Source organism: Promicromonospora sp. NPDC110617 (genome assembly GCF_055598465.1).
Map to the genome: position 1 here is coordinate 397,664 of NZ_JBVKBM010000002.1, position 115,343 is coordinate 513,006.

Consider the following 115,343-nt stretch of genomic DNA (forward strand, 5'->3'; position numbering starts at 1 on the left):
TTCACGGTCAGCTCCCCGACCTGCGGGTGGTCGATCCGCAGCGGCGTGCCGCGCTGCCCCCGCACCTCGTGCCGCGCCCAGAGCTCGCGGAACCGCGCGCTGGCGGAGAGCTGCCCGACGAGCTCGACGAACCGCGGGTCGTCCACGTCGGTGCCCGCGGACTGCCGCAGGCTGGCCACGAAGCACTCCGTGACGTTCGCCCACTCCGGGTACAGCGCCTGGACGGACGGGTCGAGGAACAGGTCGCGGAGCTGGTTGCCGCCGACGTCCAGGCGCGGGTCGACCGCGCGGGCCAGGGCGTTCGACGCCACGACGTCGAAGTACCGCCCCTCGATGAACGCGGGCTGCACCAGCGAGTCCAGGAGCTTGCGCGCGCCGTCCGGCACGGGCTCCTCGCCCGGGTGGTGCCCCCGCTGCCGGACGCGCTGCCCGGGGGCGTCGGCGACGAGCGTGCGCAGGTGGGCGACGTGATCGGCGTCGAGGTGGAGCACCCGCGCCAGGGACTCCAGCACCTGCCCGGACGGGTTGCGGTCGCGCCCGCGCTCCAGCCGCAGGTAGTAGTCGGCGCTGATGCCCGCCAGCAGCGCGACCTCCTCGCGGCGCAGCCCGGGCACGCGCCGGGTGCCCGTCTCCGGGAGGCCCGCCTGCCGGGGCGTGACCAGCTCGCGCCGCGCCCGCAGGTACGCGCCCAGCGGGTTCGCCGACTCGCGGAGAGGGGGTCCTGCCACACCCTGGTCTCCGGAGGGTCCTGGCTGCTCGCTGTCGCCGCTCATAGCGTTCCCAACGGCCCGACCGGGCCGCATATTTCGGGAGGAACGCATGACCGTCACGCTGATCACCGGGGCCAACAAGGGCATCGGCTACGAGACCGCCCGGCAGCTGCTGGAGAAGGGCCACGACGTCTGGGTCGGCGCCCGCGACGCCGAGCGCGGCGCCAAGGCCGCCGCGACGCTCGGCGCCCGGTTCGTCCAGCTCGACGTGACCGACGACGCGTCGGTCGCCGCCGCGCTGGCGACGATCGACGCTGCCGAGGGCCGGCTCGACGTCCTGGTGCACAACGCGGGCGTCCTGGACACCACCCTGGACGGCCCCACCGCGCTGCGGTCGTTCGACACCAACGCGGTCGGGATCGTGCGCGTCACCGAGGCGGCGCTCCCCCTGCTCCGCCGGTCCGCGAGCCCGAACGTCGTGACCGTCTCCAGCAGCGCCGGCTCGTTCTGGGCCGTGACCACCCCCGAGCGGCCGGAGTACTCCCTGCCGATCGCCGTGTACGCGGCGTCCAAGGCGGCGGCCACGATGCTGACCGTGCAGTACGCCAAGGCGCACCCCGGCATCCGGTTCAACGCCCTGGAGCCCGGCACCGCCGCGACCGACATGACCGCGTCGTTCGGCATCGGCCGGACGCCCGCGGAGTCGGCCGCCGTGGTCGTGGCGCTGGCGACCCTCGGGCCGGAGGGGCCGACCGGGACCCTCCGCGACGAGCACGGGCCGCTGCCGTTCTGACCCGGGTTCCGGCCGGCCGGCCCGGTCCGAGCGGCGCGCTCAGGCCAGGTCCGCGAGCTCCTTCTCGAACCGGGTGCGCAGCGCCGCCTTCTCGGCGGGCGGCAGCCACGCGGCCTCGACGCCGGCCAGCGCCATGGCGCGCAGCCGGTCGTCGGGCACCGCGAGGTCGTCGGCCAGGATGCGGTACTCGCCCGCGAGCGTGGTGGGGAACATCCCCGGGTCGTCGGACGCCGGGATCACGTTGAGCCCCGCGTCCAGCATCGCGGCGATGGAGGCCCGCCGCCACGGTCGCCACGAGCGGCGCGACGTCGTGGAGATGACCGTGAACGGCACCTGCTCGTCGCGCACGCGCGCCACGACGTCGTCGTCCTGCAGGACGAAGTAGCCGTGGTCGATGCGGTCGCAGCCGAGGACGTCCAGGCAGGTGATCGTGTTGACCGCGACCGGGGCGTGCTCGGACGAGTGCGCCGTGCGGCCCAGGCCCGCCTCGCCGGCGAGCCGGTAGGCCGCCGCGAAGCGCTCGGGCGGGCCCGCCGTCTCCAGGTTGTCCAGGCCGATGCCCGCCACGTACTCGTGCGGGTGGTCGACGACGGTGCGGACGCGCTCCAGCGCGTCCTCGCCCGAGCCGGACCGGTCGATCGCGGCGATGAGCCGGCCCGACATGCCGAAGTCGCGCTCTGCCATCCGGATGCCCTCGGCGTACGCCTCGACGGAGCCGAGGTACCCCAGGGCGGCCAGGTGCTCGGGCACGGCGTCGAAGGACACCTCGAGGTGGCGCGTCGCGCTCGTGCGGTGCGCCGCCTCGAAGGCCTCGTACGTGATGCGGGTCAGGTCGTCGGCGTCGCGCAGCACCTGCGTGACCCAGCGGGAGGCCTGGAACAGCGAGTACGAGACCTCGGGCTCGTCCGCGCCGCGGCCCTGCGGCACCGGGACGCGGGTGTCGCGGTACAGGTCGGGGTCCGGCGGCAGGGAGTTGATGTCCGCGAAGATCCGCTCGGGCTCGGCCGGCAGGTCGAGGCCCTCGCGGCGGACCAGCTCCGCGAACGTGCCGGCCCGGACGGTGCCGATGAGGTGACAGTGCAGGTCGACCTTGGGCATGCGGTCCAGCGCGGTGCCGGTCGTCCCGGTGCTTGTCGTGCCAGAGTTCGCGTCAGTGCTCGTCATGTCGGTGCTCGTCATGGTGTCGGGCCCGGTCAGCCGGCCGTCACCTCACGGGCGAACCGGTCCACCCACTCGCCGCGCGTGGGCACCAGCTCCGCCGGGTCGAGGGTCGAGTAGCCGGCCGCGACCGGGTCGGCCGCGATGTCGCCCACGACCGCCGCGATGGAGTCGGGAACCGTCGCCTCGGGGTTCACGGGCAGGTCGCCCACGAGCTCGGCGGACTTCGTCTGCGCCTCGGCGGAGAGCAGGTAGTCGATGAACTGGTGCGCGCCGTCCACGTTCGGGGCGCCGGCCGGGATCATCGCGCGGTTGGTCGCCATATACCGGCCCGTGGCGGGCGGCGTCCACGCGTAGGGCTCGCCCGAGGCGACCAGGTCGGTCGCGAAGCCGCTCAGGGAGTCGGCGGCGACGATCTCGCCCTGCGTCAGCAGGTTCGTCACCTCGGTGGACGACGAGTAGAACTGCAGGATCCCCGGGGCCCAGCCGCCGAGGGTGTCCAGCGCGGTGTCGATGTCGTACGGCCCGTCGCCGTAGGTCTCACCGACGCCCGAGACCATGAGCTGCCCGGCCGTCACCGAGATGTCGGGCAGCGCGAGGCTCCCGGCGTGCGCGGCGTCGCCGTACAGGTCCCAGTCGGCGGCCTCGTCGGCCGTCAGGGCCTCGGTCGAGTAGATCGTCCCGTTGAGCTGGTAGCTGTAGGCGGGGCCGGCGTACCCGTCCTCGAGCGCGAAGTCGGCCACCTCGTCCAGGGACGGCACCTTCGCGGCGTCGACCTCCTGGAACAGGTCGCTCTCCTGGCCCAGCGCGGCGTAGTAGTCGGAGATCAGCATGACGTCGATGCCGGAGTCGTCGCCCGCCACCTGGAGCTGCGAGAGCCGGTCGGCGTTCGAGCCGGTCTCCACCTCGACCTTGATCCCGGTCTTCGCGGTGAACGGGTCGATCACCGCCTCCTGGAACTCCTCCACGCCGAACGGGAACGTGGAGACGACGATCGTGTCCTCGGCCGCGGCGTCGTCCCCGGCGGAGCAGCCGGAGACCAGCAGGGCGGCGGCCGCGAGGCCGGAGGCGAGCGCCGTGGCGCGGCGGGCGGCAGCGGCCCGGCGGACGGGCAGGTGGTGCGTCATGAGATTCCTTCGGTTGCGGGTTCGGCAGTCAGCAGGGCCAGGCGCGCGCGGGGCGCGAGCAGGCGGACGCGGTCGCCGGCCGACGGCGCCGGCCCGGTCGCGGCATCGGCCCGGTGGTCGGCCAGCAGGCGCACGGGCGCGCCCGCCGGGTCGGTGGCGTCGAGGGTCACGAGCAGGTCGACGCCGCGGTAGGCGACGTCGACCACGACGGCGTCGAGCGCGACGGCGTCGTCGGCGGGCGTGCTCTCGGGCACGATCCGCAGGTGCTCGGGGCGGACGGCGGCCTCGCGGCCGTCGGCCAGGGTCAGGAAGTTCTCGTAGCCGAGGAACTCGGCGACGAACCGGTCGGCCGGCGCAGGGAACACGTCGCGCGGCGCGCCGGTCTGCACGACCTTGCCGGCGCGCATGAGCACCATCTCGTCGGACATCTCCAGGGCCTCGTCCTGGTCGTGCGTCACGAGCACGACCGTCAGCCCGGTCTCTGACTGGATGCGGCGGATCTCGGCGCGCATCTGCACGCGCAGCCGCGCGTCCAGGTTGGACAGCGGCTCGTCGAGCAGCAGCAGCCGGGGCCGGATCGCGATGGCGCGGGCCAGCGCGACCCGCTGCTGCTGGCCGCCCGAGAGCTGCTTGGGCTTGCGGTCGCCCAGGTGGCCCAGGCCCACGAGCTCCAGGGCGTCGGCGGCCCGGCGCCGCCGCTCGGGCGCGGGCACCTTGCGCATCGTCAGGCCGTAGGCCACGTTGTCGGCGACCGTCAGGTGCGGGAACAGCGCGTAGGACTGGAAGACCATGCCCAGGTCGCGCTTCTCCGGCGGGGTGCGGGTCGCGTCCTGGCCGTCGATCAGGATGCGGCCCGACGTCGGCGAGGCGTACCCGGCGAGCATCCGCAGCGTCGTCGTCTTGCCGCAACCGCTGGGGCCCAGCAGCGTGGTCAGGCGGCCGCGCGGGATGCGCAGGTCGATCGAGTCGACGGCGGTGAAGCTGCCGAACCGCTGGGAGACGCCGACGAGCTCGGCGGCGGGGGTGGTCATCGGTTGATTCCTCCGAAGATCTTGGCGAAGCCGACCGTGCGCTCGGCGACGACGGCGACCACGACGGTCGCGGCCAGCACGAGCGTGGACGCGGCGGCGACCATCGGGTCGTAGCTCTGCTGGACGTAGTCGAGCATCGTGACGGGCAGCGTCCGGAAGTCGCGGGTCTGCAGCAGCAGCGACAGCGGCACGTTGTTGAACGAGGTGACGAAGCCCAGCAGGCCCGCCGAGATGAGGCCCGGACGGAGCATCGGCAGCGTCACGGTGACGAACGCCCGCAGCGGCGAGGCGCCGAGGCCGCGCGCCGCCTCCTCCAGCGCCGGGTCGGCCAGCGCGAGCGACGCCCCGGTGACGCGGACGGCGTACGGGAGCAGCAGGGCGGTGTGGCCGAGCAGCAGGGTGGTGAAGTTGTCCAGGTGCAGGCCGATCATGAGCTGCTGGTACAGCGCGAGGCCCACCACCAGCTCCGGCACCACGAGCGGCGAGAGGAACAGGCCCTCCAGCAGCCCCTTGCCCGGGATGCGGCCGCGGTGGATCGCGAGCGTGACCGGCACGCCCAGCACGAGGGCCAGCGCGGTGGCCAGCACCGCGAGCTCCAGGCTGGAGACCACGGCCTCCGTGAACGGCGTGTACGCCACCGCCTCGCCGAACCACTTCAGCGACAGCCCCTCGGGCGGGAAGCGCAGCGTGCTGCCGGCGGTGAACGCCGTCGCCACGACGAACAGGATGGGCACGATCATGATCACGTAGCCCGCCACGGCGAGCGTGCCGGCCACGGGGTGGCGCAGGCCGCGCGTCGCCTGACCGGTCCGGCCGCTCATGAGGTGGCTCCCTTCCGGCCCACCAGCGCCGAGATCCCGGAGACAAGGAAGACCAGCACCGTCATCACGACCGCCGTGGCCGACGCCGCCGCCCAGTCGACCGTGACGCTCGCGTAGGAGAAGAGCTGGGTCGAGAGCATGCGCTGGCTCGAACCGCCGAGCAGGTACGGGGTGGTGTACGCGGTGACGGAGCCGGCGAAGACGAGCGTGGCCGCGACCACGATGCCGGGCAGCGAGAGCGGCACCAGGATCGTCCAGAAGGAACGGGTGCGGCTGGCGCCCAGCCCGCGTGCCGCCTCGTCGAGCCCGGGATCGACCTGCGCGACGGCGGAGTAGCAGGTGATGACCGCGAGCGGCAGGAAGAGCTGGACCAGGCCCAGCACGATCGCCAGCTCCGTGTACAGGAGCTGGGGCGCCTTCTCGACGATGCCCAGGCCGGTCAGGAGCTGCCCGATGACGCCGTTGGAGCCGAGCACGACCAGCCAGCCGAAGGTGCGCACCACGTTGCTCAGGAGCAGCGGGAAGATCGCCAGCGCGAGCAGCACGCCCGCCCACCGGGACTGCGACCGGGCCAGCAGCGAGGCGATCGGGAACCCGAGCACGACGCACAGGGCGGTGACGATCAGGCCGATGCGCACGGTGCGCCAGATGATCCCGAGGTCGTAGGGGTCGGTGAGCATCGCGCCCATGCGCTCGATCACCTGGGCGAACGTCACGCCGGGCGGGGCGAACAGCATCGCGACCGCCGGCAGCAGGAAGCCGACGAGCAGGAACGCCAGCCCCGGCAGGAGCAGCAGAAGTGTGGAACGTGCTCGCACGAGCCGTCTTTCGTTGATGGAACCGGTTCCATCGGACCCTAAGGCATGTGCGGCCGTGCTCCTGCAATCCCGCGTTAACTTCCTGTTACACGCACGGGCTGAGCGGGCGGAAACGGTTGCATCGGCCGTCTAGAGTGTGCGCAACGACCAAGGAGGTACGGTGCCTGATCTGTCCGACGTCGCCGCGGTGGCCGGCGTCTCCAAGGCGACCGCGTCGCGCGCGCTGAACGGGAGCGGCCTGGTGGCCCCCGAGACCGCGGTGCGCGTGGTGGCCGCGGCCGCCCGGCTCGGCTACGTGCCCAACCGCGCGGCGCGCGAGCTCGCGCGCGGGCGTACCGGCATCATCGCCATCGTCGTCCCCACCCTGGACAACACGTTCTTCACTCCGATCATCGCGGGCGCCCAGGCACGCGCCGAGGAAGCGGGCCTCCAGCTCACCGTGGCCGTGCACGCCCTGGACTCCGCGGACGCCGTCGAGCGGCTGTCCCGGCAGGTCGACGGGTTCCTCGTCGTCGCGCCGCGCGGCACCGACACGCTCGTGGCCGGGATCGGCGCGGCCAAGCCCGCCGTCCTCGTGGACCGCGAGATCGACGGGATGACGTCGGTCGTGGCCGACACCGCCACGGCGTTCGGCGCCCTGACCACCCGGCTCGCCGCCGAGGGACACCGGCGCATCGTCTACGTGGGCGGCCCCGAGGGGTCCTGGCAGGACCGGCAGCGCACCGCCGCCGTGCGCGACGCCGCCCGGCGGGCCGGCGCCGAGCTCACCGTGCTCGGCCCACGCCCGGCGACGTTCGTCGCGGGGGTCGAGGTGACGCCGGCCGTGGTCGGGACGGGAGCGACCGCCGTCGTGCCGTACGCGACGTCCATCGGGCTGGGCCTGCTGCTGGCGCTGGGCACGCGGGGTGTGGAGGTGCCGCGCGACCTGGTGGTGAGCACGGAGCCCACGGTCATCGAGGCGCTCGGTCTGGAGCACACGCCGGCCATCGACGTGGACGGCGAGGAGCTGGGCCGCACCGCGATGGACCTGCTGGCGCGGCAGCTCGACGGGCAGGACGAGACGGGCCGTCAGGTGCGGCTGCCGGTGCCCGTGCGGGGCTGACGCCGGCCGCCCGGTGCTCGGGCCCGGGCGCGCGCTCAGCGCAGCACGATCACGAGCTGCGTGAGCAGGGGCGCCACGACGAGGGCGGGCAGCAGGTCGCCGACCGGGATCTGCTTGAGGTGCAGCAGCCGCAGGCCGATGCCCACCAGCATGAGGCCGCCCGTGGCCGTGAGCGCGGCGATGTGCGCGTCCGGCAGCACGGACCCGAGCAGCACCCCGGCCAGCGTGACCAGACCCTGGACCACGCCCACCGACACCGCGGAGAGCAGCACCCCGACGCCGAACGACGACGCGAACGCCAGCGCCGCGAAGCCGTCGAGCACGGACTTGAGCAGGAGCTGGTCGATGCCGCGGCCGAGCCCGTCGGACAGCGACCCCAGGATCGCGAGCGGACCGACGCAGAACAGCAGCGACGCGGTGAGCCAGCCCTCGATGAAGCGCTCGCGCGCGGCGGGGTCCTGACCGGTCTCGGTCGCGTCGATCAGCACCGGGCGGTGCGGGGTGCGTCGGCCGCCCGAGCGGCGAGCGTCGGAGCGCCGGGCCAGCCAGCCCTGGATCCTGCCGGCCAGTCCTTCGAGGCGGTCCTCGATCCGCAGCAGCGAGCCCGCGATCCCGCCGATCAGCAGCGAGCCGAGCACGATCAGCACGGGCGCGCCCGAGCCCGTGGCGGAGACGAACGCCGCGTCGGTGACCGCGACGGCCGACAGCGCGGCGACCAGCAGGGTCACGAGGCCGAGGATGTCGGTCACGACCGCGTGGGTGCGCTGGGGCAGCCGGTGCCCCACCGCCATGCCGAGCAGCGACCCGACGACGATCGTCCCGACGTTGACCAGAGTGCCCAGGCCCGGGAAGTCGACGTTCACCGAGCGAGCCTACTGCGGCGCCGGCGGCCTGCCGCTCGGTCGCCCAGCCGCTGAGGCGTTCGAAGAGCCCGGAGGTGAGGTCGGTGCCACCGGGTGCACCGAGGTAGACCGACCGCCGGGGAGTGCTTACGCAGCGGGGACGGTAACGAGGGCGTAGCGGTGCTACCTCTCCGTTACCTCTCCGGCTGCGTAAGCCTTACCCCGGACCGGCGACGCCGTCGGACATCGTGCGCACGGGAGGCCCGTTGCCCTGCTGCGGCCCGGGCTCAGTGGACCGAGAAGCCGCCGTCCACGAACAGCGAGTGGCCCGTGACGTAGCCCGAGGCGGAGCTGGCGAGGAAGACGGCGGCGCCCGCGAAGTCCTCGGGCACGCCGTTGCGGCCCACGGTGGTGCGGGCGGCGAGCGCCGTGACCTTCTCGGCGTCGTCCTGCAGGTGCTGGTTCAGGGGCGTGAGGACGAACCCGGGCACGAGGGTGTTGGCGGTGACGCCGCGCACGGACCAGGCCTCGGACTGGGAGCGGGCGAGCGACTCGAGGGCGCCCTTGGAGACGCCGTAGACGCCGCTGTCGACGAACGACCGGTGGGCCTGCTGCGAGGAGATGTGGATGAGCCGGCCGAAGCCGCGGGCCGCCATGCCGGGTGCGAACCGCTGCCCGAGCATGAACGGCGCCTCCAGGTTGACGGTCATGGTGACCTCCCAGGTCTCCTGGTCGACCTGGCCGAGGTGGGGGCGCAGGTTGATGCCCGCGCTGTTGACGAGGATGTCGGGCTCGCCGGCGGCCGCGACGATCCCGTCGGCGGCGGCGCGGATGCCGTCGCGGCTGGAGAGGTCGGCGACGACGGTCTCCACGGCGCAGCCCTGTTCGCGCAGGCCGGCAGCGACCTCGTCGAGCCGGTCGGCGCCGCGTGCCAGGAGAACTGTGCGTGCCCCGGCCTGCGCGAGCGCCTCGGCGATGGCCCGGCCGATGCCGGAGCTGCCGCCGGTCACCACGGCGGTGCGACCCTCCAGGGAGAACAGGGCGGCCAGGTAGTCGTGCGTCGTCATGTCGCGGACGATACCCGCGGGAGACCGCCTGCCGGGCACGCACGGCGTCGTCGTCCGGCCAAGGCTTACGCTGCCCGGGTGACCGCACTGCCCGCTGCCCTGCCCGCGCTCGCCGAGCGTTCCGCCGCACTGCTGGAGGCGATGCGCACGCGCGTGGTCGTGGCCGACGGCGCGATGGGCACGATGATCCAGGAGGCGAACCCGACCCTGGACGACTACCAGGGCCTGGAGGGCTGCAACGAGATCCTGACGGTCTCGCGGCCCGACCTCATCGCCGGGGTGCACGACGCGTTCCTCGCGGTGGGCGTGGACGCGATCGAGTCGAACACGTTCGGGGCCAACTGGTCGAACCTGTCGGACTACGGCATCGACGACCGCATCCGCGAGCTGGCCCGCGCGGGCGCCCGGATCGCGCGCGAGCGGGCCGACGCCCACGCGACGCCGGACAAGCCCCGCTGGGTGCTGGGCTCGATGGGCCCGGGCACCAAGCTGCCGTCGCTGGGGCACACCACCTACGAGCACCTGCGCGACACGTTCGCGGAGCAGGCGGCGGGTCTGGTCGAGGGCGGCGCGGACGCGCTGCTGATCGAGACCAGCCAGGACCTGCTGCAGGCCAAGGCCGCGGTGACGGGCTGCCGGCAGGCGATGGCGGAGACCGGGCAGCGGGTCGCGATCATCGTGTCGGTGACGGTGGAGACCACCGGGACCATGCTGATGGGCTCGGAGATCGGCGCGGCGCTGGTGGCGCTGCAGGCGCTGGACATCGACGCGATCGGCATGAACTGTGCCACGGGTCCGGAGCAGATGAGCGAGCACCTGCGGCACCTGTCGCAGCACGCGCAGATGCCGGTGGCGTGCATGCCGAACGCGGGCCTGCCGGTGCTGGGGCCGCACGGTGCCTCCTACCCGCTGACGCCGCAGGAGCTCGCGGCGGCGCACACGCAGTTCGCGCGCGAGTTCGGCCTGGGCCTGGTGGGCGGCTGCTGCGGCACCACGCCGGAGCACATGCGCCTGGTGGTCGAGGCCGTCGGCGGGCAGCCCGTGGCGCCGCGTCAGCCGGTGCGCGAGAACGCCGTCGCCTCCCTGTACTCCGCGACGGACCTGCGGCAGGAGACGAGCTTCCTGGCGATCGGCGAGCGCACCAACGCCAACGGGTCCAAGGCGTTCCGGGAGGCGATGCTGGAGGCCCGCTGGGACGACGTCGTGGACATCGCCCGCGCCCAGACGCGCGACGGCGCGCACCTGCTGGACGTGTGCGTGGACTACGTGGGGCGGGACGGCGTCGCGGACGTGCGGGACGTCGTCTCCCGCCTGGCCTCCGCGTCGACGCTGCCGCTGGTGATCGACTCCACGGAGCCCGCCGTGATCCGCGCGGGCCTGGAGCTGCTGGGCGGCCGCGGCGTGGTCAACTCGGTCAACTTCGAGGACGGCGACGGGCCGACGTCGCGGTTCGGGCGGATCATGCCGGCGGTGGTCGAGCACGGCGCCGCCGTCGTCGCCCTGACGATCGACGAGGAGGGGCAGGCCCGGACCGCCGACGGCAAGGTGGCCATCGCGTCGCGGCTGATCGACACGCTGGTGGGCGACTGGGGCATGCGGGTGGACGACATCATCGTCGACGCCCTGACGTTCCCGATCGCGACGGGCCAGGAGGAGACGCGGCGCGACGCGATCGAGACCATCGAGGCGATCCGGCGCATCACGCGCAAGTACCCCGGGGTGCACACCACGCTCGGCGTCTCGAACGTGTCGTTCGGCTTGAACCCGGCGGCGCGTGCGGTGCTGAACTCGGTGTTCCTGCACGAGGCGACCGAGGCGGGGCTCGACTCGGCGATCGTGCACGCGGCGAAGATCCTGCCGCTGTCCTCCATCCCGGACGAGCAGCGGCAGACGGCGCTCGACCTCGTGTGGGACAAGCGCGAGTGGGACGCCGACGGGAACCTGACGTACGACCCGCTGTCCAGGCTGCTGGACCTCTTCGAGGGCGTGGACGCCGGCGCGATCCGGGACCAGCGCGCGGCGGAGCTCCTGGCCCTGCCCGTGGGCGAGCGGCTGGCGCGGCGCATCATCGACGGCGCCCGCAAGGGCCTGGAGCCGGACGTCGAGGAGGCGCTCGGCGCCGGGATGAAGGCGCTGGACATCGTCAACGACCACCTGCTGGAGGGCATGAAGGTGGTGGGCGAGCTGTTCGGCAAGGGCGAGATGCAGCTCCCGTTCGTGCTGCAGTCGGCGGAGGTGATGAAGGCCGCCGTCGCGCTGCTGGAGCCGCACATGGAACGGGTCGAGGGCGACAACGGGTCCAAGGGCACGATCGTGCTGGCGACCGTGCGCGGCGACGTGCACGACATCGGCAAGAACCTCGTGGACATCATCCTGACGAACAACGGCTACACGGTGGTCAACATCGGCATCAAGCAGCCGGTGAGCGCCATGATCGACGCCGCGATCGAGCACGACGCCGACGTGATCGGCATGTCGGGGCTGCTCGTGAAGTCGACGGTGGTGATGAAGGAGAACCTGGAGGAGCTGGCCTCGCGGGGGTTCGAGAAGCGCTGGCCGGTTCTGCTCGGCGGCGCCGCGCTGACGCGCACGTACGTCGAGGACGACCTCGCCGGCGCCTTCCCCGGCACCGTCCGGTACGCGAAGGACGCCTTCGAGGGGCTGCGGCTCATGGAGCCCCTGGTGCGGGTCGCGCGCGGCGCCTCGCCGGACGACGTCGGCCTGCCCGCCCTGCGCAAGCGCCGGCACAACGTGGTGACGGTGACGCAGACGGCGCCCGAGGACCTGCCCGCCCGCTCCGACGTGGCCGCCGACAACCCCGTGCCGGAGCCGCCGTTCTGGGGCACGCGGATCGTCAAGGGCGTACAGCTGACGGAGTACGCGGCGTTCCTGGACGAGCGGGCGACGTTCATGGGCCAGTGGGGCCTCAAGCCCGGCCGCGCCTCGGGGTCCGGGCCGGCCGGCGCGTCCTATGAGGAGCTCGTCGAGACCGAGGGCCGCCCGCGGCTCGCGGAGTGGCTGGACCGCATCCGCACCGACCAGATCATGGACCCGACCGTGGTGTACGGGTACTTCCCGGTGTGGTCCGAGGGGGACGACGTCGTCGTCGCGCACCACGGGGACCTCGACGGGACCAGGGCGCCCGACGGCGGCTCCGGGGGCGAGCTCGGCACCGAGCGGCTGCGGTTCCACTTCCCGCGGCAGCGGCGCGACCGGCACCTGTGTCTCGCCGACTTCGTTCGCCCACGCGCGTGGGTCGAGGAGACCGGGCGGTTCGACGTGCTGCCGGTGCAGCTCGTGACCGTGGGCGACACGGTCTCGGCGCACACCGCGAAGCTGTTCGAGGCGAACAAGTACCGCGAGTACATGGAGCTGCACGGGCTGTCGGTGCAGCTCACGGAGGCGCTGGCGGAGTTCTGGCACGCGCGGGTGCGGGCCGAGCTCGGGTTCGCGTCCGAGGAACCGAGCACGGTCGAGGGCATGTTCAAGCTGGAGTACCGCGGCGCGCGGATGTCGCTCGGGTACCCGGCGTGCCCGGACATGGAGGACCGGCACAAGGTCGTGGAGCTGCTTCGGCCGGAGCGGGTGGGCGTCACGCTGTCGGACGAGCTGCAGCTGCACCCGGAGCAGTCCACCGATGCCTTCGTGTTCCACCACCCGGAGGCGAAGTACTTCTCTGTGTGACGTCCGGGATGACCGCCGAGCCGCACCCTCCGACGTGCGGCACCGGTCGCCGCTCACCCCTTGACCGGCGCGGTGAACGTCCGGCGGTAGGAACCGGGCGCTACGCCGATGGTGGCGTGGAAGTGCTTGCGGAGCAGTGTTCCGCTGCCGAACCCGGCGGCGGTCGCGACGTGGTCGACGGTCAGGTCCGAGGTCTCGAGGAGGCGTCGTGCCCTGTCCACCCGACGCTGGATCAGCCACTGCGCCGGGCTCTCGCCGACCTCGGCGCGGAAGCGGCGGGAGAAGGTTCGCACACTCATGTTCGCGTGCCGGGCCAGATCGAGCAGGCCGATCGGCTCGTCGAGGTGGGCCAGTGCCCAGGCACGGGCCCCCGCGGTCGACGAGTCCGGGTCGACCGGCAGCGGGTGCTCGATGAACTGGGCCTGGCCGCCGTCCCGCCAGGGGGCGACGACGCACCGCCGTGCCGCGCCGTTGGCGACCTCGGCGCCATGGTCGCGCCGGACCAGGTGCAGGCAGAGGTCGATCCCGGCGGCGCCGCCGGCCGAGGTCAGCACCCGGCCGTTGTCCACGAACAGCACGTCGGGGTCGACCGACACCTGCGGGAAGAGGTCGGTCAGCGCCTGGCACAGCGTCCAGTGGGTCGTCGCCGTGCGGCCGTCGAGCAGACCGGCCGCCGCGAGCACGAACGCCGAGGTGCAGAGGCTCACGATGCGGCTGGTGGGCGGGACGAGCCGGAGCGCGGCCAGGATCTCGTCGGGCAGGGTGCCGGTGGCCAGCAGCTCGGGCGTCGGCTCCTGCGTGGCGATCACCACCGTGTCCGCCCGGGCGAGCAGCCGCTCGTCGTGCTCCACGGCGATGACGAAGTCCTGGCTGGTGCGCACCGGTCGCCCGCCGAGCGAGCACGTGGACACGCTGTAGAGATTCGTGCCGTCGGCGTCGCGAGCCTCCCGGAACACCCGGGCCGGGATCCCCAGGTCGAACGGGATCACGCCGTCGAGAGCGAGAACGGCCACCTGATGAGTCATGGCCGGAATGTTACGCATGATGACCTTCTGGCTACTACCTCGCGCTCCTGAGCCAGACGATGCTGAACCCATGTCCACACAGATCAGCACCATGCGCGCAGTCGTCCAGCATCGTCTCGGTGGCAGCGAGGTCCTCGCGGTCGAGTCGGTCCCGCGGCCCGTGCCGCTGCCCACCGAAGTTCTCGTCCGCGTCCACGCGGCAGGGGTGAACCCCGTCGACTGGAAGACCCGGGAGGGCCACGGGATGGCCCACGTGCTCGGCGACCCGCCCTTCGTCGTCGGCTGGGACGTGGCCGGGGTCGTCGAGGAGGTCGGGTTCGGGGTCACCACCCTGGCCGTCGGGGACCGGGTCTACGGCATGCCGTGGTTCCCGCGCGCGGCGGGCGCGTACGCCGAGTACGTCGCCGCCCCGGCGCGACAGTTCACCCGCGCACCGGCCTCGGTGAGCGACGCGCAGGCCGCGGCCGTGCCGCTGGCGGCCCTCACGGCGTGGCAGGTGCTGGTCGACACCCTGCACGTGCAGCCGGGACAGCGGGTCCTGGTCACGGCCGGCGCCGGCGGGGTCGGGCACTTCGCGGTCCAGTTCGCCCGCCACCTCGGCGCGCACGTGGTGACGACCGCGAGCGCGGCGAACCACGACTGGCTGCGTGAGCTCGGCGCCGACGAGGTCGTGGACTACCACGACGCCGGGTACGAGACCCGGATCAAGGACATCGACGCGATCGTCGAGCTGGTGGGCGGCGGCGACGCCCCTCGGCTGGTCGGCAGCCTCCGCCCGGGCGGCATCATCGTCGCCGTGCCGGGCGGGGTCTCCGAGGAGCTCGCCGCCGCGGCCGCGGACGCCGGCGCTCGCACGTCTGCGTTCCTCGTCGAGCCGGACGCCGCGGCGCTCGCCCGCGTCGCCGAGCTGATCGACGCCGGTGAGGTGCACGTCGAGGTGGCCCGCACCTTCCCCCTCGAGGAGGCCGGCCGCGCGCACGAGCTCGGCGAGACGAACCGCACCCGCGGGAAGATCGTCCTGACCGTCGACGCCTGAGGGGGCCGCCGGCCCGTCCTCAGGTCCCCAGGTAGCGCAGCACGGCGAGCACCCGGCGGTTGTCCGCAGCGTCGTACGGCAGGTCGAGCTTCTGGAAGATCGCCGCGACGTTCTTCTCCACAGCGCCCTGGGAGAGGAACAGCTGCTCCGCGATGCCGCCGTTCGACCGGCCCTGCGCGATGAGGTCGAGCACCTCGCGCTCCCTGCCGGACAGTCGCGCCCGGCCGACGTCCCGGTCGGAGGCTCCCATGAGCTGGGAGACCACCTCCGGGTCGAGCACCGTCTCGCCCCGGGCGACGCGCGCCAGCGCCTGGGTGAACTCCCCCACGTCGACCACCCGGTCCTTCAGGAGGTACCCCACGGCGCGCGCGTCGCCCTGGAGCAGGGTGCCGGCGTACTGCGTCTCCACGTACTGCGAGAAGAGCAGCACGGGCAGCCCGGGAAACCGCTCCCGCAACGCGACCACGGTGCGCAGGCCCTCGTCGGTGAACGTGGGTGGCATACGGATGTCCGCGACCACGACATCAGGGAGCGTCGACTCGTGCGCGAGGTGCCGGACCTCGCGCTCCAGGCTCGCGCCGTCCGGCACGGCCGTCACCTCGTGCCCCCGCCGCGTCAGCAGGGCGACGAGCCCGTCGCGCAGGATCCCGGAGTCCTCGGCGAGCACCACCCGCAGGCCTTCCGACGGCGTGGCGTCCGGCCCGGTCATGCGCGGCTCCCGGTGCCCGTGCGGTGTGCACCCGCCGTGCCGGCGCGCACCGCGGGGAGCGTCATGGTCACGACGGTCGGCCCGCCGACGGGGCTGGACAGGTCGAACGTGCCGTCGACCGAGCCGACGCGCTCGGCGAGCCCCGCGAGGCCCGACCGCAGCCCGGACCCGTCGGGGGCGACGACGGTCGCGCCCCCGCCGCCGTCGTCGCGCACCTGGATGTGCAGGACGCCGCTCCCGCCGTCGGCGGCGACCTCGACCCGCACGTGGACCCGCGAGGCTCGCGCATGCTTGGCCGCGTTGGTGACCAGCTCGGCGATCGAGAAGTAGACGATCGACTCGATCGCCGGTGCCAGGCGGCCACCCGCCTCGACCGCCGGGTCGATGTCCGCCGTGACCGGCAGCGGCGCGCGTGCGGCGAGCGTCTCGAGGGCGACCGCGAGGCCGCTGTCCAGGGCCGGCGGGTGAATGCCCCGGGCCAGCTCCCGGAGCTCGGCCAGGGCGTCCTTCGTCGACGCGTGCGCAACTTCGAGCAGCTCGCCCAGGGTGTCTGTGTCTCCGGCGACCAGCTGCTCGCGGGCCTCTCCGAGCTGCATGCCGACGGCGACCAGGCGCGCCTGGGTACCGTCGTGCAGATCTCGCTCGATGCGGCGCAGGCGGGCGTCGGCGTCCTGCACCGTGCCCGCGCGGGAGCGCTCCAGCTCGGCGACCCGCAGGCTGGCGGCTGTGGGGCCGAGCAGCACCCTGGTCAGCAGCTTCAGCAGGGCGACGAAACCCGACTGGGCCAGCGGCCACAGGACCAGCATCACCAGACCGCCCAGAGCGACGAGGGCGAGGCCGCCCGGAGTGTGCCACGAGCTGTCCATGGCGAGCTCAGGGGGTAGCGACCAGAACCAGGACCAGTAGGTGACGCTGCCGAGCCCGAGCGCAAGGCACGCGGTGCTCACGATGACACCGGCGAGCGTCACCGGCAGGGCCGCGAGCATGAACAGCAGTGCTCGCCAGCCCACCGGGTCGCCGAGCGCCCCGCCGAGCCGCGGCCGGAAGCCCTGGCGCGGCCGGCGGGGTGCGGGCGCGGCGACGTGCGTGTCCAGCAGGTGGCCCGCCAGGCGGCGGTAGGTGGCGCCCCACCATCGCGCGCCCACCACGAGCCCACCGGCGACGAACAGCCCGACGACGGTCACGGCGGCCCCGGCCGTGACCGCCACGGTGACCAGCAGGTAGGCGAGGGCGAACGGTCCCAGGAGCAGCATGGACCACAGGTAGCCGTACGAACGCCAGGTGACGGAGGACGACGGCGCGCCGAGCAGGTGCGTCCAGCCGGGTCTCCGCCCGGACCGCCGCTCTCGCGGGTCGAGGGTCAAGGTCTTCATGGTGCCAGCCTGCCGTGGGGCCGCCCTGCCGGGACAGGGTGGGTTCCCCCGAGGGTGGTAGGGATTTCCTCCGTGTCGGAGCCCGGACCGGGCTCACGCCGTCGGCGCAGGCTCCGGGAGCACGAGGGCCGAGTGGGCGGGCTGCGGCGTCGTGGCCGGCATGGCGACCAGGTCACGGAGCATGGCGTTGCGTCGGTCCAGCGCGTCGGCGGTGGTGGGGAACAGCCTGGCGCCGCCCTTGTCGACCAGTGCCTGGTTCATCGTGACGAACTCGCGGGTGTCACGCTCGTAGGCGGCGAAGGCGGCGACGTGGTCCTCGTGCGTGGCCAAGGACCGGGCGAGCATGTAGGCACCGACCAGCGCGAGGCTGGAGCCCTGCCCGGTCAGGAACGACGGCGCAGAGGCGGCGTCGCCGACGACCGCCACGCGGCCGCTCGACCAGCGGGGCATGCGGATCTGGCCCGCCGTGTCGAAGAACAGGTCGTCCGCCTGATGCATGGCGTCGACGATGCTCGGTATCTCCCAGCCCGCACCGGCGTAGGTGCTGGCGACCAGCTCCCGCTGGGCGTCCGGGTCCCGCAGGACGTGGAGGGGCCGTTGCGGCTGGTGGAAGTTCAGGAAGGCGTGCAGGTCGTCGTCGGTGTCCCCGGTGGCGTAGAGCGCGGCGGCCCGGCCCGGGGTGTTCCACATGAGCAGCTCGCGCGACAGCCCGAGGGTGTTGGGCATGGTGAACACGGCGAAGCCGTAGCCGAGGTACCGGTGGAACTGTTCTTCCGGCCCGAACAGGACCTTCCGGGTGCCCGAGTGCATGCCGTCGGCACCGACCACCACGTCGAACGTGCGTTGTCTGCCGCTGCGGAAGGTGACGTCGACCCCGTGCCTCTGCTGGTCGAGGCGGTCGACGGAGTCGTCGAACACGAACTCCACGTCGTCACGGACCGTCTCGTACAGCGCGGTGGTCAGGTCCCCGCGCCCCACCTCGAGGTCCTGCCCCGCGACGCTCCCGGCGACCGCGTAGGGATGGAGGACAGCCACCTCGCCGCCGTCGGCGTCGAGGAAGGTGAACCGTCCGGTGTCGATGTGCGCGACCCGCAGCCGCGGCAGGATCCCCATCCGCCGGACCACCTCGATCGCGGTGCCGCGGACGTCGATCGGGTAGCCGCCCCCACGAGGTGCGTGCGCCTTCTCGACGACCGTGACGGCGAACCCGTATCGGTGCAGCCAGTACGCGAGGGTGGGGCCGGCCAGGCTTGCTCCGGCGATCAGGACCGTGCGCCGGGCGGTGCAGGGCTGAGATGTCATGACCGGGCTTCCTTCTTCAGGTGACGAACGACGAGCAGGGACAGTGCGGCCACGAGGGCGGCCACGAGAAAGCCGGTGACGAAGGCCGACTCGGCGGGCGCCCCGGTCACCGGATCGTTCCCGGCGTCGAGGATCGATCCGGCGGCCTGGCCGCCCGCGACCGCGCCGATCAGGCGGATCACGACGAGGAGGCTCGTGGCGATCCCCGTGTCCTTCGCGGCGACGGAGGTCGCGGTGCTGGCGAGCAGTGCCGTGGTGATCAGGCCACCGACGAAGGCGGCGAGCGCCCGCGCCACGACGAGCTGCCACACCGTGTCGTGCAGCGCGGCGACGGCCACGAGGACGCCGGCGGTGGCGACCGCGCCCGTGGTCGCCACGGCACGCGCGCCGTAGCGCTGCACGGCGAACCCGCCCACGGAGCCCGCCAGCACGCCGGCGATCGAGGCGGGCATCATGAACAGGCCGATGTCGGTGGTGTCGAGCCCCAGGCCGTAGCCCTCCCCCGACACCTGGAACAGCTTGGGGACGAAGGTCTGCAGCATCGCGGAGATCGCCGCGATGGCGACGGTGAGCACGGCCGCGCTCCACATGGCGGGCGCTGCCAGCATGCGCAGCTCGACCATCGGGGAGATCGCCCGGCGCTCGACGGCCACCCAGGCCGCGGCGAGCAGGGCGACGACCAGCACGATGCCACCGACGGCCAGCGGCGGCACGCCGCCACCGGCCACCAACAGCAGACCCAGCATGAGCGCGACCAGCGTGGCGCTCAGCAGGGCCACGCCGGGCCAGTCGATCCTGGTGCCCCCTTCGCTCGGTGGGTCGTCCGGCATCAGCCGGAGCACGACCAGCGTCGCCGCGACGATCACGATCGTCGGCGCCGCGAAGATCCAGTGCCAGGACAGACCCTCCGCGAGCGGCCCTGCGACCAGCGTGCCCACGATGCCACCGGCGGTGAACAGGGCGCTCACCACGCCGATGGCCACCTGCGTCCGGCCGGTGGGGAAGTTCTTGCGGACCAGGATGAACGACAGGGGCAGCGCGCCCACCATGGCGCCCTGCAGCGTCTGACCGATCAGCAGCACCGGCAGGTTCGGCGCAAGGCTCGACAGCATGCCGCCCGCCGAGACCAGCGCCATCAGCACGAGCAGCACCCGCTTTCCGCCGTAGCGGTCGCCGAGCTTGCCCGCGATGGGCGCGACGATCGCGCCGGTGATCAGCAGGGTGCTGGCGATCAGGGCCGCCGCGGCCGAGTCGACGCCCAGCTCGCGCTCGAGCAGGGGACGGGCCGGGTCCACCACGGTCTGCAGGGTGCCGAGTGCGAGGGCGAGGGTGCCCAGGGCGCCGATCGCCGGCCGGCCGATACGGGCCGGGGCCGGGTGTCCGGACGGGGCTGGTGGCTCGAGGACGATGGTCATCTCAGTCCCTTCCTGGGGCGGTCAGCTGCGCGAGCACGGATGTGATCGGTCTGTTCTCCATGCCTCGAACGTAGGTTTCGAGGCATGCGCCCTGGAATGGTGGGATCCGCCGTGGGTACGGAGGATTTCCTCCGAGCCCGCGGCGGGCAGTACGGCCCCGGACCACGTCGGCCCAGCCCGAACTCATCGGGCTGGTCGGAGGATGAAACCCGGAAGGTCTTCCCTGTTCGGAAAGTACGATACGGGCGTAGCTCACGGTGGTGGTCTGCAGCAGGACCAGACGACTCCTAGCGGGAGGAGGCCGTTGACGTGGACGCCCTTCATCGCGACCGGGTGTGGGACCCCCGGGGTGACGTCCGTGCACTGCCGGTCGACGTCGAGCGCCGGGGAGCCCTTGTCGTGCTGCGCGCAGCCATGCGCGACCTGACAGACGCAGACCGCACGATCCTGGTCGGCCGTCACGTGCACGGCGCGACCATGACGAGCATCGGCGAGCTGCTCGGCCTCCACCCGCACGCCGTGCCCGGCCGGCTCCGCCGTGCCGAGGAGAACCTCGCCGCCGCCCTGGCCGCCGCGCACGCCCGGCACGTGGCCGAACCCGAGTGCCGCGCCGGCCGCGCGGTCATGCACGACTACCTCGCCGGACGCCTCCTGCCCCACCGCCAGCGGCGGCTGGAGGTCCACATGAACGACTGCGCCCGGTGCACCCGCGCGTTCGTCGACGTGTGCGACGTCTCCTGGGCGCTCCGCGAAGCCGGGAACGACGCCGTGGTCGAGAGTGCGCCGGCCGACGTCACCGCCCGTCCCGCGCCCCTCGCCGCCCGGGCGAACCGGAGGGAGACCGCCGTGGCCGCTGCCGCGCTCGTCGCGGTCACGGTCGTCGGGGCGGCGACGTACGTCGCCGATCAGACCGGTGAGACCGCGGGCCGGGTGCTGGAGGCCGCCGGTGTCGACGAGGGCGGCCCGGAGACCGGCGCCCCGGGGAACCGGGAAGCGCCGCCGCCGCCGTCGATCCGTCCCACGGACCGACAGCCCCGCCCGTCGACCACGCCGAAGGACGACGCCGCCGCAGCCGTGCAGACCGTCGCGGAGGCCGCCCGGACGACCCCGGCGGCAGCAACGGGAGCCGACACGGGGCTCACCGCCGACGTCCAGGAGACCACCGCATCCTCCGGCTCGGAGTCCGCTGTCGGGTCCGCTGCCGGCGCAGGTTCGAACGCATCGGCGTCGGCGTTGGCCCGGGGTGTCGAGCACGCCAACGCGGCTGCGGCGGACGGGCTGGCCGTCGCGGTCGCGGCCGCCCGGCGAGCCACCGCGGCCGCCGGCCCGCCGGCCTCCGCCGCCACGCCGGCCTCCGCCGGCACGCCAGCCTCCGCCGACCGCTGACGCACGCCGATCGTCCCCTCAGCTCTTCGGCAGGGCGTCAGCTCTTCGGCAGGGCGCCGTACACCTCGTCGGTGACCGGTTCGAGCCACTCGTTGCGGAGGTCGTCGGCCGGGGTGATGAAGGCGACGTGGGAGAACCACGAGCCGGACTTCGCGCCGTGCCAGTGCTTGGTGCCGGCCGGCACACGGACCACGGATCCCGGCTCCAGGCTGACCGGGTTCTCCCCCTCGGCCTGGTACCAGCCGCTGCCGGCCGTGCACAGCAGGATCTGGTCGCCGCCGCCGGTGCCGTGATGGATGTGCCAGTTGTTGCGGCAGCCCGGCTCGAAGGTGACGTTGCTGACCGGAACGCTCCCCGACGCGAGGGGCGCGAGGTAGCTCTGGCCGGTGAAGTACTGCGCGTAGGCGTCGTTCTTCTCCCCCAGGGGGAAGATCTGGTCGAGCTCGGCGTGGTTCATGTCGTCCTCTGGTGTCTCGGTGCGTACGACATCGAGTCAAGGCGCTTCCGGGGCTTCTTGCCAGTCCCTGCTGGTACACCCCACACCCGGGCCGCCCACACCGGGGAGATCATCACCGACGAGGAGCGGCAGGAGGCCCTCCTACACCTGGCGTTCCACACCGGCCGGCCCCACGGCATGGGCGCGACGACCGTGCTCAGGAACGCCGTCTGGGGTTGGGACCGAACGCGGCGGACGCGGCCGCGCCGAGGACGGCGGATCGGCGCGCTCGTCCTCGAGGCGGGCCGCGACGGTGCGCACGAACAGGAAGAGCCAGGTCAGGAGCAGAGCGAACCCGAGGAACTCGACGGCGGTGAGGTTGAAGTAGCCCACCGGCCACATCAGGAGGACCACGAGCGCGAAGGCGCTGACGAAGAGGGACGACGTGACGAGAAAGGTGCGCGGCAGCCGCGGGACGAGGTGCGGGGTCGCGACGACGAGGCCCGCGAACAGCACCGTCATGGCCGACGCGATCGCCGTGTGCAGCACCTTCGCGACCTCGACGGTCACCCAGCCCAGCGCGACGAGCAGGACGGCCACCCCGATCAGCCAGGTCCGGAGCACCGCGAGGCGCCGCAGCTCCCGCTCCGACGCCCCGCTGCGCAGGTCGCCGATCACGTGGTGGGTCAGTGTCGTCATCGCGAGACCCGCGAAGACCAGCGTGATGTTGAACGCGTACGCGGAGAAACCGCCGCCGACGCCGAGCGCACTGAAGTTGAGCTGCCACCAGTGCGGGTCGTTGGCCGAGAGCATGCTGGCCAGCGCACCGCTGACGAGGAACAGCGCGAGCAGGTTCGCGATCGCGACCGACGTCACCGCCACGGAGACGAGGGTGAGCGCGTAGGCGGCGACGGCGGCCGACAGCCCGACGAGGACCGCCGCCATCAGCGCGTCCAGGCGCAGCTCACGGAAGGCGAGGTCGAACACCGCGAAGACCGATCCCGTCAGCAGCACGACGATGCCGGCCGCCGTGACGGTGAGGACGACGGCGTCGAAGGAGCGCCGCCACCCGCCGTCGGGCCACCTGCCGGCGGGCCGCCCGCCGTGCGGCGCGCGGGACGACCGCAGGTATCCGGTGCAGAACGCCGCCGCCCCGGACACCCCGGAGGCGACGGCCGCCACCACACCCGCCGACGCCGCGCCGAAGAGCGGGACCCGCTCTCCCCCGAACGCCACGATGCCCGCCACCAGGCTCCCCGCCAGCGCGACGAGCCCGGAGAGCAGAGCACGGTTCTCCGTCGCGACCGACCCGGGCGTGGCACGCAGCAGCCCCTCACGTAACGACATGTGCCTTCCTCCCACGAACCGGACCGTACGCAGGATCAACTGGGCTGGGGCCGGAAAGTTCCCGAGGGCTCCCCGGCCCCCTGCCCGTCAGCCCTGCGGCGCGTCCCCGAAGTCGCGGATGTCCAGGCGGACGCCGCCCTTGAGCGCCGACTCGTGCGCGACGATGCCGGGCATCGTGTACCGCGCGGCGACCCAGGCGTTGACCGGCGGGAGGGCGCCGGTGTTGACGGCGGTGACGAAGTCGTCGGCCAGGAAGTGGTGGCTGCCCTCGTGCCCGTTGGACACGTTCGCGAACTCCTTCGGCAGCCGCGAGCGGTCGTGCACGGGCGCGGAGCCCGACGTGAAGGCATCCCGCAGGGCGGGCGAGACGTGCTCCAGCGACGGGTCGTCGGGCGACAGCGTGGGCTTGGGCGCCAGGTGCTCCGTGAGGTCGACGACCTCCTGCTTGTCCTGCCAGAGGCTGACGTTGACGAGCTGCTCCATGCTGGCCTCGGTGCCGAAGAACCGGAACCGCGACTCACGGACGTGCGAGGGGAACCCGACCCGGCGGAACTCGTTGATGCGGAACGCGCCCCCGCCCGCGGCCTCGAACAGCGCGGTGGCGTTGGAGAAGTCGTTGGCGAACTGGCTCACCTCCCTGTCGAACACCCCGTCGCCGCGGTCGTCGAGCACGCCGATCGCCGAGACGCTGGTCGCGTGCGTCTGCCAGGCACCGAGGATCCCGCCCAGGGAGTGCGTCGGGTACATCAGGGGCGGGTAGCTCGCCGTGGACTTCCAGTTCTCCCCGCCGCTGTACTTGTACGCGTCGTAGAAGCCCAGGTCCATGTCGTGCAGGTAGTCGCCCTCGGCGTAGAAGAGCCGGCCGAACGCGCCCTTCGCGGCCTGGTCGCGGGCATGGACCGTCGCCGGGTTGTAGTAGCTCGTCTCGCCCATCATGTAGGTCAGCCCGGTCTCGCGGACCGCCTCGACGATCGCCTCGATCTCCTCCTCGGAGATCGCCATCGGCACCGAGGAGTAGACGTGCTTGCCGGCGCGCAGCGCCTGGACCACCAGCGGCCCGTGCGTCCAGCGCTGCGTGAAGATCGCGACGGCGTCGACGTCGGAGGCGAGCAGGTCCTCGAAGGACGGGACGGCTCCGGCGAGGTCGTACTCGCCGACCAGCTTCTCGGCGCGCTCGGGCAGCAGGTCGGTGACGTAGATGTCCCCGACGCCGGGGTGCAGGTTCCAGAGCTTGACGAACTGCCCGGCGAACTGCCCGGCTCCGACGATGCCAAGTGTGAACACAGCTGCTCCTTGTCTCGGGCCGCGGCGATGCGGCCGGGGGGGTGACGACGGCCGGCGGCCGCGTTGACGGCCTCGACCCTACGTACCTACGATCAGCGAACTCTTCACGGATCCAAGCCGGTTCTTCCTGGATCATCAGATGCCCGGGGGGGCCAGATGACGTCGCAGATCGAGATCGAGCCGCCCGCTCTCGTGAGCTGGTCCGGCCGCCCCACCCTGATGGGCACCGCCCACCAGCACGACGACCTGGAGATCAACCTGGTCACCGAGGGCGGCACGATGCTGTACCTGTTCGGTGGCGCGCCGGTCGAGATCGGCCCCGGGTCGGTGGCCGCGTTCTGGGCTGCGGTGCCCCACCAGCTCATCGCCAGCACGGCGACCCGGGCACACTGGGTGCACGTGCCGTTCTCGACCTTCCTCGGCTGGGGGTTGCCCACCGCGCTGGTCGGCCGCCTGCTCTCCGGCATGCCGCTGATCTCACCGCCGGAGGCGGCGCGGACGACCGACGACGCGAACTTCACGCAGTGGGCCGCCGACCTGTCGGGCGACCAGCCCGAGCTGCGCCGCATCGCGATGCTGGAGATCGAGGCCCGGGTGCGCCGGCTCGGACTGGCCACACCGGGGCAGCCGGTGCGGCAGTTCGCAGCCGGCGACCCGGCGCTGCGGCAGGTGCTGGCGATGGTGCGGCACATCGCCGAGCACTTCCGCGAACCGCTCACCGTGGCGGACGTCGCACGGACCGTGCGGCTGCACCCCAACTACGCCATGGCCCAGTTCCGCAAGGTCGTGCACACCACGATGGTCGACTACCTGACCCGGTGCCGGCTGGCCGAGGCGCGGCGGCTGCTGGTGACCACCGGACTGCCGGTCGCCGACGTCGCGGCCGAGTCCGGCTTCAGCTCCGTGAGCCGGTTCTACACCGCGTTCGGCGACGTGTGCGGCATGCCGCCGGCGGCGTACCGGCGCGAGAACCAGCACGACCAGCCGCGCCTCCCGGTCAGTCGAACAGGGCGTTGACCTGCTCGTTGGCCTCGGTCAACGAGCTGACGTCGGCCTTGCCGCCCAGCACCTCGTCCATCGCGGGGGTCATGATCGCGTGCACGTCCGAGGCGTGGTCGGTCACCGGGAACAGGAACGTGGTGCCGTCCTCGACGTGGGTGGTGAACGGCGAGACGTCGATCCCCTTCTCGGCGAACGCCTCGGTGGCGATCTCGGCAGAGCTCGTGATGGCCGGGAAGACGACGCCGGCCGCGCCCACGAGGTCCTGGCAGTCGGTCGAGCCCAGGAAGGCGACCCACTTCGCCGCGCCCTCGGGGTTGTCCGTGCCCGCCCACACGGAGTCCGCCAGGCCGTTGAACATGCTCGCGCGCTGCCCGTTCGGGCCGGTGGGCGTGGGCGCCAGACCGACGTCGACGCCGTCGTACCCGAAGTAGGTCGAGAGCATCCAGTCGCCGCTGATGTTGATGGCGGACTTGCCCGCGCCGAAGTTGTCGTTCACCGACGCGCCGATCGTGGTCTCCAGCGGCGGCGCGTAGCCCTTCTCGATCAGGGAGTACCACCAGGCGATGGTGTCCTGGAAGCGCGGGTCGTCGTAGTTGTAGTGCGTGCCCCACGGGTTCTCGTCGGTGTGCGTCCAGCCCGTGGTGGCGGTGTACATGCTCCACTCGGTCTGCCCGTTCTCGTACCCGGCGCCGGGGATGCCCAGGCCGTAGACCGCGACGTTCTCCTTGTCGAAGCCCGGCTCGTCGCCGCGCACGCCGTTCGCGTCGACGGTCAGGCGCGCGATGGCCTCCTCGTAGCTGCCGCCGTCGTCCGGGTTCCAGTCGAGGTCCTGCATGTCCTTCTCGGTGAGCCCGGCGTCCTCGACCATCTTCTGGTTGTAGAAGATCGCGACGGTGTCCCAGTCCTTCGGCAGGCCGTACCGCTTGCCGTCCTGGGCGACCCACAGGTCCGCGAGCCCGGCCGAGTACTGGTCGAGGTCGACGTCGGCGATGTGGTCGTCCAGCGCCAGGAGCTGGCCGTTGGCCACGAACTCGGGGTACTTGGACACGTGGTCGGTGAACACGTCCGGGCCGGTGCCCGACGAGAACGCGGTGGTCAGCGCGGACCAGTAGTCGTCCCAGCCGCGCTGCGTGATCTTGACCGTCAGGTCGGGGTTGGCCTCGTGGAAGGCGTCGGCGCACTGCTGGTAGACGGGCTGCTGGTTCGAGTCCCACAGCCAGTAGTCGATCTGGCCCTCCGCCTCGGCGCCGGACGAGCCGCCCGCGCAGGCGGTCAGGGACAGGGACGCGAGGGCGACGGCGCCCGCGAGCATCTTTCGCTTCATGGTGTTCCTTTCTGGCCCGGCTACTTGATGCCGGAGAAACCGATGGAGTTGATGACCCGGCGCCCGAAGACGGCGTAGAGGATCACGATGGGCAGGGCCGCGACGAGGGACGCGGCCATGAGCCCGGCCCAGTCCGGCGCGCCCTGCGGCGTCTGCGAGCGGAAGACGCCCAGGGCCACGGTGAGCACCTTGGACTCCTCCGTCTGGCCCACCAGGAGCGGCCAGAAGTAGTCGTTCCAGGTGTTGATGAACGTGAGGATGCCGAGCGTGGTGACCGGCGCCGCCGAGATCGGCAGGATGATCCGGAAGAAGATGCGCCAGGGCTTGGCGCCGTCGATCATCGCCGCCTCGTCGATCTCCTTCGGGATGCCGAGGAAGAACTGCCGCATGAAGAAGATCGCGAACGGCGTCATGAACAGGCTCGGCAGCATGATCCCGGGCAGCGTGTTCAGCAGGCCCAGCGACTTGATCGTCAGGAAGTTCGGCAGCGAGGTGAAGATCGGCGGCACCAGGAGCGCCCCGAGGAAGACGGCGAACCAGGCGTCCCTCCCGGGCCAGCTCAGCCGGGCGAAGGCGTAGGCCGCCATCGAGGAGAACAGCACCTGGCCCACCGTCACGGCCGTGGCGACCACGAGCGAGTTGCGCAGGTAGAGCCAGAAGCTCAGGGACGCGCCCGAACCGCCCTCCGCCATGGCCTCCTCCGGGGTGGCCAGGCCGAACACCCGCTCGAACGGGCCGAGCGTGAAGTCGGCGGGCAGCAGCGAGAAGGACTGGGCGGCGAGCGCCTGGTTGTCCGAGAACGCGGTGCGCAGCATCCAGTAGAACGGCAGCACGGTGGCCAGCACGAAGAACCACAGCACGACCCAGGCGAGCAGCCGGCCCCAGGTGATCCGTGTACGCATGTGCGCTCCCATCAGGAGAGGTCGGACTCGCCGGCGCGCAGCAGTCGCATCTGCGCGAAGGCGGCCCCGGCGAGGACGAGGAACAGGACCACGGACATGGCGGACGCGTAGCCGAAGTGCCCGCGGGCGAACGCCTGCTCGTAGATGTAGAGCTGGAGCACGCGGGAGGCGTTGCCGGGCCCGCCGGCGGTGGTCACTGCCACCGTGTCGAAGACCTGGAAGGCCCCGGTGACGGTGATGACCAGCACGAGCACGAGCACGGGCCGCAGCAGCGGCAAGGTGATGCGCCAGAAGGTGCGCCACTCCCCCGCGCCGTCGACGGCGGCGGCCTCGTAGACGCTGGCCGGGATCATCTGCAGGCCGGCGAACACCAGGAGGGCGGTGTAGCCGAGGTGCCGCCAGGTGTTGACGCCGGCGATGGTCGCGACGGTCCACGCCTCGTCGCCGAAGAAGGCGACCTTGGGCAGCCCGATCGCGTCGATGACGGCGTTGACGATGCCGATGTTGTAGTCGAGCATCCAGAACCACAGCAGGGCCACGACGACGTTGGCGATGAGGTAGGGCAGCAGCAGGCTGCCGCGGATCAGCACCGACTTCGTCAGCCGGTGCATGAGCACCGCCAGCCCGACGGCGAGGACGGTCTGGAACCCGATGTTCAGCACCACGTACAGGAACGTGACGCGGACGGCGTTCCAGAACACGTCGTCCTTCGCCATGTCGACGTAGTTGCGCAGGCCCACGAAGACGGGGCTGCCCAGCACGTTGTACTCGGTGAGCGACAGGTAGGCGCCGCGCAGGGTCGGGTAGAGGTAGAAGACCAGGAACCCGAGGGCCGCGGGGGCGATCATCCCGAGCGCGGGCCAGAGCTGGGTGCGCGGACGCCGGCGGGCCGGCCCGGCCGACGCCCCGCCACCACCGGTCCGGCCGGCGCGACGGTCGAGGGTGGTGGTGCTCATCAGTGCCGACCCTTCGTGATGGCCCAGACCCGCACGTCCTCGCCGGGGACGGACGCCCGGAGCCGTCCGGCGGCCTGGCTCTCCTGCCCGGTCCACAGCTCGGTGACGTCGTACCGGCCGCCGTCCAGGCCCAGGTCGCGCAGCGCGAGGTCGGCCCGGCGTGGCGAGGACCCGTAGTTGAACGCGGCCACGTAGGTGGTCCCGCCGTCGTGCAGCACGAACGTGTCGGCGGCGGTGAAGGCGTCGGGTCCGGCCTGCACGGGGGCGAAGGACCGGCCGAGCTCGGCGAGGTGGTTGATGCCGGGGTTCTGCAGCAGGTCGCGGGCCCGCTGCTTGATGACGGGGTGTCCGGTGGCGGTGAGGTCTTCGCTGACCTGGTAGACGCCGGTGATGGCGGCGGAGGTGACGCGCGCCCGGTTCTGGCCCTCGGGCCAGATGCTCGGGTAGGGGTCGTCCAGCAGGTAGGCGTTGGCGTTGCCGTCGTACTCGTAGTTGCCGAACTGGACGTGGTCGCCGTCGTTGAAGGCGTAGACCTCGTCGAGCCACCAGCCGTAGGTCAGGGAGTTGAGGAGGTACTCGGTGCTCTTCTGGTAGCGGTCGGGCTGCGTCGGGTGCCAGTTGTTCAGGGCGCCGTGCACGTCGCACGAGATGCGCCGGGCGTGGGCGAACTCGGAGGCGAACAGGGGCGAGATGGCGAGGTCGACGAACATGTCCTCGCCGACGACGTCGACCACCTGCCCCATGCCCTGCCGGAACGCCTGCTGGCCGGTGTGCACCGCCGGGTCGTACCAGTCGTCGGCCTCGACGTAGCCGTGGGTCAGGAAGTCGAGCTTGACGTAGCGCACCCCGAGCTCGCGGAACTTGCCGAGCGCGATCCGGGCACGGTTCTGCACGCCGGGGTTGGTCGGGTCGAGCGCCCAGGCGCCGTCGATGTTCACCGGCACGCCGTTCACTGTGAGCGCCATCTGGCGGTAGGTCTGGTTCTCGCAGGTGTCGCAGAGCGCGGTGCCGCCGATCTTCTCGTCCAGGCCCTCGCGCCAGAAGTTGGCGAACGGCTGGAAGTACAGCGCCGGCTCCTGGCCGCGCGCCTTGACGTCGGCGACGTACCGCTCGAGCTCGGCCCAGGAGGTGTCCGGGTCCTCGAACGCGTACTCGGGGGCGAGCATCTTGTCCCAGTACGAGTCGACGCCCACGTAGGGGCCCTTGGCCGACTCCGTGTTCCGGAACCCGGGGGTCTCCTCGGCGAGGAACTGCGAGACCTCGTCCATCACGTCGGCGTCGCCGCCGCGGGCGCCGAGCCCGCCCCAGCTGTTGAAGCCGAAGGGCGTGCCCTCGTCCCAGGTGCGGGAGCGCGCGGCCTGCGCGGCGGCCTTGCCGAAGGTCTCCATGCCCGCGCGCCAGTCCGGGTACAGGCCCACGAACATGCGCGGGGAGCGCACGGTGGTGCCGCTGACCTCGGCGTGCGGCTTGAGCTCGCGGTTGAACTGGTACTTGTTCATCCCGTCGCCGTAGTCGTAGCTCCAGTCGGTCAGGCCGGCCGCGGCCTGCAGCCGGTCCAGGCCGCCGCGGTCGTTGCCGTCCGCCACCACACCGGACTTCCAGGTGTCCCGGTCCAGGGAGCCGACGACGAGGCCGCGGCGCGAGGCGTCGTCGATGAACGCGGTGACCTCGAAGCTGCGCCGGGCCGGCGTGACGTCCTTGATCGCCGGGGTCTCGTAGCGGACCCAGTGGTCGTTGTCGAAGGGCACGAGCACCATGCGGTTGTCGCCGTTGCGGCCGAGGTCCACCGAGCCGCGCCGGTCGGTCATGACCGGCACCATCATCGAGGTGGTGACCGGGCCGTCGGTGCCCGTCACGTCGAGCCGCACCGAGAACGAGCGGTCGCCGTCGAACGCGAACTCTTGGCGCAGGGTCGGCAGGCCGGGCCGGGCGCAGGTGACGGTGGCGCGGCCGGTGAGCCGGCACGCGCCGTCGTACTGCTTGGTGGTGACGAACTCGTCGCCCAGGCGCACGCCGCTGTAGAAGCCGGTCACGGCCTCGCGGCCGCCCCAGCGGGCGTCGGCGGTTCCGCTCCGGAGCGAGTAGTCGATGACGACGTCGCCGGCGCGCAGCACCGCGTGCTTGCCGCCGGACCGCGCCGGGGTCGGGTCCACGGGCACGGGGTCGGCCGCGTCGGGGTCGGTGAGCGCGTAGTCCTTGGCGGTCGCGCCGGCGACGTCGACCCGGTCCAGGTCGGGGCCGAGCGCGCCGGCCGGCGCGCCGAACGTCAGGCTGTTCTCGCCCGCGTGCAGGGGCAGGTCCACCGTGGTGGTGCCGACGCGGTCCCAGCCTCCGGTGGAGGCGACCGGCACGGTGACCGCCGCGCCGCCGTCGGGCGTGACCGTCAGGGCCCGCGAGTCGTCGCCGCTCAGGTAGTGCAGGGTCACCTCGTAGGTGCCGTCCTCCGGCGCGATGACGCCGGGGACCGTGACCGCGGCGGACGGGTCGATGTTGCCGACCTTGCCCTCGCCCGAGCAGGCGGAGCAGCCGCTGCGGCTCGCGCCGTCGAGGACCACCTGGGTGGCCTCGGCCTCGATGGTGGCCCCGCTCGGACCGGCGGCCGTAGCCGCGGGGACGGGCGCCGCCCCGATGGTGACCACGACGCCGAGCGCCAGGCCGGCGGCGAGCCAGGCACGGTCGGCTCGCCGGACCTGGTCGGATGCGGATCTGACTGACATGAGTGCCCCTCCGGCGTCGTTGCTGGTGCGGACACTCAACCGTCTTTTTTTGTCACTGTCAATTAACTGCTGCCGGCCGCCGCCCTGGCGCTCGGTGTCTCGGCTCCCCCGGCGGCGCTCACCGCCCCGTCAGGACGAGCTTCGTGATCGCCAGGGACTCCCGTACGTAGTCGACAGGGATCTGGTACCACGGCGTGTCCGCGTGCGCGTGAGCGCTGCCGAGCCCCGCTGCCTCGGCGAGCTCGCCCGCCCGGAAGACGTGGTAGTCGCTCGTGACGAAGGCCGTCGTGTAGTCCGCGTCGAAGTGCGCGTCCAGGAGCCGCTTCGTGAGGACGAAGTTCTCGTAGGTGCTGGTCGACCGGTCCTCCCGGACGACCCGGCCTTCCGGGACCCCGCGCGAGACCAGGTAGCGCTCCATCGCGAGCGCCTCGGTGACGGTCTCCCCGGGCCCTTGCCCGCCGGAGACGGCGATGACGGCGTCCGGGTTCGCGGCCGAGTACTCGACGGCCGCGTCCAGCCGGGAGCGGAGCGCCGGCGTCACCTCGTCGCCCTTCAGCGCGCCCCCGAGGACGATGACGGCATCCTCCCGGTGCGACACGGTGTCCGTCCGGCCGAGCACCGCGAGGGATGCGAGGAGGACGAGCAGCAGTGCCGTGGCGACCGGGACGAACACCCCTGCCCACCGGAACGGGCCGCTTTCTGTTCCGGCCCGGGCCCGGGTCCGGGTTCGGTGGAGCCCGTGGAGCAGGTAGAGGACGCCGAGCCCGAACGTCGCGATGACGCCGGAGTTGAGGCTGGTCGTGATCCACACGATCAGGGCGTCGACCACCAGGACCGCTCCGACGACGATCCAGAGGAGGGGCACGGCGGAACGATAGCGGAGGAGGTCTCGGGTCGTCCGTTCGCCGCCGCGCAGGTACGGGCGGGGTACGGAAAGCCGGTTGTCGAGTCGGGTTCGTACCTTCGTCGGTGTCGGAGGGGCAGCGAGGAACCCCCTCGAGAACCGGGACGGAACAACGATGCGCAGACTGGTCAGCGGAGTCGTGGCCTTCGTGACCGCTTTCTGGGGCCTGGCCGCCGTGGCGCCGGCGGCGGAGGCGGCCGAGTCGGCGCCGTTCTCGGTCCCCGGCCAGGAGGTCGTGGTCGACTGCGGGAACGCCGAGGCGGCGATCCAGGTCACCTGGGGTGCGGACGCCGTGTCGCTCCGGTACCGGTTGCGCGACACCGCCGCGGACGGCCGGAGCCCGGTCCTGACGATCTCCGCGGTGACCGGGAACGGCGGGACCGCCGGCTACGTCTTCGACGACGGCGCGGTCGCCCACGTCCGCACGGACGGCGAGGGCTTCGGCCCCTGGGACGGCGAGGACGACTGGGACCCGGGGACCATCGGCGCCGTCGACCACCTGAGGATCCAGGTCTCCGACGGCACGACGGCCGAGGGCGCCCGGTGCACGCAGCAGGCGAACCTGTACAGCTGGTCCCGCCTCGCGCTCCGGCAGGCGTTCGAGAAGGAGGGTGCGCCGTACTCCGGGACCGGCGGGGACGGCCCGGCCTACGACTGCTCGGGACTGGTGCACGCGTCCTACGACGAGGTGGCCGGGTTCCCGGGGTGGCCGGTGCGTTCGTCGGAGGCGATGTACGACTGGGCCCGGACGCACACGAGCCAGGACGGGGTCTACGCCCAGAAGGTGCCGTACTCCGAGCTCCAGGCGGGTGACCTCGTCTTCTACGACGCCGACGGCGAGTACACCGGCAACGTCACGCACGTCGCGTTCTACGCCGGCGACGGGAACGTCTTCGACGTCCACCGCACGGGCGTACCCGTCGGCCTGCACGCCGACTGGGTGAGCTCTCGCGTGGGCGCGTACCGCATCCTCGGCGCCGTGGAGCGGACCGTCTGAGCCGCCGCAGGGCCCGTTGCCGAGGCGGTCGCCGACCACCGTCGGTCAGCCGTCGCCTATGATCGCGGCGTGCCGTCGTCCGAGGTCGAGAGGGTCCGGGATTCCGCGGGTGAGCTGCTCCGCCGGCATCGTGAGGACGGCGGACTGACCCAGCGCGAGCTCGCCGAGGCCTCCGGGGTGAGCCTCGCCTCGGTCCGGGACATCGAGCAGGGGCGCAGCCGCCGTCCCCGACGGGAGTCCGTCGCCGCCCTGGTCGCCGCACTCGGGCTCACCGGCCCGGAGGCCGACCGGCTGCGCGAGCGGTTCGACCAGGCGCTCGTACGCTCCCCGTCAGACGGCGCGACGGCGGGTCCCGGAGCCGTGCACATCAGTGTCCTCGGGCCGCTGCTGCTGCACCGGGGTGAGGCGCGGATCCCCCTGCGGTCCCGGATGCAGCAGGTGCTGCTCGCCGAGCTCGCGGTCGCCGCCGGGTCGCCTGTGCCCCGCGAGGTGCTCGTGGCCGCGCTCTGGCCGGGCGAGACCTCGGCCACGACAGCGGCCCTGAACATCCACCTCACCCGCCTGCGTCGCCTGCTGGAGGCCTCCGACGACCGGCAGCCCGTCGTGGAGCAGGACCGCGCCGGCATCCGGCTCGTCCTGCCGGCCGACCAGCTCGACCTGCTCAGGTTCCGCGACCTCGCCGCGCACGCGCACCGCTCCGGGGCGACCCGCGGCGCGAAGGAGGCCCTCGCCGCCGCCGTCGCGCTGTGGCGCGGTGGTCCGGACCCGGACCTCGTGACGTCACCCGACCGCATCGCGGCGGTGGAGGAGGAGTACGTCGCGGCGCTGCTGTCGTACGCGCGGATCACCCGTGAGCTCGGCGTGCCGGAGGACGCCGTCGTGCCGCTGACGACCACGGCGGTCCGCCGCCCGCTCGACGAGGTGGTCCAGGCGTCGCTGATCCAGACGCTCGCCGCGGCGGGACGCCAGGCCGAGGCGTTCAGCCGGTACGAGTCCACCCGGCGTTCCCTCGCCACCGAGCTCGGCGTGGACCCGGGGGAACGGCTGCGCACCGCGCACCTGGACGCGCTGCGGCAGCGCTGGACGGACGAGTCCGCCGCCGCTGCCTCGGTCCCCTGGCAGGTACCTGCGGCGCCACCCCGCCTGGTGGGGCGCACGGCGGAGCGCTCCGGCATCACGGCGGCGCTCGACCGCGGCCCGGACGGCGGAAACGTGCCCGTCGTGGTCAGCGGCGCCGCGGGTGTCGGGAAGACCGCCCTGTGCCTGTCCGTGGCGCACGAGACGCACGACCGGTATCCCGACGGTCAGCTGTTCGCCGACCTGCAGGACGCCGCGGGCGCTCCCGTCCCGCCGTTGGAGATCCTGCAGCGCTTCCTGCGCGCCACGGGCCCCGGGACGCCGCCCGCGGACCTGACCGAGGCGGCGTCGCTGTTCCGGAGCCGGCTCGCGGACCGGACGATGCTGATCGTGCTCGACAACGCCCGGGACGCGGCCCAGGTCCGCCCGCTCATCCCGGGTCTCGGCGACAGTGACGTGCTCGTGACCAGCAGGAGCCTGCTGCCCGAGCTCGACAGCGCCGTCCTGGTCCGCCTGGACGTGCTCGACCGCGCCGACTCGATCCGTCTGCTGGCGGCCGCGACGACGACGTCGGACGGGGACGACGCGGCGGTCCTCGACGAGCTGGCGCGCCTGTGCAGCGACCTCCCGCTCGCCCTGCAGATCACGGCCGCGCAGCTGCGGAGCCGGCGACAACTCGTGCCGGCGGACCTGGTCCACCGGCTCCAGGACGGGCAGGACCGGCTGGACCACCTCGCCGTGGGGACGTCGAGCCTCTGGAACAGCTTCGAGCTCAGCTACACGGAGCTCTCCCCCACCGCGCAGCGCGTGTTCCGGCTGTCGTCCCTCCACCCCGGCATCGACTTCGGCACGGAGGCGACGGAGGTGCTGGTGGGCGACGGCACCGCGGCCCGGGCACTGGACGAGCTGCTCGACGCGAACATGCTGACCGAGCACGCCGCCGACCGGTTCCGCAGCCACGACCTGCTGCGGCTGTTCGCCCGGCGCAAGCTCGGCACGGAGGACGGTGTCCCCGACGCCGAGAGCCGCCTGCGGGCGTGGTACCTCGACCGGGCCACCGCGGCCGTCGACTGGATCCACCCGCACCTGCTCCGGTTGGCCCGCCACCCGGACCGCACCGCGGTGTTCGGCGACGAGGACGCCGCCATGCGGTGGATGGACCTGGAGTACCCGTCGATGCTGGCCCTGGCGACCTCGTCGGCCGACGACCCCGACCGTGGTCCCGACGTCTGGCGGCTCGTCGACCAGCTCCGCGGATACCTTCTGCTCCGCCGGTTCGACAGCTGGGAGCACCTGGCCGAGGCCGGCCTGGGGGCGGCCGTCCGTACCGGCGACGACCAGGCGCGTGCGGCGATGTACATCTCCCGCAGCTACGCCCACTGGGCGCACGGACGGATCGACGACTCGCACGCGGACACGGTCCACGCGACCCGCCTCGCCGAGCTCTGCGGCTGGACCGACGCCGTCGCCTACCTCGCGCACAACGTGGGCTGGGAGCACTACGAGGCCGGCCGGCTCGTCGAGGCCGCGGCCTGCTTCGAGCAGATGTTGTCCCGGACCGGGCCGGCGAGCCAGGCCCGGGCCCTCGCCCTGAACGGGCTCGGCATGACCTGCCTTGAACAGGGCGAGCTCGTCCGCTCCGCGGACTCGTTCCGTGCCGCGATCCGCATCAGCGAGGGCAACAAGCGCGAGGTGGCCGACCTGACGATCCGTGGCAACCTCGCCAGCGCCCTCCGGCTCCTCGGGGACACGGAGACCGCGGAGACCCAGCTCCACGACGTCCTCGACGGGTTCCGCCGGCGCGGCCACACCCGCGGGGAGCTGTCCACGCTGGACGAGCTCGGCCGGCTCCTCGCCCAGACCGGCCGGCCCACCGAGGCGGTGGAGACCGCCCGCGAGGCGCACGCCGCCGCGTTCCGGCTGAACGACCCCCGGGCCGAGGTCATCACCGGCGACGGCCTGGGTGTGAGCCTCCTGGCGAGCGGGCACACCGCCGAGGCCGCAGCCGCCCTGGCCGACGCCGCAGCGCTCGCGACCACGCACGGCTACCGGTCGTGGGAGGCCCGGGCCCGGGCCCACCTGGCGAGTGCGCACCTCCAGCTCGGCAACGCCCAGGAAGCCCTGGACGAGGCGGCGCGCGCCGCCGTCCTCGCGGAGACGTGCGACGCCACACCCGTCGTCGTCGAGGCCCGGTGGGTGCACGGACTGGCCGCCCAGAAGCGCGCCTGAAGCGGCGTCGTCCCCCGGTTGCGTCAGGGACAATGGACGACAGCAACGTCTGCCACTGCAAGGAGCGCAAGGTGCCCCAGGGAACTGTCCGATGGTTCGACGCCGACCGAGGGTTCGGCTTCATCGACCTCGGGAACGAGGCGGAGGACCTGTACGTGCACGCGTCCGAGATCGTCGGCGACGACGGACCGCGGCTCCTGCGTGAGGGGCAGGTCGTCGAGTTCGAGGTGGGCGAGGGGAACCGTGGCCCGCAGGCGCGCCGCGTCCGGGTCACGGGCGACCGGGCCGCCGGCGCGCCCCTGGGTGTGCTCGGCACCGTCAGCTGGTACGAACCGGCCAAGGGGTACGGGTTCGTCACGCCCGACGGCGATCGCGCCGAGGTCTTCGTCCACAGCTCGGCCATCGTCGGGGGCGGCGTGATCTCGGAGGGGCAGCGGGTGGCGTTCCTCGTCGTCGACGGGGTGAAGGGGCCGCAGGCGGACCACCTGATACCGCTCGGGGCAGACGCCGCGGTGCGCGGCACCGGGAGTGCGCGTGCGGTCACGGACCGCGGACGGTCGAGCCGCCCCGCGGCGTCCGGCAGGCCGGTGCGCGGAGGTGAGGGCACCGTCGCGCGCTACGACGCGGAGCGCGGTTTCGGCTTCATCACCCCCGACGCCGGGGGCGCGGACCTGTTCGTGCACGTCTCGGTCGTGCGGGGCGACGAGGACCTGGAGGAGGGTGACCGGGTCCGGTTCAAGGTGCGGCAGAGCGACCGGGGGCCGCAGGCCGACGGCGTCGAGCTGATCTGAGCCGGCTCGGTCTCGACGCCTCAAGCGAATTACTCGTCGTCGCCCGGCGCGGCGCTGCTCCCGGTGCTGCCCGGAGCGGCGTCGTCCGACGGCGTGGTGCCCCGCATCATCGCGAACACCGGGAAGAACGCCACACCGAGCGCGATGCCGATCGCGAGGTTGTCCAGCGCGATGCCGAGCGCCACCCCGATGCACAGGCCGACGGCGACGCCGGCGCCCCAGCTCCAGCCGGTGGTCGATGTGGTGTCGTCCCCGCCCTGGTCGTCCGGTCCGGTGTGTGCCATGCCCCCACGCTCGCAGGTCGGGGCACGCACGTCCTCCCCCCGAGGTCTGATCTTGCGCCGGGCCCTCCCCCTGGGGGCCTACGCCGTCGGCGGTCCGCCCCGCAGCCGCACGGCCAGTCCGCTCGCCCGCTGCGCCCGCCGGACCACCGCCGCGCGCACCGCCTCCGGCGTGCCGACCACCCGCACCCGGCGCCGCGCCCGCGTCACGGCGGTGTAGAACAGCTCGCGCGTGAGCAGGGGCGACGTCTCGTCCGGCAGCAGCACCGTCACGGTCTCGGCCTGGCTGCCCTGGCTCTTGTGCACGGTCATGGCGTGCAGCGTCTCGACGTCGCCCAACCGGGAGACCCCGAACGACGCACCGCCGCCGATGTGGGCGCGCAGGTTCTCGCCGTCGGCGACGACCACCCCGGTGTCGCCGTTGAACAGGCCCAGCCCGTAGTCGTTCGCGGTGATCAGCACCGGCCGTCCCGCGTACCACTCGGCGCCCACCGCGGCGCCGAGGTAGGCACCGGAGGCCTCGCCGAGCCGGCGCTCGACCAGCCGGTTCCAGTGCGCCGCGCCCCACGGTCCCTCCCGGTGCGCGCACAGCAGACGGTGCCGCTCGGCCAGCTCGACCGCCCCGGCGGCGTCCCCGGCCAGCGCCAGGTCGCGCACGGCGAGCGCGTGCCGGGTCAGCTCGTCCTGGAGGCCGGCCAGCGCCGCGCCGTCGTCCGGGCGCACGAGCTCCACGACGCCGTCACCCGCCGTCAGTGCCGCGAGCGCCGCCTCCGGGTCACCGGCCTGGATCGCGGTGGCCAGCCCGGTGATCGCCGCGCTCTCCGACCGGTGGTCGGTGAGCAGCGCCGTGACGACGCCGTCGGCGCGCTGCCCGAGGCCGGCCACCAGGTCGGCGAGCACGGCGCCGGCCTCGACGGACGCGAGCTGGTCCGGGTCGCCCACGAGCACGAGCCGGGCGTCGGGACGCACGGCCTCCAGCAGCCGGGCCATGAGCGTGAGCGAGACCATGGACGTCTCGTCGACCACCACGACGTCGTGCGGGAGGCGGTTGGAGCGGTCGTGCCGGAACCGGGTGCTCGACCCGGGCCGCCATCCCAGCAGCCGGTGCAGGGTGCCGGCCTGGAGGCCGTCGAGCCGGCGCCGGTCGTCGGCGGTGAACTCCGGCCGCCCGGGCTCCGGGCGCGCGCCGGCCTGGGCCGGGGCGCCGAGCGACTCGGCCACCGCCTCTTGCATCCGGGCGGCCGCCTTGCCGGTCGGCGCGGCGAGCGCGACGCGCAGGCGGCGTCCGCCGGCGTGCTCGGCCTGTTCGGCCAGCAGGGCGAGCAGGCCGGCGACCGTCGTCGTCTTGCCGCGGCCCGGACCGCCGGTGAGCACGGTGGTCAGGCGACGCGCGGTCGTCAGCGCCGCCACGCGCTGCTCGGCGTACGCGGCGCCGGGGAACAGCCGCCCCGCGCTGTCCTCCAGGAGGGCGTCGTCGACGGCGGGGGCGGGGGCCGCCAGGCGGGCGACGAGGTCGTCGCACACCTGACGCTCCTCGCGCCAGTAGCGGTCGAGGTAGAGCAGGCCGAGGTCGGCCCGCACCACCGACCGCTCGGCGAGCGGGCCGGCGGCGACCCGGTCGAGCCAGTCGTCGGCGGCGGGCCAGGGCAGCGCGGCGTCGTCGGGCTCCGCGCCCGAGGCCTGATCGGCGCCGAACCCGCCCAGGTCCACGCACACCGACCCCTGCCGCACCGCGCGGACCGCGAGCGCGACCGCGAGCCGCACGGCCTCGTCGTCCTCGCCGGCGAGGTCGGCCGTGCGGCGCGCGACGTGCACGTCGGCGGCGGTGAGCACGCCGGCGTCGTTGAAGGTGCGCAGCAGCCCGGTCGCGCCGAGCGCCCGGCGGGCGTCGTGGGGGTCGTCGCTGGTCCAGCGCTCGATCGATGGCGTCATGCGGCCTGCTCTCCCGCGTCGCCGGCGAGCAGGTCGGACAGCGCGACCAGCAGCGCAGGCGGCGGCTGCCACGAGAACACGCCCGCGGGGCTGCCGTCGGAGTCCGGGGCGGCGCCCGCGTCCGGGGTGTCCGGCCCGGCCATGCCGCGCACGAAGAGGTAGAGCACCCCGCCCAGGTGGGTGCCGGGGTCGTAGCCGGGCAGCCGCCAGCGCAGGTAGCGGTGCAGCACCGCGCCGTACAGCAGGGCCTGCAGCGGGTAGTGCGAGTGCAGCATGGCCTCGGCCATCCGGTCGCGCGTGTAGTCGGTGACGGCGGGTCCGAGGAAGTTCGTCTTGTAGTCGACGACGACGAACCGCCCGGTCGGCAGCCGCAGGACGACGTCGATCGAGCCGGTGAGGTAGCCGCGCAGCGTCTGGTCCCCGAGGGCGGGCTGGTCGAGCCGGTCGGCGTAGGCGGCGAGCGGGTCGGCGGCGGGCAGGTGTGCGCGCAGCAGCGGGGCGAGGTCGCCCAGCCGCGCCTCGGCACGGCCAGGGGTGCCGCGTCCCGCGCCGAGGTCGCCGCCCGCCAGCGGCAGCTCGAACGTCAGCTCGCGGAGCCGGTCCGCCCGGCCGATCTCGCCCAGCGTCAGGCCGCCGGCCAGAGGGCCGAGCGGCGTGCGGTGCAGCGGCAGGAGCCCGTCGGCGAGCGCCGCCGGGTCGGCCGGCACGGGCCACCAGCGCAGCTGTTCGGTGACGTGGTCCAGCAGCTCGGCGCGCAGGTCGGGGGCGAACGGGTCGGCGTGCTCCAGCACCGCGTGCACCAGGGACCCGAACGCGGCGCCCGTGGGCAGGTCGGCCATCGGGGAGGCTGCTTCGGCGCCGGCCTCGGTCTGCTCGGCGGTGTCGGTCGGGAGCGGGTCGGTCGGGAGCGTGTCGGTCTCGGGGGCGTCCGGCTCGTCGTCCGTGCCGGCGGCCTCGGGTTCGCTGCCCACCCCCGCGCCGGCACCAGCACCGGTGCCGGCACCCGCGGCGTCGTCCCCGGCCGCGACGAGCCCGCTGTAGGAGGTGCGCCGCCACCCGGTGTCGACGGCGCGGTCGAAGGACCGCGCCGCGTAGGGCGCGTGCCGGTCCGGAGGTGCGGGGGCGGACGCCGCGGCGGGCACGGCGACCTCGGCCGCGGGCCCGCCGAGCTCCTGGAGCAGCCCCAGCACCCGCGTGACGTAGTCGTCGTCCTTGACCGGCTGCGTGCCCGGCACCTGCCGCGTGCCGGGGGTGCGGCCGAACAGGAGGCGGTGCAGCCCGCTGGTCGGGGTGCTCGACGTCGGCGCCCACCACGCCACCACCTGCGACTGCGCGCGGGTCAGGGCCACGTAGAGCTTGCGGAGCTCCTCGCCGTCCTCCTCCGTGCGGTGCGCGGCACAGCGGGCGTCCCACTGCGCGCCGGAGCCGGAGACGTCGACCGTCCGGGCGCCGCGCTCGTCGTGGTAGAGCGCGATCTCGACCGGGCGCGCGTAGTTGTCGTAGCCGAACGGCAGGTAGACCACCGGGTACTGCAGGCCCTTGCTGCCGTGCACGGTGACGATCTGCACGGCCGCGGCGTCGGAGTCGAGGCGGCGTGGCCGCTCCGCCGTGCCCGTCCGGCGCCGCTCGTCGCGGAACCAGGCCAGCAGCGCGGTCAGGCCGAGGGACTCGGTGACGCTCACCTCGTGCAGCAGCTGCCCCAGGTGGCGGACGTCGGTCAGCAGCCGCTCGCCCTCGGCCCGGGCGAGCACCCGGCTGCTCAGCCCGCGCTCCTCGGCGGCCTCCAGCAGGGCGGCCACGCCCCGGCGGCGGAGCAGGAGCGCCCAGCCGCGCAGGGTGTCGGCGTCGCGGGCGGTCAGGGCCTCACGACCCTCGTCGCCGCCCGCGTCGAGGTCGGCGGCGGTGCGGCCGAGGAACGGCGTGAGGGCGGCGGCCCGCACCAGGCCCGAGCGGTGCGGCGACTCCAGCGCCTCCAGCAGGGTCAGCCACTCGTCGGCGGCCGGTGTCTCGAACACGTCGCCGCCGGGCATGACGGCCGCGACGCCGCGCGTGGCGAGCGCGTCCTGCACGAGCCGGCCGTGCGTCCGCGCCGAGACCAGGACGGCGACGTCGCCGGGCACCAGCGGACGCCCGTCCCACGTCGCGCCCGAGGCGAGCAGGCCGGCGACGTCGGCGGCGAGGTCCGTCGCGACGTGCTCGCGGGCCGGGGCGGCCTTGACGAGGCCCTTGTACTGCGGCAGCCCGTCGCGCAGCACCTGCCGCAGCCGGAACGGCGCCGGGTGCGGCGCGCCGGCCAGGCGGCTGCCCCCGCCCGCGGCCCCGCCCTCCGCGGTGACCGGGTGCACCACGATCTCGTCGTGGCCGAGCGCGGCGTTGCCCAGCAGCACCCCCAGGGTCTCGACCAGCGGTGCGTCCGAGCGCCAGTTGCTGCCCAGCGTCGCGCGCGTGGCCGCGCCCCGGCCGGCGTCGAGGTAGGCGACGACGTCGCCGCCGCGGAAGGCGTAGATGGCCTGCTTCGGGTCGCCGACCAGCACCATGGCCTGCGTCCGCGCACCCTGCTGCCCGCCGCCGAACGCCCGCTCCAGCACCTGCCACTGCACGGGGTCGGTGTCCTGGAACTCGTCGACCAGCACCACCTTCCAGCGTTCGCGCATGCGCGCGCCGACGGCGGCGCCGCCGTCGGCCGACGCCGGGTCCAGGGCGTCGGCGAGCCGGCCGAGCAGGTCGTCGTAGGACAGGATGCCGAGGCGCCGCTTGCGCCGCTCCATCTCGGCGCGCACCTCGTGGGCGAAGGAGACGCGGGCCGAGCCGACGGCGTCGTCCGGGTCCGCGGCGGCGAGCGCGGCGCGCGGGTCCTCGACGGCCGCCGTGGCGACCCGGAGGGCGCAGGCCCGGTCGAACGGCGGCGGCTCGGAGGCGTCGCCATACCGGTGCAGGTAGAGGTCGTCGACCACCTCGACCGTGAGCTCGGTCAGGGACTCGACGAGCTCGGCGCCGGGCTCGGTGTCGCCGGCGACGCCGAGGGAGCGCAGCACGAGCTGGCAGAACTGGTGGATCGTCGCGATGGTGGCGTGGTCGAACGAGGCCAGGGCGTCGGCCAGCCGCCGGTGCCGGAGGGCCCGCTCGGCGTCGTCGACGTCGAGCAGCGCCTGAAGGACGGCGTCCGCCGGGCCGGGGTCGCGGCCCGCCAGGGCCGCGGCGAAGGTGCGCTCGGCGCGGAGCAGTGCGCCGCGCACCCGGTCGCGCAGCTCCTGGGTCGCGGCGCGGCCGAAGGTCACCACGAGCATCTGGTCGAGCGGCACGACGCCCTCGGCGACATACCGGGTCACGAGCGCGCCGATCGCGAAGGTCTTGCCGGTGCCCGCGCTGGCCTCCAGCAGCGCCGTGCCGCGCGGCAGCGGCCCGGCCAGGTCGAAGACACCGTCGAAGCCGTCCGTCACTCGCTGAAGGTCCGTCACTCGCTGAACCTCTCGCTCTCCAGCAGGGGGCTCCAGACGCGCATCGCCAGCGCGCCGAAGCGGGTGGTCTCCCCGGGGTGCTCCTCGCCCGGGCACGGCTCCTCGTCGGTCCCGGGCAGCGGGGCGCCCGGGCCGTGGATCCGGACGTGCTCGGGTTCGGCGCCCTCGCCGTCGAGGCGGCCGCCCGGCCCCCGCTGCCCGGTCCAGGTCTGCCCGGCCCGGAACCGCGCCTCTGCGGGGTCGGCGCGGCTGCGGCGTGCCTCGGCGTAGAGCGCCGACGCCTTGACCGGCAGGGGCAGCGGCTCGGTGAGCCCGCGGTCACGCAGCGCGACGAGGTCACGCAGCAGGTCGACGGCGGTGTGGTCCAGCGGCCCCAGCCGCGCGCCCTGCCACGTGCTGCGCGAGCGCGGGTTGGCCGGCCGGCCGAGCGCGTAGGCGACCCAGGGGCGGTCGTCGTCGGACGCCGCGAGCGCCAGCAGCCGGACCCAGGCCTGCAGGCGCTGCCGGCCGCCGAGCCGGGCGTACGACACCGCGACCGCGCGGTCGCCGTGCACGCCGGGCACGGAGCCGCGCAGGCTGCGCCCGTCGCCCAGGTCGACGTCGACGTCGACGACGCGGGCGGGGCTCGCGCGCAGCCCGCGTGCGGCGTCGGCGAGCGGTCCCACGTCGTCGGCGACGCGGACCAGGGGGCGCCAGCCCAGGCGGCCGGGCGGGAGGTGTCCGCGGCGCCACTCCTTCTGCACGGCGTCCTCCAGCGTCGTGCCGTGCAGCACGTCCCGCAGCACGCGCTCCCCCACGGCCCAGCGGCCGAGGCCGTCGAGCTCGACGGGCAGGCCGTCGTCGAGCGGCTCCTCGTGGAAGGGGCGGCCGACGTCGAGGCGCTGGACGAGGAACCCGCGCGCGGGCGAGCGGTAGAACGCGAGCAGGTCGTCGAGCGCGACGACCCCGTCGTCGGCCATCCCGGGCGTGGGCGGCGGCAGCGGGTCCAGGGGCGCGGCGAGGAACGGCCCGGCGGGGGTGCGCGGGCCGGCCGCGGCGCGGGCGCCGGCGAGGGCCGCGCGGTCGAACGTGAAGGCGGTGCCGGGCACGAGGGCCCCGGGCTCGACGGTGCGCCGGTCGAACGGCTGCAGCGGGTGACGCACGGTCACGGCCCGGGACACCGGGCGCCCGTCGGGCGTCCGTGCGGTCTCGTCGAGGGCGTCGAGCAGCTCGCCCAGCGGCACCGCGGGCGGGCGTTCCTGGCCGGAGTACTCGTCGGCGCCGCTGTAGGTCACCACGAGGGTCTCGGTGGCGGCGAGGACCGCGTCGAGGAAGAGCTGCCGGTCCTCGCTGCGCGGGTCGCGCTCGCCCGTCCTCGGCTCGCGGGCCAGCACGTCGTCGCCGTCGGTGACGCCGACGCGCGGGAACACGCCGTCGTCGAGCCCCAGCAGGGCGATGACGCGGTGCGGCACCGACCGCATCGGGACGAGCGTGGCCACGGTGAGCGTGCCGGTGCGGAAGTTGGCGCGCGTCGGGCGGCCGGCCACGCGGTCGGCGAGCAGGGCGCGCACGTCCGGGAGCCGCAGGGGCACCGCGGGGTCGGGCGCGTCGGCGCGCACGCGGGCCAGCTCGCGCCGCACCTGGGCGAGCTGCCACGCGTCGGCGGCCGGCACGGCGGTGAGCGCGGCGACGCCGTCCTCCAGCGCGGTCAGCCAGTGCTCCAGGGGGTGCCCGCCGACGAGCGCGTCGGTGACGTCCCGGAGCCGCTCCACGAGCTCGGTCAGGCGGCCGACGAGCTCGACCTGCCCGCTGTCGACGTCGTCCAGGGGCAGGACGCGCTCCAGCCACGTGCCGGTGTCGTCCGACATCGTCACCCCCGCGAGGAGCCGGTCCAGGCCCTCCTGCCAGGTGCCGGACCCGTAGCCGGCCAGGCCGAAGTCGGCCCGGTGCCCGGCGTCGAACCCCCACCGCACACCCGTCTCGCGCGCCCACCGGGCGAGCTGCTCCAGGTCGTCGTCGCGGAACCCGAAGCGGCGGCGCACGGGTTCGGCGTGGGCCAGGTCCACGACGTCGCCCACCCCCGCCCGGCCGCCGGCGAGGTCCAGGAGGCGGACCCCGATCGCGAGCAGCGGGTTGGTCCGGTCCAGCGCCCGGTCGGCGAGCCGCACCCGCAGGCCGTGCGCGGGGTGGCCGTGCGGCCCCACGACGTCGGCCAGGCCGAAGGCGGCGGTGACCAGGGGCGCGTAGGTCTCGATGTCGGGGCACATGACGAGCACGTCGCGCGGCTCCAGCGTCGGGTCGTCGGCGAGCAGGCCGAGCAGCACGTCGCGCAGCACCTCGACCTGCCGGGCCGGGCCGTGGCAGGCATGTACCTGGACCGAGCGGTCGGCGGGGTCCAGGAGGCGGTCGCCGGCGTCGCCCACGGCGTCGGCCCGCAGGTCGTGCTGCAGCAGGTGCAGCAGGATCGACGGCGGTTGCTCCTGGCCGGCGGTGGCGCTGGTGCCGGCGGTGGCGCCGGTGCCGCCGTCGTCCGCCGTGGCGACGGGCTCGTCGCGCAGCTCGATCGCGGACAGCGTGCGCTGCAGCTCGCGCGTGTCACGGCCGAGCGTGGCCAGGAGCCGGTGCCCGACGCGCTCGTGGGACCGGTCCTGCGCCCGGTCGACGGGGCCGCCGAGGTCCTTGAGCGCAGACCACAGCGGCGCGGAGGGGTGCGGCAGCCACAGGTGCACGTCGCGGTGCGCGCCGAGCGCGCCGACCAGGTCCACCTCGCTCGCGGCCAGGCGGGTGTGGCCGAACAGGGACAGGCGCGGGGGCAGGTCGAAGCCGCCGGGTTCGGCGCGCAGCCGTTCGACGACGGCGGCGTGCCGCACGTGCGGCGGCTCGGCGTCGACCCGCTCGGCCAGGGCGCGCCACAGCGGCGGCTGCCACGCGAGGTCGGCCGGGACCGCGCGGCCGCACCCGTCGGTGTCGCGGCCCGCGGCCCAGTCCGCGACCAGGGCCGGTCGCTGCGCGGCGTAGCCCGCCAGGAGCCGCGCGAGCCGGCGGGCGACGGACAGCCGGCGGCCGCGCCGCAGGTCGCCCTCCTCGCCCGGCATCCCGTGCCCGAGGTGCTGGGCGAGCAGCGCCGCCCAGGGCTCGTCGAGGCCGGCGTCGATCGCCGCGAGCAGCGGCCAGGTCAGGGCGTCCGGCGCCCACGGGTCGTCGTCACGGGTGCCCGTGACCTCGGCGAACAGCGAACCCGGCGAGCGCAGGTCCACGCCGGCGCACACGCCGTCGTCCTGCCCGGCAGCGGCGCCGAGCCGGTGGCTGAGGCGCTGCGCGAGCCACCGCTCGACGCCGCGGGCGGGGACCACCACGACCTCGGTCGCGAACGGGTCCGCCAGGGGCGTGGCGAGCAGGTCCCCCAGCGCCTCCGCGAGCAGGTCGGTGCGCGGAGCACGATGCAGGACGACCGCCATCCCGCCAACGTATCGCGCGGCCGGGCACGACGTGGCGAGCGCGCGCGGCGGGGCGCTAGCGGAGACCGGGGACGACCCGCTCCACGCGGTCGAAGCCGGCGGTCTCCCGGGGGTCACCGACGGTGCCCGAGGGGTCGGTGTCCAGCGGGACGACCTCGCCGTCGCGCCGCAGCCCCCAGGCCACCAGCGGTGCGCGCACCTCGGCCTCCTCGTCCTTGTAGACGGCCACCCAGCCGTCGGCGGGGACGAGCTGCACGATCTGCTCGTCGTCGAGGTACTCCAGCTGCTCGGTCATGGACGGCACGCTATCGGATCGGCCGGCCCGAGTCCCAGGTCACGCGCCCTTTCGCTACCTGCCGTCCAGCCGCTCGACCACCGTGTCGAGCGTCGGCCACGGCGCACCCGCGCGCAGCACCCGCAGCAGTTCCACCCCGAACAGCCTCCCGCGCGGGAACTGGTCGTCGACGTCCCACCGCCAGGCGGCCACCATCGCGAGCACGAGCTGCCGGCACTCGTCCAGGAGCTCCCGGTCCACGCCGGGGTAGTGCGCGCAGACCGCCTCGGGAACGTGGGCGAGATCGAACTCGACGGGTCCGCGGCAGCACGTCTCGAGGTCGATGAACAACGGTCCGCGCGCCGTGCTGAGCACGTTGCCCGGATGCGGCTCGCCGTGGAGCAGCTGCTCGACGGCGCCGCGGTCCTCGATCGCTCGCCGCAGGTCTGCCAGCCTGCCGCCGAGGAACGCGCGGTCGGCGTCGGCGAGCTCCGGCGAGCGGTCCGGGTCGGCGACGATCTCCTCCGCCTCCGTGACCCGGTCCGTGAACCGCGGGCTCGGCAGGTCGACCGCGCGCAGGCCGGCGTGCAGCTCCTCCAGCGCCTTGGCGACGTCGGCCGGTGCGGCGCCGGGTGTCACGGGCTCGTAGTACGTCCACAGCGTCACCGCGAAACCGTCGCGCGTGTACACCTGCGGGTCGACCCGGGGCTCCAGCGGGGCCAGCGGTGCACCGACCTCGACGAGCCGCTGCCCAAGGTCGACCTCGAACTGCGCGACCTCCTGTCCCACCGGCGCGACCCGGGCGAAGACGTCGCAGGGCGTCAGCCGCAGCGCCAGCTTGTTCGAGTCGTGCAGGACGACGGCGTCGTCGGCCGGCAGGTCGAGCGATGCGGCGAGCGAGGTCGCAGCCGCGATGGCACGGGTGACGTCGGTGGGCTCCACCGTCGCATCCTGGCACGGGCGGGCAAGGGTTATTCGGACCGCCCACGCTCTCGGTTACCCCGTGACCGAACGTGGAGATGCGAACGCTCGAGCGTCGGCTACGCCAGCTTGCTGACGGCCGCGCAGGCCCTCAGCCACCCAGCAAGGCCGGGAGAATCGCAATCAAGACACTGAGCGCAGCCGCGACCAGTGCCATCAGACTGTTGGCAAGTTCAAACCGCAGGCCCTGACGTAAGAGCCCACGTTTTTCCTGATATACGGACGGATTGATACGAGCACTAATCGTCTCCACCAACGACGACCTCGTCAGGGTACATATCTCTGCGGCCGTGAACGAGTCGAGTGGGTACTGTGCCAACAGATCAAAGACTCGGCGACTCCTCCACGATTGATCTGCACCGTTGTTCTGCCCGAGCCTTCTCCAAGCGTGGGCAGCACGGACAGCGGCCTCCATCTGCCTCAGGTCGATCTGACCACCCCGAAGAACCTCAGAATCCTGGAGCGCGTAGATGAGCCGAAAGCCATTCTGACCATACTCACGATAGTTGTCGAACCTGCGGAAGACCGCCTCCAGGAGCGCCGTGGCTCCGAACCGGAACACGGGATACAGCACAATTCCAATCACCCCGCTCCACATGACAAACCTCGGCCAGTCATACACCTCCAGCAGTATTGCGATGATCGGGCCATATGCCAGCGCCGCGACCAGGACTGCCAGATTCTGCCCCCGGCCCACCCTGATATCCGACCATTTAGCGAGAATTCGAGCACCACCATCTGGAAATGCTTGCGCCATCTCCGGTGTGACACCGACGCCGGCCAGCCGTGCTGCTGCCGAGCGGCTCAAACCGATCGCCCGCCGAGCGCCCGTGGGCCACCGAGCCTGCACCTCCTCCTCAGCCGCGAACTGCCGTCGCGCTGCCACCCACCCTGCCAGCACCCTCAACCTCGTCATGCATGCAAAAGGTACGGGTCGTCACTGACAGGCCTCCGTGAAGCGGCCCCGAAAGCGTCTTGGCGTACGTGACCGTCGGTGACGCACTGAGCGTGCGACCCCATCGGCCAGTGAAGACGCAGGTCCTGAACCACATGGTTCGGCTAGCCTGGGCGCGACGTCGGGGTCGGCCAGGACCAGGTGGGTGGCGAAGTGGTGGACGAGCGCTGGGGACCGTCGATCCGACTACGGATCACGGCGGTACGGACCCGTCAGCTCCTTCGAGGCGGCCATGGCGATCGCGGCATGGCCACCGATCCGCCGGCTTGGCTTCTCCGCCAGAGGGTCTTGCGCGGGTGGCCCTGACCCTGTCCAGCGCGTTGACCGTGCGCCGTCCTGACCGTCGTCCGCCCCGCCCCGGAGGCCTTGGTGTCACAGCAGACCGAACTCCTCACCGGTGAGCTCCTGACTCTCGTGGCCACCGGTGATCCCTTGGGGACACTGAGCACGATCGACGCCTGGAAGGCGAGCGAATGGCGCAAGGCGCTGCTAAGCCTCCCGCTCGACGAGCGAAGTCATTACGACCGGTTCCAGGTGGACCACCACGCCGAGATCGAACGGCTGTGGCTCTGGTGGGTCGAGGCCCGGGACGGCGACCCGCGGTTGACGCCGGAGACCGTGGGCTACCTCGGTTTCTACCTGCTCACGGTCGTCGCGATCCACTGCTCCGAGCGAACCCGTTTCCATGGCGAGCCGGACGTGGTCCTCGACATCGACGGCCGGCCGCTCGCTGCGGCCGCCGTCTCGGCCGAGCTCCTTGAGAACGGAGGAGTGCGGAACGCGATCAAGGAGCTCTACAGCCCGCGGTTCGGCCCGCAGGACGGCGGCGATCGGAGGCAAGCCCGCAACGGGTGGCAGAAGATCGACTTCGACTCGCTCCGGTTCCACCGGCACGGGACCACGTCGATCATCCTGCGCGGCAGGAGCGCACGGCCCGAGGACAGCCCGAGCATCGAACTGGCGCTCAAGTGCCTGATCTACCCGTACCAGGAACAGGCGCCGGTCGCCGCGGCCACCAGGTCCTATGCGAGCCACTACAGCGCGTTCGCGTCCGACGACGCGCCGATGGCCGGAGTGTGGGCCAGCCACGAGAGCTGGATCCTGATGACGTTCCTGCACGGGCAGACGCTGGCCGAGCGTCTGCGGTCCCGCCCGAAGGTTCCCCCGTCGTCCCGCAAGGTCACCATCCGGCAGATCGACATCGACGAGCTCGACCGCCTCGGCAGCGCGCTCCTGTACGCCCTGTCCGAGCTGGAACGGCAGGGGTGCCGCCACGAGGACCTGGCGCCGTCGAACATCATCGTCCAGGACCGCGGCGACCGGTGCCAGATCCGCTTCGTCGACCTGGGAGTCAACCACCTGCACACCCGGGCGCTGCCCGGGGAGCCGCTCGGCGAGGCGAGGTACGTCGCGCCGGAGGTGCGCCGGCTCGGCGTCGGCGACGGGCAGGCGGACCTCTACTCGCTGGGCAGGCTTCTGCTGGCGATCAGCGGCACAGAGCTCCAGCCCGACGGGAGCCTGCCGAACCACACCTACGTGCTGTCCACGGGCATGGCTCGGCTCATCGAAGACCTGGTGGACACCGATCCGGCTCACCGCCTGCTGGTCACCCCGATCGATCCCGACCGCAGCCGCCTCGATCAGGTCCTCGACGTCTTCCGCCAGGAGGTCGAGCTTGTCCACGAGTCCGCCCGTCTCGCCCCGGAGGGCGCGCTGGAGCGGCTCCAGAGCCACGCACCCGGGGCTGGGACGGTGTCCCGCCAGGGCCGGATCATGCGGGTACGCAGGCGCCAGTCCGGGAGCTCGCCCCACCTCCGCCAGGCTCAGCGGCTCCAACGCTGGGCGTGGGCCGCCGCGATCCTGGTGTGGGCGACCGCCGCTCTGGTCGTGACCTGGTGGGCCGAGGACCTCGGCATCGGCTGGCAGGCGAAATGGATCGAGGTGGCCAACAACGTCCTCGCCAGGACGGGCTCGGACGTCGACCCCTTCGCCGCGATACGTCTCGACGGCTACGACATGCCCGACCTGATGGGGAACCTTCCGGCGCGGATCGTCGGGATCTCGTTCGCGCTGGTCAACGCCCGGTTGTACCTGAACCTCTTCGCTGACCTCTCTCCGCTCTCACCGCTGCCACGGACGGGTAGGCAGCGATACCTCACCCTGGCCACCGAGGTCGGGCTTCGGTCGATGGCGGTGCTCCCGTCACTGAGCGTCATGGTCCCGACGCTCTTCTACGGCGGCTGGTGGACCATCTCGACCCAGCTCTCGCTCATGTGGTCGGCCATCGTGTTCAGCGTCTTCATCGCGTTCGAACGGGACACGCACCGTCGAGCCAGGGCAGAACGGCTGTCGACCGTGCCCGAGCTCGAGTTCCCGCCCGGACGCCTGGTCCGCTGGCGACCGACCCTTGTCCTCTACTGCGTCGCGGCCCTCGTCATGGGCACGCTCATCATGCTCGGGCTGGTGCAGGACGTGCTCGTCTATGCGTGTTTCGTGGCGACGATCAACCTCTCGATCTACTACTTCAAGAGCGCGGGGTCGGACGCCCCTCGTGTACGCACCGAGCTGTCGCGCGCGTTCCTGGCGGCCGAACGGCTGGACCACCTGGACGCGCGACGTCGCGCCGGGGCGACACCGGCGGGTCCCGGAACCCGAGCCACCGGGCGGTCGAAGCACCTTGTTCGACGTTGAGCACGATGCTCGGCTCTCGTCCGCTGAGGCATGCTGTACCCATGCCGAAGACCCTGCCCACCGGACCCACCGTGATCACCGACGACAGCGAGGTGCGCTTCGTCGCCGGGGCCGACCAGTTCGCGCTCAAGCTCAAGGACGGGCACCTGCACGTGCGCGCGATCGACACCGACGGTGGCGAGGCCCAGATCATCGTGATCCCGACGTCCCGCAGCACCCTCAACCTGGAGATCAAGCACCCGGGTGCCCACGGCCCCGTGGCCGTGGAAGGGCCGACGCTGCGCTGAGCGCCCGGGCCCACGGCCCGCCGGACAGCGCCCTCCCCGGACCGTCCGGCCACGTCGAAATCGTTACGACACACGCCTGACACAACAACGGCTCCCAGGCCTGCCAGCGTCTGCAGCGACTGCTTTACCCTCCGTCATCGCTGCGGAATCACTGGGAGATCGTTGTGAGAGCAAGAAGACTGGTCGTCGCGGCCACTGCCGCCGCGCTCGTCGTGGGCGCGCTGCCCACGGCGGCAGCCGTGGGCTCCGCGCCGCCGGCCATGGCCGCGACACCTGAGGCGCCACCCACGGTCCCGGACGTCCCGGACACCGACGTCGTCCTCGTCACCGGTGACCGGGTCACCACCAGCACCGCCGACGACGGCACGCCGACCGTCGGGTTCGAGGCCGCGCCCCGGCCCGACGGTCGCCCGGTCAGCTACGCCGCCTTCGGCGACGCGGCGGGCCACTACTTCGTCGTCCCGTCGGACGTCGCCGACCTGGTGCCGGCGAGGCTGGACCTCCGGCTGTTCGACGTCACCGCCCTGGCCGCGGCGCAGGACACGGCACAGAACGCAGGCGCGGACGCCGCCCTGCCCGTGATCGTGCAGACCACCACCGCCCGTGCGGCCCGGTCGGCGGAACCGACCTGGCGCGCGCTCGACCTCGACGTCGACCGGACCCTGGAGTCGATCGACGCGGTCGCGGGCGACGTCCCGGCGGACGGCGCCCGCCCGCTCGTGGACGCCGTCGAGGACGGCCGGACCGTGAGCAAGGTGTGGCTGGACGCCCCGCTGGAGGTGTCGGACGCCGACTCCACGCCCCAGATCGGCGCGACCGACGCCTGGGACCTCGGCATCGACGGCACCGGCGTGACCGTCGCGGTCCTGGACTCCGGCATCGACACCACCCACCCCGACCTGGACCAGGGCATCGTGGCCCTCGAACGGGACTTCACCGGCTCGGGCAGCACGCACGACGCCCTCGGCCACGGCACGCACGTCGCCTCGATCATCGCGGGCAGCGGTGAGGCGTCCGACGGCGAGAACCGCGGCGTCGCGCCCGGCGCCCGGCTGCTGAACGGCCGCGTCCTGAACGACGAGGGCGAGGGCGACGAGTCCTGGGCCATCGACGCCATGGAGTGGGCGGCCTCGAACGACGCGGACGTCATCAACATGAGCCTGGGCGTGCGCGGCGCGTACACCGACGGCACCGACCCCGCGGCCCTCGCCGTCGACTCGATCTCGGAGCGCTACGACACCCTCGTCACCATCGCGGCCGGCAACGAGGGCAACTGGGGCACCCCGTTCACGGTCACCACGCCCGGTACCGCGGACAGCGCCCTGACGGTCGGCGCGGTGACGGACTCCGACGACATCGCGTACTTCTCCTCGATGGGTCCCCGGTTCGGGGACTACGCGATCAAGCCCGACATCGCGGCACCCGGCGACGGGATCGTCGCCGCCCGCGCCGCCGGGACCACCCCCGACGTGCCGGTCGGCGACCACTACGCCGCCATGTCCGGCACGTCGATGGCGACCCCGCACGTGGCCGGGGCGGCGGCGCTGCTCAAGCAGGCCCGCCCGGAGCTGGACGGCGAGGCCCTGAAGTCGGTGCTCATGGGCTCGGCCCAGCCGGCGGGGAACTCGGTGTTCGCCGAGGGCGCGGGCCGCGCGTGGGTGCCCGGGGCGATCGGGGAGGCGGTCTACGCGACGCCGGCCTCGCTCTCGTTCGGGCTGTTCGACTCGCCCCGTGCCGAGCAGACGCCGCGGACGCAGACCGTCACGTACACGAACGACTCCGGCACGGCCGTCGACGTGGACCTGGCCCTCTCGGTCAACGCGGGCGACGGCGTGCCCGTCCCCGCGGGCGTGGCGTCCCTGTCCACGGACACCCTGACGATCCCCGCCCACGGCTCCGCGGCCGTGGACGTGACCATCGACCCGCGCTCCGACGAGCCCGACGTCTTCGCCGGCGTGCTCCGCGCGACCGGCGCCGGGTTCCCCGCCGTCCGGACCGTGCTGGCGTTCCAGAGCGACCCGGACATGTACACGCTGCGCATCGAGGCGAGCCGCCTCGGCGGCGAGCCGGCCGACAACCCGGACGCGGGCTGGGTCCACGGCATCGACGACCCGGACGTGAACCAGTGGTTCCAGTTCACCGACGGCGTCGCCGAGGTGCGTCTGCCCGCCGGCCGCTACGCGGTCCAGGGGCAGCTCTTCGACGCGGTGTCGCCGTCGGCCGCCTACTTCGACGGCGTCGTCAGCTTCACGCGCGACGCCGACCTGACGGCCGGTGACGCCACGCTCACGCTGGACGGCGGCACGGCGGTGCCGGTGCGCATGGAGACGCCCAAGAAGGTCGCGCCCCGCGCCCTGGCGTCGGACCTGGTCCGCGACCTGCCGGGCCGGAGCGGCCCGGTGACCACGGGCACCTCGTTCAGCACCGGCGACTACACCGGCGGCATGGAGCTGAACGCGTACGTGCTGCGGGACGACAGCCCGCTCGCGGGCGAGACCACGGTGACGTCGCGCTACCTGCTGGACCAGCCGCTGCTCGACGTCGCCGCCGTGGGCAGGGGCAGGACGCTCGACGTGTCGCGCGAGCTGGGCAACGCGGTCCGGTCCCCGCGGTACGAGGGCCGGATGGCGGCACGGCTCGTGGACGCCGGGACGGGTACCCCCGAGGAGCTGGCCGCCGTGCGCGCGGACGGCGCCGTCGTGCTGGTCGAGGACACCGGCGACCTCACGCTGAACCCGCAGTCGCAGGCCGCGGCGGACGCGGGCGCCGTGGCGGTGATCGTGTACGGGTCCACCCCGGGCCCGTTCTACCACCAGGTGGACAACCGGACGATCAACACCATGAGCGACCAGGCCGTGCCGACGCTGACGCTGAAGCGCGACCTCGGGCTGAAGCTCGTCGAGGCCGCCCACCGCGGTGCGACGCTGCGGGGCACTGGCCGCGCGACGCCGTCGTACCAGTACGCGCTGGGCTACAGCGAAGAGGGGCGGACGCTCCCGCGTTCGCTCACCTACCGGCCCGCGGCCAAGGACCTCGCGGCAGTCGAGACCGAGCTGCGGTCGTTCAAGCCGTTCGCAGCGGGGCTCCGGAACGCCGAGCGGCTCACGATCACCAGCGGCAGCACGATGAGCGGCTGGCAGCAGTCCTGGACCACGGGCGCGGTGAGCGGGCGGACGGTCTACTACTCGACCGAGCCCGGCGTGCGGTTCCAGCGCAGCTCCACCGCCGCGCAGGGCCTGAACGCCTGGCCGGCGTGGGTCGACGGTGAGGCGGTGACCTACGAGCCCGGGAAGCAGCCAAAGGAGACCTACAACGCCCAGGTGCACCACGGTGGGCTCTGGGCGTCCCCGGCCACCCCGCAGGACGCCGCGGTCTACCGCGACGGCAGCACCCTCGGGATCGACCTGCCCTACCGCGTCGACAGTGAGGGCCACACCCAGGAGTGGGGTCCGGACGAGGCCTCCACGGGCCGGCTCCGGGTCTGGCAGGGCGACGACCTGCTGACCGACGACGCGAACGGCACGTACGCGACGCAGGACGTCGGCACCGGTAAAGAGCGGTTCCGCGTCCGGCTGGAGACGCACCGCGACACCCCCTGGTGGCCGCTGTCGACGGGTGTGACGACCGAGTGGGGCTTCGTCTCGGGCGGCAGCCGGGCGCTGGAGGTGCTGCCGCTGCTCCAGCTCGACTACGGCGTGCAGGGCCTGGACGCGTACAACACGGCGAGCCGGCGCTCCACGGAGCTGGACCTCCGGGTCTCGCACCAGGACGGCGCCGCCGGGGCCGCACCCGTGACGAGCCTGAAGCTGTGGTCGTCCACGGACGGCGGCGAGCACTGGACGCCGGTGCGCGTGCACCGGGCGTCCGGGCACGGGCCGGGCGATGACAGGGCCGGCGCGTACTCCGCCACGGTCAAGGCCCCGCCGGGATCGACGACTGTCTCGCTGCGCTCCGAGGCACGGGACGCGGCCGGAGCCACCTTCTCCGAGACGGTGATCGACGCGTTCGCGGTGAACGCCCGCCACTGAGCGGTCGGGCCTGGCAGGACACGGCCCGGCAAGGACACGAAGGCCCTCGCCCTGCGGCGGGGGCCTTCGTGCTTCCCGGACGGGGGCCGACCGGCCCCGCTAGGCGCCCGCCGCGGCGTCCGAGCGCCGGCCGGCGAGGTACCGCGCCTTCTTCTCGCGGTTGCCGCACGTGCCCATGTCACACCACCGGCGCGAGCGGCTCTGGCTGGTGTCGAAGAAGGCGGCCCGGCACGTCGGCGAGGCGCACAGCGCCAGCCTGCCGTCCCGCTCCCCCGCGAGCACGCTGATCGCGTCGGCGGCGATGACCCCGAGCGCGTCCTCGACCGCGGACGCCGAACCCAGCCGCCACCGCCGGTCGTTCTCGGGTGTCAGCACGGCCGCCGCTCCGCCCTGAGTGCTGACGTCGTTGATGACCTGGACGGCCGCGGCCGGCAGCGGATCCTGGCGCGCCGCCGCCGTCGCGGCCGCGTGGATCGCTTCCCGCAGCTCCCGTGCGCGGTCGAGCTGAGCAGTGGTGCACGACGCCACGGCCAGGCCGCTCACCGTCAGCCAGTCGGCGAGCCGGCCCGGCGTCGGGATGCGCTCCACCGGTTCGCCGTACCGCTCCGACAGGGTCCCCGTGAAGCTCGTCGCGAGCACCTTGCCGAGGCGGAAGTCCGGGAACCGAGGGCTCATGGAACCACCTTAGCCGGTTGCCTTCCGTCGTCGGCCCCTGATAGAACCGTCTTAGCCGGTTCTTGTGCCGCCGAGCCGGCCCCACCGACGAGGAGGTCTCATGAACCAGCCCACCGACGTGCAGCCGTTCGAGACGCGTGCGACCGACGCCGACCTCGACGACCTGCGTGCCCGGCTGGCCGCGGCCCGGCTGCCGGAGGCCGAGACGGTCCGCACCGCGCCGGCGTCCCGGCGATGGGACCAAGGTGTTCCCCTCGCCGACCTCGTGGACGTCGTCGACCACTGGCGCACCGGGTACGACTGGCGGCGCTTCGAGGCGCGTCTCGACCGGATCGGCCAGTACCGCACCACGATCGACGGCCTGGGCATCCACTTCCTGCACCGGCGTTCCCCGCGGGCCGACGCCACGCCGCTGGTCCTGACCCACGGCTGGCCGGGCAGCATCGCCGAGTTCACCGACGTCGTCGACGAGCTGGCCGACCCGGGAAGCGCGGAGGCACCGGCGTTCCACGTCGTCGCCCCGTCACTGCCGGGCTTCGGCTACAGCGAGCGGCCGGCCACCACGGGGTGGGGCATCGAGAAGATCGCGGCCGCCTGGGTGGAGCTGATGCGACGGCTCGGCTACGACCGGTTCCTGGCCCACGGCGGCGACTGGGGCGGCGTCATCACCACGATCCTCGGCGGCAGGTTCCCGGAGCACGTGATCGGCATCCACACCACGGTCGCGCAGCCGCCGCCCGGTCTGTCGACGGACGGGCTGACGGCGGCCGAGCGCACCTGGGTTCAGGAGTCCCGCGGCTTCTGGGGCCGTCGCGCGGCGTACGCCAAGCAGCAGGCGAGCCGGCCGCAGACCATCGGCTACTCGCTCGTCGACTCACCCGTCGGTCTGCTCGCCTGGATCCTGGACAAGTTCGCCGAGTGGACGGACACGCAGGACAGCCCGTTCGAGACGATCCCGGTCGACAGCGTGCTGGACGACGTCACCCTCTACTGGCTGACGGCGACCGGCGCGTCGTCGGCGCGCATCTACGCCGAGAGCCACGCCTCGCTCGACCCCGACCTCCGGGTCGACGTCCCCTCGGCGATCACCACCTACCCGCGCGACATCGAGCGGTGGCCGCGCCCCTGGGCGCAGGAGCGCTTCCGTCAGATCGTGCGGTGGAGGACGCCGGAGGCCGGAGGGCACTTCCCGTCGCTGGAGGTTCCGGGGTACTTCGTCCAGGACCTGCGGGACAGCCTCGCGGCGGTATCGGCCGCCCGCGGGTGAACCCGACCGCGCTCTTTCCGGCTGCGATCCGGTCGCATCTCCGTCAATGTCGTTCGGCCAGAACCGAATGACGCGTTCTGCCTTCGGGCATGACCGAACAAGATGGAAACCATCTCTCCCGGGTGAAACCCTCCCGTTGTGCTCGCCGAGCACGACAACAAAGGAGGATTGACATGAGATGGTTGCATTCTCGTGCCGCCGCATTCACGGCAGCTGCAGCGGTCCTGCTGGGCCTCTTCGTCGCGGGTCCGGCCTCGGCCCTGACACCCGAGAGCGCGAGCGCGGTGACAGAGCTTTCCGACACGCCGGGTGACGGCCGGCTCTACCAGGCTCCGCCCGCTCCGCGCGGCGCTGATGCCGTCGGCACGGGCAGCGGAATCCAGGCCGTCTCGCCGACCGTCACGCCGTCGGTGTCGTTCCAGCTCGTCCGAGCTGGCGGTACCTACAGCTGCGCCAACGGCACCCTCTGCACTGCCGTCTGGGACCCGGTGAACAGCGCGTGGAAGATCTTCAAGCTGTATGCGTGCAACGTCTATCAGGTGCACAACTGGCTCGACAACGGCTGGTACGTCGACAAGCAGACCTACGGTCAGACGTCCTATTTCAAGGGCCAGAGCTATTACAACAATCTCTGGTCCCACACGTCGACCTACAACCCGTTCACCGGGTCGGGCGCCCCGGATATCAGCGCAGGCTGGGACCCGGTCTGGATGATTCACAACTGCGGTCCCGGTTGGGACTGACGGAATCAGCCCAGGCTCGCCGGCCGCACCTCCGCCCCGGTCGCCGCGGCCTGCTGGATCGCGCACAGCAGCCGCACCGTCTCCAGCGCGTCGTCGACGCCGACGGGCACCGGCGCGAACGTCTCCAGCGCGTCGATGATCCGGGTCCACTGGGCCAGGTGTCCCGCGTGCCCGATCGCGAGCGGTGCGGCCGCGCCGCTCGCGGTCGGGCCCGGCCGCGGCTCGGGCACCCCCGGCACGTCCCAGCGGCGCACCTCCCCCGGCCCGAGCTCGACCGAGCCCCGGGAGCCGAACAGGGCGATCGTCGCGGGGAACCCGGGCGGCGTCGCCGTCGTCGTGGTCACCACGCCCAGAGCGCCGGAGGCGAACCGGAGGGTCGCCACGGTGGTGTCCTCGGCCTCGATCGCATGCGCGAGGGTGCCCGACTGCGCCGTCACCGACTCGACCGGGCCGCACAGCCAGCGCAGCAGGTCGACGTTGTGCACGCCCTGGTTCATCAGCGACCCGCCGCCCTGCGCCGTCGTGGACCGCCAGCCCGCCGCGCGGTAGTAGGCGTCGTCGCGGTGCCAGTGCACGTGCGTCGTCGCGAGCCGCAGCTCGCCCAGCGCGCCGTCGTCGAGCACCTGCTTGAGCGCAAGGTGCTCGGCCTCCAGGCGGCGCTGGGAGATCATCGAGACCGTCAGCCCGCGCTCGCGCGCGGCGCGGGCGATCCGCACCGCGTCTCCGGCGTCGAGCGCGAGCGGCTTCTCGACGACGACGTGCCGCCCGGCCTCCAGCGCCGCCAGCGCGAGCGCCGCGTGCGTGCCGCTCGGCGTGCAGATCGCCACGACGTCGACGTCGGGGTGGGCGATCACGTCGGCAGGTTCGAGACGCAGCGCCGACGGGAGGCCCACGTCCGCGGACCCCGGCGGGCGCACCCGGCCGCTGTACGCGACCAGACGCACCCGGCCACCCAGCTCACCGAGCGCCCGGGCGTGCATCGCGCCGATGCCGCCCAGTCCGACGATGCCTACCCCGAGGGGAGCACTCCCCGCCGTGTCAGGCGTACGGGTCACCATGGTGACCCGTACGCCTGACACGGCGGGCGGAGGTGCGGCGTCGTCACTCGGTCGCATGGCTCGCGCCGAGCAGCTCGCGCAGGCGCTCGGCCGCCGCGGTGAACCGCGGGTCGGCGAGCGTCGGCCCGTACTCGCGGCGCTCCGGCAGCCCGGGTTCGAGGGTCTCCACGATCCGGCCCGGCCGCGGGCTCATGACGACGATCCGGCTGCCCAGGTACACGGCCTCCGGCACGGAGTGGGTCACCAGCACCACGGTGGTGCCGGTCTCGCGCCAGATCCGGTTCATCTCGATGTTCATCTGCTCGCGCGTCAGCGCGTCGAGCGCGCCGAACGGCTCGTCCATGAGCAGCACCCGGGGTTCGTGCAGCAGGGCGCGACACAGCGCGACGCGCTGCTGCATGCCGCCGGACAGCTCGTGCGGCAAGGCCCGCTCGAACCCGGTCAGGCCGGTGAGCTCGATGAGGTGGTCCGCGCGTTCCTCCGCCCGACGCCGGTCCATGCCCCGCATCTCGGCCTGGAGCAGGATGTTCCTGCGCACGCCCCGCCACTCCAGCAGGGCCGAGCGCTGGAAGGCGAAGCCGATCTCGCGCTGCGGCCCGGTGACCGGCTGCCCGTACAGGCGCACGTCGCCCTCGGTCGCCAGGGTGAGCCCCGCGATGATCTTGAGCAGCGTCGACTTGCCGCAGCCCGACGGCCCCGCGATCGTGACGAACTCCCCGGGCCGCACGGCGAGCGACACGTCGTCGAGCGCGACGGTCTCCGACCGCTTGGACGTGAAGCGGCGCGTGAGGTGCGCGACCTGGATGATCGGCTCGACGTCGGCGGGCCGCGCGGTCGCGCTCTGCTGGGTCGCGGGCCCGGTCGTCGCGGTCACATGCCCTCCCCGAAGGACGGGTCCCAGTACGCGTCCGGCGTCGGCTCGCCCTCGAACTCGGTGTTCTCGGTGAGGAACGTGAGCGTGTCCGTCCACTGCTCCTCGGTGTTCACGCCGGGCGCCGGGGCCTCCTCCAGGTTGAGCAGGCCGATCGTCGCCTCGAGCTGCGCCGCCAGCACCTCCTCGTCCGGCGCCTGCTCGGCGTCGGCGGCCATCGCGGCGACGGCGGCGTCCGGGTCCTCGGACGCCGCGAGGAACGACTTCGACGTCGCCCGCACCATCGCCTGGACCAGCTCGGGGTCGCTCTCGATCGTCGCCTCGTTCGCGAGGAGGCCGGTGCCGAGCATGTTCATGCCGAACTCCGAGAACGGCAGGGCGGAGACCTCCTTGCCGGTCTGGTTCTCGATGGTCGGCGCCTGGTCGTGGTAGAAGCCCTGGATGGCGTCGACCTTGCCCTCGATCAGCGCGGCGATCTTGCCCGCGGCGTCGACGTTGACCACCGTGACGTCGTCCGGGTTCACGCCGTTGATCTCCAGCCACGCCGGGAAGGTGCCGTACATGGCGTCGCCGGGCGTACCGCCGACCGTCTTGCCCACGAGGTCCGCGGGCTCGGTGATGCCCTGGTCGTCGAAGAACTCGACGGAGCTGGGGCCGGTCTGCAGGAAGACGCCGACGCTGCGTACCGGCATGCCGGAGCTGATCCCGTTCGCCAGCGGCGGGGTGTCCGCCCACCCGAAGTCGGTGTTGCGCTGCGCGACCTGCTGCACCGTGTTGCCGGACCCGTTGCCCGGCTGGATCGTCAGCTCGATCCCCTCGTCCTCGAAGATCCCCTCCGCCACGCCGTAGTAGAACGGCGCGTGCTCGCCGTACGGCACCCAGTTGAGCGTCACCGTGACCTCGCTCAGGCCCTCGGCGTTCTGCTCGCCCGGCCCGCCGCCCGCGGTCTGCCCGCAGGCCGCGACCGTCGCCAGGGCCACGCCGCCCACGGCCAGCGACAGCACGGTCTTGCGGCCACGGGTCCTGCCGTCACGCTTGTTGCCACCACGCATGGGAGAGCCTTTCTGGTCGTGCCGTCACGGGACGGCGGGAACGCGGAAGAGTGCGGTCGGGGATCAGACGGTCGCGAGCGCGAGGTTGCCGCGCCGCGAGGCGTGCCACGGGATGAGGAGGCGTTCGAGCACCTCGACCAGCACGAAGAGGACCACGCCGATGAGGGACATGAGGATCAGGTCGGCGAACAGCAGCGGCGCGTCGAGGTTGCCGCTGGCGAGCAGCAGCACGTACCCGAGACCACGGTCGGCGCCCACGAACTCGCCGACGACGGCGCCCACGACCGCCAGCGTGACCGCGACCTTGAGGCCGGACATGAGCTGCGGGAGGGCGCCGGGAAAGCGGATCTTGCGGAAGGTCTTCCACCGGGACGCGCCCATCGTCGCGGACATCTCCAGCAGCTCCGGGTCGACCGACCGCAGGCCGGCCACGGCCGAGACGACGACGGGGAAGAAGGCGATGAGCACGGCCAGGACGATCTTCGGCGTCATCCCGAACCCGAACCAGACCACGAGGATCGGGGCGATGGCGATCTTGGGGATGACCTGGGCGAAGAGGATGAGCGGGTAGAGCGACTTCTCCGCGGTCTTCGAGTAGACCAGGAGCACGGCCGCCGCCACGCCGATCACGGCCGCGAGCACGAACCCGACGATCGTCTCCAGCGTGGTCACCCACGTGTGCTCCAGCAGCATCGCCCACTCGGCGACCATGGTCTCCGCGACGGCGCCGGGCGAGGGCACCAGGTAGGCCGGGACCAGCTCGCGCCAGGCCACGAACCACCAGAGCGCGAAGAGCGCAAGCAGCACCGCGACCGGCCGCCACGACTCCGCGAGCAGGCTGAGCGCCCGGGTCCCGAGCGGCGTCCCGCCGGCAGGCGGCGGCGTCGGCCGGGACCTGGGCCCGCGCGAGGACGGGGTCGTGGGGCGGGCGTCCTGGGTGGTCACCATGGCGTGATCCTCCATAGTTCGCTCTTTCCGTTTCGTCGCACGGGGTCGACGTCGACACCCGTGGGGCAGCGGGTCGGGGCACGCCGGACGTCGTCGTCCGGGTGGTGCCGGTCGGTAGAGCAGGTCAGCGGCTCCGGCCTGTGGAGCCGCATTTCACGGGGGACACTATGAGCCGCGCCCGGGCCGGACAACGAGTTGCCACTTGTTGCCCCGCCGCCGGGCGGCTCCGGCGGCCGGCGGTTGCCACCGGGCTCGGGCCGGCCGCCGGTCAGCCGTCGCCCGGGACGGGGACGACGCCCGTGCCCCCTGCGCCGACCTCCGTGACGGCCTCCAGGTCAACGGCCACCGACCGGAAGCCCGCGGACCGCACGGCCCGCAGGACCTCCCCGCGCAGGGGCTCCGCCGCCAGGCTCGCGAGGTCGGCGTGCGGCGCCTCGAGCCGCGCCAGGTCGCCGTGGTGCCGCACGCGGATCTCCTCCAGGCCGAGCCGCCGGAGCTCGCTCTCGGCGGCCTCGACCTGGACCGCCTCGTCCCCCACCGCCTCGTGCACCACCGCCTCGTCCGCCACGGGGCCGGCGAGCGCTTCGGGCGGCACGTCGAGCGGGCCGGTAGGCAGGGTCATGCCGTCATTCGAGGGTGCCGCACCCGGGCCGGTCAAGGTGTTGCCACCTCTTGCCGGGCAGGCAAGGACGTGCCGCGCCCGGGCCGTCGACGGCAAATGGTTGCCGTCGCCGTCTGCTCGCCGTACGCTCCCCGCGCATGGGCGAAACTGGCGAAACAGGGAGCTCTCGGAACAGACCGACCATCTACGACGTCGCCAGGGCCGCCGGCGTCGCGCCCTCGACCGTCTCGCGGGCGTTCTCCCGGCCGGGCCGCGTCAACGCGGATACGGCGGACCGCATCCGGCGCGTGGCGCACGAGCTCGGTTACCGGACCAGCCCCATCGGGCGCGGCCTGCCGGAGGGCAGGACGGCGCTGCTCGCGATCGTCGTGGCCGACCTGACCAACCCGTTCTTCTTCGAGATCATCCGCAGCGCCGAGAAGACCGCCATCGACTCCGGGTACACGCTGCTGGTGGTGGACGCGCACGAGTCGAGCGGGGCGGAGCGCCGCGCCCTGGAGCGGACGCTGCCCCTGGTCGAGGGGGTCGTGCTCGCCACGTCACGGCTCTCGGACGCCGCGATCCGGGCCGTCGCCAAGCAGCGGCCGACCGTCGTCATGAACCGCGTCGTCACGGACGTCCCGAGCGTCGTGACCGACAACGCCCAGGGGATGCGGCGCGCCGTCGAGCACCTGGCGGGCCTCGGGCACGCCCGGCTGACGTACCTGGCCGGCCCCGAGGCGTCCTGGGCCGACGGCATGCGCTGGCGCGCCTTCCGCGAGGCGACCCAGGAGCTCGGCCTGCGGGCGTGGCGCCTCGGACCGTTCGCGCCGACGCTCGCCGGCGGGCTCTCGGCCGCGCAGGCGCTGACCACCCACTCCGCGACCGCGACCGTCGCGTACAACGACCTCGTCGCGATCGGCACGATGCGCGGCCTGACCCGGCTCGGGGTCGAGATCCCCCGCGACCTGAGCGTCGTCGGGTTCGACAACATCTTCGGGTCCGACTTCTGCACCCCGCCGCTGACCACGGTCGCCTCCCCCCTGCGCCACTTCGGGACGTTCGCCGTCCAGCGCCTGCTGAACCAGCTCCGCGCGCCGTCGTCCGGCCTGTCGGCCACGGCGTCCGCCGGGTTGTCGGCCCCGGCTCTGCTCCCGGCCAAGCTCGTCGAACGCGGCTCGACGGCCCGCCGCGCCTGACCTCGGGGCAGGGGCAACAAGTGGCAACTCGTTGTCCGGGGTGAGCGCTCACCGCATAGTGACGTGGCGTAGGCACGGTCCCAGCCAGGCAAGGTCCTCGATGGAGAGGCAAGGCCCATGGAACGTAGATCGACCCACCGCACGCTCGCCGCGATGCTCGGCGTGCTCGTGCTCCCGTTCACGGTGCTCCCGGCGGCCGCCCAGCCGGCCGGGCAGCCAGCGGCGCCGGCCCTGACCCAGGCGGCCACCGACCCCACCCGACCCCAGGAGCCCGGCGTCACCCTGCGGGTGTTCGACGTCCAGGTCCCGCTGGACGACTACTGCACGCTCAAGCCGGGTCAGACGCCGAACATCGACAAGCTGATGCCGACGATCGACTGGACCACGGCGGCCGACTTCGGCCTCGCCGACCGGTTCGTCACCGAGGTGAGCGGCTACCTGGACGTCCCCGCCGCCGGCACGTACGACTTCCGGGTCACCAGCGACGACGGCGCACGGCTGCTCCTCGACGAGACGCTGGTGGTGGACCACCCCGGCAAGCACGGGGCGACGCCGAAGGACGGGTCCGCCGCCCTGGAGGCCGGCTACCACGCCCTGCGCATCGACCACTTCGACGGCGACTTCGACCAGCGCCTCAAGCTGGAGTGGCGCCCGCCGGGCGCCTCCGGGTTCGTGCTGGTGCCGAACACGGCGCTCAGCACCGACGCCGAGGTCACGCGTGTCACCTCGCCGGGCCGCAAGGTCTGCGAGGGGGTCGACGAGGCGCCGGGCGACGGCCTGCCGCTGACCGAGGTGCATCCCGACTACACGCTGACGAACCTGCGCCCGGACGGCTTCGAGCCGCAGGTCACGGGCATGGACTGGCTGCCCGACGGGCGCATGGCCATCGCCACGTGGGGCGGCGACCGCGAGACGGTGCTCGGCGAGGTGTACCTGGTCGAGAACGTGACGGGCGACGGCGGCGCGGACGAGGTGACGTACACGAAGATCGCCGAGGAGCTCCAGGAGCCGATGGGCCTGAAGGTCGTGGACGGCCGCATCTACGTCTCCGAGAAGCACGGCCTGACGGAGCTCGTGGACACCGACGGCGACGAGGTCACCGACGAGTACCGCGAGGTCGCGACCTGGCCGTTCGGCGGCAACTACCACGAGTTCGCGTTCGGCCTGCTGTACGAGGACGGCTACTTCTACGTCTCCACAGGCATCGCGATGGTGCCCGGCGGCGCGACCCGCGACCCGCAGCTCGTCGAGAACCGCGGCTCCGTGCTGAAGATCGACGAGGACACCGGCGAGGTCGAGTACCTCGCGGGCGGCCTGCGCACCCCCAACGGCCTCGGCTTCGGGGCCGACGGCGGCATGTACGTCACCGACAACCAGGGCATGCACGTGCCGACGTCGAAGCTGGTGCGCGTGCAGGAGGGGGCGTTCTACAACCACTACACGAACCCGGACGGCCCGTACGACGACCAGCCGGTGACCGAGCCAGTGGTGTGGATGCCGCACGGCGAGATCTCGAACTCCCCGAGCAACCCCGTGATCCTGACCGAGGGCGTGTTCGAGGGCCAGATGGCGATCGGCGACGTGACCTACGGCGGCCTGCAGCGCGTCTACCTGGAGGACGTCGCCGGCCAGGAGCAGGGCGCCGTGTTCCGCATGACGCAGGGGCTGGAGTCCGGCGTCAGCAGGACCAGCGTCGGCCCGGACGGCTCGATCTACGTGGGTGGCATCGGCTGGTCGGGCAACTGGGGCCAGGCGGGCAAGCTCGGCTACGGCCTGCAGAAGCTCACCTTCGACGAGAGCCGGGCGTTCGACATGCTCGAGATGCGCGCGATCGAGGGCGGCTTCGAGATCGAGTACACGCAGCCGCTCTCGGCCGAGACCGCCGAGGACCTGGCCGGCAAGTACGAGGCGGCGCAGTGGCGCTACGTCTCCACGCCGCAGTACGGCGGCCCCAAGGTCGACGAGGAGGACCTGGAGGTCACCTCGGCCACGCTGTCCGCCGACCGCCGGACGGTGACCCTGATGATCGAGGGGCTCCAGGCCGGCCGGGTCGTCAACGTGCACTCGCCGCGGCCCTTCGCGGCCGAGGGCGGCGAGGAGCTGTGGAGCACCGAGGCCTGGTACACGATGAACCGCCTGCCGGACGGCACCACCCCGCCGCCCGTCTACGAGGCCGAGGCCGCCGACATCTCCGGCGGCGCCGGCTGGAACACGAACCACGCCGGGTACTCGGGCGCCGGGTTCGTGGACCGCAACTGGGAGCCCGGCGCGCGCACCACGTTCGCCGTCGAGACCGACGAGGCGGGCCCGCACGACCTGGCCCTGCGCTACGCGAACGGCCAGAACTCGGACCCCAGCCCCCTGCCGCGGTCGATGAGCCTGTACGTCAACGGCGTCAAGCAGAAGCAGGTCTGGCTCGACAGCACCGTGAGCTGGTCCACCTGGCAGACGCAGACCGAGACGATCCAGCTCCGGAAGGGCGCGAACACCATCGCCTACGCGTACGACGCCGACGACGTGGGGCACGTGAACCTCGACAGCCTCACCGTCACCCCCACCGAGCGCATCACCCTGTTCGACGGCGGCGACCTCGACGCCTTCGAGAACGCGAGTGGCGGCCCCGCGACCTGGCCCGTCGCGGACGGCTCGGTGGAGTCCTTCGGCGGCGACATCCGGACCAAGGAGAAGTTCGGCGACTTCCGGATGCACGCCGAGTGGTTCCAGCCCCAGCACGCCGACGACGTCACGGGCCAGGCCCGCGGCAACAGCGGCGTCTACATCCAGGAACGCTACGAGGTCCAGGTCCTGGAGTCCTTCGGCATCGACCCGCCGGCCACGAACGACGCCGGCTCGATCTACCTGAAGAAGGCCCCGGACGTGAACGCCGCGACCGCGATGGGCACGTGGCAGACGTACGACATCGTCTTCCGCGCCGCCCGGTTCGACGCCGCCGGGACCAAGACCGAGGACGCGCGCCTCTCGCTCTGGTGGAACGGCCAGCTCGTGCACGACGACGTGGCGATCGACGGCAAGACCGGCAACGGCAAGGCCGAAGGGCCGACGCCCGGCCACATCAAGCTCCAGGACCACGGCGACGCCGGCCTGAACCCGCGGTTCCGCAACGTCTGGATCGAACGCCTGGCCGAGCAGGAGACGACCAGGCAGGGCCTGGCGTCGGGTGTCTCGGCGCGGCTCACGCCGCCGAGGGTCACGGCGGGCAGCGAGGTGGTGTCCGTGGTGGAGGTGTCGGGCAGGAAGGGCCGCCCGGCGCCGACGGGGACCGTCCGGGTCACCGTCGGCGACACGACGGTCAGGACCACGCTCGGCCGCGGCCCCGCCCGGCTCCGGCTCCCCACCTCGGGCCTGGAGCCCGGCGTGCACCCGGTGTCCGTGCAGTACCTCGGCGACACCGTCTACCGGCGGAGCACGACGACGGTCCACCTGACCGTCCGCTGATCTGGTCCCCCGCAGAGCTGTCCCTCGAAGGAGAGGTTCATCTGATGGAACGCACTGCCCGCAACACGACCCGCACCCGCACCGCCAGGCCGTGGCTCGCCGCCGCCGTGGTCGCCGCCCTGGCCCTGCCGGCCCTGGCCCCGTCCGCGACGGCCGGGACCGGCCCGGCCGGAGCCAGCACCTGCGCCTACGGCTACACCAGCCAGGCCACCGTCTGGTTCGGTGCCGACGCCGACTCGGGCGTACCCAACCGGGACACCCGAACCGGCTGCACCGTCATGGACGAGATCATGGCCGACGCGCCGTTCGCGACGCACGGCGCATTCGTCCGCACGGTCTCGTCCGTGACCAAGGGCCTCGTCCGCGAACGGGTCCTCACCGCCCGCGAGCGCCGGGACGTCGTCCGCGCCGCCGCCGTCTCGGAGGTGGGCAGGCCGCACCCGGTCACGGGGAGCCGGTCGGTCGACCTGTCCGCGATCGGCCTGGTGGGGTACACGGTCCGCGCGACCATGCCCACGGACGCCGCGGGGACGCTGGGCGCGCTCGCGGAGTGCGGCTTCCGGAACATCGAGCCGTCGGGCAGCGCCGGCAACTTCTACGGCTACTCGGCCGCGGGGCTGGCGCCGCTCACGGACGCGGCGGGTCTGGAGGTGCCGTCGCTCGGCGTGAGCCTGTCGAACCTGCAGAACGACGTCGACCTGGTGGTCGCCGAGGCGCACGGGATCGGCGCGACGTACGTGCGCGTCTCGGGCTCCGGCTCGTGGACGCTCGCGGACTACTCCCGGACGGCCGCGATCCTCAACGAGGCGGGCGAGCGGCTGGGCGCCGAGGGCATCCGAGTCGCGTACCACAACCACGGGTTCGAGTTCGAGACCGCGGAGGACGGGGTCACGGGCTACGACGTGCTGGTCCGGGAGACCGACCCGGCGTTCGTCACGATGGAGCTCGACGTGTACTGGGCCGCCAGCACGGACACCGCCGCCACGGACCTGTTCGCGCGCTACCCGGGCCGGTTCGAGCTGCTGCACCTCAAGGACATCGCCGAGGACGGCTCTTTCGCCGACGTCGGCTCGGGCACCATCGACTTCGCCGAGATCTTCGCGGCCGCGCCGCTCGCCGGGGTCCGGTACGGCTTCACCGAGAACGACCAGCCGTCGCCCGACGGCGTGACGTCCGCGTGCACGAGCCTCGGCTACCTCGCCGGGCTCCGCTACTGAGCCCCAGCCCGCACCATCCGACCCAGCACGAGGGAGTGTTGATGTCCGCACCGCACCGCCGGGCTCACCGCCGGGCACTGGCCGCGACGACCGGTCTGGTCGTCGCGCTCGGTGCCCTGGTCCCCGCGACCACCGCCGCCACCGCCCACGACGTCCCGCCCGGCTCGGAGCACGCCGGCTCCGACCACGCCGAGGCCACCGCGTTCGACAAGGTCCCGCTCGTCACGGAGGGCCTCGCCGACCCGTTCGAGCTCGACGTGGCCGACGACGGCCGCGTCGTCTACATCCAGCGCACCGGCCAGGTGGTGGTGCTGGACCAGGAGACCCTGCGCCAGACCACGGCCCTGGACCTGGACTACTCGCTCGACCTGCTCACGCAGTCCGACGGCCTGCTGGGCCTGACCCTGGACCCCGACTTCACCGAGAACGGGTGGCTGTACCTGCTCTGGAGCGACCCCGACGTCGCGAAGATGAACCTCTCGCGGTTCACGATGGGGCCGGACGACGTGATCGACCCGGCGTCGGAGGAGCGGCTGCTCGACTACACCATCTGGCGTGGTGAAGGCCGTGCCAACTCGCACATGGCCGGCTCGCTCGCCATGGGGCCGGACGGCGACCTGTTCGTCGCCACGGGTGACAACTCCGACCCGTTCGACCAGGCGGGCTACACCCCGATCGACGAGCGGCCGGGCCGCCGCGGCTGGGACGCGCAGGGCACGTCCGCCAACACGAACGACCTGCGCGGCAAGGTGCTGCGCATCACCCCGCAGGACGACGGAACCTACTCGGTCCCGGACGGCAACCTGTTCGCGCCGGGCACCGAGGGCACCCGCCCGGAGATCTACGGGATGGGCTTCCGCAACCCGTTCCGCATCACGGTCGACCCCGGCACCGGCGCGGTGCTCATCGGTGACTACGGGCCCGACGCCCGGGTGGCCGACCCGCTGCGCGGCCCCGACGGCCAGGTCGAGTTCATCCGGATGACCGAGCCGGGCAACCACGGCTGGCCGTACTGCCACGCCGACAACCAGGCGTACATCGACTACGACTTCGCCACCGGCGTCTCGGGCGAGGCGTTCGACTGCGCGAACCCGGTCAACGACTCCCCCAACAACACGGGCCTGCGCGAGCTCCCGCCGTCGCAGCTGCCGCTCGTCTGGTACGGCTACGGGCCGTCCGAGGAGTTCCCCGAGCTCGGCTCCGGCGGGGCGGCCCCCATGGGCGGCCCGGTGTACCGCTACGACCCGGACCTCGACGTCAAGACGAAGTTCCCTGCAGAGTTCGACGGGCACTGGTTCGTCTCCGAGTACGCCCGCAACTACTACAAGGTGCTGTCGCTCGACGAGGCCACCGGCGAGCTCGCCTCGATCGACCCGTTCCTGGAGGGCGAGACGTTCGTCGCCCCGTTCGAGGCCGAGTTCGGCCCGGACGGCTCGCTCTACATCATCGACTTCGGCCGCGGGTCGGGCGCGGGCCGCGGGAGCAGCAACACCGACGCCGGCATCTATCGCGTCGACTACGCGGCCGACGGCCGACGGCCCCTCTCCCGGTTCACGGCCGACGTCGACTCCGGGCACGAACCGCTGACCGTCGCCTTCGACGGCGCCACCAGCGAGAGCCCCGACGGGCTGGAGATCACCTACGCGTGGGACTTCGAGAACGACGGCGTGGTCGACTCCACCGAGGCCGACCCGGCCCACACCTACACCGAGCGCGGCCAGTTCAGCGCCCGCCTGACGGTCACGGACAGCGAGGGCTTCACCGGCGTCTCCGTGCAGAAGATCACGGTGGGCAACACCCGGCCGGACGTCGCCTTCGGCGCGCCGTACCACGGCGGGTTCGCCGAGCTGGGCGACACCGTCGACTACTCCGTCGACGTGGCCGACGTCGAGGACGGCTCGACCGAGGCGGGCACCATCGACTGCGAACAGGTCACGGTGAACACCCAGCTCGGCCACGACTCCCACGCGCACCCCCTGGACAACTACACCGGGTGCTCCGGGTCGGTGTTCCTCGACCCCGCGGATCACGGCGTCGGGCAGAACGTCTACCCGGTGCTCGGGGCGGGCTACGAGGACCTGGGCGCCGACGGCGTCCCGGCCCTGGCCGGCCAGGACACGGCCCGGCTGCAGGTGCGCGACAAGGAGGCCGAGTTCTCCGTCGACAGCTCCGGCGTCACGGTGGCGGACGGCGCCGACGCCCGCGGCGGGCGGCTCGTGACCGACGTCGACCACGGCGACTGGATCGCGTTCGGCCCCGTCGACCTGCGCGGCATAGACGCCCTGACGGTGGGCGCCGTCCGCGGCGCCGCCGAGGCGACCGTCGAGGTGCGCGCCGGCAGCCCGACCGGGCGCAAGCTCGGCCAGGTCACGGTCGCCCGGGCCACCGGCGCGGGGCAGCTCGTCTCGCCCACGATCGACCTCCCGGACCAGCAGGGCGCCACCACGCTCTACCTCGTCGCGAAGAGCAGGCGCGAGCCGGCCGACGGCGCGAACCTCGGTCTCGACTGGCTCGTCTTCCACGGGCGCGGCGTCGCCGACGACACCGCCCCGGTCGTGACGGCCGAGGCCAGCCGGCAGGGTGGGCGGGCGGCCCTCTCGGTGGACCTGTCCGGGTCCGCCGTGGCGCCGGAGGGGCGCGAGATCGTCTCCTACCGGTGGGACCTGGGCGACGGGACCACCGCGGACGGGCAGAGCGTCACGCACGTCTACGAGAACCCGGGCCGGTACACGGCACGGCTGATCGCGACCGACAGCGAGGGCACCCGCGACTGGACGACGGTCGAGCTGACGGTCCGGGGCTGAGCCCGCCCGAGACGGACGCCGGCCCGGACCACCTCGCGGTGGTCCGGGCCGGTCTCGTTCCCCGCGCAGGACCTACTCCGCGAGGATCTCCCGGCTCAGCTCGTCCATCTCCGCGAAGACCTCGTCCTCGCGCTGCCCGGTGAAGTACCCCTCCATCAGCGGGCTGATCGCCGAGCCCATCTTCTGGCCGCCGGCGAACACCGGCGTCTCGAACAGCGTCCCGTCCACGAACTGCTGCGTGTAGGGCGTCACGTCGATCCCCTGGTCGAGCAGGGCGGCCTGGGTCTTCTCCATCGACGAGTCGATCGACGGGAAGAACGTGCCGTCGGCACCCGCGACGTCCTGGCACTCGGGCGAGTTCATGTAGGCGACCCACTTGAACGCCGCCTCCGGGTGCTTGCTGCCCGCCCAGACGGAGTCCGCGTTCGAGTTGGAGAGCCCCGCGCGCTGCCCGTCCTCGCCCTGCACCGAGGGCGCGATCCCGACGTCGACGCCGTCGAGCGCGAAGAACGTCGTCGCGTACCAGGACCCGCCCGAGACCATCGCGACGCTGCCCGTGCCGAGCTGCTCGGCCGGGCCGAGTGTGAACTGCCCCTCGACCGGCGACAGCCCGCGCTCCCCCAGGCCGCGCAGGTACTTCGCGGTCTTCACGAACCGCTCGTCCTCGTACCGGAACGTGGTGGGGAAGCTGTCCTTGTCGCCCAGCTCCCAACCGGTGGTCGAGGCGAAGTTGGCCCAGGTGTCCTGCCCGTTGATCCCGTTGGACCCGAGGCTGTTGATCCCGTACGTCGCCACGTCGTCCTTGTCGAAGCCCGGCTCGTCGCCGCGCACCCCGTTCTCGTCGACCGTGAGGCGGGCGACGACCTTCTCGAAGGTGCCGCCGTCGTCGGGGTTCCAGGTCATGTTCTGCACGTCGTCCTCGGTGAGGCCGGCGTCGGCGAGCTTCGCCTTGTCGTAGAAGAACCCGACGGTCGCCCAGTCCTTCGGCAGGCCGTAGGTGGCGCCGTCGCCGTACGTCCAGGTGTCGACGCCGACGCCGAGCTGCCCGACGTCGTACCCCGACTCCTCGATCAGGTCGTCCAGCGGGAGGAGCTGGCCCTGGTCCACGAACTCGGGGTAGTTGGAGGTGTGGTTCATGAACGTGTCGGGGGCGTTGCCCGCCACGAAGCCCGCGGTGAGCTTGGTCCAGTAGTCGTCCCAGGCGTACTGCTGGACCTTGACCTCGATGCCGGGGTTGGCCTGCTCGAACGGCTCGACGCACTTGCCCCAGGACACGGCCTGCTTGTCGTCCCAGGTCCACCACTGGATGGTGCCGGTGGCGGCGTCGCCGTCCCCCGCCCCTCCCGCGCCGCACGCCGAGAGGGCGAGCAGCGTCGCCGCGCCCCCGAGCGCGAGGAGGGTACGTGCCGGTGTGTTCCTGCGGTGCGGCCGGGGCCCCGCGGTGGCGGTGGTCCGGTGCCGATCGACGGTGATCATGGTGCCGACCGTAGGGCCGGCCGCCGTCCTCCGGAATGGGGAGTTCTGCGGCCGGGCCTGGACGATCCGACGGTCGCACCGTCCAGCGAGAACACGCGCCCGGGCCACCTCGATCGCATCAGCCGGTCGTGACCCGCGACGACGATCGCACCGGGTGCCTGCGCGAACGCGTCCTCCAGCTCGTCGACGAGCGTCGGGGACAGGTGGTTGGCGGGCTCGTCCAGGAGCAGCAGGTGCGGCGGCCGGGCGAAGGTGAGCGCGAGCGCCAGCCGGCGGCGCTGCCCGACGGACAGCTCCCCGACGGGCGCGCCGGTCTCGCGGGGCGTCAGCAGCCCGAGCGCCGCCAGCGGCAGCCGCTCGGCGGCGTCGTCCCCGATCACGTCGAGGTAGGTCTGCTCGGCCGACCGGTCGGGGCGCTCGAACACCGTGTCCTGCGGGAGGTACGAGATCGCCACGTCCGGGCCCCGGCGGAGGCGTCCGGCGAACTCCACCTCGCCGGCGATGACGCCGAGCAGGGTGGACTTCCCGGCGCCGTTGGGACCGATGACCAGCAGCTTCTCCCCCGCCTCCACGACGAGTCGCGGGACGCGGAGCCGACCCGGCACCTCGATGTCGGACAGCTCGACGAGCGGCCCGTCGGACGCCGACAGGGACACGTCCGACGCGGTCAGGCGCAGGGGCGGCGGCGGGGCCGCGACCTGGCGGAGCACGGCGTCCTCGAGCCGCCGCCGCGCGTCCCGCACCCGCCGCGCGACCTGGTTCTGCACCCGGCCCGCCCGGTGCCCGTAACCCATCTTCTCCGAGTCGCGGCGGACCCGGTCCGACGCGAGGGCGGGATCGGTGTCGACGACGACGCGGGCCAGCCGGTAGATCTCCTCCTGCTCCTCGCGGTGGCGCTGCTCCCAGCGTTGCCGGGCCGCCCGCTTGTGCTCGACGTACGCCGAGTACCCGCCGCCGAACACGACCGGACCCGACGCGGACGGGTCGAGATCGATCAGGTCCGTGCACACGGCGTCGAGCAGGGCGCGGTCGTGGCTCGCCAGCACGAGGACGCCCGGGAACACGCGCAGCTGCTCCTCGAGGAACGAGACGGCGGCCTCGTCGAGGTGGTTGGTCGGCTCGTCGAGCACGAGCGCGGCGGGCTGCCGCAGGAGCAGCGCGGCGAGCGCCAGCCGGCCGCGCTGGCCCCCGGAGAGCGCGCGCAGCGGCCGGTCGGCGGGGATCGCGTCGAGCGTGAGCGCGCGCAGCACCCGCGCCGCGCGGCGATCCGCCGCCCAGGCATCGATCCGCTGTGCCTCGGCGAGCCGCTCGGCGTAGGCCTCGGACGCGGCCGCGTAGCCGGCCTCGTCGGCCGGGACACCGGCCAGGTGCTCGGCGGCGGCGTCGAGGAGCGCGACCGCCTCGCGCACCTGGCGCAGCGCGTCCGCGACCACCTCGCCGAGGGTCGCCTCCGGCGCGAAGGGCAGCTCCTGTGCCAGGTACCCGACGTCGGCCGGCCGCTCCACCCGCCCGGAGTGCGGGTCGATCACCCCCGCCAGCAGCTTCAGCGCGGTGGACTTGCCGGTCCCGTTCTCCCCGATGATCCCCGTGCGCCGGCCGGGGCCGACCCGCAGGGAGACACCGTCCAGGATGCGTCGCCCGCCGGCGAGGTAGGTGACCGCGTCCATCAGCAGGTGATCATGCACAACCGGACCCTACTGTCCATGACCTGGCGGCACGTCCCTGTGGACACCTCGCCCCGACCCGGCTAACGTTCCGGCCATGACGTCGCCCCGCATCTGCCTGGACTGGTGGCCCGCCGACTAGGCGGGCTCGCGACGCATCCACTCACACGTCCACGACCGCCTCGCCCGAGGCGGTCGTTTCGTGTTTCCCCACGAGACTCCCGGTCCCGGGCGAGCACCCCGAACCGAGAGGCTCCACATGTCCCTCCACCCTGGCTCGACCGGCCGGCACCCGCTCCTGGACCGGGTCCTGGCCTCCGACGGCTCGCTCCCCTTCGCGCTCCTGCGCCGCCACGGCGGCACCGAGGTCGAGGTGCTGACCGGCGACGTCGTCGACGCCGACCTCCTGCGCGACATCCCGCTCGACGGCGCGCCGGTGCTCGCCGTCGTCCCCTACCGCCAGGCCCGCGAGCGCGGCTTCACCGTGCAGGACGACGGCGTCCCGCTGCGCTGCCTGGTCGTGCGCGCGTCCGAGCGCGTCGCCCTGTCCGACGCCGTCGCCGCGCTGCCGCCCGAGCCCGTGGCTACCGAGCCGCTCGGCTTCGACATCCCCGACGACGAGTACGCGGGCATCGTGCGGCGCGTGATCGACGACGAGATCGGGCAGGGCGCGGGTGCCAACTTCGTGGTGATGCGGAGCTTCGAGGCCCGCACCGACGCCGCCCCTGTGCCCACCCTGGCGTCGTGGTTCCGGGCGCTGCTGACGCACGAGGTCGGCTCGTACTGGACGTTCGCGATCCACGCCCCGGCACCCGCGGGCGCGCCCGCCGTCGGCCCGGCCGCGGAGGCCGTGTCCCTGGCGGGCGCCACCCCGGAACGGCACCTGACCCTGGACGACGGCGTGGCCCGGATGAACCCGATCAGCGGCACCTACCGGCACCCGGCGTCGGGCCCCACGCGCGAGGGCGTGCTGGACTTCCTGGCCGACACCAAGGAGAACGAGGAGCTCTTCATGGTGGTCGACGAGGAGATGAAGATGATGAGCGCGCTCTGCCCGGACGGCGGCCGCATCGTGGGCCCGTACCTCAAGCAGATGGCCCGGCTCAGCCACACCGAGTACCTGCTGGAGGGCCGCACCACCGTGGACCCGCGCGACGCGCTGCGGCTGACGATGTTCGCGCCGACCGTGACGGGGTCGCCCATGGAGAACGCCTGCACCGTCATCGCCCGGCACGAGACGCGACCGCGCGGGTACTACTCGGGGTTCCTGGCCCTGTTCGAGCCGGAGGCCGCGAGCGCGCCCGAACCCGGGGCCGCGGGGTACTCCCTCGACGCCCCCATCCTCATCCGCACGGCCTACCTGAATGCGGGCGGCCGCGTGTCCGTCCCCGCCGGTGCCACGCTCGTGCGGCACTCCGTGCCCGAGCACGAGGTGGCCGAGACCCGCGCCAAGGCGGCGGGGGTGCTCGCCTCGCTCGGCCTGGTACCGCGGGGCGCGGGGCCCGACGCCGTCGTCGACCTGAACGCGCAGCCCGGCGTCGCGGAGGCGCTCGCCGTCCGCAACGGGCAGCTCGCCGAGTTCTGGGTGCGGCCGCAGGACGCCGCCCCCGCCGCGGCCCCCGAGCCCTCGCCGCCGGCCGGCCGGGACGTGCTGGTGATCGACCACGAGGACCAGTTCACGACGATGCTCGCCCACCAGCTCACCCACCTGGGTATGAACGCGCGCGTGGTGCGGTGGGACGCCGTCACGGACGTGCTCGCGGACGACCTGGTGGTGTTCGGCCCGGGCCCGGGCGACCCGCGCGACCAGGACGACCCCCGCATCGCCGCCCTCACGCACCGGATCCTGGAGCGCGTCGCCGCGGGCCGTCCGCTGCTCGCCGTCTGCCTGAGCCACCAGGTGCTCGCGGGCCTGGCCGGCTTCCCGCTGCGCGCGCTGCCCGCGCCGCGGCAGGGTGTGCGGCTGGCCGCCGACGTGTTCGGCACCACGGCCGCCGTCGGCTACTACAACACCTTCGGCGCGCACCTGACCACGGTCTCCGCCGCAGCCGCCAACAACCCCGTGGCGCACCTGGCGCTGGAGCCGTCCGCCGACGCGGACGGCGTGCTGACGGCGCTGCGCGGGCCGGGCGTGGCCTCGGTGCAGGGGCACCTGGAGTCGGTGCTGTCGGCCGACGGACTCACCGTGCTCGACACCCTGACGCGCCACGCCCTGGGCGTGGCGGTCCGGACGGTCAGCGGCGGGCCGGCGCGGTGAGCACGACGTCGCCCGCGTGAGCGGCCGGCGGGAGTCCGGTCACGCGGGCGGCGTCGCCCCCAGCTTCGTCAGGGTGGTCACGGCCAGCTCCGCGAGCGCGGCCGCCTGCTCGCCGAGCACGGCGTCGTCGAACCGCACCTTCGCGGAGTGGTTGGACGGCGCGGCGTCCGCGGGGACGTCGGCGGGCCGGGCGCCGAGCTGGATGAAGCAGCCGGGCACGCGCTGCAGCACGTAGGAGAAGTCCTCCGCGCCCATGATCGGCTCGGGCCGCTCGACGACCCGGCCGGGCCCGTACAGGCCGGTCAGGACGGTGCGGGCGTGGTCCCACATGCCGGCGTCGTTCACCGTCACGGGGTACTCCGGTTCGAGGACGACGTCGGCGGTGCAGCCGTGGGCGGCGGCGATGCCCTGGACCAGCCGCGGGAGCTCGGCCGTGAGCTGGGTCAGGGACGCGTCCGACAGGGTGCGCACGGAGGCCGTGAGCTCGGCCCGGTCGGGGATGACGTTGGAGGCGGTGCCCGCGTGGAGCTGGCCCACGGTGATCACCACGGGGTCGAACACGCTGACGCGCCGGGTCACGTAGGACTGCAGGGCCAGCACGATCTCGGCGGCGACCGGCACGGGGTCCACGGACATCCAGGGCGACGAGCCGTGGCCGCCCCGGCCGTGCACGGTGATGTCCAGGATGTTGACGCCGGCCCAGGCGGGCCCGGGCCGGGAGACGAACAGCCCCTTGTCGTACAGGCCGGTGACGTGGATCCCGAACGCGGCGTCCACGGGGGTGCCGGCAGCGTCCAGGACGCCCTCGGTGATCATCGGGAGCGCGCCGCCGGGGCCCTCCTCGCCGGGCTGGAACATGAACACCACGTTGCCCGCGAGCTCGTGCTTCCGGGCGCTGAGCAGGCGGGCCGCGCCGACCAGCCCGGCCACGTGCAGGTCGTGGCCGCAGGCGTGCATGGCGCCGTTCGTCGAGGCGAACGGCTCGCCCGAGTCCTCGGCGACCGGCAGGGCGTCCATGTCGCCACGCAGCAGCACCGTGGGCCCCTGCCCCGCCGTCCGGCGGCCCCCGCGCAGGACGGCGACCACGGAGCTGAGGCTCGTGCCGGTGGTGATCTCCAGGGGCAGCCCGTCCAGGGCCTCCAGGATCGTGGCCTGCGTTCGCGGCAGGTGCAGGCCGATCTCGGGGTGCTGGTGGATGCGCCGCCGCAGGGCGACCAGGTCGGGCTGGATCAGTACCGCGTCGTCGAGGAGAGTCACGGGGCCTGAGCCTACGTCGCGTTCCGCCGAGGGTGATTTCTGCCCCGTGCCCGACCGTCACGTGGCGTCCGTGCGCCGTGCGCAGTAGGCCTGGTAGTAGCCGATCTGGCACAGGGAGGTAGCCATGAAGGAGAAGAAGAACCAGACGCGGCTCAGGCACTGGGTCGCAGCCCTTGCCGGCGCGTTCTCACTCGTCGGGGCGTCGATGACCACCGCGCCCGCGAGCGCCGCGGCGTGGGAGAACGACCTCGTCGTCACCGACACCTATTACATACCGGCGCAGGACCGCTACGTGCAGGCACGCTGCCGTGTGGACGTCCGTCCCGTCGGGGCCAAGAACCTGCCGGGCTACGTGACCGTGAAGGGCAAGGTGCGGTGCAACCACAAGCTGCTGGCGGGCGGGCACGTCGGGTTCAGCCTGGGAAGCCACGACGGGACGGCTGGTTCCTTCCACGCCGACCTGCGACGCATCCGCACGGGCAGCAAGCCGGACCGGAACGCCACGTTCTCCGAGCGCGTCTACATCTTCCCGTCCGACTACTCGCGCGCCGGAGGACCGGGGACCTGGGCCGTCCGTGACCTGGAGCTCGACGTCGACATCCGGACGATCGACCGCAACCGGTGGTGGCTGTCGGGCAGCGGGTCGAGGACCGTGGAGACCTTCCGGGCCTACTGAGGCAGGCCACGCTCAGCAGGCCGGGCCTGCCCGCCGCGAGCCTCATGTGCGGGTGGCCGGGAGGAACTCGGCGCACTTGAAGGAGGGACCGCGCCCCGACGTCGGCACAGGGTTCCGTCCCGATAACTTCGGGCGGGACATGGACCGTCCAGCGAAGGGGATCCGATGAAGGCCGACCACTACGACGAGTTCGCCGCCAGCTACGACACCGAGAACGCCGGGAGCCTGCTCAACGCCTGGTACGAACGACCGGCCATGGTCCGCCTCGCGGGCGACGTGCGCGGGCGCAAGATCCTCGACGCGGGCTGCGGCTCCGGACCGCTGTCCGCCGAGCTGCGGGACCGCGGCGCCGAGATGACCGGGTTCGACGGCAGCCCCGCGATGATCGAGCTCGCCCGTCGTCGGCTCGGCGACGACGTCCCGCTGACCGTCGCCGACCTCGCCGAGCCGCTGCCCTACGCGGACGACACCTTCGACGACGCCGTCTCCTCGCTCGTCCTGCACTACCTCGAGGACTGGCAGCCGCCGCTGACCGAGCTACGCCGGGTCCTCAAGCCCGGCGGCCGGCTCATCCTCTCGGTCAACCACCCGCTCGTGCGCCCCTTCTTCGTTCCGGAGGAGGACTACTTCGCCGTCCGGCAGTACTCGGAGGAGTACGACTTCGCGGGCCAGCCGGGGACGCTGACGTACTGGCACCGACCCCTGCACGCGATGATCGACGCCATCTCCGCCGCGGGATTCGGCATCGCGTCCATCGCGGAGCCGCCGCCGTCCCCGGACACGCCGACCGCGCTCCTCCCGCCACGCATCGCGAGCGGCGAACGGACCGCTTTCGTGTCCTTCCTCTTCTTCGTCCTCGAGGCCCGTTAGACGCCGCGGGTCCCGACCGGCTGCGGCAGCGCCTGCTGCTGGCTCTCGGAGACGGCCAGATTGGCGGCGAGCCAGCCGCTCGTGCTCCCGCAGTCGAAGTATCGGCCGCGCACCGGGTGGACCAGGGTGTCGTGTTCCTTCGCGTACTCACCGATGGCGTCCGTGGCCTGGTACTCGCCGTTCCTCGCGGGCTGCAGAGCGCGGAAGTACGGCAGGACACCGGCGGGGAGGAGGGACCGGCTGATGTTGGCGTACGCCTCAGGGACCGTGAAGCGCGCGGGCTTCTCGACGATCGCGTCGAGCAGTGGGGCGCCTGCCGCGGCGTCGCGGGTCGTGAGCACCCCGTAACGGCCAGCCTCCGCGCCGGGGACGACGGCTGCGCCCAGGGCTGCGGCGACCCCCGCACGGCCGCGCGCCTCGCCGAGGTCCGCGAGATCGGAGCCGCCATCGGCTCGGAACAGCAGGTCGTCACCCGCTAGCAGGAAGAAGTCGTCGTCCTCGACGAAATCTTCGGCGAGCATGGCAGGCAGCGCCGTGCCGTAGCGGCCGTCGCGCGGCTGCTCGATGAAGGTGAACTCCGCCCGCCGGTGCAGGTCCGCGATCTGCTCGTACTTCTGCTCCCAGCCGCGCTCCGTGAACCAGGACTCGAGCTCGGGGTCGCGGCTGAAGTAGTGCCGGACCTGGCGCCCGGCCTCGCCCGGGGCCACGACGAACGCGATGCGCTCCACCCCCGCCGCAAGGCAGTCCGCGACCGCGAAGTCGACCACGGGACGGTTCAGCACCGGAAGCATGCACTTGTTGATCGACTTCGCGACCGGGAAGAACCTGCTGCCGAACCCCGCCACGGCGATCACGGCCTTCCCGACCACTGCCGCTGCCCTGTTCTCGTCACGCGTCGTCATGGTCCGCCATCATGCCCGCTGGTTCTCCGGCTGCCGACCGCTCGCCCTGCCGCGCGAGCGGGTCAGTGCATGACGGCGAGCAGCACGCCGACGCCCACGAACAGGCTGCCGAACACGCGGTTGACCACCCGCGCCCCTGACTCGCCCGCGGTCAGCCGGCCGAGCCCGCGGGCAGTCGTCGCGAAGAAGAACCACATGACCACGACGTCGATGACGACCACGGTCGCGGCGAGCACCGCGTACTGACCCAGCAGGGGGCGGTCCGGCTGCACGAACTGCGGGACGAACGCGAGGAAGAACACGACTGCCTTCGGGTTCATCAGGTTCACCAGGAGCCCGCGCCGGAACATCGACCCGGCGGGCTCGGGCAGCCGCGCACCGCCGACGGCGTCGGCCCCCGGGCCGGTCCGGGCCAGAAACTGGCGCACGCCGAGGTAGACCAGGTACGCGGCGCCGGCGTAGCGGATGGTGTCGAAGAGCCACGGCGTGCTCGCCACCAGCACACCCACGCCCGCGGCCACGATCACGAGGTGCACCAGCAGCGCCGCCTGCTGGCCGAGGATCCCCCAGATCGAGCGCGCCCAGCCGGACCGCATGGCGTTCGACATGGTGTTGATCGCGCCCGCGCCGGGCGTGAGGGAGATCAGGACGCCCGCCCCGACCAGGGCGAGCCAGAGGGAGAGCGGCACGGCGGTCAGCGTACGGGGCACACCAGGCGCCGTCGGACGGCGTCCCACGGTCCGCACGGCCCGGGTCGGCTTGTTAGCACAACGCTAATAATCTCGCGCTTTAAACACTAATATCCCATTCACGTTGCACTGTCCGTGTCGCCTACTTAACGTATGGAACGCGAACACTGTTCCGCTCACCGGTGTCTACCGGTGATTTCCCGTACCCCTTGAAAGGAAGCTCTCATGAGCCTCGTTGACATCATCTCGACCCTGCTCGACAACCTGGGCCTGACCGTCGAGCAGATCCTGTGCCTGCTGGGCCTCTGATCTAGTAGGACACCGCTGACCTGCAGTCCCGTCCGGGGGCCGCCGGTAGCGGAGCTGGAATCACTCCCCCGGCAGACGAGCTCCCCTCGCGGAATTCCGCGAGGGGAGCTCGTTCCTTTGCGCTGTACGCAGCATGCATTGCGTCAACGCATTCTTCGCCGCTCGGCTGGACAATTCACGGAGCCACATATAAAGGCCGGTAAATCGGTGGCTCAGTCGATCCATTAGTCAGGCTGCGTCAGCTGCCGAACGTCTCCAGCAGCGTCGACCGCTCCGCCTCGGTGAGGTTGGTCGCGATCAGCTTGCCCCGCATGCCGTGGAACCGTTCGCCCACGCGGTCGATGTCGCCGTCCTGCGTCACGGCGAACAGCGCCGACGTGCCAACCGTGACCTGTTCCCGGATGGTCTCGAGCTGGGTGCGGTCGATGCCCACCGCCTCCGTATGTTTCGCCAGGGCGCCGATCGCCGCGCCGGCGGCGGCGCCGATGAGCGGCATGAAGAACAGGGTGCCCAGGAGCAGCCCCCAGAACGCACCCCAGCCGGTGCCGCGCCACTCGTTCTCGTGCGCCTGCTTGGTGGTCGGGGTCGCCTGCCCGACGGGCCAGGACACCACGGCGTGGTCGACCACGGTGATCAGGCCCTCGGACGCGGCCTGCTTGAGGTTCCCGGCCGCGGCCTGCGCGCCCTCGGGGTCGTCGAACTTCCAGACGGTGAACGTGGTCATCGGTGATCCTCATCCTCCTGGACGGTCTGTTCCCCCGCCTTGTGATCGTCGCACCCGGCGGCACGATCCGCGCGTCACACGGCCGGCGGCGGGACCCGTCGCTCGACGTCCGCGGGCGGGGGCGCGTCCACCGCCCATGCGGCGGCGCGAGGGCGGAGCGCGGTGCCGAGCGCGGCAACGATCGCCGACGACACAGCGGATCCCTCGGTCGGGCCGTGCCAGAACCGCAGCCGGAGCGTCGTGCGGACCGGGTCGGCGGACACGTACAGCACGTCCGGCGGCGGGGCGGGCAGCACGCCGGGCACGGCCGACACGGCCCGCAGCACGCCGTCGGTCTCGTCGTCGCGCAGGTCCGCGAGCCGCACCTCGACCTCGCTGCGGCGCACACCGGGCGTGGACCCGTTCACGAGCGGCTCGGAGATCACCAGCGAGTTGGGCACGTGGACCCGCACGCCGTCGTACGTCTCCAGGATCACGGTGCGGTTGTTGAGCTCCTTGACGGTGCCCACCCACGAGCCGAACGCCATCTCGTCGCCCACCACGACCGGCATCCTGGTCTGCAGCACGATCCCGGCGCCGAAGTTGTCGGCCAGGCCGCGCACCGTCAGGACCAGCACGATGCCGACCACGACCACCACGGTGAGGATCGGCTGCGTCTGCGCGCCCAGGAACCCGAGCGCGACGCCGATGCCCGCGAGCAGCACGAGGTAGTGCACGGACCGCACCAGGACGTCCCGGACCTGCGGGTGCAGCCCCTTGATCCGCGCCGTCGCCGCGAGCGCCGCGCGGCGCGCGTACCGGGTCGCCAGCCAGGTGGCCAGCAGGGTCAGGACGGCCAGGACGACGTCCCAGCCGTCGAGGTCGTCCGCGGAGAAGAACTGCGCGATCGCGTCGCCCACGGCGCTCATCGGCGCGTTCCCGAACCGCTGTGCTTCGCCACCGCGCACTCCCGTCGTCGGGGTCGGCCGAACGTGCTCAGAGGTTACGTTCGGCGGGTGGTCGCCGCGCGCGGAACCCGCGTGGCCCGCCGGCCGGCCGCGCGGCCGTCAGCCCGATGGTCAGCCGCCGTTCGGCCGCGCGTCACCCCTGCGCCAGACGGCGCCGCCACGATCTGACCCGTGGAAAACAAGCTCTCTCGCCGCTCCCTGCTCCAGGCGGCAGCGGCCGTCCCCGTTCTCTCGGCGGCCTCCGCGGCCGCCGGCACGACGTCGGCGGCCGCGGCGCCGTCGTCGGTCTCCTCGAACGGCGGTCGCCCGGACGCGGCGGCCGCGCGGTTCACCGTCGCCGTCCTGCCCGACACGCAGTACCTGCTGGACGACGGCGGCTCCGACGCCGAGCCCGTCCGCGCGACGCTGCGGCACCTCGTGCGCGAGCGCGCGGAGGACAACATCGTGTTCATGACGCAGCTCGGCGACGTGACCGAGCACGGCACCGAGACGGAGATGCTCGCGGCGCGCCGCGCGTTCGAGGCCGCCGGCTCCCTGTCGTACAGCGTGCTGGCCGGCAACCACGACGTCTCGGGCGACGACCAGCGGGGTGACACCCCGTACCTGCGTACCTTCGGGCCGCGGCGCTTCGCCCGGATGGAGACCTACGGCGGCTCCTCCCCCGACGGCTACAACAGCTACCACGTGGTCCGCGGCGGCGGGCGGGAGTGGCTGGTCCTGGCGCTGGACTGGCGCCTGTCCGACGCCGGCCTCGCCTGGACCCAGGGCGTGCTGGACGAGCACGCCGAGCTGCCCGCGATCCTCACCACCCACGACCTGGTCTGGGCCGAGGACGACGGCCGGGCCCACCTGTCCGACAACGGCCAGCGCCTGTGGGACCGCCTGATCAAGGGCAACGACCAGATCTTCCTCGCACTCGGCGGGCACTACTGGCCGTCCGGCCGCACCACCATGACCAACGACGCGGGCAACCCGGTGCACCTGCACATCACCAACTACCAGGACCGCTACTACGGCGGCGCCGGCATGCTGCGGTACTACACCTTCGACCTGGTGCGCGGCGTGATCGACGTCGAGACCTTCTCGCCGTGGCTGGGTGCGAAGAAGGACCCGACGCCGCTGGAGGCGGAGCACGTCGAGCTGAGCGGCGACGTCGACCGGTTCACCGTGGAGATCGACTTCGACGAGCGCTTCGCCGCGTTCGCCCCGCCCGTGCTGCCCGCCCCGCTGCCGCCGTCGGCCGTGATGCCGCGCGGCACGGTCGCGTACTGGCGGTTCGACGCCGCCGGCCTCGCCGGCGCGGGGTCGGGCGGCGCGCCCGTCGCGCCCGGCACCGTGGCCCGCGACCTCACCGGCAACGGCAACGACCTCACCTCGACGCTCCTGCACGCCAGCGCCCCCGAGGCGCTGACCTGGTCGGCCGAGCACCACGACGCCCAGCCGGCCCGGGCGAGCCTGCGGTTCGACGGCGGCAAGGGGCCCGACCGGGGCGCCGTGCTGCACACCGGGCCGGACGCGCCGGTCAACACCATGACGTTCGAGTCGGGCTACACGATCGAGACCTTCGTCAAGCTGCCCGAGCCCTTCGAGGGCGACCACTCCTGGATGGGCATCCTGAGCTGGGAGGGACGCGCGGGCGACGCCGGCAAGCAGGGCGGCTGGTCCGAGGACGACGCACCGTGCAGCCTGAACGTGACCGGCGAGCGGTTCCTGCAGTTCGTCGTCTACCCGGTGCCGGTCGACGACGACCCGACCTCCTGGAGCCACGCCCTCCCGGTCGGCCGTTGGACGCACATCGCGATCGTCAACGACGGCCGGCACACCACGATGTACGTGGACGGCTCGAAGATCGCGCGCAACGCCTCCCTGGAGTCGCGCGGGATCTCCACGGTCGGCAAGCCGTTCGCGCTCGGTGGCACCCAGGGCGGCGGGAAGTTCGGGCAGGGTTTCTACGGCTCGATCGGCGACACCCGGATCGTGTCGCGTGCCCTGCGGCCGGAGCAGTTCCTCACCGCCCGGCGCGGCTGACACGGCGGGGCGGCGTCGGTCAGGCCGAGCCTGTCCGACGTCGTCCCGGGGCCGCCCCGCCCGCCCGAAGGTGGGCCTGGACCGAGGCCAGCAGCAGGTCGCACCGGGCGACCGTGGGCGGGCTGTCGCCGAGGTCGTGCCGGTCCAGGACCCGCTGCTCCGTCACGACGGAGCCCGGCGGGAACTGCTGCCACGTGAGGTCGATCGCGACGGTCCCGGCCGGCGTCGGCAGCTCGGTCCAGAAGTGCGCCTCGTCCCGGAACCGGGTCCGGACGACGCCCTTGACGATCTCGGCGGCCGGGAAGAAGTGCTGCACCACGCGCGCCGTCGGGTAGCACTGGCCGAGGGCGGGGTTCCCGTCCTCCCAGACCGCGCCGTACGACGTCCGCCGGCTCCAGGACGCCTCCAGCGCCTCGCGCAGCGCGATCAGGTCGACCGGGTCCGGGGGTGTGTCGACGGTGGTCACCCCGGCAGCGTAGTGAACGGGCCCGAATGCCCGAAAACGCCGTCCGACCTGCGTGAACAGCTCCCGACTTCTTGTCGCGCGGACCCAACCTTTCACCCGGGTGCTGCGTCCTAGAAGTCATGAGACACACACACGAGAAGGCACGTTCCATCGTCCTGACGGCCGGCCTCGTCGTCGGCCTCACCGCGGGAGCGACGACGGCGGCCGTCGCCGCCCCCGCCCAGGTGGCGTGCTCCGCGACCGCCGCGCACGTGCCGAGCCACGTCGCGGACCTGCCCGGCTGCGAACCGGTCGGTACCCCGATCAAGCTGGGCGAGCCGACCGACGGCGCGACCGACACCTGGCAGTCCACGGACACCAACGGCGTGGGCTACAAGCTCCCGGCCGACTGGACCGGGCGCGCGGTCGTGGGCGACGGCGGCCCCGGCCACGAGTGGGAGTCCCCGGAGATCATCTCCTCCGACGAGTTCGGCGACCTGCACTGGCGGGTGCTGATGCAGTCGCCCTTCTACGACCAGGAGATGCCCGACCCCGAGGTGCTGAACGAGCTCGGGTGGTACGCGTCGTACATCGAGATCGACGGTGCCTCGGAGGCCGTGCTCACGGCGGCGCAGACCGAGCACTGGGGCGCCCCGGGCGTCGAGACGATCGACTTCCAGGTCTTCGTCGAGTCGGAGAGCACCGGCGTCGTCAGCCGGTTCATGGGCGAGCTGCCCCCGGGCGAGGAGGGCCAGTTCCTCCTGGACAACTTCGTGCCCACGATCGAGCCGTGATCCTGGGCTGCGCTGAACCGAGCTGAACGGAGGCGGGTCCCGGCGTGGTGCCGGGGCCCGCCTCACCCCGTGAGCGCCGCGACCAGCCGGTCGACGAACGCCGCCTGCGCGCTGACGACGACGCGCCGCGCGTCGTCGGGCGCGAACCAGGCGACGCGGTCGATCTCGGGGATCTCGAGGCGCCTGCCGGACCGCGGCGGCCACTCGATCTCGACCGTGTTGCTGCTGATCGCCGCCAGGTCGGGCCCGGGGTCGGGCCACTCGCGCGCCCAGGCGTGGACCACCTTGCCGGCACGCTGCCGTACCTCGCCGAGCTCCAGGTCCGGGCCTAACGTCGGCGGCAGCTCCAGCCCGAGCTCCTCGGCCGCCTCGCGCAGGGCCGCGGCGTGGGGCTCCTCGCCGGGTTCGAGCTCGCCCTTGAGCACGGTCCACGATCCCGCGTCCTTGCGGGCCCAGAACGGCCCGCCCATGTGGCCGAGGAGCACCTCGAACCCGCCGTCGGGCAGCCGCCGGAAGGGCAGGAGTCCCGCGCTCGTCGTCGCCATGGGTCCAGTCTGGACGGAGGCGCCGTCCAGGGCGTCTTCTGGGCGGCGAACCTAGACGGCGAAGCGGGCGATCGCGCGCGTCAGCTCGGCCACGGAGTCCTGCCCGCCGTGGCCGTCACCGAGCACGAAGAGCTCGCTCCCCGGCCAGGCGCGGTGCACGTTCCACGCGGTCACGGCGGGTCCGGAGATGTCGTGCCGGCCGTGGATGAGCACGCCCGGCACCTGCGCCAGCCGGTCCATGCGGCCAACGATCTCGTCGCCGCCGAATCCGGAGTGCGACCAGTAGTGGGTCACGAGCGTGGCCAGCACGTCTCGCACCGGCGGGTCCTGCCAGCGCGGGTCGGGGCTCCACCCGGGTCCGAGGGAGACGTGCGTGTCCTCCCACCGGCCCCACGCGGCGGCGGCGTTCGCCCGCACGTCGGGCGACGGATCGCGCATCGCGCGCGCATACGTGTCGACAAGGCGCTCGCCCGGAGCAGGGTCGACGGCGCCGGCGAACAGCTCCCACTCCTCCGGGAAGACGCGGCCCATGGCCTCGGTGATCCACTCGACCTCCTCGGTCGACGTGGTGGTCACGGCGAACAGGGCGATCCCCACCACCCGCTCGGGGTGGGCCTGCGCATACGCGAGCGCCAACGTGCTGCCCCACGACGCGCCCGTCACGGTCCAGCGCTCGATGCCGAGGTGGCGGCGCAGGGCTTCGATGTCCTGGATCTGCGCCGGCGTCGTGTTCTGGTCCAGCAGGTCCAGGCGCTCCGTCACGAGCGGGCGGCTGCGCCCGCACCCGCGCTGGTCGAACGTGACGGCCTGCTGCCGGCTCGGGTCGATGCGGCGACGGTGGCCCGCCATCGACCCGCTGCCCGGGCCGCCGTGCAGCCAGAGCACGGCCGGGCCCTCCGGGTTCCCGAACGCCTCGTAGTACAGCTCGTTGCCGTCGGCGACTCGCAGGTGTCCGGTACGCAGCGGGGTCGTGGAGGTCATCCCCCGAACCTAGACGATCCCGCAGGTGGGAGCGCACACGCGGGCGCCTCGCGGGATGCGGCCCATGAACACTTCGCCCCGCACCCGGGCCGGCGTCGCTACGGTTCCAGGATGACGACGATCACCGACCCCGCGGACCGCTTCGACATCCCCTTCACCGCCGACGAGAAGCAGACCCTCCTCGGGATCCTCGCCTTCCAGCGCGACACGCTGCGCTGGAAGGTCTCGGGACTGAGCAGCACGCTGCTCGCCTACCGGCACGCGCCGAGCACACTGTCGCTCGGCGGCCTGCTCAAGCACCTCGCCGTCATCGAGGCGGCGTGGGTCAACGTGACGTTCGCGGGGACCGTCGAGACACCGACCTGGTACGCCCAGCACAAGGAGCAGCAGGGACGGCAGGACTGGACCTTCGCCACCGCGGCGGACGACTCGCCCGAGCAGCTGCTGGCCTGGCTCGACGAGGCCCAGCGCAGCACGGAGCGGATCGTGGCCGAGACGGCGGACCTCGACACGATCGCCCAGGAGAAGTTCTGGGACGGCCAGGAGGCCTCGCTGCGGTGGATCCTGCTCCACCTCATCCAGGAGTACGCCCGGCACCTGGGCCACGCGGACCTGCTCCGCGAGGCGATCGACGGGTCGGTCGGGATCTAGTCGCGGACGGCGCGGGGCGGACGATGACCGGTCGGCACCTAGGCCGGTGCTGGCAGGATGCGGTCCCGTGAGCACCCCGCCCCCGCCGTCGGACATCACCACCGTCTTTCCCGAGCTGCACGGGTACGCGCGCACCGCGACGATGCTGCATCCGCGCCCGGGCACGCCCGGGGTACGCGAGTCGTCGGTCGGTGGGCCCCTGCTGTGGCCGGCCGACGAGGAGTGGCCGACAGAGCAGGGGCCTGGCAACCGAGGAAACGTCCCCCTGGTCGCGGTGCTCCAGCTCTGGGTGCGCGACTTCCCGGGGCTGGCGCATCCCGAGGACATGGACGTCCTGCAGATCCTGTGGTGCCCCGACGACAACGTGGACGCCTTCGAGATGGACCACTTCCGCACTGCGCCGCCCGATGACGGGTTCGTGGTCGTGTGGCGCCGTTCCGACGACGTCGCCGACGTCCTGGCGGACGTACCACGACCGACGGAAGACCAGATCATCATGGACGGCTATGTGCCCGTCCCCTGTGTGCTCTCCCCGGAGCAGGTCACGGAGTACCCGCCGGCGTGGGTGCTCGGCCAGGCCTTCTTCGACCGGGTGAGCCACCGCGACGACGAGCTCGGCACCGAGTACGACGCGGTGCGGTCCTTCGCCCACGGGTCCAAGGTCGGCGGGTGGCCGGCCGACTGCGGCATCGGAGGACCCTACGTCGGCGCCTTCGTCTGCGACTGCGGCACCCCGCTCAGCCCGCTGCTCAGCCTGGCCAGTACCGAGGTCGCGCACACCGACCGGACGAGCACGACGGCCTACCTCGCGCCTCCGGTTGCCGAGCCGCGCGGCCCGGAATGCAGCAAGCCCACCGGACTCGTGCTCGGCAACTGGACCAACCTGCAACTCTTCTACTGCACCGTGTCCTGGGACCATCCGGTCCAGCGGTACGTCATGTAGTGCGCCCGCGCGAGTGCGAGACCATGGGCACATGCCCTCCCCCGTCCGCCCTGGTCTCGCCGTCAGTCCCGCGCTGACCATCCCCCGAGCCGAGCTCACCGAGCGGTTCTCGCGCTCCTCCGGTCCGGGCGGTCAGGGCGTGAACACGACCGACTCGCGCGTGGAGCTCTCCTGGGACGTCGCACGGTCCGCCGTCCTGAGTGACTCGCAGCGCCGGCGGCTCCTGGAGCGGCTCGCGGGTCGGCTGGTCGACGGCGTCCTCACCGTCGTCGCCTCGGAGCACCGGGAGCAGCGACGCAACCGCGACGCCGCCGCGCAGCGCCTGGCCGCGCTGGTGGTCGGCGGCCTCGCTCCGGGCCCACGGTCCAGGAAAGCCACACGCGCCACCCGAGGTTCGCAGGAGCGGCGGCTGACCGCCAAGAAGCAGCGGTCGGCGACCAAGAAGCTGCGCTCCGCCAAACCCCGGCGCGAGGACTGAGGCTCTGCGAGAACTGACGGGAGGCAGGTCCCGGAGTCGCTCCGGGGCCCGCCGCCCTACGTCCTCAACGATGTGACCGTCAGGACGTCAGCAGACGATGGCGCGCACGTGGACCCAGCCGGTCTCCACCGCACCACCGGACTTGGGCTTCCACTGGAGCTTCGCGCTGCCGGTCACATCCGTGCCGCAGGACATGTCGAACGCGGGCGTCGCCAGGGCGTCCGAGACGTCCTCGTAGGGGAAGTTCTGCTTCACCGGGAAGTAGGTGATGCTGGGCGGCTTCGTCCAGTCCCTGGTGATCGTGATCTCGGTCTGCACGATCCGCACGACGTAGTCGCCGGGACGCCCGGCGTCGTCCGACACCGATCCGCGCACGTAGACGGTCCCGTTGGAGTTCTGCCGGATCGACACGCAGCGGTCGACCCGGTCCCCCACGCAGTGCCCGGCCACGCGCGTCCACGCGCTGGCCGGTGCCGCCGTCAGCACCGTCGCCAGCATCGTCAGCCCTGCCACCGCCGCAAGCGTTCTCCTGATCCGGTTCATGCGAGTCCCCCTGTCCGCAGGACGCTCGATCAGCGCCCCGTCGCCGTCAAGCGTGCCCTCCCCGGAGACCTTCCGCACGCACAGTGCCGGCGCACCACGACGGCGACGTCCGCCCGCCCACCGGCGTACCGAGCGTCTCACCCGGGTGATTCCACGAGGCACGCCGAGGATTCACCATGCACGCGGATCGCCACGTGGACAGCCGGTTGCCAACGATGCAGATCCGGCCATCATGACCTCAGGTCGAACACCCTGAGGGAGGCTGGATGACCGGCTCGTTCGGACCGCTCCTGCGGAGCCTGCGGCAGTCCGCCCGCCTGACGATCGAGGAGCTCTCGCACACCTCAGGCGTGAGCGTGCGCGCCATCGGCGACATGGAGCGCGGCGTCAGCCGAGGGCCGCAACGCCGGACGGTCCAGGCGCTTGCCGACGCACTGGGGCTCGACGACGAGCAGCGCGCGGTGCTGGCGGAGGCGGCCAGGAAGGGCCGGCCGCGACCAGCGGGCCCAGCCGCCGAGCAGCCAGGGGTGAACGGGCTGCAGCGCGGTCTCAGCGACTTCGTGGGCCGGACGGCGGAGCTGAAGCTGCTGACCGAGAGGGCATGGTCGGCCTCCGCGGACGGCCCCACCCCGGTCGTCGTCGTCCACGGCGCGGCGGGACTGGGCAAGACGGCGTGCGCGGTGCGGGCGGCCGAGCTGTTGCACGAGAGGTTTCCCGACGGCCGGCTCCACGTAGACCTGCGGGGCGTCGACGCCGAGCCGATGGCGCCGACGGAGGCGTTGCGCCGGCTGCTGCTCGCCGTCGGCCTGGACCCGCGAGCCATCGCCGAGGACGACCACGAACGGGCAGGTCAGCTCCGGGCCGTCCTGGCGGACCGGAGCTGTCTGGTGGTGCTGGACAACGCCGCCGACGAGGCCCAGGTGCGACCCCTGCTCCCGGGCGCCGGGCCGGGCATGGTGATCGTGACCAGCCGCCGCACGCTGGCCGGGCTGGAGGGAGTGACCCGGGTCCCGCTGGCGCCGTTCTCGCCGCAGGAGTCCGCGGAGCTGTTGGAGGCCCTCTCGAACCGGACGGCCGACGGGAGCGCGGCGGGGACCGAGGGGGCGGCGGAGACGGCACGGGTGTCCGAGCTCTGCGGACGCCTGCCCCTGGCCCTGCGGATCGCCGGTACCCGCCTGGCGTCCCAGCCTGGGTGGACCATGCGGCACCTGGCCGAGCGGCTGTCGGACGAGGACCGCCGGCTCGCGAACCTGGCGGTGGGCGAGGTCGGCGTGGAGGCGGCGTTCGCGCTGTCGTACGTGGCACTGCCGGAGCAGGCCAAGGAGTGCTTCCGGCGGCTGGCGCTCGTCCCCGCGGTGGACTTCGGGGTACCGGTCACCGCGGTGCTGACCGAGGTCGACCAGTACGACGCCGAGGACCGGCTCGACGAGCTGGTCGAGCTCGGTCTGCTCCAGCACGAGGGCGCCGACCGCTACCGGTTCCACGACCTGATCCGCCTGTACGCGATGACCCGGCTGCAGGACGAGGATCCCGTCGAGGCCCGGACGGCGGCCGAGCGCCGGATGACGGACTGGCTGCTGGAGACCGCGACGTCGGCCGGCCGGTGGTTCGACGGCGACACCCCACCGCCGGGCGACGAGGGTCAGGTCCGGTTCACCTCCCCGGAGGAGGCCCGGGCCTGGCTGCTGGTCGAGAAGGAGTCCTGGCTGGCCGCGCTGCGGCTAGCTGCCGCCGCAGGACGGGACGAGCAGGTGGCCCGGTTCGGCGAGGCGATGAACTGGATCGCCAACGAGACCCAGGTATGGGCGACCGACTGGCTGGAGGTGTTCGGGCTCACGACCACCGCCGCCGCACGGCTGCCCGACCGTGGCAGGGAGGTCTGGCACCGGGTCCGCCACGTCTGGGCGTCCCTCGCCGTCGCCGCACCGAGGCGGGACACCGCGGCCTTGCGGGACGCCGCGGAGCAGGCCATGGATGCCTACCGGATCGCCGGCGACCTCGGAGCGGTCAAGGAGCAGGCGGAGGCGGTCTGCAACGCAGCCGAGGCCTGGCGGCTCGCGCACGACGACGACCGGTCGCTCTGGGCGTACCGCCAGGGACGAGAGCTGGCCCAGGCCGCCGCCGACCAGAGCACCTACTTCTGGGCGAGCGGCGGTCTCGTGGTGGGGCTCGCCGCGGTCGGCAGGCACGACGACGCCATCGAGGCCTACCGCTCCATGCTGCGGACCGTCGACGGGCTCGACACGCCGACGGCCGCCGCGGAGAACACACGCAGGTTCGCCCTCGCCCGCCTGTCCACGGCGCTCGCCCACGCGGCGCGGTATCAGGAGGTTGTCGAGATCGCCGAGGCAGCCTCCGCCGACCTCGCCCACAAGGCGAACAGCTGGGCACCGCTGACGCACCGAGCGGTCGGTCAGGCGTACGCCGGGCTCGGCGCGAACGACAGGGCCCGCGAGCACCTCACCCTCGCGATCGGACAGGGCGAGGCGCGAGGGCGGTGGCAGCCCGGGCCCGCGTTCGTCGACGAGGTGAAAGCCCTGATCGCAGTCCTCGACGCTGCGGCCGGAGACCCTGAGGAGATCGGATGACCGCCACGTTCGGCCCCCTCCTGCGCAGCCTGCGACAGGCCGGTCAGCTCACGATCGAGGAGCTCTCCCACACCGCCGGTGTGAGCGTGCGCGCGATCGGGGACATGGAGCGCGGCGTCAGCCGCGGCCCGCAGCGGCGGACGGTCCAGGCGCTCGCCGAGGCGCTCGGGCTCGACGACGAGCAGCGCGCGGTGCTGGCCGCGGCGGCCAGGGTGGGCCGCCCGCGGACCGCGGGACAGGCGCCGGAGCCTCCGCAGGGGTACGGGCTGCCGCGCGGGCTCGCCGACTTCGTGGGCCGGGCGACGGAGCTGGCACTGCTGTCCAAGCTCGGCCGCTCGGCGTCCGGTGCCGACCGGACGCCGGTCGTGGTGGTGCACGGGCCGGCTGGGGTGGGCAAGACGGCGTGCGCGGTGCGGGCTGCGGAGGTGCTGGGTGAGGCGTTCCCCGACGGGCAGGTCTATGTGGACCTCCGCGGCGTCGGCCCCGAGCCGATGGCGACCACGGAGGCACTGCGCCGTCTGCTGCTCGCCGTCGGCCTGGACCCGCGTGCGGTCCCCGAGGACAAGGAGGAACGGGCCGCCCGGCTGCGAGCCATCCTGGCGGGACGGCGGAACCTGCTGGTGCTGGACAACGTCGCCCACGAGGCCCAGGTGCGGTCCCTGCTCCCGGGCGCCGGGCCGGGCATGGTGGTCGTGACCAGCCGCCGCGCCCTGGGCGGGCTGGACGGCGTCACGAGGATCCCGCTCGCGCCACTCTCGTCGAAGGAGTCGGCGCAGCTGCTGCGGGCCGTGTCGGGAGACGCCCACGGGGCCGCCGCCGACGCCGAGGACGCGGACGCCGCGCACGTGGCACGCCTGTGCGGTCACCTGCCGCTGGCGTTGCGGATCGCCGGCACCCGCCTGGCCTCCCGGCCCGGCTGGACGATGCGGCACCTCGCGGAGCGGCTCTCGGACGAGAACCGCCGGCTGGCCAACCTTGCCGTCGGCGACGTCGGGGTGGAGGCGTCCTTCTCGTTGTCCTACCTCGCCCTGCCCGCGAGTGCGCAGGCGTGCTTCCGGCGACTGGCGCTCGTGCCCGCCGTCGACTTCGGGGTGCCGGTCGCCGCCGTGCTCACCGAGGCCGACCTGGACGACGCCGAAGACCAGCTCGACGACCTGGTCGAGCTCGGCCTGCTCCAGCACGAGGGCGCCCACCGCTACCGGTTCCACGACCTCGTCCGGCTGTACGCGAGCCGGCGGCTGCACGAGGACGAGCCCGCCGGGGCCCGCGAGGCGGCCGAGCGGCTGATGACCGACTGGCTGCTGGAGACCGCGACCCGCGCGGGCCGCTGGTTCGACGACGGCGATGACGACGGCGACGAACCAGTGCCGGGCGACGAGGGCCACGTCCGGCTGACCTCACCCGAGGACGCCCGTGCGTGGCTGCAGGCCGAGAAGGAGTCCTGGCTGGCCGCGCTACGGATGGCAGCCGCGGCGGAGCGGGACGAGCAGGTGGCCCGGCTGGGCGAGGCGATGCGCTGGTTCGCCGCCACCACGCAGTACTGGTCGGACTGGCTGGAGGTGTTCGGGCTGACCCGCGACGCCGCGGCGCGGCTGGCCGACCGACGCCGCGAGCTCTGGCACAGGAACCGCCACGTCTGGGCGTATCTCGCCGTCCAGCGGACCCGCGGGGAGGCAGCAGTGCGCAGCGGCGTGGAGCGGGCGATGGAGGTCTACCACCTCGCCGAGGAGCTCGGCGCCGTCCGGGAGCAGGCCGACGCAGTGTGCAACGCGGCTGAGGGCTGGCGCGTCATGGAGAACGTCGAGCAGACACTGTGGTCCTACACCCGCGGGCGCGAGCTGGCGGAGGCCGCCGGCTATCGCTCCACCTACTACTGGGCCAGCAGCGGGGCCGCGGTCGGGCTCGCCCGCGTCGGCAGGCACGACGAGGCCGTCGAGGCCTACCGAGCCCTGCTGAGGACCATCGACGAGCTACCGGTCCCCTCAGCCGCAGCACAGCACTCGCGGTTGTTCGCCCTCTCCGGTCTGTCCGGGACGCTCATCACCGCAGAACGCTTCCAGGAGGCCGCCGAGGTGGCCGAGTCGGCGCTGGCCCGAACCATCGAGCAGGGCAGCGACTGGACGTCGATCATGCACTGGAACCTGGGCCGTGCCTATGCCGGGCTCGGCGTGAAGGACGGGGCCCGCGACCACCTTGCTCGGGCGATCCAGCTCGCCGAGGAGAACGGGACGTGGCGCGCCGCGACCCTCGGCCGGGTGCGGGCGCTGCTGGAGTCCCTCGACGCCGAGCAGGACGCGTGACCGCCGCGTTCGGACCGCACCTGCGCGACCTGCGCCAGTCCGCCCGGCTCACGATCGAGGAGCTCTCGCACGCCTCAGGCGTGAGCGTGCGTGCCATCGGCGACATGGAGCGCGGCGTCAGCCGCGGCCCGCAGCGGCGGACGGTGCAGGCACTCGCCGAGGCTCTGGGTCTGGACGACGAGCAGCACGCGGTGCTGGCCGACGCCGCCCGGGCGGGCCGGCCGCGGGATCCCGCACTGCGACGGCCGGCGGCGTACGGGCTGCCCCGCGGGCTGGGCGACTTCGTGGGCAGAGCGGCCGAGCTGGCAGCCTTGTGCGGGCTGGCGCGGACGGCGTCCGCGGACGGCCCGGTTCCGGTCGCCGTGGTGCACGGGGCGGCGGGCCTGGGCAAGACGGCGTGCGCGGTGCGAGCCGCCGAGCTGCTGGGCGGGGAGTTTCCTGACGGGCAGGTCTACGTGGACCTGCGCGGCGTCGACCCTGAGCCGATGCCGACGGCGGAGGCGCTGCGTCGGCTGCTGCTCGCCGTCGGCCTCGACCCGCGGGCGATCGCCGAGGACCACCAGGAACGAGCAGAACAGCTGCGGACCGCGCTGACGGAGCGGCGCTGCCTGCTCGTGCTCGACAACGCCGCCGACGAGGCCCAGCTGGGACCGTTGCTGCCCGGTCCTGGGCTCGGTATGGCGATCGTGACGAGCCGCCGGGCCCTGGGCGGTCTGGACGACGTCACGCGGATCGCCCTGGCGCCGCTGGCACCGGAGGAGTCCGCGGAGCTGTTGGCGGCCGTGGTCGGATCGACCCGCTCGGGGGCAGGCCGGACGGCCGAGGAGATGCTGCGTGTGGCACGACTGTGCGGGCACCTGCCGCTGGCGCTGCGGATCGCCGGCACCCGGCTCGCCTCCCGGCCCGGCTGGACGATGCGGCACCTCGCGGAGCGCCTGGCGGACGAGGACCGCCGGCTCGCGAACCTGTCGGTCGGCGACGTCGGGGTGGAGGCGGCGTTCGCCCTCTCCTACCTTGCGCTGCCGGAGCGCGCGAAGGAGTGCTTCCGGCGTCTGGCCCTGGTCCCCGCCGTGGACTTCGGGGCGCCGATCGCCGCGGTGCTGACCGAGGCGCACCTGCACGACGCGGAGGCCGAGCTCGATCACCTGGTCGAGCTGGGCCTGCTGCAGCACCAAGGTCTCGACCGCTACCGGTTCCACGACCTCATCCGGCTGTACGCGGGTCAACGCCTGCGCGACGAGGAGACCGCCGATGCCCGGGCGGCGGCCGAGCGGCGCATGACCGACCGGGTGCTGGAGACCGCGACCGTGGCCGGGCGGGTGTTCGAGGCCGGCGGCGATGTACCACCGACAACCCGCAAGGGCCTGGTCCCGCTGTCGACGCCCAAGGAGGCCCGGGCGTGGCTGGAGGTGGAGCAGCAGACGTGGCTGGCCGGGCTGCGGCTGGCGGCCGCCGCGGAACGGGACGAGCAGGTGGCCGAGCTCGGTGAGGCCATGCGCTGGTATGCGGCGGACAACCAGCAGTGGTCCGGCGAGTGGTTAGAGGTGTTCGGGCTGACGCGCGCCGCCGCCGCCCGGCTGCCGGACCGTCGCCGCCAGCTCTGGCACATGAACCGCTACGCCTGGGCCTTCACCACCAACGACGCCGCCCAGGGCGGCACACGGGCCCGGGAGGCCGCGGAACAGGCGATGACGGTCTACCCGCTGGCCGCGAGCGCCGGTGCCGTCCGGGAGCAGGCGGACGCGGTGTGCAACGCCGCCGAGGCCTGGCGGAGCCATCTGGACCACGACGAGGCGCTGTGGGCGTACTCCCGGGGCCGCGAGCTGGCCGAGGCGGACGACTACCACGAGACCTACTACTGGGCCGGCAACGGGGTCGCCGCGACGCTCGTCGACCTCGACCGGCGGGACGAGGCGATCGAGGCGTACCGCGAGGTGCTGAGGAGCATCGACGAGCTGGGTTCGGCCTCGGCCGCCGTGCGGCACGCGCGGATGTTCGCCCAGGCGAGCCTGGCGGGCGCCCTGTGCTTCGCACGACGCTACGAGGAGGCCGTCGAGGTGGCGAAGCCGGCCCTGGCCGAGAGCGTCGAGCAGGGCAGCTTCTGGTGGACGTCGTTGATGCACTGGGTGCTGGGCACCGCCTATGCCGGGTACGGCGCGAACGACGCGGCCCGCGACCACCTGACCCAGGGCATCGAGCGTGCGGAGGAGCGCGGGACGTGGATTCCCGCGCTCCTCGGGCGGATGAAGGAGAAGTTGGCGTCCCTCGACGTCAGGCACTGATCGCCGTGCCCCGCCGGCTCGGCCGCGCCGCTCCGAGCTGTTCCGCCCAGCCGGCCTCGACCACGCCGTCGACCGGCCCGGCGACGGCGTGGCGCGCGAGCGCCGCGGCGATGTCCCCGGAGCCGATCGGCTGGAGGTGGCCGAGCAGCACCCGCACCGGCGTGTCCGCGGCCGTGGGCTCCCGGACCACCTTCGCGTAGTCGAGCAGGTGGGTGGCGCGGACGATCGAGTAGCGGAGTCCGGAGGTGGCGACGAGCCGCTCCTGGGTGGCCCGCGCGCGCAGATAGTCGCTGCCGGGCAGCCGGTCGCCGCCGACCACCGAGAGCGCCACGTAGTGGCCCACACCCGCGCGCCGGCCGGCGGCGAGCAGGTTGCCCGTCGACGTCACGAAGTGGGCGGCGAGGTCCGTGCCGTCCGACCAGGGTGCGCTGGACATGTCCAACAGCACGTCGGCGCCGGCCACCGCCTCGGTCAACCCCTCACCTGCCAGCGCGTCGCAGCCCGTGCCCGGAGTGGCCAGGACAGCGTCGAACCCGCTTGCGCGGAGCAGGGTGACGACCTTGGAACAGATCAGGCGGGTCCGGCCCACGACGACGATCCGCACGGCACGGACCGCGTCTCAGGCCGCGGCCGCGGTCGGCGCGGCCGGGCTGCCGTCGTGGGCCACCAGCAGCCGTTCGAGACGGCCGAGGTCGCCCGTGCGGGCCGCCTCCAGGAACGCAGCGACGAGCCGACGGCGCACCGACGGCGAGACCGGGCGCGTGCGGTCACCCACGAGGCGCGCCTGCGCGCGGCTGACGAGCTGCCGGGAGTTCGCGGCGCTGGTCCGGAGCAGCCGCGCCAGGTCGGCGTACGGATAGTCGAAGCCACGCCGCAGCACGTAGGCCGCCAGCTCCCCCGGGGTCAGCCTCGTCAGGAGCAGCGCGAACGCCTCCTCGGCGGCCCCCGCCTGCTCCGCCTGGAGGCCCGGGTCGTGGTCGGAGCCCGAACGGGCGGCGTCAGGCACCGGCACCGTGGACAGCAGCGACTCGCGGCGGTACCGGGCGGACTGGATGACGTTGAGCGCCAGGTTGGTCGTGGTGGAGGTGAGGAAGGCGGCAGGGTTGCGCACCTTCGTGCGGTCGGTGCGCTGCCAGCGGACCCATGCCTCCTGGACCACGTCGTCGGCCTCCGTAGGGTTGCCGGTGACCCGGCGCGCGATGCGGACCAGCTGGCTCCGCTGGGCGAGGAAAACCGAGAGCGCGGCGTCGGGCTCGGCGGGGACGGTGGGGATCTCGGGTGTCGTCATGCCGATCACCCTCGGCGCGGCGCTCGACGCGCCGCGCCCCGGTGAGTCCGTGGTCGGACCCGTGGTGGCTCCCGGGGGCGCCCTGGGCAACGGACCACGGGCGGAAACCGCCCGCTACTTCTGCCTGCGGTTCTGCCTCGTCAAACATTCAACTGCCGACTTGGATCGTGGCATGAGCACCTCACCGATCTCCGCCATCCCGACGACGATGCTCGCGCACGGGGACCGGCGGCTGCCGTTGTACGGCCGGCAGGCGGAGTGCGAGGCCCTGGACCAGCTCGTCGCGACGGTCCAGGCCGGACGCAGCGCGGTCCTGGTACTGCGCGGGGCGGCCGGGATCGGCAAGACGGTGCTGCTGGAGTACGCCCAGTCCAGCGCGTCGGGCTGCCGGACCGCCCGCACGGCGGGGGTGGAGGCCGAGTCGGAGCTGGCCTTCGGCGGCCTGCACCGGTTGTGCGCCCCGTTCCTGGACCACCTGCTCCGGCTGCCCGGCCCGCAGCGCGACGCCCTGTCCACGGCCTTCGGCCTGACCTCCGGCGACACGCCGGACCGGTTCCTGGTCGGCCTCGCGGTGCTCAACCTGCTGTCCGCCGCCGCGGAGAAGGGACCGCTCGTCTGCCTGGTCGACGACGCGCAGTGGCTGGACGAGGTCTCGGCACGCACCCTCGCCTTCGTCGCCCGGCGGCTGCCCGTCGCGGCGATCGGGCTGGTGCTCGCGGTGCGCGACCCCCACCTCCGGGCCGAGCTCACGGAGCTCCCCGAGCGCGAGGTGGGGCGGCTGGGCGACAGCGAGGCCCGTGCCCTCCTGGAGTCGGTGACCCCCGGGCGGCTGGACGAGCGGGTCCGGGACCGCATGGTCGCCGAGACGCAGGGCAACCCGCGGGCCCTGCTCCTGCTCCCGCACGGGCTCACGCCCGCCGAGCTGGCCGGCGGGTTCGGGCGGCCCGACGTCCGGCCGGCCTCCGGCGACGTCGAGCAGAGCCTGCTGCGGCGGGTGCGGGCGCTGCCCGACCCGGCCCGGCGGCTGCTGCTGACCGCCGCCGCGGAGCCGATGGGTGACGTCACCCTGCTCGACCGTGCGGCGGGGCTGCTGGGGCTCGACCTGGCCGAGGCGGCCTCCGCCGTCGGCGCAGGCCTGATCACGCTGGGTGCGCGCGTCCTGTTCAACCATCCCCTGGTGCGCTCGGCCACCTACCAGGGCGCGACGCCGCAGGACCGGCAGGACGCCCACCGGGCGCTGGCCGACTCGACCGACCCCGTGGCCGACCCGGAGCGCCGGGTCTGGCACCTGGCCAACTCGCTGGCCGGTCACGACGAGTCCGTGGCCGCGGAGCTGGAGCGGTGTGCCGACCGGGTGCGCGCCCGCGCCGGGGCGGCGGCGGCCGCCGCGCTGCTGGAGCGGGCCACCGAGCTCACCCCCGGCCCCGGCCGCCGCGGCACGCGGGCGCTGGCCGCCGCCCGGGCCAAGCTCCAGGCCGGCGGGTACGACGCCGCGCTGGAGCTGCTGGGCGCCGCCGAGCTCGGTCCCCTCGACGCGCACGATCGGGCCCGGGCCCGCTTGCTGCGCGGTCAGGTCGCCCTCGCGTCCACGAGCCCAGGCGTCGCACTGTCGCTCCTGGTCGAGGTGGCCCACGACCTGGAGCCGCTGGACCCTGCTCTCGCCCGGGCGGCCTACCGCGACGCGTTCGAGGCCGCCGTCACGGCCGGGGACCTGCCGGGTGGCGACCGGCTCACGGAGGTCGCGCGGTCGGTGCTCGCGGTCCCAGCAGGGTCTCCGCCCGGCCGCGGGGACCTGCTGCTCGACGGCGCGGCGGTGCTGGCCACCGAGGGCGCCGCGGCGGGCGTGCCGATGGTGCGGCCGGCTCTCGACGCCTTCCGCGACGGGGCCGGCTCCGCCGAGGAGAACCTGGACTGGCTCCCCCTCGCGTGCCGTGTGGCCCACAACGCGTGGGAGTTCGACGCCTGGACCACTCTGTCGCGGCGGCTGGTCGAGGCGGCGCGCGACACGGGGACGCTGTCGGTGCTGCCGACCGCGCTGCACCTGCTCGTCTCGAACCGGGCGCTGGCCGGCGAGCTCGCCGTGGCCGACACACTGCTTGCCGAGGCGGTGACGGTCGGCGAGGTGACCGGCAGCCGCTTCCCCGCCCAGTACGCGGCGCTGGTGCTCGAACCCTGGCGGGGCCGGGAGGCCGCCACCCGGCGGGCCGTCGAGGCCGTCGCCGGCAACCCCGCCCTGCGCGGCGAGGGGAAGGCGGCCGCCGCCACCGGGTGGGCGAGCGCCGTGCTCTACAACGGGCTGGGCCGTTACGAGGAGGCGTACGCCGCGGCCGAGCACGGCTGCGAGCACCCGGCGCCGCTGGGCGGTCCGTTCCACCGTTCGCTGACCGAGCTCGTGGAGGCGGCAGCCCGCAGCGGACGGCCGGCCCGGGCCGCCGAGGCGGCGCGGCAGCTCGACGTGCTGGCGCAGGCGAGCGGCACCGACTGGGCGCTCGGGGTCGCTGCGAGCGCCCGCGCTCAGGTGAGCGAAGGGGCCGACGCCGAGGAGGCGTACCGGGAGTCAATCGAGCGGCTCGGCCGCACGGAGGTCCGGGTGATGCTGGCGCGAGCCCACCTGCTGTACGGCGAGTGGCTGCGCCTGGGCAACCGTCGCGTGGACGCCCGTGAGCAGCTCGGGGTCGCGTACGAGATGCTCGGCGAGATGGGCGTGGAGGCGTTCGCCGAGCGTGCCCGGCGCGGTCTGCAGGCCGCCGGGGAGACGGTCCGCCGGCGCGTGCCCCAGCCGCACACGGTGCTCACCCCGCAGGAGTCCCACATCGCCCGGCTCGCCGGGGAGGGGCTGACCAACCCGCAGATCGGCACGCAGCTCTTCATCAGCCCGCACACCGTCGAGTGGCACCTGCGCAAGGTCTTCCAGAAGCTCGGCATCGCCTCGCGCAAGCAGCTGCGGGGGCAGCTCCTGGACCGGGCGGTGGCCATGGCGTGAACGCCCCCGCGCCCCCGTCACCAGGGCGTCAGCGTGCGGCGTTGTCCGCGTCCACGGACGCCTGGATGGCCTCGAGCTCGTCCCACGCGACGACCGGACGCTCCAGGCCACGCCGGTCGAGGTAGGCCTGGGCGCGGGCGCGCAGGCCGCGGACGAACCGGAACGGCGTCAGCAGGCCCGCGGTGCGCACGCCGTCCACGACGCGGTCCGGGCGGAACACCGGTCCGCCGGTGCCCTCGACGAGCTCGCCGAGCACGACGAGGCTCCGGTTCCCGGCCAGCTGCTCGTCGTGCCGGTGGAACAGCAAGCTCGCGGGACCGGGCTTCGGCTCGACACCGGGCACCAGCAGGCCGCCGTCGGTGGGCTCGGGCACCACGCGGTCGAGGGTCGGCAGGCCGTCGTCGTCGAGCCGGGCCAGCACCCCGCTGGTGAAGTCGCCCAGCTCCCGGGCGTACGCCGCCGGCAGGCCGGGCATCGCGGGCACCGCGAGCGGCCGTCCGGCGCCGGTCACCGGCGGTCGCGTCGTGACGGCGGCGGGCGTCACGCTGATGATCAGCCGCATGTAGTACACGTCCAGCAGGCGGCGCGTGAGCCCGCTGCCCGACAGGGCGCGCGACGACGGCTGCGCCGAGTCGATCTTGCGCCACAGGTCGGTGTTGCGCGCGAAGCTGGTCACGATCTCGTCCGGGCACGCGCCGTCGCCCTGGATCAGGACCTGGCCCGCCTCGCTCACCCCGCTGCCCGTGGGGTCCGAGAACAGCAGGGCGACGCGCGGGTCCCGGCGGACGTTGAGGGCCTTCTGCGCGAACCCGATCGACGTCGACAGGACGAAGGTCTGGTCGGCGGGGCGCCACACGCCCGAGACCGGCCACGCGACCGGCGTGCCCGACCGCGAGACGGTGGCGACCTCGCACGTGAGGTAGGACGACATGACGCGGGCGACGCCCGGTGCGACCAGCTGGTCGTGTTCCATGAGCTCTCTCCGGTGGACGGGTGCCCGAGCAGGGCGCGGACAGTATGGCAGCGTTTCGTTGCCGGCCCGGGGCATCCACGCAGGTCACGTGCGGTCCCCAGGTGGCGCGGCTACGATCCGGGACCGATGATCACCGACGAGTCCTCCGCGCCCGCCGCGGCCCTGCGCACCGCCCTGAGGTCCGCCCTGCCCGACGACGCCGTGCTCACCGCCCCGCAGGCGGTCGAGCGCTACGCCCACGACGACGCCGAGTGGGCCGAGTACGCCGCGCCAGCCGCCGTCGTGCTCGCCACGAGCCTGGACGACGTGGTCGCCACGGTACGGATCGCGGGCGAGCACGGCGCGCCCGTGGTGCCGCGGGGCGCCGGGACCGGACTGTCCGGCGGGGCGAACGCCATGGCCGGCGCCGTGGCGCTGTCGCTGGAACGCATGACGCGGATCGTCGAGGTGAACACGGCCGAGCGGTACGCCGTGGCCGAGGCCGGGGTGCTCAACGACGACCTGCGCCGGCACGTCGCGCAGCACGGGCTCTGGTACCCGCCGGACCCGGCGAGCCAGGCGATCTCCACGATCGGGGGCAACGTCGCCACCAACGCGGGTGGCCTGTGCTGCGTCAAGTACGGCGTCACGCGCGACTACGTGCTCGGGATGACGGTGGTGCTCGCCGACGGCTCGGTCGCCCGGCTCGGCCGCACCACCGCGAAGGGTGTGACGGGTTACGACCTGACGGGGCTGCTCGTGGGCTCCGAGGGCACGCTGGGCATCATCGTCGACGTCACCCTGAAGCTGCGCCCGCTCGGCGGCCGGGAGGACCGGGCGATCGTGGGCTGGTTCCCCTCGCTGGCCGACGCCGGCAACGCCGTGGCCGCCGTCTCCGCCGCGGGCATCGTCCCTGCCGCCCTGGAGCTCATCGACAGCACGTGCCTGCGCGCCGTCGCCGACTGGCAGGACTGGACGCTCCCCGAGGGCGCCGCAGCCCTGCTCCTGGCGAAGGTCGACGAGCCCGGCGCCGCGGGCGAGGCCCTGGCCGACCGGGTCGCCGCGTTCTTCGAGCACGCGGGCGGTACCCACGTGGAGCGCGCCTTCGCGCCGGACGACGTCGACCGGCTGTTCCTGGCCCGCCGCCTCGCCTACCCCGCGCTCGAACGGCTCGGCCCCGTGCTCACCGAGGACGTCTGCGTGCCGCGCGGCGCCGTGCCCACGATGCTCGGCCGCATCGAGACCATCGCCCGCGAGGCCGACGTCGTCATCGCCAACATCGCGCACGCCGGCGACGGCAACCTGCACCCGCTGATCATCGCGCCCGAGGGCGACGACGCCGCCAAGGCCCGCGCCAAGACGGCGTTCGACCGGATCGTCGACGAGTGCCGGGCGCTGGGCGGCACGGTGACCGGCGAGCACGGCGTCGGGCTGCTCAAGCTCCCGGGCGCGGCGGCGGAGCTGAGCCCCGTGGTGCTCGCGATGCACCGGGCGGTCAAGGACGCGCTGGACCCCCGCGGCCTGCTCAACCCGGGCAAGGCGTTCCCAGCGGGGATCTGACGCGCGGGGGCCGGTGTGCGGCGTCGGCCGGCCGGCGCGCCTGCAGACCATGCATCTGCTGCCAGGACAGCGCTCTCCCTGGCAGCAGATGCATGGTGTGCCAGCGCGCCCGGTCTCCGGCGGCCAGCGCTCCCCCGCCCGCCGGTCCCGGGCGCCAGGCGAACCGCCGGCCCCGACGGCTGGATTCGCCCTCTGGTCCCGGGCGACACATCACCCCTACACTGGCGCACGCGTGTTTGAAACGTTGCAACGGAGCTCGTTCTCTCGACACCGCACATGCCTGGAGGCGTCATGGCCCTCGACCGCAGAACCTTCCTCACGTCCGCCGGCGTCGCGTCCACCGCCGCCGCGCTTCCCCTCGGCGCCGCGAGCACCGCCGCTGCCCTGCCGGACGACACCGCCGCGCACGGGCCACGGCCCGACGGCCCCGGCAGCATCCGACTGACCGATCCGCTGGTCGAGAAGAAGTCGAGTCCCCTCGGGATCGACGTGGACCGCCCCCGGTTCTCGTGGACCATCGTGACCGACCGGCGCGGCGTCGAGCAGGAGTCCTACCGGCTGCGGGTCAGCACGCGCGGGCCGGGCTCGCGCACGGTGTGGGACAGCGGCGTGGTGCCGTCCCACGAGTCGGCGAACGTCGAGTACGACGGGCCTGCGCTGCGCGCCGCGACGGAGTACACCTGGCGGGTCGACGTCGCGACCACGCACGGCGCCGGTTCGACGACGGCGGCCTTCCGCACCGGGCTGTACGCCGAGAGCGACTGGGCGGGCGCCGCGTGGATCGGCAACGCACGCGTCCCGGACGAGGTGACCGACCTGAGGTTCGACGGCGCCGCGTGGATGTGGGCCGCCGAGGGCGAGCTGCCCGGTCAGGACCGCGCGTTCCGGATCACGCGGACGGCGCCCGAGGGCTCGCACGCCACCCGGGCCGAGGTGCTGATCACGGCGGACGACTCGTTCACGCTCTGGGTCGACGGCGTCGAGGCGGGCAGGACCGAGCCCGCGGAGAACGGCTGGCAGGCGGCCCGCTTCTACGCCGTCGACCTGCCGGCCGGGACGCCCGGGGACCCCGGCGCCGCCACGGTGCTCGCCGTGCGCGGCACCAACGACGCGGTCAGCGCGGGCGCGGTGCTCGCCGTCGTCCGCCTGACGTACTCGGACGGGACCACGGCGACCCTCACGAGCGGGAGCGGCTGGAAGGCCGCCACCGCGTTCGAGGACGACTTCGCGCGGCCCGACCTGGACGAGTCCGGCTGGGACCCGGCCGCCGAGATCGCGACCTACGGCTCCGGGCCGTGGGGCCGCGGCGTGCGCCTGCCGTCGCCGGAACCCCTGCCGGCCCCGTTGCTGCGAAAGGAGCTCGACGTCGGCGCCGGCCTGCGGAACGCCACGCTCTACCTGGCCGCGGGCGGGTACGCCGACGTGTCGCTGAACGGCGCGCCCGCCGACGACCAGGTCCTCGCTCCGGGGTTCACCGACTACGACGACACCGTCCAGTACACCGCGACCGATCTGACCCGGGGGCTGCGCCGGGGCCGCAACGCGCTGGGCATCGAGCTGGGCCGCGGCTTCTACGGGATGACGGGCGGCAACGTGTGGCGCTGGGAGGCGCCGCCGTGGCACGACGAGCCCGTGGTGCGCGCGGTGCTGCGCCTGGAGTACGCCGGGGGCGCCGTCGAGCACGTGGTCACGGACGCGGCCTGGCGCGTCCACGCCGGACCGACGGTGTCCGACGACCTCTACGGCGGCGAGGCCTACGACGCCCGCCGCACGCTGCCCGGCTGGGACACGGCCGGGTTCGACGACGCCGGCTGGGCCGCCGCCACCGTGGCGCCCGGCCCGCGCGGGGTGCTCGTCAACCAGCGCCAGCAGCCGATCGAGGTGATCGAGTCGCTGCCCGCCGTCGCGGTGACCGAGCCCACGCCGGGCGTGTACGTGGTGAAGTTCCCGCGGGTGCTCGCAGGCTGGGTCCGGTACACCGCGACCGGGCCGGCCGGGACGACGGTCCGGGCCGCCCACGGCGAGAAGCTCACCGCCGCGGGGCGCGTGAACCTGAGCAACAACGGCGGGTTCCAGGCCGGGTTCCAGACCGACCGCTTCACGCTGGCGGGCACCGGACAGCCGGAGTCGTGGGAGCCGCGCTTCTCGTACAAGGGCTTCCAGTACGTCGAGGTCACCGGCTGGCCGCAGGACGGCCCGCCGCCGCTCGACGCGTTCACCGCGCAGGTGGTGCACACGGCCGCCGCGGAGACCGGGTCGTTCGACAGCTCCAGCGAGATCATGAACCGCACCCACCGGGCCGTCGTCGACACGCTGACCAACAACATCCACGGCATCCCGACCGACACCCCGATGTTCGAGAAGAACGGCTGGACCGGCGACGCCGCGATCGGCGCGGAGATGTTCCTGCTGAACCTCGACGTGCACGAGCTGTTCGCCAAGTGGCTGCGCGACGTGCACGAGACGCGCGACGAGCAGGGCCGGCCGCTCGTCATCGCGCCCAGCTCCGGCGACTGGGGCGAGTGGGGCGTGTGCCCGCCGTGGCACGCGGCCTACGTGATGATCCCCTGGTGGCTCTACCAGTACGGCGGCGACACCCGCGTGCTGGCCGAGTGCTACGACGGCATGAAGCGGTACGTCGACCTCGAGTTCGACCGGTCCGACGGCGGGATCGTCCCGGACGCACGCCTCGGCGACTGGGTCAGCCCCGAGGCGAGCCCCGCGGGCGGCAACGCGCCCGAGGACCTGCGGGTCTCCGCCACCGCCTTCCTCTACTCGATGACGCTCTTCATGCGCCGGAGCGCCGGGTTCCTCGGCAAGGCCGCCGACGTCGAGCACTTCGCCCGGAACGCCGCCACGATCCGGACCGCCTTCAACGAGACCTTCCTCGACGCCGGTGCGGGGTACTACCGCGGCGACGGGGACCGCGGGTACCGGCAGACGCACAACGTGCTCGCCGTGGAGTTCGGGCTCGCGCCGGACGCCGCGACCACGCGCCGGGTGGTCGACAGTCTCGTCGCCGACGTCCGGGCCAAGGGCACGAAGCTCAACACGGGCGTGCTCGGCACCAAGTGGCTGCTGCCGGTGCTGACCCGGCACGGACACGCGGACCTGGCCTACGAGCTCGCCGTGCAGACCGGCTACCCGAGCTGGGGCTACCTGATCGAGAGCGGCGCCACCTCCATGTGGGAGCACTGGTCGCGGGAGGCGCGCTCCTACGGCCACTACTTCCTCGGCACCGTCGACGACTGGTTCTACCAGCACGTGGCCGGCATCCAGGCCTCGCCCGAGACCGGGTTCCGCGACATCACGATCGCCCCGGCCGTCACGGCGCACCTGGACCGGGCGAGCGGGAGCGTCCGCACGCCGTTCGGCACCGTCGCGAGCGACTGGCGGCGCGTGGGCGGCCGGCTCCGGCTGAGCGTGGCCGTCCCCGTGGGCGCGACGGCGACGGTGCGTCTCCCGGTCGGCGACCCCGAGGCCGTCACCGAGCAGGGACGCCCGCTCCGGCGCGCGGAGGGCGTCACGGGTGTCTCGGTGGAGGACGGCGCGGTCGTGGTGCGGGTCGGGTCCGGCCGGTACACGTTCGTCGCCTAGCCTCCCGCCTCGGCCCGGGCCTCGTCGAACCACTCGGGCGGGGAGAACTGGGACAGCACCAGCTCGGCACCGAACGGGTCGCGGATCGCAGCCTCCCTGGTCCACTCGGTGTCCTGCGCGGACAGCACGGTGGCGCCGGCCCGCTCCGCCGCAGCCACTGAGGCGTCCCGGTCGGCCACGGAGAAGGACACGGACCAGTGCGCGGGACCGTCGCCCCGCAGGATCCCGGCCGCGACGTCGGCGAACCCCGGCGGCGCGCCCTCCTGCCGCTCGTAGATGTCGCTGTCGAACGTGCGCGCAAGGTGGGCCCCGTACCCGGGCACGCGCAGCATGCCGGCGCCGAGGTCGTCGCTGCGCTCCCAGCCGAGCAGCGGCCCGTAGAACCGCAGCGCCACGTCCATGTCCGGCGTGGACAGGTTGCTGAAGTTCCACGTGCCCGGGGCGTTGACGGACTGCGCACCGGGGCGCGTGCCCGCCTGGACGAGCCGGCAGGTCGCGCCCTGCGGGTCGACGATCCGCGCCATCCGCCCGACGGGCTCCCCCGGCGGCCCCACGTCCTCGGGTCCCGAGCTGACGAAGCCGCCCAGCTCGGCGACGCGCGCGGCCGCGGCGTCGACGTCGTCCACGGCGACGTACGTGTGCCACGCGACCTCGCCGTCCAGGCCCGCCGAGGGGGTGGCGACCGCGGCGACCGTCGTCGCGTCCGTGCCGTCCAGCGACGCGACCACGTAGCGCTCCGGTGCGCCGGGCGGCAGCATCTCGGTGAACCTCCAGCCGAACAGGTCGCCGTAGAAGCCGAGCGCCGCGTCGACGTCCGGCGTCTCCAGGTCGATCCAGCTGGGTACGCCGTGCGGGTAGGTCCGGGGCGTGGTGGGTGTGTCAGCCATGACGTCCTCCAGGTCGGTTCCGCTCCTCTGATCCTGCCTCGCGCGGGCGGCGTCCGCCGCCGGGCCCGTTCCGCCGGACATCGGATCGGACAAATAGGATCTTCCACTCGAACTGTGTGAAACAATCCGCCGCATGTCGACGACCACCCGGCGTGCACGGATCTCGCCCTGGTTCTTCCTGCTCATCGCACCGGTGACCTGGCTGGTGGTGGGCGCGGGCCCACAGGCGGCGCTGCTCGCCGCGGTCTCCACGCCGAGCATGCCCGAGGCCTCGGCCGTCGCGACGGTGGCCTTCACCGGCGCGGCCGCCGCGCTCTGCACTTCGTGGCTCAGCTCGCGGCCCCGGTGGGCGGCAGACGCGGGTGCCCTGGGGATCGTCGTCGTGGCCGGTGCCGTCTGGCTGATCGGTCAGGCCCAGCACCTCGACGCGCTGCTCGCGACCACGTGGCGCGCGGGCTCCGCGGGCACGGTGGTGGCTCAGGCGACCTTCCTCGTCGCCCTGGCCGCGTCGCTGCTCGGCCTCCTCGCGGGCCTGTTCGCCGTGCTCGGGCCGGTGTGGCTGCGCGGGTTCTGGCTCGCGGCCCCGGTGTTCTTCGTGCAGGACGTGCTGCACCTCGCCACGAGCGGCCTGCGCACCAGCGGGCCGGGCCTCGCGCACACGGTCTCCGTGGTCGTGTTCGTGCTCCTCGGCGTGGTGCTCGGCGTCAGCGTCACGCGGAGCCGCTGGTCGTGGCTGTCGTGGGTGCCGGCGCTCCTGATGTTCTGGGTCGCGCAGTCGGCCGCCCCCGCCCTCTACATGGCGGCGAGCTCGGTCTACCCCGGGGCCTCCTGGCTGACCGCCAACCCGGACGGGCCGCTGATGATCGCCTGGGACGTGTTCCGGGCGGCGTTCGCCGAGCCGGGCACCCACCTGATCCTCCCCAGCTGGCTCGCCCTGCTCTGGCTGGTGGCCGTGGCGGTCGGCGTGGCCGTCGGGGTCGCCCGCACGCGCGGCGATCAGCGCACCACGGCCGCGAGCGCCGACACCTCGACCAGCGCGCCCGGCACGCCGAGCCCGCGGACGAACATGCCCATGACCAGCGGCGGCTCGGACAGCCCGGCGAGCGAGGCGGACGCGGCGCCGTAGGCGGCGTTGATGTCGACACCCTCGACGAGCACGACGGTGACGCTCACCAGGTGCTCGATGCCGGCTCCGGCGGCGGCGAGCGCCGTGGTCAGGTTCTCCATGACCCGCCGGGTCTGGGCCCCGACGTCGTCGCCGCCGACGAGCTGACCGGTCGCGTCGACGGCGTTCTGCCCGCCCACGTGGATCGTCGTGGCCCCGGGCGGGACGACGGCGACGTGGCTGAACGCGGGGCTCCGCACGAGTCCTTCTGGCTGCAGCAGCTCGATCTGGTCCATGCCCGCCACGCTAGGCGCGATGGAGGACAACCGCTGTCCTAGTTGCCGGCTCGGCCGACAGTTCGCCCTGTCCCGCGAACACCACGTGCCGCTGCACGGCGGACCGCCGGTGCTACGGGACCGCCCGCTCCCGGTGCCGGCGCACCGCCGCCCTGTTGGCACAGCGCACGGAGCAGTACCGCTGCCGCCCGTTGCGGGTCACGTCGACGACGACGTTGGTGCACGGCTCCGACGCGCACCGCCCGAGCCGGTGCATGCCGCGGGTGACGAGGTGCAGCGAGGTACCCACGCCGATCACGGCGCGCAGCACGGCGGACAGCACCTGGTTGTCGTCCCGGTAATGCAAGTGCCAGCCCTCCCCGTCGTGGTCGGTGAGGCGCGGGTAGGCGGCGACGGCGGCCATCTGGGCGTTCAGCAGCGCGGCCCGTTCGGCCGGGTCTGCGGCGTCGACGACGCGCAGCCAGTCGTCGATCGCCGCGCGCGAGCGCGCGTGGTCCGCGGGCTCCTCCCGGAACTCCATGGTCATGCCGAACTCGCGCGTGCGCGCCTCGATCCCCGCCCGGTCGCCCGGCCAGTCGTTGGCGAGGGACGCGGCGAGCAGGACGGCATACTCGCCGTAAGGGTTGAGATGCACAAGGCCATTACAGCATCGTGGGAGGCATGACGACCACCGAGACCCGTCCCGCACCCGCCACCAGCACCGGCACCAGCACCAGCACCCCGGGCCCGGGTCACGAGCACTCGTGGACGACGGACTCGCGCCACCCCACCTCGGCGGGCTGGGTGCTGTACGTGCGGTGCGCCGGGTGCGGGGCGCACCGGGTGGACCTGCAGGCCCGGACGGCCGCGCCGCCGGCCGCCCTGAGCAGGGCGGTCGGCGGCGCGGCCGGCAGCACGGCGACGACGCCTACCGGCGCACCACCAGCCGGTCGACGTTGATGCCGGTGCCGAACGGCGACCCGCTGCCCAGACCCGACGCCACCAGTGTCAGCGTGTGGTCGCCCGGCTCCAGGGCGGCGCTGGTCCAGATGAGCTGGTTGCCCACCCGCGTGCGGCCGTAGAAGTCGGCGGTGCCGACCTCGACGCCGTCGATGAGCACCGTGGCCAGGCCCTGGTTGGAGGCCCGCAGCCCGTACAGGTCCACCGACGATCCCGAGAACCGGAAGTCCACCGAGTCGCCGGCCACCGTCGTCGACGTCACCGAGGAGTGGTACAGCCCGGTCCGGTTGATGCAGCCCGGGCAGCTCAGCCAGCCGTCGCCGCGGTAGTCGAGGCGCCCCTGGCCGGTGCCCTCGCTCTGGTCGTCGACGGAGCTGGTCCCGCTGCCGCCGGGCGCGACCTCGACCCGGTCCACCGAGACCCAGCCGTCCCGGCCGGCCGACGAGCTGCCTGCGGAACGGCCGGGGGCCACCTCGAACCGCAGGGTGTGCGGGCCGTCGGTCAGCACCGGGGTGCGCCACTCGACCTCGCCGAGGTCGCCGTACGGCACCAGCACCGGCTCGTTCCCGTCGATCGACACCCGCGCGGTCCCGCCCCGCGGGCCGGCCACGCCGGTGAGCGTGGCCTGCGTGCCGTCGAAGGCGACCGTGAACGCGTCGCCGCGGTCGCGGCTCGCGCTCACGGTGCCCCCGACGGCGTCGCGCAGCTGCCGGGCCGTCACCGCGTCGCACCGGTCGCTGTGCCGGTCGTCCGGCCGGTCGTCCTGACGGTCGTCGCGCCGGGGGCCGGCCGAGCAGTGCGCCCACCCGTCCCCCTCGTAGGCGATCGTCGCGGCCTCGCCCGGGGTGCCGGCGTCGGCGTCGTCGATCGTCACGACCGGGCGCAGCGGGTCGACGCGCAGATCGGCGAACTGCACCGGCGCATAGTCGCCCGAGAGCCCGACCATGCCGGACACCCAGGTGGTGTCGGTGACCTCGCCGACCCGGTCGCCGTCGATCGTCGCCGTGATCACGTCGCCCTCGAAGGACAGCGCGAGGTCGTGCCAGCCCGCGGCGTCGTCCCCGGAACCGCCGTCGCCCGCGAGGATCCCGCTCGCCAGCTCCAGCCAGGCCTTCCCGCCGGGCTCGCCCCGGCCGACCGACCACGTGCCGTCGGCGGCCAGGCTGAGCCCGTAACCGTTCGGGACCGGCGCCATGGCGTCGTTCGACACGCGGCCGAGCACCTCGGCGGTGCCGTCGGCCGGCACGTAGGCCTGGACGCCGACCGTGTAGTCCGCCCAGTTCAGGTCGCCCAGGATCCCGGCCGGCTTCTTCCACGCCGCCCAGGAGATGGCAGGCTGCGGCGAGACCTGCGTCAGGCAGGTGCCGCGGCGTCCGCCCGCGCACGGCCGCTCCTCGTAGGCGCCCTCCATCTGGGAGAAGTACGGCGTCTGCCCGCTGGGGCCGCCGTCGGCGAGGCTGTTCGCGTAGGGGAACGGGAACGCGGACTCGTGGCTGCCCTCGGCGTCGTCGAGGCCCTTCCCCGTGGTGGTCGTCACGGTGACGACGGCGTTCGCGGGGACGGTCACGGACCAGGTGCCGTCGGGAGTGCGCCTGAGGTCGGGCTGCCGGACCAGCCGGTCGTCCGCCGTCGACCGCCACACGTGCAGGTCGCGCGCCTTCAGACCGCCCGCCACCGACAGCCTGACCGTGCGGGGCGCGGCCGCGCCGATCGTCTCGATCACGGTGCTCCAGTCGCCGCCGTCGGACGCCGCCCGCGTGACGAAGCTGCCCTGCGCGGTGTCCGCCGCGTCGAGGTAGCCCGAGGAGGTGTCGAGGTACCGCCAGCCCGGCTCGGCGAACTGCGTGGTCTGCGCCACCGCCCAGACGGCCGACTGCACCTGGTACGCCCCCGACCACGGGGTGTTGGCCCGCATGAGCCCGGCGTCGGAGATGCTCAGGCCGTCGTAGTAGCTGGTGAGCAGATTCCAGAAGGTGACGCCGGTGATGCGTCCCTCCAGGTAGGCGTGGTTGATGAGCGAGGGCACCGACGCGGACGAGCCGCCCGCACCCCACTCGGCCGACCACGGCCCGCCCTCGGAGATCCACAGCGGCTTGCCCAGGGCCTGGGCCGCCGCGGAGCTGGGCCCGCGCGAGTAGTGGTTGCCCAGCAGGTCCACGGCGTCGAACAGCTCGGGGTCGTTCGCCATGTCGACGGCGATCGGCCACTCCCCGCGGCGCGCCGCCTCGTCCGAGGCGATGATCCGCACGTCCGCGTAGCCGGCCGCGTCGAGCGCCGCGCGGTAGTCCTTGACCCACTGGGACTCGTACTCGCGCTCGTTGCGGATGCCCACGTTGTCGATCGTCAGGCCGTGCCCGGCGGCGCAGTCCAGCCAGTCGACGAAGTACTCGATCGTGTCGTGGGAGTAGTACTCGCCGTCGCCGAGCCAGCCGGGCGCGCCCCAGGCGAGCGCGCCGAGCGTGATGTCCGGGTTGCGCTTGACCGCCTCGCGCATCAGCCACCACTCGTAGCCCGCGTCGCAGTCGACCTCGCCGCGCACGTGCGCGTGGCTCGACTCCGAGCCGTCGGTCGTGTTGGTGTCGCCGCCGATCTCGACCTTGAGCATCTCCAGCGACGCCCCGTAGCCGGGCTTGAACAGGTGGTCCAGAACCTCGGCCCGCTCCTCGCGCGGGTAGTCCAGGAGCAGTCGCGACGTCGCGCCACCCCCGGAGATCGCCCCGATGCCGTCGTACGTGCGGCCCTCGCTCGCGCCGTCGACGGCGATCGTCACCGCGTCGCCGTCGGCCGCACCACCGGCGGGCGTGCCGGCGACCGCCGAGGCGCCGCCGGCCAGGGCCCCGGCGGTGAGCAGCGCCCCCGCCAGGACCGACGCCGTCAGGCGGCGCCGCCGCCGGCCCCACCCGCGTCCCGGTGGGCCCGAGCGTTCGGGCGTGTGTGTGCCGTGCATCCTGGTAGCTCCTTCGTGGTCGTACATGTTCGTGCTGGTGGGCAGGGAGGTCGTGGGTGGGCTACAGGCACGTCTCGGTGCGGCCGGCGCCCACGGTGGTCCGGCGGGGCGCGCCCCGCTCGGGCACGAACGTCAGGTGCACGCGCGAATCGGCATTCACCTCGAAACAGGCGCCCCGCCCGGTCACCACGAAGTCGCGCACCACGACACGGCCGCCGACGGCGCGGAACACGGGGCGGCCGTCCTGGCGCAGCTCCGTGCGGGCGGGGCTCACCGTCGCGGCGAAGGTGCTGCCGCCCACGCGGACGTCGTCCACGGTGTTGCGGCCCTGGAGCGCCAGCGAACCGAAGGTGACCGAACCGGGCGCGCCCCACGGGTCCTCGGCGACCAGCTCGTGCGCCGCCATCAGCGGCATCACGTTGGACCAGGTGTAGTAGCGCCACGCGCTGTCCACCGCGGAACCGTTGATCACCTGGCCGGGCTCGGGGTCGAAGTACTCGGGGAACTGCTTGTTGCGGTCCCAGGTGTCGAGCCACATGTCCGTGCTCCTCGCCGCGAGCCCGCCCGCCGCCTCGTCGAGCCCGTACCGCTTGAGGCCGTCGTAGATCGTCGCGTTCATGGGCGGCCACACGGCGCCGCGCCACTGCTCGCAGGAGTTCTCCTGGTTCCACCCCACGTAGTACCGGTACGACGACGACGCGTTGGGCGCCTCCAGGCCGTTCGCGCAGTACTCGGCGTCCGCCCGGCTGATGCTCGGCACGGCGTGCTCGCCCCAGAACTGCTCCGGGTCGAGCAAATTCTCCTGAACCGTCCGCCGGGCCCGCTCGTCGGTGGCCACGCCGCCGAAGAGGGGGTAGAAG

86 protein-coding genes (2 of these 86 running past the window's edge) are annotated in these 115,343 nt (G+C 73.3%); 33 read left to right on the forward strand and 53 right to left on the reverse strand.

Annotation, left to right across the window (positions count from 1 at the left end; all coding sequences use genetic code 11):
* Window positions 1–728, reverse strand: partial view of a helix-turn-helix domain-containing protein gene (locus ACZ7LE_RS12610; RefSeq protein WP_470403608.1) — the 5' portion only. 166 nt of this gene lie to the left of the window's left edge; 728 of the gene's 894 nt are visible here — the first part of the coding sequence; the start codon lies at window positions 726–728; the stop codon falls past the left edge of the window.
* A gap of 91 nt (window positions 729–819) precedes the next feature.
* Here ACZ7LE_RS12610 and ACZ7LE_RS12615 point away from each other — a divergent pair, with 91 nt between their 5' ends.
* Complete coding sequence (locus ACZ7LE_RS12615; protein WP_470403609.1) at window positions 820–1,503, forward strand: SDR family NAD(P)-dependent oxidoreductase; 684 nt, start codon at window positions 820–822, stop codon at window positions 1,501–1,503.
* A 39-nt stretch (window positions 1,504–1,542) separates the two neighbouring features.
* On the opposite strand, the gene ACZ7LE_RS12620 is transcribed toward ACZ7LE_RS12615, so the two are convergent.
* From ACZ7LE_RS12620 to ACZ7LE_RS12640, 5 genes are read right to left on the reverse strand one after another with little or no spacing between them, the layout of a single operon-like run.
* Window positions 1,543–2,667: an adenosine deaminase family protein gene (locus ACZ7LE_RS12620; protein ID WP_470403610.1), complete on the reverse strand. Its 1,125-nt coding sequence runs from the start codon at window positions 2,665–2,667 to the stop codon at window positions 1,543–1,545.
* Window positions 2,668–2,696: 29 nt separating this feature from the next.
* The gene (locus tag ACZ7LE_RS12625; RefSeq protein WP_470403611.1) at window positions 2,697–3,788 is read right to left on the reverse strand and encodes an extracellular solute-binding protein; all 1,092 of its coding nucleotides are present in this window, start codon (window positions 3,786–3,788) and stop codon (window positions 2,697–2,699) included.
* Window positions 3,785–4,819: an ABC transporter ATP-binding protein gene (locus tag ACZ7LE_RS12630; RefSeq protein WP_470403612.1), complete on the reverse strand. Its 1,035-nt coding sequence runs from the start codon at window positions 4,817–4,819 to the stop codon at window positions 3,785–3,787. The genes ACZ7LE_RS12625 and ACZ7LE_RS12630 overlap by 4 nt, the downstream gene beginning before the upstream one ends.
* On the reverse strand, window positions 4,816–5,640 hold the full coding sequence (locus tag ACZ7LE_RS12635) for an ABC transporter permease (RefSeq protein ID WP_470403613.1): 825 nt from the start codon (window positions 5,638–5,640) through the stop codon (window positions 4,816–4,818). The genes ACZ7LE_RS12630 and ACZ7LE_RS12635 overlap by 4 nt, the downstream gene beginning before the upstream one ends.
* Window positions 5,637–6,458, reverse strand: coding sequence for an ABC transporter permease (locus ACZ7LE_RS12640; protein ID WP_470403614.1), 822 nt, complete (start codon window positions 6,456–6,458; stop codon window positions 5,637–5,639). The genes ACZ7LE_RS12635 and ACZ7LE_RS12640 overlap by 4 nt, the downstream gene beginning before the upstream one ends.
* 160 nt (window positions 6,459–6,618) lie before the next feature.
* Here ACZ7LE_RS12640 and ACZ7LE_RS12645 point away from each other — a divergent pair, with 160 nt between their 5' ends.
* A complete protein-coding gene (locus tag ACZ7LE_RS12645) occupies window positions 6,619–7,560 on the forward strand; it encodes a LacI family DNA-binding transcriptional regulator (RefSeq protein WP_470403615.1) in 942 nt (313 codons plus the stop codon).
* A gap of 35 nt (window positions 7,561–7,595) precedes the next feature.
* Here ACZ7LE_RS12645 and ACZ7LE_RS12650 read toward each other — a convergent pair whose 3' ends face one another.
* Together ACZ7LE_RS12650 and ACZ7LE_RS12655 are read right to left on the reverse strand one after the other, a co-directional pair.
* Window positions 7,596–8,423 carry a DUF554 domain-containing protein gene (locus ACZ7LE_RS12650; protein WP_470403616.1) on the reverse strand — a complete coding sequence of 276 codons (828 nt, stop codon included), beginning with the start codon at window positions 8,421–8,423 and terminating at the stop codon, window positions 7,596–7,598.
* Window positions 8,424–8,689: 266 nt separating this feature from the next.
* Complete coding sequence (locus ACZ7LE_RS12655) at window positions 8,690–9,469, reverse strand: SDR family NAD(P)-dependent oxidoreductase (RefSeq protein ID WP_470403617.1); 780 nt, start codon at window positions 9,467–9,469, stop codon at window positions 8,690–8,692.
* Between the two features lie 141 nt (window positions 9,470–9,610).
* Here ACZ7LE_RS12655 and metH point away from each other — a divergent pair, with 141 nt between their 5' ends.
* Window positions 9,611–13,153, forward strand: coding sequence for a methionine synthase (gene metH, locus ACZ7LE_RS12660; RefSeq protein ID WP_470404549.1), 3,543 nt, complete (start codon window positions 9,611–9,613; stop codon window positions 13,151–13,153).
* Between the two features lie 53 nt (window positions 13,154–13,206).
* Here metH and ACZ7LE_RS12665 read toward each other — a convergent pair whose 3' ends face one another.
* Entirely contained in the window at window positions 13,207–14,178 is a 972-nt protein-coding gene (locus ACZ7LE_RS12665) for a GlxA family transcriptional regulator (protein ID WP_470403618.1), read from the reverse strand.
* A 70-nt stretch (window positions 14,179–14,248) separates the two neighbouring features.
* On the opposite strand from ACZ7LE_RS12665, the gene ACZ7LE_RS12670 reads away from it, so the two are divergent.
* Window positions 14,249–15,214, forward strand: a complete 966-nt coding sequence (locus tag ACZ7LE_RS12670; protein WP_470403619.1) for an NADP-dependent oxidoreductase — start codon at window positions 14,249–14,251, stop codon at window positions 15,212–15,214.
* A gap of 19 nt (window positions 15,215–15,233) precedes the next feature.
* On the opposite strand, the gene ACZ7LE_RS12675 is transcribed toward ACZ7LE_RS12670, so the two are convergent.
* The 4 genes from ACZ7LE_RS12675 to ACZ7LE_RS12690 form a co-directional block, all read right to left on the reverse strand.
* Window positions 15,234–15,923, reverse strand: coding sequence for a response regulator (locus tag ACZ7LE_RS12675; RefSeq protein ID WP_470403620.1), 690 nt, complete (start codon window positions 15,921–15,923; stop codon window positions 15,234–15,236).
* On the reverse strand, window positions 15,920–17,296 hold the full coding sequence (locus ACZ7LE_RS12680; RefSeq protein WP_470403621.1) for a sensor histidine kinase: 1,377 nt from the start codon (window positions 17,294–17,296) through the stop codon (window positions 15,920–15,922). The genes ACZ7LE_RS12675 and ACZ7LE_RS12680 overlap by 4 nt, the downstream gene beginning before the upstream one ends.
* 93 nt (window positions 17,297–17,389) lie before the next feature.
* On the reverse strand, window positions 17,390–18,598 hold the full coding sequence (locus ACZ7LE_RS12685) for an FAD-dependent monooxygenase (protein WP_470403622.1): 1,209 nt from the start codon (window positions 18,596–18,598) through the stop codon (window positions 17,390–17,392).
* Entirely contained in the window at window positions 18,595–20,013 is a 1,419-nt protein-coding gene (locus ACZ7LE_RS12690) for an MFS transporter (RefSeq protein ID WP_470403623.1), read from the reverse strand. Before ACZ7LE_RS12690 ends, ACZ7LE_RS12685 begins: the two co-directional genes overlap by 4 nt.
* 309 nt (window positions 20,014–20,322) lie before the next feature.
* On the opposite strand from ACZ7LE_RS12690, the gene ACZ7LE_RS12695 reads away from it, so the two are divergent.
* Entirely contained in the window at window positions 20,323–21,399 is a 1,077-nt protein-coding gene (locus ACZ7LE_RS12695; RefSeq protein ID WP_470403624.1) for a hypothetical protein, read from the forward strand.
* 37 nt (window positions 21,400–21,436) lie between these two features.
* On the opposite strand, the gene ACZ7LE_RS12700 is transcribed toward ACZ7LE_RS12695, so the two are convergent.
* The 3 genes from ACZ7LE_RS12700 to ACZ7LE_RS12710 all read right to left on the reverse strand — a co-directional run bounded on the left by ACZ7LE_RS12700 (window position 21,437) and on the right by ACZ7LE_RS12710 (window position 24,466).
* Entirely contained in the window at window positions 21,437–21,856 is a 420-nt protein-coding gene (locus tag ACZ7LE_RS12700; protein ID WP_470403625.1) for a cupin domain-containing protein, read from the reverse strand.
* Between the two features lie 141 nt (window positions 21,857–21,997).
* Window positions 21,998–23,182 carry a hypothetical protein gene (locus ACZ7LE_RS12705; RefSeq protein WP_470403626.1) on the reverse strand — a complete coding sequence of 395 codons (1,185 nt, stop codon included), beginning with the start codon at window positions 23,180–23,182 and terminating at the stop codon, window positions 21,998–22,000.
* Between the two features lie 87 nt (window positions 23,183–23,269).
* Window positions 23,270–24,466, reverse strand: coding sequence for a Gfo/Idh/MocA family protein (locus tag ACZ7LE_RS12710; protein ID WP_470403627.1), 1,197 nt, complete (start codon window positions 24,464–24,466; stop codon window positions 23,270–23,272).
* A 156-nt stretch (window positions 24,467–24,622) separates the two neighbouring features.
* Between ACZ7LE_RS12710 and ACZ7LE_RS12715 the strand changes: the two genes are divergently transcribed.
* Window positions 24,623–25,483: a helix-turn-helix domain-containing protein gene (locus ACZ7LE_RS12715; protein WP_470403628.1), complete on the forward strand. Its 861-nt coding sequence runs from the start codon at window positions 24,623–24,625 to the stop codon at window positions 25,481–25,483.
* On the opposite strand, the gene ACZ7LE_RS12720 is transcribed toward ACZ7LE_RS12715, so the two are convergent.
* From ACZ7LE_RS12720 to ACZ7LE_RS12740, 5 genes are all read right to left on the reverse strand, one after another.
* Window positions 25,464–26,792, reverse strand: coding sequence for an ABC transporter substrate-binding protein (locus ACZ7LE_RS12720; RefSeq protein ID WP_470403629.1), 1,329 nt, complete (start codon window positions 26,790–26,792; stop codon window positions 25,464–25,466). The two genes, ACZ7LE_RS12715 and ACZ7LE_RS12720, sit on opposite strands and share 20 nt — an antisense overlap.
* A 20-nt stretch (window positions 26,793–26,812) precedes the next feature.
* Window positions 26,813–27,694 carry a carbohydrate ABC transporter permease gene (locus tag ACZ7LE_RS12725; RefSeq protein WP_470403630.1) on the reverse strand — a complete coding sequence of 294 codons (882 nt, stop codon included), beginning with the start codon at window positions 27,692–27,694 and terminating at the stop codon, window positions 26,813–26,815.
* 11 nt (window positions 27,695–27,705) lie between these two features.
* A complete protein-coding gene (locus ACZ7LE_RS12730; RefSeq protein WP_470403631.1) occupies window positions 27,706–28,650 on the reverse strand; it encodes a carbohydrate ABC transporter permease in 945 nt (314 codons plus the stop codon).
* Entirely contained in the window at window positions 28,650–31,367 is a 2,718-nt protein-coding gene (locus ACZ7LE_RS12735) for a hypothetical protein (protein ID WP_470403632.1), read from the reverse strand. The genes ACZ7LE_RS12730 and ACZ7LE_RS12735 overlap by 1 nt, the downstream gene beginning before the upstream one ends.
* A gap of 118 nt (window positions 31,368–31,485) precedes the next feature.
* Window positions 31,486–32,232 carry a YdcF family protein gene (locus tag ACZ7LE_RS12740; protein WP_470403633.1) on the reverse strand — a complete coding sequence of 249 codons (747 nt, stop codon included), beginning with the start codon at window positions 32,230–32,232 and terminating at the stop codon, window positions 31,486–31,488.
* Between the two features lie 154 nt (window positions 32,233–32,386).
* Here ACZ7LE_RS12740 and ACZ7LE_RS12745 point away from each other — a divergent pair, with 154 nt between their 5' ends.
* The 3 genes from ACZ7LE_RS12745 (at window position 32,387) to ACZ7LE_RS12755 (ending at window position 37,365) form a co-directional block, all read left to right on the forward strand.
* Complete coding sequence (locus ACZ7LE_RS12745; protein ID WP_470403634.1) at window positions 32,387–33,268, forward strand: C40 family peptidase; 882 nt, start codon at window positions 32,387–32,389, stop codon at window positions 33,266–33,268.
* Window positions 33,269–33,337: 69 nt separating this feature from the next.
* Window positions 33,338–36,574, forward strand: a complete 3,237-nt coding sequence (locus ACZ7LE_RS12750; protein ID WP_470403635.1) for a BTAD domain-containing putative transcriptional regulator — start codon at window positions 33,338–33,340, stop codon at window positions 36,572–36,574.
* Window positions 36,575–36,645: 71 nt separating this feature from the next.
* A complete protein-coding gene (locus ACZ7LE_RS12755; protein ID WP_470403636.1) occupies window positions 36,646–37,365 on the forward strand; it encodes a cold-shock protein in 720 nt (239 codons plus the stop codon).
* A 29-nt stretch (window positions 37,366–37,394) separates the two neighbouring features.
* Here ACZ7LE_RS12755 and ACZ7LE_RS12760 read toward each other — a convergent pair whose 3' ends face one another.
* From ACZ7LE_RS12760 to ACZ7LE_RS12790, 7 genes are all read right to left on the reverse strand, one after another.
* Complete coding sequence (locus tag ACZ7LE_RS12760) at window positions 37,395–37,649, reverse strand: glycine zipper domain-containing protein (protein ID WP_470403637.1); 255 nt, start codon at window positions 37,647–37,649, stop codon at window positions 37,395–37,397.
* Window positions 37,650–37,727: 78 nt separating this feature from the next.
* Window positions 37,728–39,578 carry an exodeoxyribonuclease V subunit alpha gene (gene recD, locus ACZ7LE_RS12765; RefSeq protein ID WP_470403638.1) on the reverse strand — a complete coding sequence of 617 codons (1,851 nt, stop codon included), beginning with the start codon at window positions 39,576–39,578 and terminating at the stop codon, window positions 37,728–37,730.
* Complete coding sequence (locus tag ACZ7LE_RS12770; protein ID WP_470403639.1) at window positions 39,575–43,036, reverse strand: UvrD-helicase domain-containing protein; 3,462 nt, start codon at window positions 43,034–43,036, stop codon at window positions 39,575–39,577. The genes recD and ACZ7LE_RS12770 overlap by 4 nt, the downstream gene beginning before the upstream one ends.
* Window positions 43,033–46,473, reverse strand: a complete 3,441-nt coding sequence (gene recC, locus ACZ7LE_RS12775) for an exodeoxyribonuclease V subunit gamma (protein WP_470403640.1) — start codon at window positions 46,471–46,473, stop codon at window positions 43,033–43,035. The genes ACZ7LE_RS12770 and recC overlap by 4 nt, the downstream gene beginning before the upstream one ends.
* A 55-nt stretch (window positions 46,474–46,528) precedes the next feature.
* Window positions 46,529–46,768: a hypothetical protein gene (locus ACZ7LE_RS12780; RefSeq protein WP_470403641.1), complete on the reverse strand. Its 240-nt coding sequence runs from the start codon at window positions 46,766–46,768 to the stop codon at window positions 46,529–46,531.
* A 54-nt stretch (window positions 46,769–46,822) separates the two neighbouring features.
* The gene (locus ACZ7LE_RS12785; protein ID WP_470403642.1) at window positions 46,823–47,689 is read right to left on the reverse strand and encodes a phosphotransferase; all 867 of its coding nucleotides are present in this window, start codon (window positions 47,687–47,689) and stop codon (window positions 46,823–46,825) included.
* A gap of 130 nt (window positions 47,690–47,819) precedes the next feature.
* Window positions 47,820–48,644, reverse strand: coding sequence for a hypothetical protein (locus ACZ7LE_RS12790; protein ID WP_470403643.1), 825 nt, complete (start codon window positions 48,642–48,644; stop codon window positions 47,820–47,822).
* A 408-nt stretch (window positions 48,645–49,052) separates the two neighbouring features.
* Between ACZ7LE_RS12790 and ACZ7LE_RS12795 the strand changes: the two genes are divergently transcribed.
* The 3 genes from ACZ7LE_RS12795 (at window position 49,053) to ACZ7LE_RS12805 (ending at window position 55,689) form a co-directional block, all read left to right on the forward strand.
* Window positions 49,053–51,374 carry a protein kinase domain-containing protein gene (locus ACZ7LE_RS12795; protein WP_470403644.1) on the forward strand — a complete coding sequence of 774 codons (2,322 nt, stop codon included), beginning with the start codon at window positions 49,053–49,055 and terminating at the stop codon, window positions 51,372–51,374.
* A gap of 41 nt (window positions 51,375–51,415) precedes the next feature.
* A complete protein-coding gene (locus ACZ7LE_RS12800; RefSeq protein ID WP_470403645.1) occupies window positions 51,416–51,661 on the forward strand; it encodes a hypothetical protein in 246 nt (81 codons plus the stop codon).
* A gap of 164 nt (window positions 51,662–51,825) precedes the next feature.
* Window positions 51,826–55,689, forward strand: a complete 3,864-nt coding sequence (locus tag ACZ7LE_RS12805; RefSeq protein ID WP_470403646.1) for a S8 family peptidase — start codon at window positions 51,826–51,828, stop codon at window positions 55,687–55,689.
* Between the two features lie 99 nt (window positions 55,690–55,788).
* On the opposite strand, the gene ACZ7LE_RS12810 is transcribed toward ACZ7LE_RS12805, so the two are convergent.
* A complete protein-coding gene (locus tag ACZ7LE_RS12810; protein ID WP_470403647.1) occupies window positions 55,789–56,364 on the reverse strand; it encodes a CGNR zinc finger domain-containing protein in 576 nt (191 codons plus the stop codon).
* A gap of 100 nt (window positions 56,365–56,464) precedes the next feature.
* Between ACZ7LE_RS12810 and ACZ7LE_RS12815 the strand changes: the two genes are divergently transcribed.
* Window positions 56,465–57,631 (forward strand): epoxide hydrolase family protein, encoded by a 1,167-nt coding sequence (locus ACZ7LE_RS12815; protein WP_470403648.1) that lies wholly within the window; start codon window positions 56,465–56,467, stop codon window positions 57,629–57,631.
* 173 nt (window positions 57,632–57,804) lie between these two features.
* Entirely contained in the window at window positions 57,805–58,374 is a 570-nt protein-coding gene (locus tag ACZ7LE_RS12820) for a hypothetical protein (protein WP_470403649.1), read from the forward strand.
* Between the two features lie 5 nt (window positions 58,375–58,379).
* On the opposite strand, the gene ACZ7LE_RS12825 is transcribed toward ACZ7LE_RS12820, so the two are convergent.
* The 5 genes from ACZ7LE_RS12825 to ACZ7LE_RS12845 all read right to left on the reverse strand — a co-directional run bounded on the left by ACZ7LE_RS12825 (window position 58,380) and on the right by ACZ7LE_RS12845 (window position 62,925).
* Window positions 58,380–59,432, reverse strand: a complete 1,053-nt coding sequence (locus ACZ7LE_RS12825) for a Gfo/Idh/MocA family protein (RefSeq protein ID WP_470403650.1) — start codon at window positions 59,430–59,432, stop codon at window positions 58,380–58,382.
* A 43-nt stretch (window positions 59,433–59,475) separates the two neighbouring features.
* Window positions 59,476–60,306, reverse strand: coding sequence for an ABC transporter ATP-binding protein (locus ACZ7LE_RS12830; protein WP_470403651.1), 831 nt, complete (start codon window positions 60,304–60,306; stop codon window positions 59,476–59,478).
* Window positions 60,303–61,355: an ABC transporter substrate-binding protein gene (locus ACZ7LE_RS12835; RefSeq protein ID WP_470403652.1), complete on the reverse strand. Its 1,053-nt coding sequence runs from the start codon at window positions 61,353–61,355 to the stop codon at window positions 60,303–60,305. Before ACZ7LE_RS12835 ends, ACZ7LE_RS12830 begins: the two co-directional genes overlap by 4 nt.
* Window positions 61,356–61,418: 63 nt before the next feature.
* Complete coding sequence (locus ACZ7LE_RS12840; RefSeq protein WP_470403653.1) at window positions 61,419–62,303, reverse strand: ABC transporter permease; 885 nt, start codon at window positions 62,301–62,303, stop codon at window positions 61,419–61,421.
* Window positions 62,304–62,571: 268 nt separating this feature from the next.
* Complete coding sequence (locus ACZ7LE_RS12845) at window positions 62,572–62,925, reverse strand: hypothetical protein (protein WP_470403654.1); 354 nt, start codon at window positions 62,923–62,925, stop codon at window positions 62,572–62,574.
* A 137-nt stretch (window positions 62,926–63,062) separates the two neighbouring features.
* Here ACZ7LE_RS12845 and ACZ7LE_RS12850 point away from each other — a divergent pair, with 137 nt between their 5' ends.
* The 4 genes from ACZ7LE_RS12850 (at window position 63,063) to ACZ7LE_RS12865 (ending at window position 71,580) form a co-directional block, all read left to right on the forward strand.
* Window positions 63,063–64,103, forward strand: coding sequence for a LacI family DNA-binding transcriptional regulator (locus tag ACZ7LE_RS12850; protein WP_470403655.1), 1,041 nt, complete (start codon window positions 63,063–63,065; stop codon window positions 64,101–64,103).
* Window positions 64,104–64,220: 117 nt separating this feature from the next.
* Entirely contained in the window at window positions 64,221–67,559 is a 3,339-nt protein-coding gene (locus ACZ7LE_RS12855; RefSeq protein ID WP_470403656.1) for a 3-keto-alpha-glucoside-1,2-lyase-like domain-containing protein, read from the forward strand.
* Between the two features lie 44 nt (window positions 67,560–67,603).
* Window positions 67,604–68,776: a sugar phosphate isomerase/epimerase family protein gene (locus ACZ7LE_RS12860; RefSeq protein WP_470403657.1), complete on the forward strand. Its 1,173-nt coding sequence runs from the start codon at window positions 67,604–67,606 to the stop codon at window positions 68,774–68,776.
* A 41-nt stretch (window positions 68,777–68,817) separates the two neighbouring features.
* Entirely contained in the window at window positions 68,818–71,580 is a 2,763-nt protein-coding gene (locus ACZ7LE_RS12865; protein ID WP_470403658.1) for a PKD domain-containing protein, read from the forward strand.
* A 72-nt stretch (window positions 71,581–71,652) separates the two neighbouring features.
* Here the strand turns inward: ACZ7LE_RS12865 and ACZ7LE_RS12870 are convergent, their stop codons facing one another.
* A complete protein-coding gene (locus ACZ7LE_RS12870) occupies window positions 71,653–73,056 on the reverse strand; it encodes an ABC transporter substrate-binding protein (protein WP_470403659.1) in 1,404 nt (467 codons plus the stop codon).
* Window positions 73,053–74,741: an ATP-binding cassette domain-containing protein gene (locus ACZ7LE_RS12875; protein WP_470403660.1), complete on the reverse strand. Its 1,689-nt coding sequence runs from the start codon at window positions 74,739–74,741 to the stop codon at window positions 73,053–73,055. Before ACZ7LE_RS12875 ends, ACZ7LE_RS12870 begins: the two co-directional genes overlap by 4 nt.
* Before the next feature lie 238 nt (window positions 74,742–74,979).
* On the opposite strand from ACZ7LE_RS12875, the gene ACZ7LE_RS12880 reads away from it, so the two are divergent.
* Complete coding sequence (locus ACZ7LE_RS12880; protein ID WP_470403661.1) at window positions 74,980–76,977, forward strand: anthranilate synthase family protein; 1,998 nt, start codon at window positions 74,980–74,982, stop codon at window positions 76,975–76,977.
* 39 nt (window positions 76,978–77,016) lie between these two features.
* On the opposite strand, the gene ACZ7LE_RS12885 is transcribed toward ACZ7LE_RS12880, so the two are convergent.
* Entirely contained in the window at window positions 77,017–78,234 is a 1,218-nt protein-coding gene (locus tag ACZ7LE_RS12885) for a M20 metallopeptidase family protein (RefSeq protein WP_470403662.1), read from the reverse strand.
* 124 nt (window positions 78,235–78,358) lie between these two features.
* Between ACZ7LE_RS12885 and ACZ7LE_RS12890 the strand changes: the two genes are divergently transcribed.
* A complete protein-coding gene (locus ACZ7LE_RS12890; RefSeq protein ID WP_470403663.1) occupies window positions 78,359–78,910 on the forward strand; it encodes a hypothetical protein in 552 nt (183 codons plus the stop codon).
* Window positions 78,911–79,075: 165 nt separating this feature from the next.
* Window positions 79,076–79,780, forward strand: coding sequence for a class I SAM-dependent methyltransferase (locus tag ACZ7LE_RS12895; protein ID WP_470403664.1), 705 nt, complete (start codon window positions 79,076–79,078; stop codon window positions 79,778–79,780).
* Here the strand turns inward: ACZ7LE_RS12895 and ACZ7LE_RS12900 are convergent.
* The 4 genes from ACZ7LE_RS12900 to ACZ7LE_RS12915 form a co-directional block, all read right to left on the reverse strand.
* Window positions 79,777–80,682 carry a sugar phosphate nucleotidyltransferase gene (locus ACZ7LE_RS12900; protein WP_470403665.1) on the reverse strand — a complete coding sequence of 302 codons (906 nt, stop codon included), beginning with the start codon at window positions 80,680–80,682 and terminating at the stop codon, window positions 79,777–79,779. The two genes, ACZ7LE_RS12895 and ACZ7LE_RS12900, sit on opposite strands and share 4 nt — an antisense overlap.
* Window positions 80,683–80,744: 62 nt before the next feature.
* Window positions 80,745–81,371, reverse strand: a complete 627-nt coding sequence (locus ACZ7LE_RS12905; protein WP_470403666.1) for a LysE family transporter — start codon at window positions 81,369–81,371, stop codon at window positions 80,745–80,747.
* A 547-nt stretch (window positions 81,372–81,918) separates the two neighbouring features.
* Window positions 81,919–82,404 (reverse strand): DUF1269 domain-containing protein, encoded by a 486-nt coding sequence (locus ACZ7LE_RS12910; protein WP_470403667.1) that lies wholly within the window; start codon window positions 82,402–82,404, stop codon window positions 81,919–81,921.
* A 74-nt stretch (window positions 82,405–82,478) separates the two neighbouring features.
* A complete protein-coding gene (locus ACZ7LE_RS12915; RefSeq protein WP_470403668.1) occupies window positions 82,479–83,312 on the reverse strand; it encodes a mechanosensitive ion channel domain-containing protein in 834 nt (277 codons plus the stop codon).
* 210 nt (window positions 83,313–83,522) lie between these two features.
* Here ACZ7LE_RS12915 and ACZ7LE_RS12920 point away from each other — a divergent pair, with 210 nt between their 5' ends.
* On the forward strand, window positions 83,523–85,379 hold the full coding sequence (locus tag ACZ7LE_RS12920) for a LamG-like jellyroll fold domain-containing protein (protein ID WP_470403669.1): 1,857 nt from the start codon (window positions 83,523–83,525) through the stop codon (window positions 85,377–85,379).
* 19 nt (window positions 85,380–85,398) lie between these two features.
* Here the strand turns inward: ACZ7LE_RS12920 and ACZ7LE_RS12925 are convergent, their stop codons facing one another.
* Window positions 85,399–85,845 (reverse strand): YunG family protein, encoded by a 447-nt coding sequence (locus ACZ7LE_RS12925; protein WP_470403670.1) that lies wholly within the window; start codon window positions 85,843–85,845, stop codon window positions 85,399–85,401.
* Window positions 85,846–85,964: 119 nt separating this feature from the next.
* On the opposite strand from ACZ7LE_RS12925, the gene ACZ7LE_RS12930 reads away from it, so the two are divergent.
* Window positions 85,965–86,618, forward strand: a complete 654-nt coding sequence (locus tag ACZ7LE_RS12930; RefSeq protein WP_470403671.1) for a hypothetical protein — start codon at window positions 85,965–85,967, stop codon at window positions 86,616–86,618.
* 62 nt (window positions 86,619–86,680) lie between these two features.
* Here the strand turns inward: ACZ7LE_RS12930 and ACZ7LE_RS12935 are convergent, their stop codons facing one another.
* Both ACZ7LE_RS12935 and ACZ7LE_RS12940 read right to left on the reverse strand, forming a co-directional pair.
* Window positions 86,681–87,163 (reverse strand): NUDIX hydrolase, encoded by a 483-nt coding sequence (locus tag ACZ7LE_RS12935; protein WP_470403672.1) that lies wholly within the window; start codon window positions 87,161–87,163, stop codon window positions 86,681–86,683.
* 51 nt (window positions 87,164–87,214) lie between these two features.
* Window positions 87,215–88,144 carry an alpha/beta fold hydrolase gene (locus ACZ7LE_RS12940; RefSeq protein WP_470403673.1) on the reverse strand — a complete coding sequence of 310 codons (930 nt, stop codon included), beginning with the start codon at window positions 88,142–88,144 and terminating at the stop codon, window positions 87,215–87,217.
* Window positions 88,145–88,255: 111 nt separating this feature from the next.
* Here ACZ7LE_RS12940 and ACZ7LE_RS12945 point away from each other — a divergent pair, with 111 nt between their 5' ends.
* The 3 genes from ACZ7LE_RS12945 (at window position 88,256) to arfB (ending at window position 90,216) form a co-directional block, all read left to right on the forward strand.
* A complete protein-coding gene (locus tag ACZ7LE_RS12945; RefSeq protein ID WP_470403674.1) occupies window positions 88,256–88,795 on the forward strand; it encodes a DinB family protein in 540 nt (179 codons plus the stop codon).
* A gap of 67 nt (window positions 88,796–88,862) precedes the next feature.
* Window positions 88,863–89,738 carry a YwqG family protein gene (locus ACZ7LE_RS12950; RefSeq protein ID WP_470403675.1) on the forward strand — a complete coding sequence of 292 codons (876 nt, stop codon included), beginning with the start codon at window positions 88,863–88,865 and terminating at the stop codon, window positions 89,736–89,738.
* Between the two features lie 31 nt (window positions 89,739–89,769).
* Window positions 89,770–90,216, forward strand: coding sequence for an alternative ribosome rescue aminoacyl-tRNA hydrolase ArfB (gene arfB, locus ACZ7LE_RS12955; RefSeq protein ID WP_470403676.1), 447 nt, complete (start codon window positions 89,770–89,772; stop codon window positions 90,214–90,216).
* 87 nt (window positions 90,217–90,303) lie between these two features.
* Here the strand turns inward: arfB and ACZ7LE_RS12960 are convergent, their stop codons facing one another.
* A complete protein-coding gene (locus ACZ7LE_RS12960) occupies window positions 90,304–90,729 on the reverse strand; it encodes a hypothetical protein (RefSeq protein WP_470403677.1) in 426 nt (141 codons plus the stop codon).
* A gap of 296 nt (window positions 90,730–91,025) precedes the next feature.
* On the opposite strand from ACZ7LE_RS12960, the gene ACZ7LE_RS12965 reads away from it, so the two are divergent.
* The 3 genes from ACZ7LE_RS12965 to ACZ7LE_RS12975 are packed head-to-tail and all read left to right on the forward strand — an operon-like array spanning window position 91,026 to window position 97,929.
* Window positions 91,026–93,347, forward strand: a complete 2,322-nt coding sequence (locus tag ACZ7LE_RS12965) for an ATP-binding protein (protein ID WP_470403678.1) — start codon at window positions 91,026–91,028, stop codon at window positions 93,345–93,347.
* Window positions 93,344–95,647, forward strand: a complete 2,304-nt coding sequence (locus ACZ7LE_RS12970) for an ATP-binding protein (RefSeq protein WP_470403679.1) — start codon at window positions 93,344–93,346, stop codon at window positions 95,645–95,647. Before ACZ7LE_RS12965 ends, ACZ7LE_RS12970 begins: the two co-directional genes overlap by 4 nt.
* Window positions 95,644–97,929 carry a helix-turn-helix domain-containing protein gene (locus ACZ7LE_RS12975; protein ID WP_470403680.1) on the forward strand — a complete coding sequence of 762 codons (2,286 nt, stop codon included), beginning with the start codon at window positions 95,644–95,646 and terminating at the stop codon, window positions 97,927–97,929. Before ACZ7LE_RS12970 ends, ACZ7LE_RS12975 begins: the two co-directional genes overlap by 4 nt.
* Here the strand turns inward: ACZ7LE_RS12975 and ACZ7LE_RS12980 are convergent.
* Both ACZ7LE_RS12980 and ACZ7LE_RS12985 read right to left on the reverse strand, forming a co-directional pair.
* Entirely contained in the window at window positions 97,919–98,533 is a 615-nt protein-coding gene (locus tag ACZ7LE_RS12980) for an SDR family oxidoreductase (protein WP_470403681.1), read from the reverse strand. The genes ACZ7LE_RS12975 and ACZ7LE_RS12980 overlap by 11 nt on opposite strands.
* Window positions 98,534–98,548: 15 nt before the next feature.
* The gene (locus ACZ7LE_RS12985; RefSeq protein ID WP_470403682.1) at window positions 98,549–99,217 is read right to left on the reverse strand and encodes a sigma-70 family RNA polymerase sigma factor; all 669 of its coding nucleotides are present in this window, start codon (window positions 99,215–99,217) and stop codon (window positions 98,549–98,551) included.
* A gap of 172 nt (window positions 99,218–99,389) precedes the next feature.
* Between ACZ7LE_RS12985 and ACZ7LE_RS12990 the strand changes: the two genes are divergently transcribed.
* Window positions 99,390–102,200, forward strand: a complete 2,811-nt coding sequence (locus ACZ7LE_RS12990) for a helix-turn-helix transcriptional regulator (RefSeq protein WP_470403683.1) — start codon at window positions 99,390–99,392, stop codon at window positions 102,198–102,200.
* A gap of 28 nt (window positions 102,201–102,228) precedes the next feature.
* On the opposite strand, the gene ACZ7LE_RS12995 is transcribed toward ACZ7LE_RS12990, so the two are convergent.
* Entirely contained in the window at window positions 102,229–103,173 is a 945-nt protein-coding gene (locus ACZ7LE_RS12995) for a pyridoxamine 5'-phosphate oxidase family protein (RefSeq protein ID WP_470403684.1), read from the reverse strand.
* A gap of 126 nt (window positions 103,174–103,299) precedes the next feature.
* Between ACZ7LE_RS12995 and ACZ7LE_RS13000 the strand changes: the two genes are divergently transcribed.
* Both ACZ7LE_RS13000 and ACZ7LE_RS13005 read left to right on the forward strand, forming a co-directional pair.
* Complete coding sequence (locus ACZ7LE_RS13000; protein WP_470403685.1) at window positions 103,300–104,712, forward strand: FAD-binding oxidoreductase; 1,413 nt, start codon at window positions 103,300–103,302, stop codon at window positions 104,710–104,712.
* Window positions 104,713–105,003: 291 nt separating this feature from the next.
* Entirely contained in the window at window positions 105,004–108,309 is a 3,306-nt protein-coding gene (locus tag ACZ7LE_RS13005) for a family 78 glycoside hydrolase catalytic domain (protein ID WP_470403686.1), read from the forward strand.
* On the opposite strand, the gene ACZ7LE_RS13010 is transcribed toward ACZ7LE_RS13005, so the two are convergent.
* From ACZ7LE_RS13010 to ACZ7LE_RS13020, 3 genes are all read right to left on the reverse strand, one after another.
* A complete protein-coding gene (locus tag ACZ7LE_RS13010; protein WP_470403687.1) occupies window positions 108,306–109,196 on the reverse strand; it encodes a VOC family protein in 891 nt (296 codons plus the stop codon). The genes ACZ7LE_RS13005 and ACZ7LE_RS13010 overlap by 4 nt on opposite strands.
* 996 nt (window positions 109,197–110,192) lie before the next feature.
* Window positions 110,193–110,597, reverse strand: a complete 405-nt coding sequence (locus tag ACZ7LE_RS13015) for a RidA family protein (RefSeq protein WP_470403688.1) — start codon at window positions 110,595–110,597, stop codon at window positions 110,193–110,195.
* A 112-nt stretch (window positions 110,598–110,709) separates the two neighbouring features.
* Entirely contained in the window at window positions 110,710–111,231 is a 522-nt protein-coding gene (locus ACZ7LE_RS13020; RefSeq protein WP_470403689.1) for a CGNR zinc finger domain-containing protein, read from the reverse strand.
* Window positions 111,232–111,257: 26 nt separating this feature from the next.
* On the opposite strand from ACZ7LE_RS13020, the gene ACZ7LE_RS13025 reads away from it, so the two are divergent.
* Window positions 111,258–111,536: a hypothetical protein gene (locus tag ACZ7LE_RS13025; protein WP_470403690.1), complete on the forward strand. Its 279-nt coding sequence runs from the start codon at window positions 111,258–111,260 to the stop codon at window positions 111,534–111,536.
* On the opposite strand, the gene ACZ7LE_RS13030 is transcribed toward ACZ7LE_RS13025, so the two are convergent.
* Both ACZ7LE_RS13030 and ACZ7LE_RS13035 read right to left on the reverse strand, forming a co-directional pair.
* Window positions 111,505–114,483, reverse strand: a complete 2,979-nt coding sequence (locus ACZ7LE_RS13030; RefSeq protein ID WP_470403691.1) for a hypothetical protein — start codon at window positions 114,481–114,483, stop codon at window positions 111,505–111,507. The two genes, ACZ7LE_RS13025 and ACZ7LE_RS13030, sit on opposite strands and share 32 nt — an antisense overlap.
* A gap of 61 nt (window positions 114,484–114,544) precedes the next feature.
* Window positions 114,545–115,343 carry the end of an amylo-alpha-1,6-glucosidase gene (locus ACZ7LE_RS13035; RefSeq protein WP_470403692.1) on the reverse strand. 1,796 nt of this gene lie beyond the right edge of the window, so only the last 799 of its 2,595 coding nucleotides appear in the window; the start codon falls outside the window, past its right edge — the gene reads right to left on this strand; its stop codon occupies window positions 114,545–114,547.

Bases quoted from the DNA above. Each gene is read 5' to 3' on its own strand.
- ACZ7LE_RS12615 (WP_470403609.1), top strand. From the start codon at position 820: ATGACCGTCACGCTGATCACCGGGGCCAACAAGGGCATCGGCTACGAG.
- ACZ7LE_RS12620 (WP_470403610.1), bottom strand. From the start codon at position 2,667: ATGACGAGCACTGACGCGAACTCTGGCACGACAAGCACCGGGACGACC.
- ACZ7LE_RS12625 (WP_470403611.1), bottom strand. From the start codon at position 3,788: ATGACGCACCACCTGCCCGTCCGCCGGGCCGCTGCCGCCCGCCGCGCC.
- ACZ7LE_RS12630 (WP_470403612.1), bottom strand. From the start codon at position 4,819: ATGACCACCCCCGCCGCCGAGCTCGTCGGCGTCTCCCAGCGGTTCGGC.
- ACZ7LE_RS12635 (WP_470403613.1), bottom strand. From the start codon at position 5,640: ATGAGCGGCCGGACCGGTCAGGCGACGCGCGGCCTGCGCCACCCCGTG.
- ACZ7LE_RS12655 (WP_470403617.1), bottom strand. From the start codon at position 9,469: ATGACGACGCACGACTACCTGGCCGCCCTGTTCTCCCTGGAGGGTCGC.
- metH (WP_470404549.1), top strand. From the start codon at position 9,611: ATGCGCACGCGCGTGGTCGTGGCCGACGGCGCGATGGGCACGATGATC.
- ACZ7LE_RS12665 (WP_470403618.1), bottom strand. From the start codon at position 14,178: ATGACTCATCAGGTGGCCGTTCTCGCTCTCGACGGCGTGATCCCGTTC.
- ACZ7LE_RS12670 (WP_470403619.1), top strand. From the start codon at position 14,249: ATGTCCACACAGATCAGCACCATGCGCGCAGTCGTCCAGCATCGTCTC.
- ACZ7LE_RS12675 (WP_470403620.1), bottom strand. From the start codon at position 15,923: ATGACCGGGCCGGACGCCACGCCGTCGGAAGGCCTGCGGGTGGTGCTC.
- ACZ7LE_RS12680 (WP_470403621.1), bottom strand. From the start codon at position 17,296: ATGAAGACCTTGACCCTCGACCCGCGAGAGCGGCGGTCCGGGCGGAGA.
- ACZ7LE_RS12685 (WP_470403622.1), bottom strand. From the start codon at position 18,598: ATGACATCTCAGCCCTGCACCGCCCGGCGCACGGTCCTGATCGCCGGA.
- ACZ7LE_RS12690 (WP_470403623.1), bottom strand. From the start codon at position 20,013: ATGACCATCGTCCTCGAGCCACCAGCCCCGTCCGGACACCCGGCCCCG.
- ACZ7LE_RS12700 (WP_470403625.1), bottom strand. From the start codon at position 21,856: ATGAACCACGCCGAGCTCGACCAGATCTTCCCCCTGGGGGAGAAGAAC.
- ACZ7LE_RS12705 (WP_470403626.1), bottom strand. From the start codon at position 23,182: ATGTCGTTACGTGAGGGGCTGCTGCGTGCCACGCCCGGGTCGGTCGCG.
- ACZ7LE_RS12715 (WP_470403628.1), top strand. From the start codon at position 24,623: ATGACGTCGCAGATCGAGATCGAGCCGCCCGCTCTCGTGAGCTGGTCC.
- ACZ7LE_RS12720 (WP_470403629.1), bottom strand. From the start codon at position 26,792: ATGAAGCGAAAGATGCTCGCGGGCGCCGTCGCCCTCGCGTCCCTGTCC.
- ACZ7LE_RS12725 (WP_470403630.1), bottom strand. From the start codon at position 27,694: ATGCGTACACGGATCACCTGGGGCCGGCTGCTCGCCTGGGTCGTGCTG.
- ACZ7LE_RS12730 (WP_470403631.1), bottom strand. From the start codon at position 28,650: ATGAGCACCACCACCCTCGACCGTCGCGCCGGCCGGACCGGTGGTGGC.
- ACZ7LE_RS12735 (WP_470403632.1), bottom strand. From the start codon at position 31,367: ATGTCAGTCAGATCCGCATCCGACCAGGTCCGGCGAGCCGACCGTGCC.
- ACZ7LE_RS12745 (WP_470403634.1), top strand. From the start codon at position 32,387: ATGCGCAGACTGGTCAGCGGAGTCGTGGCCTTCGTGACCGCTTTCTGG.
- ACZ7LE_RS12760 (WP_470403637.1), bottom strand. From the start codon at position 37,649: ATGGCACACACCGGACCGGACGACCAGGGCGGGGACGACACCACATCG.
- recD (WP_470403638.1), bottom strand. From the start codon at position 39,578: ATGACGCCATCGATCGAGCGCTGGACCAGCGACGACCCCCACGACGCC.
- recC (WP_470403640.1), bottom strand. From the start codon at position 46,473: ATGGCGGTCGTCCTGCATCGTGCTCCGCGCACCGACCTGCTCGCGGAG.
- ACZ7LE_RS12780 (WP_470403641.1), bottom strand. From the start codon at position 46,768: ATGACCGAGCAGCTGGAGTACCTCGACGACGAGCAGATCGTGCAGCTC.
- ACZ7LE_RS12790 (WP_470403643.1), bottom strand. From the start codon at position 48,644: ATGACGAGGTTGAGGGTGCTGGCAGGGTGGGTGGCAGCGCGACGGCAG.
- ACZ7LE_RS12800 (WP_470403645.1), top strand. From the start codon at position 51,416: ATGCCGAAGACCCTGCCCACCGGACCCACCGTGATCACCGACGACAGC.
- ACZ7LE_RS12810 (WP_470403647.1), bottom strand. From the start codon at position 56,364: ATGAGCCCTCGGTTCCCGGACTTCCGCCTCGGCAAGGTGCTCGCGACG.
- ACZ7LE_RS12815 (WP_470403648.1), top strand. From the start codon at position 56,465: ATGAACCAGCCCACCGACGTGCAGCCGTTCGAGACGCGTGCGACCGAC.
- ACZ7LE_RS12820 (WP_470403649.1), top strand. From the start codon at position 57,805: ATGAGATGGTTGCATTCTCGTGCCGCCGCATTCACGGCAGCTGCAGCG.
- ACZ7LE_RS12825 (WP_470403650.1), bottom strand. From the start codon at position 59,432: ATGGTGACCCGTACGCCTGACACGGCGGGGAGTGCTCCCCTCGGGGTA.
- ACZ7LE_RS12835 (WP_470403652.1), bottom strand. From the start codon at position 61,355: ATGCGTGGTGGCAACAAGCGTGACGGCAGGACCCGTGGCCGCAAGACC.
- ACZ7LE_RS12840 (WP_470403653.1), bottom strand. From the start codon at position 62,303: ATGGTGACCACCCAGGACGCCCGCCCCACGACCCCGTCCTCGCGCGGG.
- ACZ7LE_RS12845 (WP_470403654.1), bottom strand. From the start codon at position 62,925: ATGACCCTGCCTACCGGCCCGCTCGACGTGCCGCCCGAAGCGCTCGCC.
- ACZ7LE_RS12850 (WP_470403655.1), top strand. From the start codon at position 63,063: ATGGGCGAAACTGGCGAAACAGGGAGCTCTCGGAACAGACCGACCATC.
- ACZ7LE_RS12855 (WP_470403656.1), top strand. From the start codon at position 64,221: ATGGAACGTAGATCGACCCACCGCACGCTCGCCGCGATGCTCGGCGTG.
- ACZ7LE_RS12860 (WP_470403657.1), top strand. From the start codon at position 67,604: ATGGAACGCACTGCCCGCAACACGACCCGCACCCGCACCGCCAGGCCG.
- ACZ7LE_RS12865 (WP_470403658.1), top strand. From the start codon at position 68,818: ATGTCCGCACCGCACCGCCGGGCTCACCGCCGGGCACTGGCCGCGACG.
- ACZ7LE_RS12870 (WP_470403659.1), bottom strand. From the start codon at position 73,056: ATGATCACCGTCGATCGGCACCGGACCACCGCCACCGCGGGGCCCCGG.
- ACZ7LE_RS12880 (WP_470403661.1), top strand. From the start codon at position 74,980: ATGTCCCTCCACCCTGGCTCGACCGGCCGGCACCCGCTCCTGGACCGG.
- ACZ7LE_RS12890 (WP_470403663.1), top strand. From the start codon at position 78,359: ATGAAGGAGAAGAAGAACCAGACGCGGCTCAGGCACTGGGTCGCAGCC.
- ACZ7LE_RS12895 (WP_470403664.1), top strand. From the start codon at position 79,076: ATGAAGGCCGACCACTACGACGAGTTCGCCGCCAGCTACGACACCGAG.
- ACZ7LE_RS12900 (WP_470403665.1), bottom strand. From the start codon at position 80,682: ATGACGACGCGTGACGAGAACAGGGCAGCGGCAGTGGTCGGGAAGGCC.
- ACZ7LE_RS12910 (WP_470403667.1), bottom strand. From the start codon at position 82,404: ATGACCACGTTCACCGTCTGGAAGTTCGACGACCCCGAGGGCGCGCAG.
- ACZ7LE_RS12915 (WP_470403668.1), bottom strand. From the start codon at position 83,312: ATGAGCGCCGTGGGCGACGCGATCGCGCAGTTCTTCTCCGCGGACGAC.
- ACZ7LE_RS12930 (WP_470403671.1), top strand. From the start codon at position 85,965: ATGAGACACACACACGAGAAGGCACGTTCCATCGTCCTGACGGCCGGC.
- ACZ7LE_RS12935 (WP_470403672.1), bottom strand. From the start codon at position 87,163: ATGGCGACGACGAGCGCGGGACTCCTGCCCTTCCGGCGGCTGCCCGAC.
- ACZ7LE_RS12940 (WP_470403673.1), bottom strand. From the start codon at position 88,144: ATGACCTCCACGACCCCGCTGCGTACCGGACACCTGCGAGTCGCCGAC.
- ACZ7LE_RS12945 (WP_470403674.1), top strand. From the start codon at position 88,256: ATGACGACGATCACCGACCCCGCGGACCGCTTCGACATCCCCTTCACC.
- arfB (WP_470403676.1), top strand. From the start codon at position 89,770: ATGCCCTCCCCCGTCCGCCCTGGTCTCGCCGTCAGTCCCGCGCTGACC.
- ACZ7LE_RS12965 (WP_470403678.1), top strand. From the start codon at position 91,026: ATGACCGGCTCGTTCGGACCGCTCCTGCGGAGCCTGCGGCAGTCCGCC.
- ACZ7LE_RS12970 (WP_470403679.1), top strand. From the start codon at position 93,344: ATGACCGCCACGTTCGGCCCCCTCCTGCGCAGCCTGCGACAGGCCGGT.
- ACZ7LE_RS12985 (WP_470403682.1), bottom strand. From the start codon at position 99,217: ATGACGACACCCGAGATCCCCACCGTCCCCGCCGAGCCCGACGCCGCG.
- ACZ7LE_RS12990 (WP_470403683.1), top strand. From the start codon at position 99,390: ATGAGCACCTCACCGATCTCCGCCATCCCGACGACGATGCTCGCGCAC.
- ACZ7LE_RS12995 (WP_470403684.1), bottom strand. From the start codon at position 103,173: ATGGAACACGACCAGCTGGTCGCACCGGGCGTCGCCCGCGTCATGTCG.
- ACZ7LE_RS13000 (WP_470403685.1), top strand. From the start codon at position 103,300: ATGATCACCGACGAGTCCTCCGCGCCCGCCGCGGCCCTGCGCACCGCC.
- ACZ7LE_RS13005 (WP_470403686.1), top strand. From the start codon at position 105,004: ATGGCCCTCGACCGCAGAACCTTCCTCACGTCCGCCGGCGTCGCGTCC.
- ACZ7LE_RS13010 (WP_470403687.1), bottom strand. From the start codon at position 109,196: ATGGCTGACACACCCACCACGCCCCGGACCTACCCGCACGGCGTACCC.
- ACZ7LE_RS13015 (WP_470403688.1), bottom strand. From the start codon at position 110,597: ATGGACCAGATCGAGCTGCTGCAGCCAGAAGGACTCGTGCGGAGCCCC.
- ACZ7LE_RS13025 (WP_470403690.1), top strand. From the start codon at position 111,258: ATGACGACCACCGAGACCCGTCCCGCACCCGCCACCAGCACCGGCACC.
- ACZ7LE_RS13030 (WP_470403691.1), bottom strand. From the start codon at position 114,483: ATGCACGGCACACACACGCCCGAACGCTCGGGCCCACCGGGACGCGGG.